Genomic DNA, 107621 nt, shown 5'->3' on the forward strand with positions numbered 1-107621 from the left:
ATAGCATACTGCAAAAGTGACCTTTTCATATCTTCTGGAAAACGGCTATTGAATTTTTCCAACTTGCTCCATGCCTGCTCATAGCGGTCAATGTAGGGCAACAGCTCTTCAATTTTGGCAACAATGCGCTTTTGCTCGACAAGGGGCGGAAGGGGAAATGGCACATTCAAAACGCTTGCTCTATCAATCCCCGGAATTACTCCTTGACCTTTGGCTTTTAGGTAAATTAAATTGGCTTGCAAGAAATACCGAGTAAAACTCATGTTTAACGAGTTCATTTGCTTTATTGCCATAATCTGACGGGCAATATGAACTTCATCTACATCACAAAACACTGTTTTACCATAGCCAGATCCCTTACAAACGAGCAAAATATCACCTCGATACGCAAAATTGCGCGGTGTTTCTGTCCATCGAGATATTATAACACCATTTTCTGACAAATTGCTTGCACCTGTAATATAGACTGTGCCGCGCCCTTGATCGTTATACTCTTCTGGTTTAAAATCTGTTCCTGACACTAATGATATTACAGTTCCAAACCTTACCCACTTCCAACTCTCCGGAATATCAAAGGGTTTTTCGTCCTCGGTGATTTCGGGCAGGGGCTTTTCCTTTTTGATTTTCTTTTCAGCGATCAGTCGCTGTTTTTCCTCTTGAATTCGAAGAAAAAGTTCCTCTGCCGTTCCTTCTTCCGGTCGTTGTTCCACCAATTTACCCTGAATAGCCAGCTGCAAAATACTATTTTTCAATTCCTGTGGTGTCATTCTATTGCTCCTCCTAACAGAGAAGTGATTTCTTCCAGTACCTGATCAATTTCTGCATTAAGAGAAGCTCTTTGTTCCTCGTAACGTCGAATTAACTCCATCGGCTCCAGTATTTCTTCTTCCTCATGAGGAAAACCACACTGATCTAAATTGTATCCAAGCTCCTCTGTAAGCTGTTGAACACTGAATTTCTTTGCTTTATCAAATCCATCTTCTGCGATTTCCTGTCTATTTTCCCACCAGTCCAGAACCGGCTGAAAATGTTCCAGTTTCATAGGTTTTGTTTTTGAAAAATGCTTGTACCCTTCTGGCATATCCAGACGATAAAACCAAGTCTTTTCCGTTGGATGCGTATTGTCAAAAAACAGAATGTTCGTAGTGATAGATGTATATGGAGAAAATACACTCCCTGGCAAACGAATAACGGTGTGTAAATTAAACTCTCGCAGTAGTTTCCTTTTAATATTGATCTTAGCATTATCTGTACCAAACAGAAAACCATCTGGTAAAATCACCGCTGCCCGTCCGTTCTTTTTCAAGCGATACATTATAACCGACATAAACAAATCTGCCGTTTCTGAGCTTGCAAGATCTGTTGGAAAGTGATTCTTCACATCCGCTTTTTCACTTCCACCATACGGAGGATTCATCAGAATCACATCCACCTTATCTTCTTCTGTATAATCCAGTACATCATGGAGCAAAGTGTTACTGTGAAACACCCGAGGCACATCCAATCCATGCAATAATAAGTTGGTGATGCACAGCATATACGGGAACTGCTTTTTCTCGATTCCATAGATAGAATTTGAGTATGCCTCTTCATCCTCCGTAGTACGAACCAGCTTTTGTAATTCTTTCAGCCAGCTAACGATAAACCCACCGGTACCACAGGCAAAATCTGCCATGGTTTCTCCAATCTGAGGCTTGATTACCTGTGCCATAAAGTCCGTTACCGCACGAGGTGTATAAAATTCACCTGCTGAACCTGCACTCTGCAATTCTTTCAGAATACTTTCATAAATATCGCCAAATGCATGGCTTTCTTCATAGTCATTAAAATCCAGTTCGTCAATTACATTAATGACCTGACGGAGCAGAATTCCATCTTTCATATAATTATTGGCATCAGCAAAAATCGTCTGCACAATTGCCTTATTAATAGGGGTAGAGGCGTCTACCTGCAGATTTTTCAAAGTAGGAAACAACGTATTATTCACAAAATTCAATAGTTTATCACCAGTAAGAGCTGTTCCCGATTTATCATCCTGTGCCCAGTTCTGCCAGCGACATTCTTCCGGAATAATAGACTGATAATTATCATCACTAAATTCCCACTCCTGTTCTTTTGCATCATATACTTTCAAAAAGAGCATCCATGCGATCTGCTCGATACGCTGGGCATCACCGTTAATGCCTGCATCGTTACGCATAATGTCACGAAGTCTCTTTACAAATCCTGTTAAATTACTCATAAATAATCCTTATCCTTCTTATTGTCCATATGTTTCAAACATATCTTTTGCCCGTTCTGCCGTAAATCGCCATTCATCCGGAACTCGATCTATCGTTCCTCGACCGACAGCACGCGGCCCCCACTCGTGATATTCATAAAGGATGGTTTCACCCCGACCACCTGCAGATTTTTTTAATACTTCTGCGATCTCCACCGGGGATGCAAGATACATCCGCGGCATCTCGTGATCCTCGGTTCCTTTAAACTGAACCAGACAAAATATTGTTTTTTTATGATGATTACTCAACCACTTTTGGATTGCTTCCTGATAGTCACAACCTTTTTTATAACTTTGAGTCAATCCCCAGCCGCCATCCTGACTTCCCTTTACAGAAATTTTTAACATTTTATCGCCAGAAACGGCTATTAAATCATACTCCGGCTGATTTGCACCATATTGTACAGATACATCATATCCTAATCTTGCAAATAGTGCTGCCGCAAATGCCTCTGCGGCAACGCCAACATGCCATGAACTTATTGCTTTCATTTAACTCACTACTTCCTCATAAATTGCTTTTTCCAATTCTTTTACCGCTTTTAGATACCCCTGCTTACCTCCAAAATATCCAGCGATCTTGGCAGGTTTTCCGAGTTTAAAAAATGGATCCAGCTTAAGTATTTCTGTTTTTTCAATCTCGTAAATACCTGTGTTCATATATTTATCCAACAAAGCTTCCAGGACTTCTCGAGCTACACCACTGTATTTGCTAAAGAAATCCCGCTTTTTCACATTATTGGCTCTCTCCTTACGAGTTAAAGGTTTTTTATCAAAAGCCACATGGCAAATAAAGTCAAAATCATCTACATCGCTCATATTCTGATCCGCTTTTAAAAGTTCCAGATCGATACCACGGTCATGGAGCAAATCTCGGATTTCTTCCTTTTTCTCGTGTGCTGACCATTGACGGATAAAGTTATCCAGAGAAGCATACTCTCCCTGAATATTCTCTTTGGTATAATCTACAATACTTTCCTGTCGGAGCAGTTTACCGTTCGTATCATAAACAGATACTGTCTTATGGATAATCTGCACTTTACAGCCATTCCTGTCTACAATAGGTTTCTGTGTACCATAAGATGCCGGAGGCTCTTTTATCACTCCCGGCTGAACAGGATCTGCTTTTCCATAACCATTTGGATCTTTCGGATGGTAGTTTTCATCCATCTCAATCGGGCCATCCCAGTCAGGATCTGCAAACAAACGTGTCACATTTCGAAAATCCATAACCACAAAATGAGTCTTACCTTCTTTTTCCCGTAAACGTGTTCCTCGTCCGATAATTTGTTTAAACTCCGTCATAGATCCAATCATTTCATCCAACACAATCAGCTTGGTCATCTTACAATCCGCACCCGTGGAAAGCAGTTTTGAAGTTGTTGCAATAACCGGGTAGGGCTCTGCAACCGAAATAAAATATTTCAGTTTACTTTTTCCATAGTCATCGCCGCCCGTAATGCGTACCACATAATCCGGATTCTGTTTCATCATATCCTGATTGAGGTTTACAAGTGCATTACGCATACGTAAAGCAGCATCCTCTGTAGCACAAAACACAATAGTTTTGGCCATACGGTCAGTACTCTTCAAATATTTTGTAATTTCCTCCGCCACCTGCTGAATACGATCTTCTATAATAATATTGTAATCGTAATCACTATTCGTATAAATACGATCCGGTATTTCCATACCATTGATATCGCGCTGGCCTTTACGCGGACGCCACCCCTCACCAATATCTGTCATAATATTGATGACTTTAAAAGGAGCAAGGAATCCATCCTCTATTCCTTCTTTCAAACTATATGTATAAATAGGCTCTCCAAAATAGCTAAGATTAGAAATATACTTGGTTTCCTTTGGAGTAGCTGTCATACCAATTTGCGTTGCGGACTTGAAATACTCCAAAATTCTGCGCCACCGGCTTTCTTCTTTCGCGGATCCCCTATGGCATTCATCCACAATAATCAGGTCAAAGAAATCCGGCAAAAACAATTCACTGAAATGTTCTTTATCATCGTCACCAACCAGCTGCTGATACAGTGAAAAATATACTTCATGAGAAGTAATGGTACTTTTGTCATCCTTTGCCACATTGATTTTATGGATCACTTTTTCCAATGGTGCAAAATCTTGCTGAATCGATTGATCCACCAGGATATTACGATCAGCAAGATATAAAATCTTCCGTTTTAATCCGCTTTGAAGCATCCTGTATACAATCTGAAAAGCCGTGTAAGTTTTCCCTGTACCTGTCGCCATGACCAACAAAAGGCGCTGTTGCCCCCTTGCAATGGCATCAACAGTACGGTTTATGGCAATTCTTTGATAATAACGTGGCGGATAGGTATTCTGACTGGAATAATAAGGCTGTTCAATAACAACTTCCTGTTGCGGTGTAATACCAGACTCCTTCTTATAGCGTTCAATAAGTTCCTGTTCTGTCGGAAACTCATCCAGACCAAACTCTCGTTCCTGACCCGTAAGGAAATCATGCTCTGCAAATCCATCTCCATTGGAACTATAGGCAAAAGGAAGATCAAGTATCCTTGCATAAGCAATTGCCTGCTGTAAACCATGAGAAATACTATGGGTATTATCTTTTGCTTCTACAATCGCAATTGGATTGTTTGCACTGAGAAAAAGAATATAATCTGCACGTTTTGGCTTCTCTCGGAAAACAAAGTTTCCTTTCAGATTAATCTTTCCATCTGTAATGCGGGTTTCCATGGTAATCTTTTCACGGTTCCATTTCGAAGTAATGGCAGGAGTAATATACTGGAGTTTAATATCCTCTTCACTCATCTGTTTTTTCGATATAATCGTACCCACATATATTCCTCCCTTCACCCTTCCAATTTTTCCGGTAGAATTTCCACAATATCATCCAAAGTGCAATGCAATGTTCTGCATATTTTAACCAGAACTTCCACCCTTACATCCTCGTTTTTACCAAGTCTTGCCATAGCATTTGTAGTAATTTTTGAGGCCTTGATCAAATCTGTTTTACTCATTCCCCTGTCAATTAGAATCTTCCATAGTTTATTATAACAAACAGACATTATGTTCCTCCTTATTTTGACCATTTCCGATCCCTTTATTGATTTTATTATATCATTGCCTCAGAAAACCTTCAATTTAAAATTGAACATCTCAATACTCAATATAAGCAGCATTCCACCTGATTCATAATGAGAATACATAATAAAGTCTCTATCTTTTCTTCTTCATTTTCTTTTCACGAACACATATCCGAATCACACAAATCAACAAAACAAACAAAATTAAATTTTCCTGCATAGCTACCAAAACTATTTCCTTCATAACTATAAATATCAATACAACAATACCCACACCTATATCCCATAATAATTCTGTTGCTTTCATTTGTTCTATTCTCTGAACTGCCTGTTTCTTTACTTTCTGGATTTCTGATTTTGCTTTCCGTTTTTCATTTTCAGCCCTACATTTTGCCGATTGTGCCCTATTTTCTGCTTCTTTCTCTTTTTTCTGTGCTTCTTCTACTGCATCTACAGAAGACTGTACCACCATCTTTTCCAGTTTAAAGTTCCGGGCCTGAACGTCTTTTATTCTTTCTTCGAGCTGCTCTTGCTCTTTCCTGCTCAGCAATCCGTTCCTGTTCCGCAGATCGTCGTTGCTTCTCTGCAGAAACTGACTGATATTCTGCGTTCTGGATAATTCGATTTGCAGTTTTTGATTTTCCTCGGTTAACTTCTGAAGCTCGTCTTGCAGCTTCTGACTTTCGGATGAGAGACTCCGAATCCCTTCTCGAAACTCTCTGATTCGTTCCATACATTTCTGTATCAATTCTCGATCTTTTGTCTGAGCTTTCAACAACTCGTCCCTCTCTGCAGTCACTTTCGATAGGGCCTCCGCCTGTTCCTGCGACAGCTTCTTCCACTTGTCGATAGTATCGTGTGAGATCGGCATCAACTGTGTCATCTCCGAGGATGCCACTTTTTTCTTTTTGTTCATTTCTGATAAATTCATCCTCTAATTCTCCCTTACTGATTTTTAAATGAAAAGTCTTAGAAAGGTTGCTGTCACGTGCCTTCTTCCCTTCCTGATTTTGAAACGTGATATGCTTTCTTTTCTCTGTCCAGTTCACGCTCCATCCTGCATTCTTCATTTCTCTGATAAATTGCTCCCGGCTGGTGCAATACTCCATCACATTCAGCACAGCCATGGCACAATCCGCCACATAACTATCCTTTGCATGGTTACGAAACAGATTGTATTTGTCTTTACTCCATGCGATCACTTCTCCGTTCTCAATCTGACTGCCATCAAAATGCTTGCCTTTTTCCGCTATGGTGAGTCCACGTTCTCGGCACATCCGATTCGTCAGCTGCTTCATATGTTCCAAATCTTTTCTGGAATTATGCAGTTTTTTCCCATTTACGTAGCTTACAGAATTGGTAACTATATGGCAGTGAATATGGTCTTTATCCTTGTGAACACTGACAACTGTCTGAAAACCGGCAAACCATTTTTCAGCAAATTCTATTCCAAATTCCAAAGCCTGCTCAGGTGTGATTTTCTCATCTTTATGCCAGGAAATCACATTATGGGAATACATCCGACCGGAATCCTTCCCCCATAATCGTTTTTCCGCTAAAAATGACTGATATACCAGATCATAATTTACTTTTTCATACGGATACGGCCCTATGAAATGAACAAGATGCTGCTCCGTTTTTCCCTCCCGCAGAACATACTCGATACAGTTTCTCATTGCCCCATGGGAATTTGTCCGCTTATTAATTGTCTTATTGATTGCCATATTGTTTCACACTCCTTCCGATATCCAGATATATTTTCACTGAGGCTGTTCAGCGCATCTGCTCTGGGATAAAAGCCGCCGGCATTCATATGATGTGCGATCTGGTTGATATTGGTTGTTGCACCTCGCAGCAGACGGTTTGTTTCCCCAAGCCTTTGATTTAATACATTCAATTCTTCTTTTACCTCTGCTGACATAAGATCCACATTTTCAATTGCAGCAAGTATCACTGCCTGCTGTGTCTGCCCCGATGCTTTGATCTTTTGCTGAAGCAAGCCATATTCTTTCTCATTCATCCGTATCGTAACGGTATGGTTTCTTTTTCTCATAATCCTTCCACTCCTTCCATAATCTACACTGCTATTTTCATGCACTTCCAACTACGAGGGGATTCCATAAGGGGAAATGAAATCTTCCCCTTTGGTGGGTGCAGGGCAAAGCCCTAGTCAATCTATGAATCTGTGAATGGAATGTCCGGTGGACATTTCAGGAACAGAACTTCATAGCATTGACGGCCAGGGTTCCAAGGGACAGCGTCCTCTGGCAAGTTTAGGAACATCCCCTAGGCTGATTCCGGTGCATAGTGGCTTGCCACTTTGCGAAACTTGCCTGTCATCTGCTGCCATTCCATACGTGCTGATTGCTTCTGCCTTCCTTCACACATCTAAAAGAAAGGCAGGAAGATGACAGTGGTTTTGTGGGATGCAAAAAGGATGTGAAGGAAATGGAAGTTCTCACCTTTCCAGAGAATTTCTATTTCCGGAATGTCTTTTGGGCATCCCACTCCGGTGCGCAGTACCGGACAATCATGTGCCGTATCCGGCACCTAAACAGACATATCTGCCTGTACTTTTTGTACATCCTGCCAATCTCTACCGTTCACCGCACTCTTTTCCACTACCAAGGAACAAAAATAGCAGTTAAAAACAATAACCGTTTTTTCCCCGGAAAATTGTCTCAACTGCTATGATCTTTTACTGCTATTATTCAATTGTCCATTCATCAAATTCTGTTAAACTTCCATCCAAACAGATCCACTTTTCAAAAGTGCTGAAGCTCTTCCAACTCCTTCTCCAGTTTCTCAATTCGATGGTGCTGGTACCAGATCACTCCTGGCAGACCTGCAGCCATAAGAAAGGCACAAACCAACACCTTCAAAGCATCCCATCTGGATTCTATTCCACTCATGGAAAATCCACACACAAGATTAACGAATAGGACATAAAAATATCCGCAAAATAAGGCTGTACAAAACATCCCTTTTAAAATTTTCCACATTTTAATTCCCATCTTTACACCTCCTCAAAATAAGTTTAGCGATTTTTTCGCTAAATATCAATAGTGAATATTTCGCTAAGATATTATGAATCCATGAGGTGAAAATAATGTATAGTAGAATCCGAAATCTAAGAGAGGATCGTGATCTCACGCAAAAACAAATGGGCGAGATCTTAAATTGCAGCCAGCGAATCTACAGTAATTATGAATGCGGCGATGTAGACATTCCCACACAAATCCTGATCAAACTGGCCAAATTTCATAAAACCAGCGTTGATTATCTGCTTGAACTGACAGATGACAAACGCCCCTACCCCCGTAAAAAGGATGGAAATCAATAGTTTCTGCCCGGATTCTCGTTCCGGGCAGTTTTTCCTACTCTTTCTTATTTTCAATTAAAAGCTGTCTGCAAAATCTAATGCCGCATCTGCATTTTCTTCCTGCTCCCTGTCCACCGAATCAAAAGCTAAACCAGCTTCTTCTTTTTCTTGCATAAACGGCTGTCCGACACCATTCATATACGGATGCAGCAACTCCATGAGATTTTTCGCAAGTAACATAGGAACCGATTCTTTTACCCCTTCTTTGATAGCGTTCTGCACCTGTCTCAGAAACGCATCTTCCTTTTCCCGAGTCTCCAGGTAAGGATCTTCTTCCTTCTCATATTCCCGACCAAAATAATCATTCACAGCAGCTACTACCGCCCGTGTATAGGATTTATACTTTTTCCTGTTCATGGTCTGTAAATACTCCCAAGCCTGACGGTCTGCTTCGTCCAGCAGATTCAGGCGGATATTTGTATTGATGATCTTCCGTTCTTTTCTCATGCTCATATCAGTCTGCCTCCGTTCTTCTGAATTTTTCTGACTGCCAGCATCTCATAACCTTTTGCCGCTGCACAAATATCATGGATAATGGTTACCCGGTTCCTGACATAATCTCCAAAGTTTTCGATCATACAGCCACCGCCCCCGACTACATACAGCCGCATTAATTCCGGATTATATTCGTGTTCCCTCAGTTTCCGAAAAATTTCTGCTGTATAATCTCTTGCAGCCGCTTTCATAACATCCAGATAATTTTCCCCGATATCTGCTGTTCCTTTTCGGATCACCTGTTCAATGACCAGATCGTCCACTACTGCTCCCATCCTCCTTAATAACTGTTCCCTGACAGCCAGCACACATTGATGTGTCCCGTATTTTTCAGTAAAACATTTCTTTTCTACCGGTCGTGAATTATTGATATACATGATATTCATTGTCCCATTTCCGATGTCCGCCAGCATATTGATTCCCTTAAATTCCTGCAGATGATATGCGACAGCTGCAAATCCCTGTGGAAAAATATCTGCCCCGATAAACTCTACATGATAAGCTTTTCCACGAAACACAAAATCCACCACTGCATTCTGAAGCAGATAATCACGGAACGTTTCTTTCTGACTGCTCACCCATGTCAGCGGAAGTCCGGCAGCCAGATGTACTTTCGCCTGATCCACCCCTTTACTTTCCAACTCACTGGCAACGGCCGCAAGTGTAAGGATGTAATAGTCCTCATCCTCCGTTTTTTCTGCCCGAAACTCTTTGTGTTCTTCTCCAATCTGGTAATACACTCCTTGGTAAACCAGAAGGTTATTCTGGAAGGTAGGCTCCTTTTCATATCTGGTTACACCTGCCTGAAAACATCTGCAGGCTGTTTTCATGTTTCCATATCCGTGATCCACACCAATCACTGTAATTATCTGATTTTCCTTATTTTTCATCATTCTCATATTATCTTTCTCCTTTATTTTTTTGAACCAAATTAATACTTACGCTCTTTGATAAGATAAATATTTTATTATCTCTTTCATTAATTCTTTAATATTAAGTTTCTTACATACTTAATAGTGTCCCATGATCCTGCACAGGTTTTTCCCACATAGACTTCTCCTATGGCCTGACATTCCCAGATGGGAATAACCCATGCAGGGATTTCCTATGGTCTGATGTATCCAGATTGTAAACCTATATGGCATATTTTCATATCTGCTCATTCATTTTCCTTCCCCGAAGGTACTTCACGGACAATATATTCCGTATCCCCATAACAGCCGTCACAATACCTGATCCTGTGTCTCTCCACATATCCATGATGTTCTAATTCTTTTATCGCTGATCTTACAGAATCAATCCCATCCCTGCTTAAAGATGCCAGCCCCTTCATATTATAATTCCAGTCATCTGGCAAACTCAGCATCAGAGAAAGAAGGCCTTTTGCCTTTAAAGAGAGTTTCTTATTCTTGAAATGATGATTGCTCATAACTGTAAAATTCTTCGTCCGCTCCACCCGGAACACCTGTGACATAGCTTCACCTCCAATAAAAAAGGCACAAAGCCTTTCATGACCTGTGCCTTATCTTCTATTTATTTTGTTTATCTTTTCTTTTAGGAAACGTAAATCAGTTCCGCCAAAATCATTTCCTCTGCAATTGCCCTATGCTGATTGACTGCTCTTACCCATGCCATATGGTCATCCTCCTTATCTGGCAAAGGGTCGCTCTTTTCCAGCTGTTTCAGTATAATTTCTTCCCGCGCCTTTGCTACCCGGTCAATTTCCAACAAATGCTCGCCAAGCGTATCTTTTAAAAGCATCACCTGATATTTTGCCCGTTTGCAGTTTTTCAGGTAATCCCTGCGCAAGAATCCGTATTTTCCGATATGCAACATCTGTTCTCCAGATTTATATTCCAGTTCCGGCAGCAAATACCCATTCACATTTTTATAATTCAGTTCCATAACTCTACCCTCTCTCCATTATATTTCCTGTTGAACATCTTTTTTCTTATTCTGATGTGCCCATCCTTTCAGTAGTTTTTCGATCAGATCTGCCTGTTGAGCCGGTGTATAATCTGGTGGAAAATACTTTCCAATCCGGTCAAAAGGAATTTTTACCTGTTCCCTCTGGTTAGGCTTGAGTTCCTGAAGAATATCATAAATCATGTCCATATCAAGCTGTTTCTGCTGGCTCATCCTCTTTAACCGGTTGGCCTGTGAAATATTCGGAATACACTGTTCCAGTTCCATTACAGCATGAAGCTCATACTGTTCTTCTTCTGTCAGGAATGAAATTTCCACTGCAGAACGGATTGCCAGCAATTCCCGGTCAACCATATCCAAAATCTTCGGTATCAGTTTTGTGAGACGAATATAACGCTTAATCTGGGTCACACTTTCTCCCACCATCCGGGCAAGCTGCTCATTGCTCCGATAACCGGCTGCAGAATCCGTCTTTTTAATATTTACCTTGCCATTTTCAGAGATATCCGCTTCTAATAAAGATATCTCAACCATTTTCTCAATACACTTCGGTTCCAATGGGTCCGAAGATAATTCCTTTCTTTTTCCCTGCCGGTTCATTGCCTGTAACCTCATCTTATAAGCAAAGGCTTTTTCGCTCGGCAGAATTTTTTCTCTCTGTAAGTTACTGTCTATCATTGCGATAACAGCCTGATCATCATCCATACTACAGATGATAGCTGGAACTTCTTTGATTCCCGCCCAGAGGGCAGCTTCTTTTCTTCGATGCCCTGCAATGATTTCAAATCCTTCTCCATCCGGATTTTTACGGACGAGCAGCGGCACCAGTATACCTTCCTGCTGAATACTTCTGCGCAACTCAAAGAGTTCCTGATTTCGTTCTACTTTAAACGGATGTTCTTTGAAGTCATGCAATTCCCTTATTTTAATCATTCCAATGTCTGCACCCGGCACGTCAGTCTGTAATGAACACATCGCTTTCTTTTTTACCATTTGAATTTTCCTCCTGTTCCGTACAAAAGAAAAAGGACTCTTACCTTCCAGAAAAGCTCTGAAAACAAGCGTCCTTTTCACTCTTATCTACGATATTCAGATTGAAATGTTACATCAACTTTTATGTGTCTACTCATACCACATGCAGAACTACAGACACCTCTATGCCATCCATAATCTGTTTTTTTCGTCCCTGTTTTCCTGTCGGTGCGAAACTCATATACCTCGCAAAATGCCTAAAACAAAGGATTTCTACGAATTCACCCGATGTAGACAACAGACAGTCTCCACATGCACCGTGTGCGGGAATTGATCAACAGCCTTCGCCTTCCTCACCTCATACCCATTTTCCCGCAAATATTTCACATCTCTCGCCAGCGTTGCCGGATCACAGCTTACATATACCACTTTTTCCGGCTGCATCTTCACGATCGTCCGAAGCAGCGCCTCATCGCATCCCTTCCTGGGCGGATCCACCACGATCACGTCCGCATGCGCCTTCTCGCCATGCTCCTTTTCATACGCGGCATAATATTCCGGCAGAACTTCCTCTGCCTTACCCACATAAAACTCCGTATTCTGGATCTCATTCAAGGCCGCATTTTTCTTTGCGTCCTGGATCGCCTGCGCAATAACCTCCACACCGTATACCTGCCTGGCCTCTTGTGCCAGAAACAGCGAAATCGTACCGATCCCACAATACAGATCCCACACCGTCTCTTTTCCGGCAAGCCCCGCATATTGAAGCGCCGTAGCATACAGCTTTTCTGTCTGTACGGGATTAACCTGATAAAAAGACAGCGGAGAAATCTGATATTTCACCTCACCGATCCGGTCCGTGATAAACGGCTTTCCATAGAGAAGAATGATCTCCTGGCCCATGATCACATTTGTTTTCTCCCTATTGACGTTCAGGGTAATGCTTGTCATTCCGGGGATCTTTGCCAGCCGCTCCACCAGGACTTCTCCATGGGGCAGCTTTTTCCCATTGATCACGAGACAGACCATCTGTTCTCCGGTAGAAAATCCTTTTCGCAGCAATACATGACGAACCAGCCCCGTATGAGACTCCTCATGATAAGGCTCTACGTTAAACTCTTCCATATATCCAAGAATCACCCGGAGAATCTGCTTATTCTCCTTTGCTCCCAGCACACAGTCAAGCTCTGGCACCGGAATAATACTGTGAGTCCTGCCCGCATAAAATCCCGCTGTCAGCTTTCCGTCCCGGTCCCTTCCGATAGGAAACTGCGCCTTGTTCCGATAACGGAACGGCTCCTCCATCCCGCAGATCGGCTCCATTACTTCTTCCAAAAGCTGTTCCGGCACGCCGCCTAAACGGATCAGGTTGTTCTTTACCTTGCGCTCCTTGAACTCCAGCTGGGCATTATAGTCCATTTCCTGGATCTGGCAGCCTCCACATCTTTTGGCCTCCGGACACCTCGCTCCAATTCTCATCTCTGACGGCGAAATAATATTCATCAGTCTTGCATAGCCAAAATTCTTTTTCGCCTTCATAATCTTTGCTTCCACCACGTCACCGATCACCGCATCCTTAATAAACAAAGTGTATCCATCCACCTTGCCGATCCCCTCTCCACTCGTGCCGATATCCGTGATCTCCACTCGAACAATATCATTCTTCTGCATAAATATACCTCAAATACTCATTTAGGGACACCCTATAACGCAAATGGGGACGTACACCTTTTGCGTTTGTCTACGTCCCCATTTGCGTACGTCCCCATTTGCGTTCTGCTACATCTGCGTTTTCCGCAGATTGGTTTCAAACAGCCGGTTATACCCAAGCCAGTCGTTGCTTTGTTTTTCTTTGAATATTTCTGTTAATGTCTGCATCTTGGCATCGGTACAGTCCGCAAAGTTCAGTGCCAGTGCCTCGGCCAGTGCGGGCTTTTTCGGGGAGCCGTATTCCAGCTCGCCATGGTGCGCCACGATGCAGTGCTTCAGCTCGCTTGCCAGACGCGGCGGAAAATCCGGGATACTGCGGATGGCGTCATCCATCATCTCCACCCCGATAACGATATGCCCAAGCAGCTGCCCGTCATCCGTATAATCATTATCCGGGAATGCAGACAGTTCCTTTGTCTTTCCGATATCATGGCAGATCGCCGCCGCATATAAAAGATCTTTTTTCAGGATCGGATATGCTCCTACCATATATTCACAAAACTTCACCACGCTTAAGGTATGCTCCAGAAGCCCGCCGGAAAAGCTGTGATGCACGCTTTTTGCCGCCGAATGTCCCTTAAACCGCTTGATGAACGTCTCGTCTTTTACAAAATAATACTCCACAGCCTGCCTGAGGTAAGAATTTGTGATCTGGCTGATAAATCCCAGGAGTTCCTGGTACATCGTTTCCGGATTTTTCTCCGTAGTCGGCATATAATCCGCCGGCTGATACTCCTCCTCAGATACTTTCCGGATCTGCTTGATATTCATCTGCAGATTATTATTATAGCTGATGATATCACCATATACCTCGATAAAATCCTTCTCCTCATAATCCGCGATTCCGCCGGAATTAGGGTCCCATACCTTCCCATCCAGGGTCCCTGTCTTATCCTGAAGGATCAGATTGTCGTACGGCTTGCCATTCCTGGTCTCTGCCGACCGTTTCCCTTTACACAAATAAATATTCCGAATCGTTTCACCCTCTCGCAGGGTATTGATATATCTCATATTAACTGCCTCTTTCTGTCTTTCTTGTCATCCTGTCGTCCCGGCTTAAGACCGGGTCTTCTACTCTTTACTTCCCACTGTCACCGAAAATGTAATGTCAACATAGCCGCCGGATCCGCGCCGCTGTCCTCTGATCCTTACCTCGTCGCCGCTGTCCCGGTCCATCAATGCATTATGATAAGCCATAAGAGATTTCACTTCTTCTCCACCGATACTGGTAATGATATCGCCCGCCTGGATCCCGGCCGCCATAGCCGGGGACTCCGCATCTACTTCCTTTACATAGACGCCTTCCGGGATTCCCTGATTGGCAATCTCCTCCGTCACGTCTATTCCCTGAATACCGATATACGGAATTGTCTCATCATTAGACAGCTTTTCAATAATATCCTTAATATCTGTGATCCCGTAACCGGTCACCAGATTCATGCTGTCTTCCTCAGACACCGTCTGATCGATCACCGCCGTCACTTCGCCGTCCAGATTCACCATAATGCCGGTTCCGTCCGCAGCCGCGGCAATATCTGTACAGATCAGACGGTATTCCCCGTCTGCCGTTTCAATAAAATTCCTGGTTGCCGCCACGGTTCCAAAGCCAATGCCGCCCTCGTAGCCAAACTGCTTTCCGATCACAATAACCGGGTTCCCCTTGCTCACTGCATTGGAGCTTCCCAGTACCGCCGTCTTGATCTGGGACCAGGTGCTCTGCTGGATTTCAACACGGTTCACCGCATAAATGCCAAAGCCCAGATTTCCATCACGTTTCTTCAAAGATGCCGCATAGGAAGTCCCGTCATAAAATGTCACATGGATCTCCTGTGCATCTGCCAGCACGGACGTCTTCCCAAAAATCAGGAGCTCTTGCCCGTTATCCGCAATGATCAGTCCCGTCACGCTGTTTTTATTATCATAAGACTCATTCATCCAGTCCTGGCTGCCGGTCACGCCAGTAATTTCCACCACCGCCCGGCTTGCTTCCAGTGCGGTCGCCGTCATCTCCTGCTGCATCTGCCGGAAGCTTTCCTCATCCAGCGTCTGGGCCACCTGCTGCTCCTGCTGCGACGCATCCTCTTCTTCCTCTTCTTCCTCTTCCGGAATGGTCACTTCTTTGGGGCTGCTTTCAAAGATTCTCTCCATCAATGGTTTTACGGCATAAAAACCAAAGCAGGCGATGATTCCAAACGCCAGACCCAGACAAAGGGTCCGAAGCAGATCTTTCTTCAGCTTCTGTACGGCGCCGCCTGCTTCATCCTTGATCGTTTCCTGCAGAAAGGAATACTCCTCTCCGGAAGTATCCTGCTCCTTTTCGGAGGCATCCTGCTCTTTTTCGGAAATTTCCCGCTCTATCTGTGGATCTTTATGCTCTTCCATCGACGCATCCATCTCCTTTACAGTCCTTTTAATAGTATACATGATGGCGTTCAAATGTTCAATATTTATCCTTTTCTTTATAGTTCAAATAGGTTAGAATAGAGAGCAGGTGAAGCATATGAATCAAAAATCATTAACAAAATTAGAATACAACAAAATCATAGAACTATTAACGGAGCAGGCATCTTCCTTCGGCGGCCAGAGCCGATGCAGAAGGCTGAAACCCATGACGGATATCGCGGCCATTACAAAAGCCCAGGAAGAAACGGCCGCCGCATTTACCCGTATTGTAAAGAAGGGTCGTCCTTCCTTCGGAAGCGTCCACCCGGTCAGCGATTCCCTGAAGCGTCTGGAGATTGGCGGAACCCTGGGAAGCGGAGAACTTCTCAGGATCTGCAAGGTCCTGGAAAACACGGCCCAGGTAAAATCCTACGGACGTCACGAAAATGCCGATGACGCCGAAGACTGCCTGGATCCTCTGTTTTCACAGCTGGAGCCGCTGACGCCGCTTAGCACAGAGATCCGCCGCTGTATCCCGGAAGAAGACGAGATCAGCGACGACGCCAGCAGCACGCTTCTTAAGATCCGGCGCTCCATGAACCAGATCAACGACAAGGTTCATGCCACGCTGACCTCTCTGGTGAACGGATCCTTACGTTCTTATCTCCAGGATCCCATCATCACCATGCGGGGCGACCGGTACTGTGTCCCGGTAAAGGCCGAGTACAGAAGCCAGGTCCAGGGGCTGATCCACGACCAGTCCGCCACCGGATCGACCCTGTTTATTGAGCCCATGTCCGTGGTAAAGCTGAACAATGACTTAAAGGAACTGTACGCCAAAGAGCAGGAAGAGATCCAGGTTATCCTGGCTCGCCTAAGCGCCGACGCGGCAGAACACACAGATGCCATACGCACAGATTATTCCGTCCTGACAGAGCTGGACTTTATCTTTGCCAAAGGCTCCCTTGCCCTGTCCCAGAACGCTTCCATGCCCCGGTTCAACACAGAGGGCAGGATCCACATCCGGGAGGGACGTCATCCGCTGCTGGACAAAAAGACGGTTGTTCCCATCACCGTCATGCTGGGCGCGGACTTTGACCTTTTGATCGTGACAGGTCCCAACACCGGCGGAAAAACCGTCTCCTTAAAAACCGTAGGTCTCTTTACCCTGATGGGCCAGGCCGGCCTTCATATCCCGGCCCTGGACCGCTCAGAGCTTGCGGTCTTTGACCAGGTATACGCAGACATCGGGGACGAGCAGAGTATTGAGCAGAGCCTCAGTACCTTCTCCTCTCATATGACCAATATTGTTTCCTTTTTAAAGCAGGTAAATGACCGCTCTCTGGTACTGTTCGACGAGCTGGGGGCCGGAACCGACCCGACAGAAGGCGCCGCCCTTGCCATCTCGATCCTGAACTATCTCCATGAGCGGGGCGTACGCACCATGGCTACCACCCACTACAGCGAGCTAAAGGTTTACGCCCTCAGCACGCCGGGTGTAGAGAACGCCTGCTGCGAATTTGACGTAGAGACCCTGCGTCCCACCTATCATCTGCTGATTGGTATTCCGGGAAAGAGTAACGCCTTTGCCATCGCCGGAAAACTCGGACTTCCAGAGCATATCATTGCGGATGCCCGCACCCGTCTGTCCGAACAGGATGAATCCTTTGAGGATCTTCTGACAGATCTGGAATCCAGCCGGCGCACCATCGAAAAGGAACAGGAGGAGATCGCCGCTTATAAACGGGAGCTGGAGCGTCTGAAAACGGAGGTCAATGACAAAAAGGAAAAACTGGAAGCACAGCGCGACAGGATCCTGAAAGAGGCCAATGAAAAAGCCCGCGAGATCCTGGAGGACGCCAAGGAAACCGCAGACGAGACCATCCGCAATTTCCACAAGTTCGGCAAGGAGAATATATCCGCCGCTGAAATGGAAAAAGAACGGGAACGCTTAAGAAAAAAAATCGGCTCCGTCAGCGAAAAGACAAAGCTTGGCGCAGACAGACCAAAGAAACAACACAAACCTGGTGATTTCAAGCTTGGGGAATCCGTTAAAGTCTTAAGCATGAACCTCACCGGCACCGTTACTTCCCTGCCGGACTCCCGCGGCAACGTCACCGTACAGATGGGGATCTTACGCTCCCAGGTCAACATCTCTGATCTGGAGATCATCGAAGAGGCCCCCTCCTACACGGCAAAAGGCATGCACCGGACCGGAAAGGGAAAGATGAAGATGGGAAAATCCTTCTCTGTAAGCCCGGAGATCAACCTGCTGGGCAAGACAGTGGACGAGGCCGTGGCCGCCCTGGACAAATACCTGGACGATGCCGCTCTTGCCCATCTTTCCAGCGTCCGCGTTGTCCATGGAAAAGGAACCGGGGCTTTGCGCGCCGGGATCCATAATTACTTGAGAAGACAAAAGCACGTCCGCTCGTTCCGGCTTGGCGCCTTCGGAGAAGGCGACGCCGGAGTGACCATCGTGGAACTAAAATAGACATGAATTTCCAAGGAGGCCTGCTATGGTAAACAAACAAAAAATACTGATTGTTGACGACGATGAAAATATTGCAGAGCTGATCTCCCTTTATCTCACCAAGGAGTGCTTCGATACTCTGATGGTCCACGATGGAGAAAAAGCCCTGATCGCATTTGATACCTATCAGCCGGATCTGATCCTCCTGGATCTGATGCTGCCGGGAATCGACGGCTATCAGGTCTGCCGGGAGATCCGTGCAAGATCCAACGTGCCCATCATCATGCTCTCCGCCAAAGGCGAGGTCTTTGACAAAGTCTTAGGATTGGAGCTGGGCGCAGATGACTATATCATGAAGCCCTTTGATTCCAAAGAAATGGTGGCACGGGTGCGCGCGGTCCTGCGCCGCTACCAGGCGGTCCCAAAGCCGGAAACAGCAGCCGCAAGCCGCGAAAAGCGCGTATCCTATCCCGGCATCACCATCAACCTGACCAACTATTCCGTCGTGGTGGATGGCGAGACCGTGGACATGCCGCCGAAAGAGCTGGAGCTTTTATATTTTCTGGCTTCTTCTCCCAATCAGGTATTCACAAGAGAGCAGCTCCTGGATCAGATCTGGGGCTATGAATACATCGGAGACACCAGAACAGTGGATGTTCACATCAAACGGCTTCGGGAAAAGATCAAAGATCACGATTCCTGGAGTCTTAGCACGGTCTGGGGTATCGGATATAAATTCGAAGTCAAATCATAAAGAACAGAAGGGATTCCATGCGAAGCACACTTTATCTGAAATTCATTATCCTATATGTGATATTCGGTTTCTTAAGCCTGTTTACGGCAGCCACCCTGACAAGTGGTCTCGTCGCCCAGCCACTGGAGCGCTATATCGCCACCAATATGTACGAAGAGGCCAGTCTGGTCGCCAGCGATTATCTGCCGCAGTATTTCTCTGAACGGCTGACACTTAGCGATGTCCGGCTTCAGCTTTCCGGAATACAGACACAGCTTGACGCCTCCGTATGGTTCCTTTCCCAAGATGGGGAAATGCTGGCCTCTGCCCAGTCAGACGGGTATCCGGCCGCCCCGGATCAGATCGAAGACTTTGACCCTGCGGAAACCGGCAGCGCCCGCTATCAGATCGGCACCTACCACTCCTGTTTCGACGAGGATGTGATTACGGTCATTGCCCCTGTAGTCTACGGGTATTCCCCCCACGGCTACCTGATGATCCACAAATACGCTTCCGACATCCAGGATATCCAGACGCTCCTGATGCGGGCAGTCTACATTACCCTGCTGGTCATCTTTCTTCTGTCCTTCGTGATCCTGCTGGGCTTTCAGTTTTTTGTCTACCGGCCCTTGCGGAAGATCACGGAGGCAGCCACCCAGTATGCCACAGGCAATCTGGGCTACGAGATCCCTGTCAACACCGAGGATGAAATGGGGTATCTCTCAGCATCTTTAAATTATATGTCTTCTCAGCTCCGTGACATCGAAGACTATCAGAAAAAATTTGTCGCAAACGTCTCCCATGACTTCCGGTCTCCTCTGACATCTATCAAAGGATACGTGGAAGCTATGGCGGATGGAACGATCCCCCCGGAAATGCATGAAAAGTATCTGAAGATCATTCTGTTTGAAACGGAACGACTGACAGACCTGACCCAGGATCTTCTGACACTGAATGAGTTCGATAATAAAAACATGCTGCTGAACCGGGAGAAATTCGACATCCATGAGGTAATAAAAAATACAGCCGCCTCCTTTGAAGGCACCTGTACCCAGAAAAAAATATCTATTGAACTGCTTCTTGCCACCAAGCATCTGCAGGTTTATGCGGACAAGCGCAAGATCCATCAGGTTTTATACAATCTTCTGGACAATGCGATTAAATTCAGCGATCCAGAATCCACCGTTACCATCGAAACCACCGAACGCGGAGAAAAGGTCTATATCTCCGTCAAGGATTACGGGATCGGGATCCCACGTAACGCGCTGAACAAGATCTGGGAGCGCTTCTACAAGACAGACCTGTCCCGGGGCAAGGATAAAAAGGGAACCGGACTTGGCCTTGCCATCGTAAAAGAAGCCATTCAGGCTCATGGCGAAAACATTAACGTGATCAGTACGGAAGGCGTTGGTACAGAGTTTATCTTTTCCCTTCCAAAAAAGGCCCAGGACTCCTAGTAAAGGAGTCTCTGGGCCTCATCTGAATCTATATTTTCTGCATCCACCCACAGGTATCCTGTGTTGACTACCGCTTCATTTCCCTGTGCAAGAGTTGCTCTGGCAGCCGCTACTATCGTGGCATATCCCATGCCGTAAGGATTCTGTACGATCAGCCCGCTGATCCGTCCGTCTTCCAGTGCACTGACCTCTTCTTCCTCTGCATCATACCCCATGATCACTGGCGCTTCTGCTCCAGTATCTGCATCTCCCATCGCATCTGCCGCCTCCAGCGCCATCAGCACAGCGTCAGAGCTTGTCGCAAAGATTCCCGTAATATTCGGATACTGTGTAAGAATTTCCTGTACAGGATCGGTTTCTTCTCCGGCATCCGCCCACTGATCCATATAGCAGCTGCCGGCTATCGTAATGCCCGGATACTGATTCTGGATCTCGTCCCGGAAAGCACTTTCCCTTACCGTGTCTGCCTTCGCCTTCGAGTTGTCCACCAGAATCAGCACCTCTCCGCTCTCTCCCAGCTCTTCTGCCATTTTGCCGGCGGCCTCTCTTGCCGAGGCATCATTGTCTGTTCCCACCGTAGCCATCAGGCCCTGATAGTCGCTTCCCGAATCAAATGCCACTACCGGGATCCCGTTTTCAGCGGCAAGGTCAAACTGCACCTCGCAGGCGTTAGCATCAGAAAGAGCAATGCCCACCGCCACCGGATATCTGGCCAGTTCTTCATCCAGGATATTTACCTGTTCATCCACGTCATCACTGACCGCCGCAGCATTATAAGTCGCTCTCACCCGGTCGCCGCCCTCATATCCCAGTGCCGTATTGATATCCTCGATTGCCTGATCCATGCCGGCCTGCACCTCGTCCCAGTAGGCCCCGCTCTCTGACCTTCCCAGGACAGAAATATAGGAGCCGGGCTCCAGATTCAGTCCGTTTACATTATTATAAGCAGACGGCTGGATCCTTCCAAGCTTTTCCTGCTCCGGAGTGATCTCGGGCTCTGCCGACGTTTCCTGCGCAGCCTGGCTGCTCTCCGGCACGTTCTGGGAGCTGCAGCCCGCAAGGAGCATTACCCCCGCCAACAGCACCGCTGTTCCTCTATATCGTTTCTTCATTACTTCTTCTCTCCTGTTCCAATGCATCTGTTTGTTATATCAACTCACTGTAACATCAAACACTATACACCAATTTGACCGAAAAGTGTTTAAATTTTTTCTTAAATTTTCATTCTTGGATTTAATTTCGTACATGAAAGTTATTTTTTCGTCCGCACTTGTATATTTTTCCGGTTTGTATTATGATAAGGATAAACAAAAAAAGACAGGCGTCCCCGCCTGTCAGAATTCTAAAAGGAGGGTACATATCATGGCACATGTAATTAGTGATGAATGTGTAAGCTGTGGCGCTTGCGAAGCTGAATGTCCAGTTGGAGCTATCTCTCAGGGTGCTGACCACTATGAGATCGATGCTGATGCCTGTGTTGACTGTGGCGCTTGTGCTGCTCAGTGTCCAACAGGAGCTATCTCCGAAGGCTAATCCATATCAAAGATCAAAAGAAGCTGTTACACGAAAGAATGATTCCGACGTGTAGCAGCTTCTTTTTTATTGTCCGACGCCTTTCCCCTTTTTTTGCAGTGAATCTGTGCTATGATAATAGCGCCATAGGACAACTTATCATTAATAAGGGGGTATGACTGATGAGTAATCACGCTTTAGAACAGCTGAAACGAGAAACCAAAGATGACGAGCGCCTCTATGGCTGTATAAGGGAGCTTTACGAACAGGGAGTCCCTTTTGCGGAACTGAAGGCTCTGATCCCGGACATCCGCCGCACCCGAGAACAACTCTATCTCAAACGGATGCTGGAAAACAACAACGAGGTACTTCTTTCCATGTTCAGCAAGGAAATGTCCTTTCTCCTGGACGCCAAGGAGCGGCGTCAGGAAGAAGAATTCAAAAAACTGGACCAGCTCATCCGCCAGCAGCAGTCCTACCGGAAAGCCGCCGCAGAGTCTGGTCCCATTTCCAGGCTGAAAAAATTAATCCTGCCTGCTTAGATTTGCAAACTTTGTATATTCTCCAAGCCAGGCCAGATGAACGGTCCCCACAGGACCGTTTCTTTGTTTTGCAATGATGATTTCTGCCTGCTTCTTATATTCAGAATCTTTATTATAATATTCATCCCTATAAATGAACATAACCACGTCCGCATCTTGCTCGATGGCTCCGGACTCCCTAAGGTCCGAGAGCATGGGCCGCTTGTCCGGACGGCTCTCCACCGCGCGGGACAGCTGAGACAGTGCGATCACCGGTACATTCAGCTCCCTTGCCAGCCCTTTTAAGGACCTTGATATCTCAGAGATCTCCTGCTGCCTGGACTCAGAACTTCTCCCCACGCTTCCCGTCATCAGCTGCAGGTAGTCGATGATGATCAGATCCAGATCATTCTCCAGCTTGTACTTCCGGCACTTGGATCGAAGCTCTGACACCGAGATTCCCGGCGTATCATCAATGATCAGCTTGGACTGCCCGATGATCCCCGCTCCCTCGATCAGCTTTTCCCAGTCAGAGTCCTTCATATTTCCTGTACGGAGGGCCTGGGCGTCCACCTGAGATTCCAGAGAAAACAGACGGTTTACCAGCTGCTCCTTCGACATCTCCAGACTGAAGATCGCCACGCTGCGGTTCTTCTTAAAAGCCACATACTGTGCGATATTTAACACAAACGCCGTCTTCCCCATGGAAGGTCTCGCCGCCACCAGGATCAGATCCGAGGGCTGCAGTCCTGAAAGTTTGTAGTCCAGGTCGATAAATCCGGTAGGAATCCCGGTCACGGTACCCTTATTTTTGGATGCCTTCTCGATTCGCTCCAGCGCATTTAGTACCACCTGGCGGATAGGCACATATTCCCCGGTATTACGGCGCTGCAGCAGCTCAAACACTGATTTCTCCGTCTTTTCCAACACCGCCTCCAGGGGCTCCTTCCCTGCATAGCAGACATTTTCAATTTCCTCATTCAGCTTGATCAGCCTTCGCATCATTGCCTTATCTGCCACGATCTGGGCATAATATTTGACATTTGCAGACGTAGGCACTGCCGTTACCAGATCCCGGACAAATTCCAGGCTTGCGATCTCCGGCGGCACATCCTTTTCCCGCAGGCGCTCCTGCAGGGTAATAAGATCCACCGGCTTCCCTTCGTTAAACAGCTCCACCATGGAATCAAAAATAATTCCATAGGCGCTCTGATAAAAATCACTGCCACTGATCATTTCTGACGCGGCAGTGATCGCATCCTTATCCATCAGCATCGCGCCTACGACGGACTGCTCTGCTTCTATGCTATGGGGCATCACTCGTTTGATGAGCGCTTCTTCCATGCGTGACTCCTCCTATGCGTGATTCCTCCTATGCCTCTTCGGTTACCAGCACCTTTAAGTCTGCCGTTACTTTCGGATGCAGCTTAATCGGTACAACATGGGTACCCGGCACCTTGATGGCCTCTTTTAACTGTACCTTCTTTTTATCGATCGTCAGATCCAGCTGCTTTTTCACCTCTTCTGCAATCTCCTTGGAGGACACGGAACCAAAAGCCTTTCCGCCTTCTCCCATCTTAATGGACACCTGGATCTGTCCGGCTTCGATCTGTTTTCCCAGCTCTTTTGCCGCCTCATACTGTTCCTGTGCGATCTTATCATCATTGGCCTTCTTTAGCTTCAGGTCGTTTAAGTTGCTGCTGTTGGCCTCCACACCTTTATTTTTCTTCAAGATGAAGTTTCTTGCGTATCCGTCGCTGACCTCTACGATTTCTCCCTTCTTCCCCAGAGATTTGATATCTTCTTTTAAGATTACTTTCATGCTAAATATCTCCTCCTTCTATCATTTCATCCAACACCCGTTTCAGCTCCGCTACTGCCGCATCCACGTCTGTGTGATCGAACTGGGCCCCGGACGCATTCATGTGTCCGCCCCCTCCAAAGCGCTCCATGATGATCTGTACGTTGACCTCATCAATGGACCGGGCACTGATATAAATCCTTCCATTATATACTGTCAGTACAAAGGATGCCTTTATGCCGTTGATATCCAAAAGCTCGTCCGCCGCCTGTGCCCCGATGATCGTAGGGCTTTCAATGGTCAGATCTCTGCCCACCGCAATGGCAAACTTCTTATGAAATACTTCCGCGCTGCTGATGATTTCCGCCTTCGCGCGGTAGGCATCCATATCGTCCCGGAGCATTTTACGAACTAATGTAATATCTGCTCCGCATCTTCTTAAAAATGCCGCCGCTTCAAACGTACGCACACCCGTCCGGTTTACAAAATTATTGGTATCGATCATGATTCCGGCATAGAGGCTGCTTGCCTCCAGCTTCGGTATCTTTACATCGTCTACAATATACTGCAGAACCTCCGCCACCATCTCACACGAAGAGGACGCATACGGCTCAATGTAGGATAAAAGCGCATTATCAATATTATCGCTGCTCTGCCTGTGATGATCCAGTACCACGATCGTTTTCGTCTTTTTCAGAAGTTCTTCACACTCTGTCATCTGTGGACGGTTCGTGTCCACAACGATGACCATGGACTCCTCGTCCACCATAGGAATCGCCTCTGCTGACGTCAGGAACAGATCATCCGGATAAGACGGATCTTTTTCATAGCACTCATACAATGGCCGCAAAGACGCAGATATCTCATTGATCACGATATGTGCATTTTTTTCCAGCGCTGCTGCCGCACGATATATTCCGATAGCCGCACCGAATGCATCTACATCCGTCAGCTTATGTCCCATGACAAAAATCTTGTCTTTAACCGTGATGAACTCCCGCAAAGCTTCTGCTTTGACCCTCGCCTTCACCCTTGTATTTTTAGACGTCTGCTCACGCTTTCCGCCATAATAGGTGATGCCATTGCAGTCCTTGATCACAGCCTGGTCGCCGCCTCTTGCCAGTGCAAGATCGATCGCCACACGGGCGTAGTTATAGCTCTGTGCATAGGATACCGTACTGAGTCCCAGACCGATACTCAACGTAGCCGGGATCCCGTTTCCGATATTGACGGATTTTACATCCTCCAGAAGAGAGAACTTGTCTTCCTCCAGCTGCTTGAAATACTGCTTCTTGATGACGATGAAATATTTATCGTTCTCCATCTTCTTTACAATGCCGTCAACTTTCGCAATATACTGATTGATCTTCCGGTCTACCAGCGCCATCAGAAGAGACTGGCGCACCTCTTCCACGCTGTCCACCACCTCATCATAATTGTCAATGTAGATCAGACCTGCCACCAGACGCTGCTCTTCGTTTTCCCGGATATACCGGTTCAGCTCTGTTACATCCTGCAGATAAACCGCAATAAAGTATTCTTTTTCTTCCGGCATCTGCAGCAGCTGCTCTGTTTCGCTGAAACCGCGCACCGACACTCTCCTCAGCTCGGCCCGGTACTCCTTATCCTCGCAGTAGACATCCATCTCCACGATGTCGCCCTCCTGCTTCGGGAAAATACTCACATTCAGCTCCGGAATGTACTTGCTGATATAGGCATCCCCTTTCGGTTTCCCTCCCAGAACCTTTTCAAACTCGCCATTCATCCACACTGCTTTTCCGTCATCTAAAAGAATCGCATAGGGAATGGCCAGCTCTCTTAGCAATACATTCTGAACAATGCCGTACTGAGCAGCAAACTCTACCAGATCCTTCATGATGATAGACTTACTGTAAATATACAGGAATCCTACCATTATGATATAGATGATGACGAAAATCAGCATCAACAGGCCCGCACGCCGATCCATGCGGTAGATCCAGATATTCAATATGGCAAGCAGGACTGCCATCACTGCCGGGAGCTGCATGTAGAGGCGCAGCTGCCCTTTTAACTGCACACTTTGTTTTTCCTTTTCCGACATAGTTATATCCTCCGGCTCATACCTATGCATGATTATACCACTTTTTGACATAAAAGAAAAGACAGCATTTTTTGTCCAAAAATGCTGTCTTTTGCCTCTTTTACGCTTCTCTGTAGCCGTTTGGATTCTGTGACTGCCATCTCCAGGTATCCTCGCACATCTCGTCGAGTCCCCTTTCAGCCTTCCATCCCAGCACCTTCAGCGCCTTGGACGGATCTGCATAGCACATGTCAATATCTCCTGCACGCCTTGGCTTGATCTCGTATGGGATTTCCTTTCCGCACGCCTTCGAAAATGCTTTTACCATATCCAGTACCGAGTATCCTACGCCTGTACCTAAGTTGATCACATCCAGTCCCGGGTTTGTGAAGATATAATTGATCGCCTTTACATGGCCGATCGCCAGGTCTACCACATGGATGTAATCCCGTACACCGGTACCGTCCGGCGTATTGTAGTCATTTCCGAAAACGCCCAGCTTCTCGAGCTTTCCGACTGCCACCTGAGAAATATACGGCATCAGGTTGTTGGGAATTCCCTTTGGATCCTCTCCGATACGTCCGCTCTTGTGTGCCCCTACCGGATTGAAGTACCGCAGAAGGATCACGTTCCAGTCCGGATTTGCCTTCTGAACATCGGACATGATCTGCTCCATCATAGATTTGGTCCATCCGTAAGGATTGGTGCACTGTCCCTTCGGGCAGCTTTCTGTGATCGGCATCTCCTCCGGGCTTCCGTAAACGGTAGCGGAAGAACTGAACACGATATTCTTGACACCCACACGGTTCATCACATCCATCAGCGTCAGTGTTCCGGTAATATTATTCTGATAGTATTCGAGCGGCTTCTGCACCGACTCCCCGACTGCCTTAAGCGCCGCACAGTGGATTACCGCATCCACATTTTCCGCACGGAACATTGCCTCCAGAGCCGCACCGTCCAGCACATCGCCCTCATAAAATTTGACAGTCTTTCCTGTCAGCTCTTCGACTCTCCGAAGAGATTCCTGTGAAGAATTGCAAAGATTATCATATACGACTACTTCGTATCCTTCATTCAAAAGCTCCAGTGCAGTGTGGCTTCCGATATATCCGGCACCGCCTGTGATCAGTATTTTTGCCATCTCGATACCTCCTAGTTTATAACTTTTCTTTACGCTTGACTGCTCAGCTTCTTAACAATTTCGTTCATAGTATACCACTTCTGCTCCATATCTTCAACCAGCTTGAACTGAGTCCGGCAGCGGTCCAGGTTATGTCCCTCCCTGTGGACCTTAAAATAAGTATCACCCTGAAGGTAATCTGTCAGGAACCTCATTCCGCACTCAAAGGTCATGGTCTTAGCTCCCATCGGCAGAAGTTCGATCTCCTTATCCGTCAGCTTTCCGCCGCAGCCTTCAATGTATCCTTTTGCATACAGTTCAAACAGCTCCATGCTGCAGGACACCTTAGAAAGATCCTTCTCGTCTTCAGCAGCCGTGCTGGCTCCAAACCGGATGGAATCTCCAAAGTCGTGGACCGCAAGCCCCGGCATAACGGTATCCAGGTCAATGACGCAGATTCCCTTTCCGGTCTTATGGTCGATCATGATATTGTTAAGCTTGGTATCATTGTGGGTAACACGCAGCGGGATTTCACCTTTTTCCAGCAGCTCGCACAGATAATCCGCCACATCTTTGTGGTCCAGCACAAACTGGATTTCCTTTTGCACGGAAGCTGCTCTTCCCATCACGTCCTCTTCCACAGCTTTCTTAAACACCTCGAACCGCGCTCTGGTGTCATGAAAGCCTTTGATCGTCTCATGCAGCGTACCGGCTGGATAATCCGCCAGCAATCGCTGAAAGTTTCCGAAGGCCACCGCACTCTGATAGAAATCCTCCGGATTCTCCACCTGGTCATAGCTGGTAGCATCCGTGATAAATTTGTATGCTCTCCAGTAATCTCCTTTGGAATCCTTGTAGTAGGGCTTTCCGTCCGCCGCAGGGATCACGTTCAGCGTCTCCCGGTCCGGATCCCCTCCGTTTTCCTCAATCCGCTCCCGCAGATAAGAGGTTACGCCGGTGATATTTTCCATCAGTGATACCGGGTCTGTAAATACATCCTTGTTCATTCTCTGCAGGATCACCCGGATCTGTCCCATCACTCCGATCTGGTAGACCAGAAGAAAGGTGTCATTGATATGTCCGCTTCCATAAGCCTCTGCACTCATCAGCTTTCCTTCAAAGGGAAAATGCCCGATCGCTTCCAGCTTCTGTTCATTTGTTACTGGCTCCATTTTTATTCCTCCCATAAATGCATCGGATAAAGCCCCTCTTCTTTCATCCTGCGAAGTGCCGCAACAACAACAGGCTTATCCTCTTTATAAGTTACTCCATACCACTTGTCTGCCGACTTTAAGACCGCTACCGATGCCTGGTCCTTTTCTACCAGACCGCTTACAACTGCCGGCAGGAAATACTCGCATTTCATCGGGTTCTCCTTCAGTCCCTGGTCTAAGAACGCCGGAAATCCGTCCCGGATCTCTTCCAGGATGCTCTTTGAAAATCCCCACATATTCATGGAAACAGTGGTGTCTGCCGGTACAAATGTCCAGGTCTTTCCGTCATCCTCAGTAAATGCGATCCCTCCGTCCCGTTTTTCAATCCGGGTGCGTTCATGGATAGACACCAGTTCTCCTTTCTCGTTCATATCGCAGATCCCGCGGGCCACATGTCCATTATCCGTCACCGTGTTCCCCAGATGATAACCTACCATTGTATAGCGATACTTGTCATCATCCTGATGGCTGGACAGATAGTCATAGATCAGCTGAAATGCTTCCTGCCCATAATAATCATCTGCATTGATTACCGCAAAAGGTCCGTCGATCTGATCAATGCAGCTTAAGACCGCATGTGCCGTTCCCCATGGCTTTATGCGCCCCTCCGGCACTGTGTATCCTTCCGGGATATTTGAAAGCTCCTGGAACGCATATGAAACTTCCATATACTTTGACATACGGTCGCCCACAGCCTCCCGGAAGTCCGCTTCATTTTCTTTTTTAATAATGAAGATTACCTTCTCAAATCCTGCCCGCCTGGCGTCAAACATGGAAAAATCCATGATAATATGCCCGTCCTCGTCTACCGGATCGATCTGCTTAAGTCCGCCATACCGGCTCCCCATACCTGCCGCCATGATCACTAACACTGGTTTATTCATACCGCTTCCTCCTTTAATTTTGTTCTGTTTCCTTCTTGTCTTTATTGTAATTGACTTCATAAAAATATGCTTTATACTATTTTATCTTTGATTTGCACAATTTTCCATCTTTTTCTTTGATTTTCTGCAAATAATAGAGTATGATGATACTAGAGTCATTTGAAACAATTCGAAACATAAAGGAGAACACAGTGAGTTACAACGGTATTCATCTGGAAAATTCTATATCCATTGATAAAATTTTCAGTATTCATTATTTTGAATATATGAACACCTTTTCTTTTGAGGGAGAATCCCATGATTTCTGGGAATTTATCTGTGTCGATAAAGGAGAAGTGGGCGTTACGGCAGGTTCTGAGCACCTGATCCTGAAAAAGGGTGATCTTTTGTTTCATCCGCCCAATGAATTTCATGCGGTAAAGGCTACCGGAGAAATCGCCCCCAACCTGATGGTCGTCTCTTTCGGCTGTCAGGATGAGGCCATGCAGTTTTTTCAGAAACGGCATTTTAAGATCGATAAGACCGAACACAATCTGCTTGCAGAGATCATCGCCGAAGCAAGGTGGTGCTTCGACTGCCGTCTGGACGATCCTTATCTTCAGAACATGCCGCTGAAAAAACCGGACAAGTTCGGGGCACAGCAGATGATCCGTCTTCACCTGGAGCATCTCCTGATCCACCTGATCCGCCGGTACAGCCGGCCCTCTTCATCCACAGAGCCGGCCTCGCCGGAGCCTTTGAAGAGTACCAAAGAGAAAAATGATATGGAAACGCTTCGCCAGATCATCGAATATCTGGAGGTGCATTTAAACGGCCATGTGACCATCGAACAGATCTGCAGGGACAATATAATCGGCCGCTCCCAGCTCCAGAAACTGTTTAAGGAGCGGTGCGGCCTTGGCATTATCGAATATTTTTCACATATGAAGATCAATGCAGCCAAGGAAATGATACGGACAGGGCGGATGAATTTCACCCAGATCTCCGAGCACCTTGGCTACACATCGATTCATTATTTTTCCCGGCAGTTCAAAAAGACAACCGGCATGACGCCCTCGGAGTACGCCTCCTCCATCAAAGCCATGGCCGAAGCCCGGTTTAACGGAGAGCCTTAAGGACACGTCCGGCAGGGCCTGAAGACATCTGCGCTATCTAGCAGGGCGCTTTGGAAAGCGCAGCTTCATCTGCCACGATCGTTACATCCTCATGCAGCTGCAGGATGGATGCCGGCACCTCCGGAGTCACCGGTCCGAAGAATGCTTTTGCCACTGTCTCAGCCTTATCCTCTCCGCTGACTACCAGAAGGATCTTCTTTGCACGCATGATGGTGCCGATTCCCATGGTGTAAGCCTGGCGCGGAACATCATCTGCGGAGGCGAAGAACCGTTTGTTGGCTTCGATCGTGCGTTCTGTAAGATCCACACAGTGCGTCTCTTTTGCAAAGTCTTCTGCCGGCTCATTGAACCCGATATGTCCATTGTGTCCCAGTCCAAGAAGCTGCAGATCCACTCCGCCCATGGAACGGATCAGCGCTTCATAGCGTGCGCACTCTTCTTCACTGTCTTCTTTTGTGCCATCCGGAAGATTTGTATTCTCCGGTTTGATATTCACCTTATCAAACAGGTTCTCATGCATGAAGTAATAGTAACTCTGGTCATTTTCTCTGGGCAGTCCCTTGTACTCGTCCAGGTTGACAGTACGCACCTCTGAAAAATCCAGATCCCCCTTTTCATACCATTCTACCAGCTGGCGGTAGGTTCCCACCGGTGTTGATCCGGTAGCCAGTCCCAGCACACAGTCCGGCTTTAAGATTACCTGGGCCGAAATAATATTTGCGGCCTTTCTGCTCATTTCCCCATAGTCTTTTACTTTGTAAATCCTCATAATAACCTCCTACCTCTCTCTTCTGACAAGCTTCGCAGATGCGAAAAATTCCGGGAGATGAAAGTCCGGCGTCTCCGACAGCACCGGCGAATAAGACGCATAATGCTCACATGCCGCCGTCTCTGATATCTTATAGAAATTACACCGGAACCGGCTTCCCTCCTCCAGATGCAGCGGTCCGTATATCTGCTCTAAAACCGAAAGCGGAATCTTGAGCGTAATGCTCCACCTGTCGCTTTCTATACATGCTTTGCAGGAAAATGCCCGAACCTCATCTTTGGAAAAATAAGACCGGTAGACTCGCTCCTTCCCATAAGCCGCCAGCAGCGCACCATTTGCATTTACCTCAAGATTCATATAAATCGGGAAGCCTTCCCTTTCCCGGTCCGATTCAAACATGACAAAAGCTTCCATCGCACTGTCCTGGTAAACCGGATCCTGATCTTCGGTATATGTCCTGAGGGGATCCGCCTCCTCACATACCATCTTCAGATAAAAGCCGTCCCCCGGCACAAAGCCAAGGTAGCCATAGGTCTCCGGGATCTTTTTCGTTCCCCACAGGAGCGTTTCCACCCGAAATGGCCTGGTCATCTCAAGCTCACTGCTGTTCTGAAGGATCTCCACATCCACAAGCTGTTCCTCTCTTTCATATTTAATTGCATAAAAGCATTTCTAGTCCCATAGTACCAAAAAGCAATTTCAAAAACAAGATTGGGCAAATGTATTTTCATAAAAGTACAAAAAAATCACATAATCGTCCACTTGGGGACAGGGCAAAATGCAGATAGGGACACCGGCTAACGCAATTGGGGACGTACACCTTTTGCAAAGGTGTACGTCCCCAACCTATACCTCTCTGGTATATTTTTTCAGCCATTCTTTTTCTTCGTCGTTCAGATATGGCGAAACTTTTTCGTATACGGTTTTATGGTAATCGTTCAGCAATGTTTTATATTCTTCCGACAGCATTTCTACCTTCACCGCATCCAGATCCATCGGGACATAAGTGATGGGCTCGAAATACATGAACTGGCCGTATTCATTTTTCACGCCTTTGCGCACCAGGATCTCGTTCTCCAGACGTACGCCGTGAGAGCCTTCGAAGTAGATTCCAGGCTCGTCCGTCATGATCATGCCTTCCATAAGCTCGGCAGTCTCGCCCGGACGGTATCTCCAGCGGAATCCCGCCGGTGACTCATGGATGCTCAAAAGGTAGCCAAGGCCGTGCCCGGTTCCATGGTTGAAGTCAAGCCCTCTGTCCCACAGCGGCTTTCTTGCCAGCAGGTCCAGGTTCATTCCCACGCAGCCTTCCATGAATTTTGCGCTTGCCAGGCTTAAGTTGCACATCAGGATCAAGGTAAAGTGCTCTTTCATGATGTCCGGTATCTCGCCCAGCGCATAGGTCCTGGTAATGTCAGTGGATCCTTCATAAAATCCGGCCCCGGTATCTGTCAGGAAAATATTTCCTTCCTTCAGCTCTACATCGGTCTCCGGCGAGGAGGTGTAGTGGCAGAGCGCCGCATGTTCTCCATAGGAAGAGATCGGCTCGAAGCTTGGACGGATAAATCCGCCCATCTCAGCACGGAACTCATCCAGCTTGTCGGATGCGCTCATCTCTGTGATCTTCATCTTGCCCACGTTTTCCTTTAACCACTTCATAAATCTTACATGAGCCACACTGTCCTTGATCTGAGCTTTGCGCATATTTTCGATCTCCACCGGATTCTTGACGGCCTTGAACAGGATCTCCGGATTCCGTTCCTCTACCTTGCGAACCTTGTCGGAGATGTTGCTGTACATAGCATAATTCACTCTTACCGGATCCAGCAGGAGGCAATCTCCCTCCCCGTATGCTTTGATGTCCTCATAAATATCATTATATGGATGCAGGACCACATCGTCAGCCGCCAGGACTTCCTTCATCTCATCGCTAAGCTTTGTCTCGTCAATATACAGATGCATCCTGTCCATCGTAATAATCGCATAGGACAGCACCAGCGGGAAGAACTCAATGTCATTTCCACGGATATTTAAAGTCCAACAGATATCGTCGATAGTAGTCACCACGTGCACATTAGCTCCGCAGTTTCTCATATACTCCCGGATCCGCGTCAGTTTACTGGCCGTTGTCTCGCCTGCGTACTTCTGCTCCAGGATAAACGCAGGTTCCCTGGAAAGCGGCGGACGGTCTTCCCAGATCGCGTCGATCAGGTCATAATCGTAAATAATCTTTCCGTTCTTTCTTTCTACAATCGCCTTATAGCGGAGCCCGTCTCCCATAGACACGACACGTCCGTCAAATCCAAGCGTCTCGCCCTCGCCGAGAGTTTCTTCCAGATACTCGTCGATGGTCGGCACTCCCGGCTGGTTCATCTTCATCATTTCCACCGTCGTGCCCTCGATCTGCTTTGCCGCCTGGATAAAATATCTGCCGTCTACCCAGAGCCGCGCCTCCGTTTTTGTGATTACTGCCGTCCCGGCAGATCCTGAAAAGCCAGTGATGAATTTTCTGGCTTTAAAATATTCTCCTACATATTCGGTCTGATGAAAATCTGCAGTCGGGACGATATAGATATCGATCCCTTTTTCTTTCATCTGTTCCCGCAGCTTAACAATCCGTTCTTTTATCTCCATTTTTGAACACCTTCTCTATTTCTTAGTCTTCTACCAGCTTTGACAGTCTCTTGTCCAGTACAAACAGCACGATTGCAGATACCGCAGCGATGATCGCGATCACGATACACACGCTTGTAAATTTGAAGCCGCCTTCAAATGTGGCTCCATACAGCGGGCCGTAGCACAGAGAAGAGATAAAGGTTGCGATTCCCCAAACCGCCATCATTGTTGAAAGGTACCGGCTTGGCGAATATTTACTGATGAATGCATGGCCAAGCGGCGAAAAGAACATTTCTCCCAGTGTAAAAATTGCCGCAAAAACGATCAACCACAACACACTGATTTTTTCACCGCCCCGGGCAACATCCAGGGCTGCAAAGAACAGATACGCAATACCCAGGATACCGATTCCGATACCCGTCTTGCGGAACAGGCTCATATCTCCCTGCGGTGTTGCGGAAAGCTTTGCCCACAGCATTGCGGTCAACGGTCCGAATACTACACAGAAGAAGGAGTTTGCCGCGTCAAACCATGTAGTCGGCACTTCGTAGCCTGCCACCACCCAGTTCATGTTCTCGGTCCAGTAATAGTAGACCGGCAGATATGCCAGGTTCCAGAAGATCCAGAAGATGATAGAGAATCCGGACACCAGGAAGATCGCACCCATACGCTTCTTCTCTACCAGTGTCAGCGGCTGGTGCTTCATGTTCTTTTCCTCTTCCTTCCGCTGTTTCTCCATCTCAAGCTCTTCAGCTGTCTTTTCAAGCTTGAACGGTTTCTTTCCTACGTCTCCCATGAAGCGCCATCCCCAGGTGAACCAGATCGCTCCCAGGAACATGGACAATGCCGCCAGCTTAAAGCATGGCGAAAATCCCAGCACGCCGTCATGTGCAAATACGTCTTTGTAAAGAATTCCTACTGCAAATGTTCCGATAAATGCTCCGGTGTTTACCAGAGAATAACGGATAGAAAACGCCCCGTCGATCTGATCCTTATCTGTCACGATACGTCCGATCATAGCTCCGTTCTTAAACAGGCCTAGACCTGCACTCACACAGAAGATCATCACATATACCATCGTTGGACTTGTTGCCAGCGACCCACAGAAATAGCCAATGCCAACGATCAGCATTCCCACCGGAGTCGTGTAGCGTCCGCCAATCCACCGGTCGGCCACTACCCCGCCGATCAATGGCCCCAAGTAAGCAAACGCTGTCAAAAGCGACTGCATCGTCGCGCCCTGTGAATTGGAGAGTCCCAGTCCTCCCTCTGCCACAGAAGCTGTTACAAAAATCAAAATCAGTGAACGCCCAAGATAATACGACAAACGTTCGAAAATTTCCGTACACCCACAGATCCAAAATCCTTTTGGATACTTTTTCTTAGCTGTTGTTCCCATTTACGATTCCTCTCAAATACCACTTTATTCCATTTCTCTCAAGAATGCCTTGTATCCTTTGTATCCCTCATAAACATCCGCCTTACTGGATGTTTCCCAGGGCGCGTGCATAGACAAAAGTGCCATGCCGCTGTCAATCACGTTCATCCCGTATCCGGCCATGATGTAAGCGATCGTTCCTGCCCCGCCTACGTCAACTTTTCCCCATTCAGCCGTCTGGAATCCCACATGATTATCGTCAAACACTTTCCTCAGCTTTGCGATATACTCTGCATTTGCATCATTCGACCCGTTCTTTCCACGGCTGCCGCTGTACTTATTCAGGCACAGTCCCCTGCCAAGATAAGCCGTGTTCTTTTTCTCAAATGCATCCGCATACAATGGATCAAATCCCGCACTGACATCAGAAGAAAGCATGTAAGAATTTTCCAGTGCCCGTCTTGTTTTCAGCGCTGACTCCCCGACTGTCAGCGCTACCAGCTCCGCCACTGTATTCTCAAAAAATCTGGACTGCATCCCCGTTGCGCCCACACTTCCGATTTCTTCTTTATCCACCAGGATACAGCACGCTGTCCTGCTGGTCTTTTCTGTCTCCAGCAATGCAAACAGAGATGTAAACGCACAGATCCTGTCATCCTGCCCATAGGAAAGGATCATGCTTCTGTCAAGTCCACAGTCCCTTGCTTTCCCCGCCGGGACAATTTCCAGCTCTGCGGAAAGAAAATCTTCTTCTTCAATCCCATAATTTTCATTCAGATACCGAAGGATTTCCGCTTTTACAAGCTCTTTTTCTTTCTGATCTCCAGATTCCGCCATCGGCCTTGCCCCCACAAGGACATCCAGGTTTTCTCCTTCAATCACCACACTCGCCTTTTTATCCATCTGTTCCCCGGCAAGATGGACCAAAAGGTCTGAAACGACCAAAACAGGCTCATCGTCTTTTTCCCCGATCACGATGGTCTGTACGGTCCCGTCCTTTTTAGACACTGTTCCGTGCAGTGCCAGCGGGATTGCCGTCCACTGATAATTCTTTATCCCGCCATAATAATGCGTGTCCAGATAAGCCATATCCGCATCTTCGTATAAAGGATTTTGCTTAACATCCAGACGAGGGGAGTCAATATGCGCCCCAAGAATGTTCATGCCTTCTTCCAGCGGCCGGTCCCCCAGCATAAACAAAGCAAGGATCTTCCCCATCCGTTCCGCATATACCTTATCGCCGGGATGAAGTTCTTCCCGGCCCGCTATGCAGTCCTTCAGGTTTTTATACCCCTTTGCCTCGGCCATGGAAATTGCAAGCGCCACACATTCCCGCTCCGTTTTGCCCAAATTCAGGCACTCCTTATACCGGCTGCTTACCTCTTCCAATTCTGCAAGCTGTTCAGGAGAATACTGTTTCCACATATTTTCCCGTTCCATTGTTTCATCTCCTTTGAATACCAATTTCAGGATATTCTATTCTTTTTTTCCTGCGCAGTCCGTTTAATACCATACCCATTTTTCACTTATTTGTCAATGCCGGACATTTATTTTTCACACTTTTTATGCAATATATACAATATCAGCTTTTCATTGATTAAATAAGATCAATGCCGTTTTTTTCAGAAACATTATATTTACTACACTTTTTCGTACTTTAGTCTATAAGTGCAACGATATGCTATTTCTCTTTTTTTGTGAAATTTTTTATCCAAGAATCTCTTGACATTTTTGAACAGGGAAGGATGATAATTTTTCCACAAATCCCCGGATACAGAAAAAAGCCTTTAAATGCCGGATCTCCAGCACCTAAAGGCTTTTCGCTCATTTACTTATACAAACTAAATCAATTACTCCTGTACGTACGGCATCAGAGCAATGTGACGAGCTCTCTTAATAGCAACAGTCAGCGCTCTCTGATGTTTTGCACAGTTTCCTGTGATTCTTCTCGGAAGGATCTTTCCTCTTTCAGAGATGTATTTTCTTAATTTTGCTACATCCTTGTAATCGATCTCGTTGTTCTCTTTACCACAGAATACACAAACTTTTTTTCTTCTGCGTCCGCCTGGTCTTCTCTTGAATCCGCCTTCCGGACGAGCTGCTTTATCGTAAGCCATGATTCGACTCTCCTTTCTTTTCATACGATGAAGTTCTGCCTCACCAAGTTCGGCAGAACGGCCCTTTCACTAAATCCGCGCGTGCCTTACGGCTCCCGCTCATTAAGTGTTCGGTGCCTAGTTAAATGGTAATTCCTCATCAATTCCATCTGGAATATTCATGAAGCCGTCACCCGCATCAGAAACTGGCGCCGGAGCCGGTGAAGGGGCCGCCGCATGGAAGCTTCCTGCATTTGCGTCACTGACAGATTTGCTCTCAGCAAACTCCTGATCCTCTACGACTACATCCGTCGTGTAGACCTTCTGTCCATCTCTGTTGGTATAACTTCCTGTCTGGATTCTTCCGGTCACGATGATCTTCAGACCCTGACGGAAATATTTCTCTGCGAACTCAGCACTGCGTCCAAATGCAACGCATCCGATGAAGTCCGCACTCTGGTCTCCGTCGCCATTGCGGCGAAATCTTCTGTCCACCGCAAGGGTATATCTTGCCACCGCTGTCGGATTATCTCCCTGTGAATACCGGATTTCCGGGTCTCTGGTTAAGCGTCCCATCAAAATTACTTTATTCATATCTTACCTCTACTTCCTGCTTATGCTTCCTGTCTAACGCATAAATATCTGATCACGTTATCCATGATGCGAATTCTCTGCTCGATTTCGCCTGGAGTCGTAGCATCAGACTCGAAGTGGATGAAATAGTAGTATGCTTCTTTCATCTTCTGAATTTCGTAAGCTAATTTCTTCTTACCCCATTCATCGACGTCAGAGATCTGGCCACCGAAACGCTCTACTAAAGCTTTTACCTTCTCGATTACCTGTGCTCTCTCGTCATCTTCGATTTTTGCACTGACAACAACAGCTAATTCGTACTTATTCATGTCGTCTTTGCACCTCCTTCTGGTCTTTTGGCCCCCTCATGCTTTGAGGGAGCAAGGGTATCCGCCGGTATTTTCCCGACAGATTTCACGTATCACGGTTTAACATGATATCATATTTTAGTGCCTGTTTCAAGCCTTTTTCTTTAAATCTTTCGTGTTTTTCTCTACAATCCGACGTGCGATCATAATCTGATGTCCGCACCCCAGACACTTCAGGCGAAAGTCTGCCCCCACTCTTAAGATCTCCCACTCTTTGCTTCCGCAGGGATGTGGTTTTTTCAGAGTTACGACATCCCCCACTTCATATACATATTCCTTTTTCATCACTGGTTCAGGTTCACCTCACTCTCCTTTACTCCGCGCACCACAAATCTGTGCTCGTCACTGGCGCTGGTACAGGTGGACAGGGTAACGATGGTGTCCTCTGTCGTCACCTCCACCCCCGTATCATATAAGGAAATTTCCTTTGTCATATCAAGGAACGCCTGATAATCTTCATCCGACGCAAAAGAAGTCAGATAGGTATCCGACGTATCCTCTACCTGCCCCACTGAATAAATGTGATAGGTAATCTCCCTTCCATCCGGCGTATAGATATAAAAATAAGGATTGCTCTCCCAGAAGGACTGATCCTCATAGTCCTGCAGGTGCCGGAACATGGATCCATCCTTCATGCGGTGTCCGTAAACGATGGAATTGCGGTCCGAAAAATCCGGGCTGTTCCCGGCATTCAGGAAAATCGCTCCCAGAGTATTCTCATTCGCCGAAAATGTCTTGTGCAGATATTCCTCATTATCCTCTCCCTGAACGATCGGATAATTGATGATCGCGGGCTCCGGTGAAAACCTGATCCATCCAATGGTATCCGGATTAACCGCCAGAAGCTCGTCAAAATTAACTCTGAACCCCTCCGGTTCGTCATCGCCGCCACTGCTTTCAATGGCCAGGTCACGAATCTCTTCATATTCGTTCCTGCCGTCCATATATCCCTTGATGATTCCAAACAGCTGATAAGCCGAGACCGCAAAAACGATCAGAGCCAGCACCAGAATCATGTTTAATATAAGATTGCTTTTCTTTTTTTCTCTTTTTCTTCCCCTGTGATATTTTTTTCTTGCCATTCCGCTTTTTCTAACCCTTCTGCTCCATGATCTCTACGATCGTCTTTTCTGTCCCGGTCATTCCCGGAGACGCGATCAGTCCCATATACCGCATGGTATCCTCCGGAGTCCGCCCATTGATGCCATGGATCTCTTCGATGCTGACTCCCTGAAGCGCCAGGTCCACCGCCCGGAATGCCGCGTCCACCGCTACAATCCCCTTCATAGCGCAGCCGTGGTTGCCTCCGTCACAGATCATGCCGGTAAGGCCGCTTGCCATGTTACGGATCACCCGTTCTATCGCCTTCTCATCTCCGCCCTTCATAAAAGCAAGACCGCAGGCCATTCCCGTGCCCGCCGCTATGCCGCAGCCGCAAAAGGCCGACAGCTTTCCCGAATACTCTTTGATATACATCGTGATCAGATAGCTAAGCGCAGCCGCCCGAAGAAGCATTTCTTCCGGAAGCTCCTCTACCTGCTGACAGGCATACAGAGGCATCGTCGCAATGATCCCATGAGCTCCACTTCCGGTAATACTCATGGCAGGCCGGCTAAGCCCCAGCACCCTTGCCTCGATTGCTCCATTACAGAGCAGCTGGGCTGTCTTCAGACAGTCCCCGGAGATCCTCTCTCCGCCATTTTCTCTGAGCAGCTGCCCGGCGATCACTGCCCTTCCTGATTCCAGACCTTCCTCCAGAAGCTCAAGATTCATGGAAAACGCTTCCTGTATGAATCTGATTTCCTCTTCCGGAACCTTCTTAATATATGTAAAAATCTCATGTAACGTATATTTATGGATCTTTGGAACTTCCTCTCTCTCTTCTCCCCGGACTTTCCCCCGCGCCGTCTCTTCCGCACTCCAGATACGTACGCCGTTCTTCTCAATCTCCGTAATATTGGTATGACTTCCACGGATACGCACTGTACAAGTGTCCTGCTCCGTCTCCACCACGGCGTCGATAGTGATCTCTGAGCCGATATGATCCAGCACAGCCTCCACCATGCCCTGCTCCACCATCCGGGCCGCCTGCTCGTCATCCTCTCTGGTGATATCCTCCAGAGACTGAAGCCCTTTATCCGCATTTGCCGCCACAGCGCCCAGAGCCGCCGCATACAGATTCCCAAATCTGGCGGAACCCGGGATCCCGCAGGTAAAGGCATTTTTATACATTCCGGAATTCAGCGCCACCTTCACATGCTTGACCTCTCCGGATGTATGCTTCTTTGCACTGGCTACAGCAAATGCAATAGCTCCAGGCTCCGTCACGCCAAGCGCCGGCTTCATATCCTCCCGGATCAGTCTGGTCAGTTCTTCCATCTTTCCCCCGCCTTTCCTAAAATTCCTAATGCTTTCATGTGCAATCATTATACCACGTGCACAGGGAAGGAAGCGACGCGTAAGCGGCATTTACTTCCCAAGCCGTGGATTGTTGGTATAATCCCTGCGCAGCAGGGCGGGCCGGCCTGCCGGCCCGGATCGCACCTGTGCGATCATTATACCACATCCCCACCGGGAAAAAAACTTTATATATTTTTTATCGCCAGTTTATTGACTTTCCCCCTGCAAGCCTTATGATTAGACGTATAAGACAACCGGGATACGTCCCTCAAAGATTATTTAGGAGTGTGAGATTCTTTGAAAGAAAAAATAATGCGTTTTATGTACGGGAGATACGGTATGGACTCCCTCGGAAAATGTTTAGTCATCGTCGGCCTGATAGCCATGCTGACTGCCGGATGGACTGACAGTCTGGTGCTGGTCACCCTGTCCTGGGCCTTAATCATCTATGCCTATTTCCGCATGTTTTCCCGGAACATCTATAAACGTTCCGCAGAAAACCAATGGTATCTGGATAAAACCTATAAACTGCGTCTCTTCTTCGCCCGACAGAAAAACATGATGCAGCAGCGCAAGACCCATCACATCTACAAATGTCCGGTCTGCAAACAAAAAATCCGGATCCCCCGCGGGAAGGGACGTATCGAGATCCGCTGTCCAAAATGCAACGCCACATTTATTAAAAAAAGTTAAAGAAAGGAAGCATTATAATGTTAGATTATCTTGTCCTTTATCAAAGCGAATCCGGCAACACCAAAAAGATTGCCGCCACTATTTTTGCCCATCTGCCCGGAACATCTAAAGATTTAATTGATATACACACCGACAAACACATTCCTGAAGCAAAAATTTATTTCATTGGTTTTTGTGTTCACCGCGGTACCTGCAGCATGGAAATCAGTGATTTTCTCAGCGGACTCTCCCAGAAGCAGATTGCCCTGTTTGCTACCTGCGGCATGGGAAATTCGCCGGACTATTACCACACCATTGAAAAAAATGTCAGTGCCTGGATTGAAAACGACAACAGATATCTTGGCGCTTTCCTATGCCAGGGGAAAATGCCCCAGAAAGTCCGCCAGAAATATGAATCCATGCGTACAGCCGAAAACGCCGCTCAGATGGATATGTTCATCCACAATTTTGACGAAGCGCTGACCCACCCGGACAGTCTGGACGAAGAACACGCAAAAGTGTTTGTAAATAAAATGCTGGAGCTGGCAGAGGCTTAATGCCTCTTACTGCCAGATCCAGCAAAGTCCGTTATAAAAGTATTCCATTGCATAATCTCCATTGCGGGTTCCACCCTCCTGTTCCAGGAAGTATAGATTCCCTTCTTTTTCACTATTGGCATATCGAAAGGTCCCATCCTCCACATCCGCCGTCAGGCTTCCGCTGGAAGGCAGAAAATATCGGAAATCGTCCAGACAGTACTGGAACGTCCGCCAGGTAGCCACCGATCCCATGGAAAATCCACAAAACGCCCGGTGATCTCTGGAAGCACGAATCCCCTCAGCCGTGGTATCCTCGGCATATGTGCTGTAAGTACCTTCCACCGCCGGAATCAGATCACCCAGCAGCTCATTGTGATAATTCTCCGTCAGCCGGAGCGCCAGCGAATAACTGGAGCTGTCCGATTCACTCTCATTATTATAGGTAGGACACACCACGATCATGGGACGGATTTTTCCATCCGCAATCCCGTTATCCAGAACATTTTTAAATTCGTTCGGCCTCTCCGGCGTTCCCAGATAAGTCGTTTCATTACTCCACCCGCCATGCATCAGATAAAACACATTATACTGTTCATCTTCCGAATAGCCGTAAGGCAGGTACACGATCGCCCTCTTTTTCAGTACCTGATCCTGTTCTTCATAGGACATAGATTCATAGGTATCATAGGTCAGCTCCACCAGGGTTCCCGGAGAATCTGACTCTTCAAAATATTCCCGGGGAATCTGCGCCAGTTCTTCCGGAAGTGATGCATTTGTCACAGTTTCTCCATCTGTCATATCTGCCGCCTCCTCTGCCGTTTCTGTCTGTCCCGCCTGTTCCGAGCTGCCTGCTCCGCCGGTTTCCTCCGTCTGTGTTTCACGGCCGCTCCTCTCTTCCTGCCCGCAGCCTGCTGCAAGGGCAGTCACCGCCAGCATAACTGCCAGTAATTTATATCTCTTCACCGCACCAGCCACCTCCATCTGTTTTGCTGCTTCTTACATTTCCGGTTCCATTATAATTGAGAATATTCCGCAGCAGAAGCTATGGATTGGTTACGGAGTAAAAACCTGCAGGTTTGGCCCCGACTGGGCACTATCTACCCGCAGGTCTTGACAAGACTCCTTTTTCAGCGCATTCTTTACTTAAGAATAAACGTTGGAGGTGTTCTGCATGACAGAAATGGTACTGTTAGATGATCCCAGGATCCGTCAGGTGGACTGCGAAAACCGTCCGGAAAAGATGGTCTCCATGCGGGGGATCCACAAAAACATTCTCATCGACGAAACCAGGAGCCATATCGAAAACGACTCTCCTTTCTTCTGCTATATGCGAAAAGACGCAGCTCTTCGGCTTGTCCGCGCAGCCGAAAAGCTTCCGGAAGGCTGGCAGTTCCTGATCAAAGAAATTTACCGCTCTCCGGCCCAGCAGAGAAAATGTTTTAATGATTACTATGAAGAATGTCAGAAGAATTATCCGGAATTAGAAAAAGAAGAACTCTACGGAATGACCTGTCAGTTTGTCGCCCCCGTGGAAGTGGCCGGTCATGCCACCGGAGGCGCCATTGATCTGACTCTCATGAAAGCCGGAAAAGAAGTTGATATGGGAACTGAATACAACGACGAACCGTCCCCTCCGGAATACCGGACCTATTTTTCCTGTGACACCATCTCCGAAGAAGCCGCCGGGAACCGTCGTCTCCTGGCACAGCTCCTTACAGAGGAGGGTTTTGTCAATTATCCCTCGGAATGGTGGCACTGGTCCTATGGTGACAGATACTGGGGATTTGTGAGAAACTGTCCCTCTCTCTATGCACCGATGGAAGAAAATATGATTACATAGATTTTTCTATTTTAATCCCTTTGTCAGCGGGATCAGGCACAAAAGCAGGATGATCCCCACAAGCCCGACCACGACCCCAACGATCATATTACTCCACACCATTGTCAGGCACATGCCAACACCAAGCACAAGTGCACCTGCAATCCCAAGAAGTGTGATGCCGATGGTCTTTGCGGACAGGTGGATCGGGCTTTTCTTCTCCATCTTCCTCCACACCAGCACCATGACCAGCAGCACCACGAGCCCCATCACGCCCATGATAATCCCCTGGTTAAATGCGTTCCACTCGGGGATCAGCGCCATACACATCCCCAGCGCAAATAAAATTCCGCCAACTGTTCCTAAGATCATTGCTACAAAACTACTTTTCTTCATGATTATTTCCTCACCTTTCTCTCTATTCTTGCCTCGTATCTTTTCTGCTGCTCTGCAGCCAGCCTCATCTTTGCTTCCTCCACAGACTCTCCGTCCTTTGTCAGGAACTCATCTACGAAAGAATCCGATATCTTTGTAAAGCCGCCGACTGCTCCCTCTTCAATCTTTTTATACCCGCCAACCACGCCTTCCTCGATTTTTTTATAACCGCCTGTCACTTTTTTGGCAATCTTCTCGTTGGCTTTTACCAGTTTTGATTTCGCCATGTTTTTTCTCCTTTCGCTTTGTTCTGATAGCAGGATAGCCCTCCTTTATTTACAAAGCATTTCGGTTTTGTTTCTGAAAGATTAATTACTTCAATTTTTTCATAAATATAGCAAAAATGCCACGCAACCCTCTAATCCGATGATTGCGCGGCACTCCCTTTCCATGTTCGCCCCTTATCTCTACATTTTATATATCATGCTTTTCCCTGCGCCTGTCTGCTTGTTTGTCAAATCAGTTCTTCTTCTGTGATACCTAGATCATGAATTACACTCTCAAAAGAAATGGCCGGTTTATCTCCATTTTCTATAAGCCTGCTGTTTGCTTCAAGAAGCAACCGATAATCTTCTTCGATTTCCGTAAGCCGTGTATATTCTTCCGGTGATAGTATCACAGCAGACGGCTGGTTATTTTTTAATACGACCAACTCTTTTTCTGTGCGGAGTCTGTCAAAAATTTGCGCTGCCTTTCCTTCATTAAATTGAGAAATCGGAATTAAATTATGCAGATTATTTGCTGTCTTTGCCACCATCAACACCTCATTTCTTTTCCTTTTTTCATTATTTTTTCAAGCGCTAAAAGACAAAAAAAGAACCCGAAAAACCTTGGTTTTCCGGGCTTTTTTGAGAGGCGCCAACCAGATTTGAACTGGTGATGAAGGTGTTGCAGACCTCTGCCTTACCACTTGGCTATGGCGCCTTGGTACGAGCACTTAGCGTCTGTTTTTTAGACGCTTACGTGCGATCCATGTCGCCGCCGTTAGCGAGGTTCTTTCGAGCTTACCAGGCGACGGGTACGAGCACTTAGCGTCTGTCTTTTAGACGCTTACGTGCAATGACCCCGACGGGAATCGAACCCGTGTTACCGCCGTGAAAGGGCGATGTCTTGACCGCTTGACCACGGGGCCATACCACGCTTTCTCCAGCGTGACCGTGGTATATAATATCACACCCTTCATAAATTTGCAACCTTTTTTCACTTTTTCTGCAAAATCCATGTTACTATTCACAGCCGTTTCAGACTTTACAGCATATACGTTGTGCTTGCACATAAGTACTTGCTGTAAATAGTAACAAATCCTTCGCCCCCTCTCCGCCTGCGTTGACAAATCCCCGGAAATCCGCTATCTTGATAACGATATACTTTTATAGTAAATAAGGAGACATTTCGTATGAAATCACTGGTCTTAGCAGAAAAGCCTTCCGTGGCCCGGGATATCGCCCGTGTCCTTGGCTGCCGCAAAAATATTTCCGGAGCCATCGAGGGCGACCGCTACGTTGTGACCTGGGCCCTTGGACATCTGGTCACTCTGGCAAATCCGGAAGGCTACGACAAAAAATATAAAGAATGGAATCTGAACGTCCTCCCCATGATCCCGAAGAAATGGGAGCTGGTGGTGATAGGCCAGACCTCCAAGCAGTACCATTACGTAAAGGCCCAGCTGTTCCGGAAGGATATTTCCGAGATCATCATCGCCACCGACGCCGGACGCGAAGGCGAACTGGTGGCCCGCTGGATTCTTGATAAGTCCGGCTGTAGAAAGCCTATCAAACGGTTATGGATCTCCTCTGTCACAGACAAGGCGATCCGGGAGGGCTTTTCTCACCTGAAAGACGGCCGGAACTATAATCCTCTTTATCACGCCGCCCTCGGCCGGGCCAAGGCGGACTGGCTGGTCGGCATCAACGCCACACGTGCGCTGACCTGCAAGTATAACGCCCAGCTTTCCTGCGGACGTGTGCAGACTCCCACTCTTGCCATCATTGCCGCAAGAGAGGAACAGATCCGTTCCTTCAAGCCAGCGGATTACTACGGACTTACCTGTCTGGCCGGAGGCATCAAATGGACCTGGCGCCACAAGAAAAGCGGCAGCACCCGCTCCTTCCAGAAAGACTTTATCACCAGTCTCAGGCAGGACCTCCAGGGGAAATCTCTGACGGTCACGGATGTCCAGAAATCGGCGAAAAAGACTTATGCTCCCGGACTCTACGACCTGACCGAGCTTCAGCGGGACGCCAACCAGAAGTTTGGCTACTCCGCCAAGGAAACCTTAAACATCATGCAGCGCCTGTATGAAAACCATAAGGTGCTGACTTATCCAAGGACCGATTCCCGCTATATCGGCACCGACGTGGTCCCCACCATCAAGGAACGCCTGAAGGCCTGCAATCAGGGCCCTTACAAAGCCTATATCCCAGCCCTTCTCCGCTCCGAGATCCGCCCAAACCGCTCCTTTGTGGATGACAAGAAGGTCAGCGACCACCACGCTATCATCCCCACCGAGGAAGCCGCCATTTTCTCCAATATGACGAATGAAGAGCGGAAGATCTATGATCTGGTTGTCCGCCGCTTCTTAAGCGTGCTGTATCCGCCCTTTGAATACGAGCAGACCTCCCTGAAGGCGGATCTGGGCAGCGAACTTTTCGCCGCCGAAGGCCAGACGGTTCTTTCCAAAGGCTGGAAAACGGTTTACGAGGATGCGGATGCTACTGAAAAAGAATCAAAAGCGCTTCCTGCACTGAAGAAAGGCAGCGTTCTTGCGCCGGATCAGATCACACTGACCTCCGGCAAGACCACGCCTCCCCCGAGATTTACGGAGGCTACTCTGTTAAGCGCCATGGAAAATCCGCTACAATATATGGAATCCAGGGATTCCAGGGAACGCAAGGCCCTCACGGAAACCGGCGGTCTTGGCACCGTTGCCACCCGGGCCGATATTATCGAAAAGCTGTTCCACTCCTTCCTGATCGAGAAAAAGGGCCAGGAGATTCTTCTGACCTCCAAAGGAAAGCAGCTCCTTTCTCTGGTTCCGGAGGATCTGAAAAAACCGGAGCTTACCGCCCGTTGGGAGATGGAGCTTTCCGATATCGCCAAAGGGAAAAGCCAGGAGGAGCCCTTCATCCGGGATATTGAATCCTACACGCAGGAACTGATCCAGGAAATCCGTACGGCCGAAGGACAGTTCCGCCACGACAATCTGACGAACACCAAATGCCCCCGCTGCGGCAAGCGGATGCTGGCGGTAAACGGTAAAAACAGCCGTCTCCTGGTCTGCCAGGACCGGGAATGTGGATACCGGGAGACCATCGCCCGCTTAAGCAATGCCCGCTGCCCTAACTGCCATAAAAAAATGGAGCTTTTGAAAAAGGGCGGCCAGGAGACCTTCGTCTGCTCCTGCGGCTACAAAGAGAAATTGGACGCCTTCAAGAAACGCCGGGAAAAAGAAGGCGCCGGCGTCTCCAAAAAGGACGTCCGGCGTTATCTGAACAACCAGAAGGAAGAATCCGTAGGCAATACCTTTGCCCAGGCTCTGTCTGGCATTAAGCTGGATAAATAGCTTATCTCTTATATTTATTTCTTTAATTTTGAATAATAGGTATCTGCCGTGTAAAGGGCCGCTGCGGGATTATGTCCCAGTACGCGGTCCTTTGTAACTCCTGTAGTCGTAAGCGCCTCAGAATATTTATAAAAGAGGCTGTCATGACCGACGCACAGTCCCATGACCACGTTCAAATCTGTCTTTTTGCTGTTTAAAAACTTAGCCTGGAGGATCGGATTACACATATGTATCCCTATCTCACAACATTCTTCCGGGATCCCTACCTCCGTCTTATTTACGCAGCCCGCCTTACAGGCCACGCCCACTACCTCAAATCCTTGCCCTCTGAGGATGGATGCAAGGATCCGGCTTTCTTTCAAAAGCCCTACGCAGGTGGCGATCCCGATTTTCTTTGCCCCAATCTTCCGTGCAAACTCCATGATCTCCTCTACCCTGGTATATTTGCAGTAATGCTCATACTCTACCTCTGCCGCTGCCACCATGACTTTATGGTTCTCCGGATCCTCGTAACACTTCATGGCGTCTTTCAGCACCTCCGGATCCAGATGTGTGGTCACACAAAACTCCGGGAAATCCGTTCTCTCCTCTTTTGCATCACAGCGCTTTACCGCGCAGTCAATACATGACATTTCTTCTAATTTCATTTTCCTTTTCCTCCTTGATAATAAGCCACGATCAGATCCACCATCCGGTCATAGCTTTTGACTCCCTCTTCCTGTCCATTGGCCTGCAGGTACCGGTCATTGACCTGATCGGCCACCTCCGCCACTCTGCCGTCATACCTTGCCCAGAACCCATTGTTTTCCTTAAGATCCGGTTCCACGGCAGCCGCCAGTCCCTCCCTGACCTCCTGCCAGGACTCATAGTCTGCATCATACAACACGTTCATGCAATAGATCCAGCCCAGCAGATATCCGCTGTATTGGAATGCCGGATCCTCATAAGAGGTACTGGCAAGAAATGCGATAAAGTTCGCCTCCTGCTCCTGCATAAAACTTTTCAGATGGGAAAGCTCATGGCAGGCCGTAAACGGAATATTATAATCTACCATCCCGCTGTTGTAATTAGCCTCGATGGTAAAGGGTGAATAAATGCCGGACAGCTGCTGTACAGAAAGGATCCATGGATTAAAAAGTCCCTTAGGCTCCGGATAGTAGCCGGACAGTTCCGGATATGTCTCCCCCAGCGCCTGCATGGCCTTTACCGCCCGCTCCTGCACACCATCGTCTGTCCTCATGATTCCGTCTGCATCCCGCTCCACCTGACTGCTCAAGTCATTTACCTCAGCCGTCAGCCACTGGCAGACCTCTGTAAGCTCCCCGACCGTATATTCCTCCGCCACGATCCCTGAGCTTTCCGAAAAGGAGGTCCGGTAGTAATTGATCCCGCAGCAGGCCACATACAGAAAATATAAAATTCCCGCCGCCAGCAGCAGCCCTGAAATCCATCCATACACCAGTTGCTTTCCTGCCTGGACTTTTTTCTCCTGACCATCCGGACTTTTCTTCCTTCGCCCGCACCCAAGGCTCGCCAGCCGGACTATCAGCCTCCCGGCCGAGAGCATCAGTGCCAGTAAAAAGAGATACAGCAGGATCTCCGCCACTGAAAATGGGAACATTCCCGTAAGCCGCCCCAGCATATTTACCCAGACAGGATACACATGGGTACTGTACCACTGGGCCAGTCCTTCCACACTCCTTGCCAGGATTGTAAGCACAATACCGGCCGCCAGTAGCGCGCAGCCGGTAATCGCCTTTCTTTTATCCTTATGCTTTTTACTTATGTCTTGATTTGTAGTTGTGTCTTGCCGTGTATTTCTGTCTTGTCTCATAGGCTCTGGTAAATTCGGTTTCCTTCGATACGTATCTTTGCATTCATGGGAAGCGTCAGTGTGTCTTCGATATGTCCTGCCCGTACCTGGAACAGCACTGGCACCGGAAGATCTCCCAGCACATCCCGCACAGCTTCCATAGCGCTGCCGGGTCTCCCTTCGATATCGCAGCCTCTTAGAGAGCCGATCAGGATCCCTGCCGCCTGCGCAAGCTTTCCGGCCAGCCTAAGCTGCATCAGCATCCCGTGGAGACGGTACGGCTTCTCGCCGATCTCTTCCAAAAACAAAATCCTTCCCCGGGTATCGATCTCGTAAGGCGTCCCCATCAGGCGGCTTACCAGAGTTAGGTTTCCTCCGGTCAGACGTCCTTCACAGGCATATTTCCTTTCGCTTTGTTCGTCCTCTTCTGCCAGCACCTCAAAGGTTGTGCCATTAAGATTGCATATTTCCCGCTCTTTCTCAGGTTCCATCGCTAGGGACAGCATATACTCCAATGTTTCCTCATTCATAATTCTCTGCCGGCCAAAGCTTGCCGGCCCATGAAACGTCACCGCTTTGCTTCGCTGTCCGATGGCCGCATGAAGGGCCGTGATATCACTAAATCCCACAAACACCGGACGGTTTCTCCGAAAGGCTTCATAATCCAGCTCCTCTAAGAGCGTCATAGTCCCATAACCGCCCCAGATGCAAAAAAGCGCCCGGTTCTCCTCGTCCCGGAGTACCTGATTCAGCCGTTCCGCCCGCTCCTTCCAGCTGCCTCGTTTAAATGCCATCTCTTCTGCTACGGATACCCGGAATCCTTTTCCTTCTAAATATTCTGTCATCTTTTGCACCGCCTCCGGTGTGCGGGCATTGGCCGGGTCGATCAGACAAACCCGGTCGCCGGCCCGAAGCGGGCGTGGGTAAATGATTTCCTGTTTCATAATCATATCCTGCCATGTTTTAAGTCTTAAGGCAGCGGATACTTTTTCGTCAGTGACTCTACCATCCGCCGGGCCTGGGCCACGTAACCCTCATCCCGGATCACCATGGCGATGGCTCCCGCGATCACGTCCATATCTGCCTCCTTCATGCCCCGGGTCGTCACTGCCGGCGTTCCAAGCCGCACGCCGCTGGTCACCCGCGGAGACCTTGGATCATTCGGGATCGTATTCTTATTGCAGGTAATATGCGCTTCGTCCAGACGGGTTTCCAGTTCTTTTCCGGTCACATCTTCCTCGCTTAGGTCCACCAGCATCAAATGGTTGTCCGTGCCGCCGGACACCAGTTTTACGCCCCGTTCCGTCAGGCCTTTCGCCAGCGCCTGTGCATTAGCGACGATCTGCGTCTGATACGCTTTAAATTCGGGCTGCAGTGCTTCCTGGAAGCAGACTGCCTTTCCGGCGATCACATGCTCCAGCGGACCTCCCTGTATTCCCGGAAATACGGCCTTATTAAAATTAAATTTCTCGGCCGCCTCCTGATTTGCCAGGATCATGCCGCCTCTCGGCCCCCTAAGTGTCTTATGGGTCGTTGTGGTCACCACATCCGCATAGGGGATCGGGCTTGGGTGAAGCCCTGCCGCCACCAGACCGGCAATGTGAGCCATATCCACCATCAGATAGGCTCCCACCTCATCTGCGATCTCCCGGAACTTTTTAAAATCAATGATCCTCGCATACGCACTGGCTCCTGCTATGATCAGCTTTGGCTTTTCTCTTTTTGCAATCTCACGGACCATATCATAATCGATCACGCCCTGATCGTTCACTCCGTAAAAAGAAGTTTCAAAATACGATCCGGAAATATTAACCGGCGATCCGTGAGTCAGATGTCCGCCATGGTCCAGATTCATCCCCAGGATCTTATCCCCGGGCTTTAGCATGGCAAAAAACACTGCCAGGTTAGCCTGTGCCCCGGAGTGCGGCTGAACATTGGCATAATCACAGCCAAACAGCTTTTTGGCCCGGTCTCTTGCCAGATCCTCTACCACGTCCACACACTGACAGCCGCCGTAGTACCGGCGCCCCGGATACCCTTCCGCATACTTGTTAGTCAGGATGCTTCCCATAGCGGCCATCACAGCCTTGCTCACCCAGTTCTCCGAAGCGATCAGCTCAATGTGGGAATTCTGCCGTTCTCCCTCTGCCTCGATCGCCCGTGCAACCTCCGGATCTACCTTCAGGATCTCATCAAACGTATACATATGTACCCCTCCTGCCTGTTTGATAAATTTACAATCTCTGTCACGCAAAACTTATGCACTTATTTTACCACAGAGTATGGAAAAACGCCATTGGGGACGGGGGATTTTCAAAAATCCCCCGTCCCCAATGATCAGTCGGCGTACCGGATCCGGTCGATCAGGCTCATCCGCCGGAAGCTTCTCGCCACCGCATAGGTGAGCAGCAGCTGGATCACAGCCACCGTCACGGCCAGAGCCACGGCCGGCACCACAGGATAGTGGTACACGGTAATATTCAGCATCCCGTCTGCTTTTGCGTACAGGAAGACACCATATCCGGCCAGGCTCCCAAGCCCCAGCGACACAAGCAGTGTCCCGGCAGTATAAAACAGGCCTTCCAGCTGCATCATACGCACCAGCTGCTTCTCCGACATGCCGATGGCCTGGATCATCCCCAGCTCTCTTCGCCTGGTATAGATGCTGTTGATCATCGTATTGATCAGATTCATGATACCGATCGCCCCCAGGATGATCAGGAACGCATATCCAATAACTCCGAAAATCATCATGGTTGTCTCCCAGTTTCCCAGATGCTGTTCAAAGCTGTCTGTCTCCAGATATTCACTGGTTTTCGCAAGCCCTGCAAGGGCCGCATACGTTTCCTCCCGTTCGCTGCCGCTAAGAGAGGAATCCACCCGGATCTCGCAGGCATCATTCAGATTAACGCTCTCTCCCGCTTCCGCTGCAATCTCTTCTACCACGGATGACGGAAGCAGGAAGTTCGCCCAGGATATCGCACTCGGATAGTCTCCTATTGCTGCCACCTGGAATGTCCTCTCTACCGTTTTGTTCCCTACCGGAAGCGTCATCTTCACCCGGCTTCCCAGATGAAGTTCCGGGAACCAGCGCATCATATTTTGAGACATCAGGATCTGATCCCCTGATTTCAATTCTTCATAGGTCGCATGGCCTTCAATCTGGCAGTCTTCCATCTCTTTTGCATAATCTTCTCCAAGCCCCTGGATACTGGCGCCTGCAATATCACTTTCCGGATCGATCTCTGTAAGAGCACCTGAAAGATAGGTTTTGATCTCCACCTTCTCCACTCCCGGCACTTCCCGGATCCCGGAGATAAATTCTTCTGTCAGAGGATTGTTCTGCATCAGATTCTCCCACTCCCGGTCCGGATTCATCTTATCCCCGCTCCAGCTATCCACATAGATCTTATAATCCTCCTCAAACTCCTGTCTGGCAATCTCCTTCGGCGCCGCACAGCTGATGACCGTAGCCACCACCATAAAGAGGATCCCTACAGTGCCAAGGGTCAGGATCGTCAGCGCCGACCGCCGCTTATTCCGTGCCAGACCCGCCCGGGTCAGCCGGCCAAGGCTCATCTCCTGAAATCCTTTCCGCTGCTGCTTCTTTCCCGGTCTCTCTCCCTGATAACGCATGGCTTCCACCGGTGAAATCTTTGCCGCCATCCGCATTGGCTTTACCAGCGACAGGTAGACTGTCACCACTACCGTCAGGATCGTAACAAGATAGATCCACCATGTCAGGATCTGCACTTCTCCATTTTCCAGCAGCTGCATACAGATCGTATTCAGATTTTCTTCCGTATATTCTGTCTTAATATTCCCGCCCAGACGGTAAATCCACTCTGTGACAGGCCCTGCGATCAGGCTTCCCACCAGAAGTCCCAGCGGCAGGGCTATGGCAGTGACCAAAAGTCCCTCCCGGAATACAATCTGCCGGATCTGCCGCTTTGTAGCGCCCATAGCCTTTAATTTTCCATATTCCTGGATCTTCGGCACCATAGATACATAATAAATGCTGTAAATCGTCAGTACCCCGGCCATTACCACCACCAGCACGATACATACGATTCCAAAGAGCGCCGTCGGATCTATATAATTGGCCAGCAGATATTCGGTATTGATCACCACATTATCCTCCTGTACGCCAAAATCCGCACCGATCCCCTTAACCTCTTCCTCGATCGCATCTGTAGTCTCTATATTTTTTCCCACATCCTTCAACCGGAACATCACCCGGTATTCCCGGCTTTCCTCAGGAATGGTCTGCTCCATATATTCCTCTGACACCAGCACGGGATAAGACTTCTGCTCCGAACCATTCTCTCCTTCCAGGAATCCGCAGATCCGGAAGGTGTCCTCCTTCTGATATCCCAGCCCGTCCTCTTCATACAGCTGGAAAGGAAGTGCGATCTCATCTCCGATCCCTGCCGTCAGCCCGTATTCTCCCAGCATTGCTTCCGGAAACGCAATCTCATTTCCCGACTTCGGGAACGTACCTTCCGAAAGCTCTACCCTATTTAGCTCCAGCGCCGTATCATCCATATACATCAGAAGAACCGTGGAGTCATCCTCCACCCCCTCGCCAAGATCTATCCGGCGTCCGAGCTTTTCGATATCATTGTGGCTGGAAAGCTTCTGTACATTTTCCTCTGAAACCTGACGGAACATAGCATGATACGGCGGATAATAGGCGTTTACCCCCGCAAAGCGCACCGCCACGGACGCATTTCCCACTGTCAGCACCATAAACACCAAAAGTGTTGTCAGGATAATCGCCGTCCCACTGATCAGATTCCTCACCTTATTCTGCCTTACATTGGCAAGAGCCGTCTTCGTTACCGTCTTCATGCTCTCACCACCTTACCGTCCTCGATGACGATCATCCGGTCCGCCATCTGCGCAATGCTTTCATCATGTGTGATCATCACCAGGGTCTGCCCGTATTCTGTCACACAGTTTTTCAGAAGATTCACCACCTCGATCTCTGTCCGGGAATCCAGGTTACCCGTGGGCTCATCGGCCAGAATGATCGCCGGACGTGAAGCCAGCGCTCTTGCAATAGCCACTCTTTGCTGCTGCCCGCCGGACAGAGTATTCGGAAGCGCGTGCAGCCGGTCTTCCATTCCGATCCTGCGGATGATATCCATCACATACTCCTGATCTACCTTACGTCCGTCCAGTCCGATGGGGAGCACGATATTTTCCCACACATTCAAAGACGGCACCAGGTTGTAGCTCTGGAAGATAAATCCAATCTTCCTTCTGCGGAATACCGCCAGCCTTTCATCCTTCAGCCTGAAAATATCCCTTCCCTCGATCAGCACCTTCCCCGAGTCCGGCCGGTCCAGACCTCCCAGCATGTGAAGAAGCGTGCTCTTCCCTGATCCCGAACGTCCTACTACCGCCACAAATTCTCCCGGTTCGATCCGGATATCCGTATGATCGATGGCTTTTACCAGGTTCTCGCCTGTACCATAATATTTCACCAGATTTTTTGTTTCCAATATTGCTTTCATCTGCAGGCCTCCTTATTATGTCTCTTTGAGTATCTGATGATATGATACTTCCCCAGAATTACAGAAGGCTTACAAAAACAATAACAAAATTGTAAGAAACGTCTCCTGCCGGGATTTTTTACTCCTTCGGGAGCGTCATAACAAATTTACTGCCGCCATTCCTCCCCGGCTTCACGAAAACCGTCCCCTTCTGCCGCTCCAGGATCTGACGGGTCAGATACAGCCCCACGCCGGCCCCTTCTGTTTCCTGCACGTTCTTTTGTTCACCCCGGTAAAATCTCTGGAAAATCTTTCCTCGTTCCTTTTCCGGAATACCCGGCCCTTCGTCTTCTATCTCCACCATCACAAAGCTTACCATTTCCGATACCTGTATCCTGACCCAGCTCCCTGCCGGCGCATATTTTACTGCGTTGTCCAGTACATTGCCAAAAGCCTCCGCCGTCCATTTGGGATCATGACGGATCACAAGCTCCGGGAACTCTTCCGTTTCTATCCGGATTCCCTTTTTAAGCGCCTTCATATAGATGCTGCCTACCGCTTGCTTCAGCGTTTCTTTAAGGCTCCTTTTCTCCTGCTGCAGGCGGATCATCCCCGTCTCCAGTCTGGTCATCTGGACAAACGCCTGCAGAAGATTCTCCATTCGGCTTACATCTTCTCTTTCCTTCCGGATAAACTCCGCCCGCTCTTCTTCTGAAAGCTCCGTGGAGTCCTCAATCTCATAGCTCATTTTCAGTGATGCGATCGGCGTTTTCAGCTGATGGGAGATATCCGTAATGAGCGCCTTCGTTTCCTGCTCTTCCTTCCTGAGCCTGTCTTCCATTTTTTCGCTGCGGTTCTGTGTCTCCAAAAGCCTCCCTTTCAGATACTCGGCCCGGTCCTTTTCCTTTTTCTTTTCCCGGAAGCAGTACCAGCCTGCCGCACCTGCCGCCAAAAATCCCGCTGCCAGAACGACGCCCAGGCCTCCCGCATATATCCAAAGACCGTTGCCCCTCATACTGTCTTCAAACGTATACCCATACTTTTCCAACAGCTTTTTCCCATCTCCCGTATCCGCCCCCTCTTCGTTCGACTTCCCGGTAATAATTCCGGCAAACTCCGCCTCGCCTGCCGGATCAGTCTCTGTCAGCTTTGCCATGATTTTTGCTTCTTCCTCAAACCTCGCCTGCGACGCCCGCAGGAAAAGGCATCCTGTCACAGCCACGAAACAAAAAAGCAGCCCCGCCGCCAGGGCTACTCTCCGAAGCTTTCCTGAATCCATATATATCCCATCCCCCTTACATTCTGAATATAACCGTCACCAATCTTGGCTTTCAGCCGGCTGATATTCACCGGTACTGTATTTTCATCCACAAACTGCCCGTCCACATCCCATACGTGTTCCAGGATCTGCTCTTTGGACAGGATCTGTCTTGCATTTTCCATCATATATATAAGAAGCTGAAGCTCCTTTTTGCTGAGCGAAAGCTGTTCCTCTCCGCAGTATGCCTTCATCTCTGCATAAGAAACCTTAAGTTCCCCGGAGAAAAGGCTGTTCTTCGGCGCCTGCTCCGCTCTGCGCATCACCGCATGCACCTTAGACACCAGCACCATCAGACTGAAGGGCTTCGTCACATAATCATCCGCTCCCAGGTCATAGGCATTGACCATGTCGATCTCCGAATCCAGCGCAGTCAGAAAAAACAGATATACATTACTCCTCTTCCGGATATCCGCACAAAAATCAAGCCCGCTCTTATCCGGCAGATTCACATCGCTGATGATAAGGTCGGGCCTAACGGCGTCAAAAAGCGCTTCTGCCTCCCCTACGGAGAAGGCAGAATACACTTCATATCCTTCTTTTTTTAATTTTAACGAAATCCCCTGGTTCAGGTTCCGGTCATCCTCCAAAAGCAAGATCTTCTGCATCACGCCCAGGCTCCTTTACTGCTGTCTTTATCGTTCATTGTACAACAGGAGTCTTCTTTGCGTCAACCAGACGCCTCCCCGGATTTTCGAAAGATTTATTAAGAATTCTTCATCACAACACTCTCTACCGTGTCAGCCACATGCTCACAGGCATCTGCACAGCGCTCCAGATAGATATAAATCTCTCTCCAGGCGATGATGTGCAGCGGATCGCTGCACTCTGTGTGAAGTCTTCTCATACTGCTCATAAAGAGCCTGTCCGATGTTTCCTCCAGGTCATTGATCTGGATGATCAGATTTTTCAGTTCCTTGGAATGACGGAAATCCGAAAATGCCTTCAGAAGATCACGGACCTTTTCGCAGCACCGGATCACCACGTCTGTCATCTCCAGCGCGTCATCCTCGATCTCCTGTACATTGCTCATATAGATGCGCATCAGCACATCCTCCACCTTATCCGTCATAGTGTCAATATGCTGGGAGAGTTCCACGATATCCTCACGCTCAATAGGCGGGATAAATTCCTTTGCCAGTTTGTCCAGCATATCGTGCTTCTTTCCATCGGCACGGTTCTCGATCTCATGGATCTCCTCCAGATATTTCTCAAGCTCCTCAGGTTTAAAATCTCCCAGAACTCTCCGCAGAAGCGCCGCCGCCTGACAGGATTCCTCCGCACATGCGACAAAATTATCAAAATAGTATGCGTCCTGTTTTCTTGCCATTTTCTTTTCCTCCTGTTATTTATCTAGAAAAACATCATAAATATCTTAGCCATTACAAAACTGATCAATCCGCAGCCCGGGAACGTAAAGATCCAGGTCAGCATCATATCTTTTACTACGCCAAAGTTGATGGCCGAAAGCCGCTTGACCGCTCCCACTCCCATGATCGCACTGGTCTTGGTATGGGTTGTAGACACCGGAATACCGGTCACACTGGCCAGCAGAAGACAAAAGGCTCCTGCCAGATCCGCCGAAAAGCCCTGGAACTTTTCCAGCTTCACCATATCCATCCCCACAGATTTAATGATCTTTTCTCCGCCCACACTGGTGCCCACACCCATCACTGTGGAACACAGCACCATCAGCCATACCGGGATCATCATACCTTCCACACTATTCTGGCCATTGCAGAACGCCACGCCAAGGAACAGCACGCCGATAAACTTCTGACCGTCCTGGGCTCCATGCATAAAACTCATAAAGGCCGCTCCAAAGATCTGGCCACCCCGGAAGAAGGAATTCGTCTTTCTGCGGTCCATATTTGCACAAAGCAGGGATATTCCCTTACAGATCAGCCATCCCACAAGGAATCCCAGCGCCAGACTAAGCACCAGTCCATAAAGGACCTTCACCCATTCATTAAAATTAATGCCTCCTATGCCTCCCTGCACGGCAATCGCCGCCCCGGAAAGTCCGGCGATCAGACTGTGGCTCTCACTGGTGGGGATTCCAAACACCGAGGCCGCCACACTGTATACTACAATGGAGAAGAGCGCCGCACACAGCGCTACCAGCGACTCGTGCGTCTCCCCGCCAAAATCTACCATGTTACTGATGGTGGATGCCACCGAACTGTTAATGTGTGTCATTACCAGAACACCCAGAAAATTAAATACTGCACTCATCCAGATTGCATGCCGTACATTCATACTCCGTGTCCCGATACAGGTAGCGATCGCATTCGGCGCATCTGTCCATCCGTTGACAAAAATAACTCCCAGCGTCAGGACTACCGTAACCAGCATCACTGGGTTTGCCATAATCTCCTGGCAAAAATAAGAAAATGATACATCCATATAAGCTCCTCTTTTCTCCTCATCCTTTACTGCCAAAGTTCCTTACGGATACATGACAACAAAAAAAGACAGCTGGAAAACCATACATGCCCGCCTCCGGGTCAGCATCCTTTTCGTTTTCTGTCTTCCTCCTGTCACTTTGATTTTACATGATTTTAACCAAAATATAACATTGCACCTATCCGTTGTCAACGGAGTTCTTTTTTCTTTACATTTTTTTAGCGGTTTCGACACAAGTAAAGGCGGATACCAAACTAACATATTTGATATCCGCCTCTACTTTGTTGGTTCTGTCATTCTTTTTACCTCTTTCTTAAAAAATCTGGTAAATCAACTTAAGTCTTCGGTGGTCCGTACCTTCCTTTCTTAGATTTTCCTTCCCAAATGTGTTTTACATTTTTCTGGGAAATCTTCCTCAACACTTGTGTTGATTAAAATAACTTTTCATTATTTACAGCTCGCGTCTGTCTTATAATGAACATCTGTTATTTTGTATCTTTAATATAACATCCGAACCAACTATTGTCAATACATTTTTTAAATAATTTTTATTTTATTTTAACTTTAATTTTAAATTGTCAAAATTATCTGTCATTTTTAGCCTGCAGAGGGCGTTCCTTTCGGATTGTCTCCTCCACCTTTTTCGTCACATCATATTCAAGAATCTTAAGATTCAAAAGCTGCACGGCCAGATAGATGGCTGCCAGCCCTGCCCAGCAAAGAAGATATGCCCGGATATCCCCTGCGTCAAACTCCCGCAGCCGGAACACGATTCCGGTAAATACGGGTACAAACACAGCAGACAAAAGAAGCGGGATCCACAGGAAACGGCTTACCTCCCTGCGCTCGGTGCGGACTCTTTCTGTCTGCCGCATGCCAAAGCACTCCATAAACTGATATCTCTTCTGCATCTGCGGCAGCTCCATCTTTACCTTTACATGCAGGAGGAACAGGCTGATTGCAAGCAGCATGAGTATCAGGCATCCGTTGACCGTCATATCCGCCATACGCTCCACATATCTCTGCCGCACCGCTTCCTCCTTTGCATAAGCGCTTTTCACCATAGAGTCGTGGGCTTCGTCCTCCTGGTGGGCCTCCTGGAAGGCTTCCATATATGTGTGCGCCTGCTCCTGGTTTTCTTCAGGCACCTCTGCCAGTACAAGCTGTGTAGATCCTTCCTCTACCTCCCGGTGTGCCTCTTCAAAATACGCATCCGAAAAGACGATCAGGTTTTCGTATTTCCCCTGCCGGAAGCAGCCGATCAGGCTCTCCGTTTCCTCTCCTGTGATCTGCCTTGGTGGAAAAATCGTCTCCCGGTCCAGCATATTATAAGGATAGACCGGCGTTCCAATATGTACATACGGCGTCTCCAGTCCCAGGTACCAGTCCACCGGCTTTGCCTTGGCCGCCACATCCTGCTGGTAGACAATATGGACAAAATTTCCTTCGTCGTCAAGCTTAAGTTCCTCTGCCTTCTCTCCCAGCGCGTCTTTCAGCTGCCGGTAAGTACTCTCTGAAATCCCGATATTCTGTCCCTGGGGGATCATCGGCTGACGCATATCATCCGGCATCTCTGTATTATCCACGGTTGTTGCCCGCACCATCGGATAAGTGCTAAGTTCGGCGTCGCAGGCTTCCTGAAACTCTCCCAGAAGTTCTTCGTCCGTCTCATTTGCCAGGAAGACATAATCATACGGAAAGAGACTTTCCGGATCCTCAGCGATCTGATTCGACACCAGCCTGACTCCGAAAAAGAACAGCACACAGATATGTACAATGGTAAGCAAAGAGACGTAGCGCACAGTGGTGCGGAACCGGTAACGGATCATATGTCCCCGGGGAATCTCTCTGATATAGACCTCTGGCTGTTTCTCTCTCCAGGTGATCAGGATCGCCCATGCATTCCGGATCACTACAGCAAGGCAAAGAAGGAACAGGCTCAGGAAAAAGATGCTCTCGCCGGTCCGTCTCTCGGCATATCGGCAGATACACCATCCCGCAAGGATACAGGCTATGAGCAGCCAGAGCCACTTAAGCCTTCCCGGCATTTTTTCCGCCCGCGCGGCTGTAGCTCGTCCGTCCGTGGAACTCCTTGCAGCTTCCATATCATGGGAAATCGCAAAGCCTACAAGCTCGATCAGAAATACTCCGCCCGCTGTCCACAGATAAGAAAAAACCGTTACATTCCCAAGATCTCCCAGCTCCGGCGCAAAATATCCCGCCACGCTCCGGAACAGCTGGATCAGAAGCGTTCCCGCCGCCATTCCGGCAATCCCCGCCGCCGCAAAGCACAGCACGATCTCCCGGATCCAGGCCGCAAACCGTGCGTCACTGCGGATTCCCAGCGTCTCCAAAAGCCCGGTACTCTCAGCGCGTCTCTGCCGGTAAAAAGATAATACCAGAGTCACCAGGAACAAAGCGATCAGCACCATCACGATCAGGAAATCCCTCATGATTTCTACAAGCCCTGCTCCCAGGAGCGCCTGCTCTTCTCCATGGCTGGAGGAAAAAATATTCAACATTCCAACTCCTGTAAACAGGAACATCGCTGTCAGAAATCCTGCCAAGAACAAAAAGCACACATCTCTCCAGCGGAATTTCAGATCCTTCCACAGCATCTGATAATAAAGCCCCGAGTATCTTCCCGGAAAATAGAGCCGCCGTTTCCGTTCTTTTTTATACAGGCGTCTCCTCTCATCCTCCTCTTTCTTATTTCTGGCCGCCTCATCCCATGCCTCAGCCATCTTTTCTGCCACCAGCCAGATCCCGTTCAGAAAGATCAGGCTCATGGGGTAGAGCAGATGAATGACCGGCAGCGCATCACCTGTCCAGGAAACGGATACCGTCCAGAAATAATTGGGAATGACCGCAAGTACATTCATCGCCGGAAGAAGCCACCTGGTTTCTTTTCTCAGCAGTGTGAGAATCAGAATCAGGATACTCATGATCCACACTGCCATCATAATCCACAAAAGCATCTGGAACAGGATCGAGATCTCCTGTACATCATTTTTCCCAAGCGCCTGCAGCATCGGAAAATCCATTTTGAGCATACTGGAAAAATCCTGAAGCCAGAAGCCCCTTGCCAGATACATGATCACATTATAGTTTCCGCTCTCCGTCTGGATCCAGGGAAACAGAAAATAGAGCTGGGCTAAGATGCTCATCACCACATCCACCCACTGATTTTTTACAAATTTAGAAAATATCGTTCCTCTCATGTCTTTACCGTCCTACTCTATCGTTCGTCTGTCTGCTTTGTACACCGCATCGTTCCCCTCTCTTGCGGCGCCACAACCTGCTTCTATCTATTATAGCTTAAAGCATATCCGTCTACAAGAGCGGTCGCCAAGGTCTCGGACAAACCCGGCCTTGGCTTGCCGCATCCACAAAAAAGCTGCGGACTCGACGGTCCGCAGCTTTTTCCTTTTTCTCTTGTTACTCCGCCAGAAAGGAGGAAAACTTCTCCTCCACAAGCCCTTCATCTTCACCGTTTACCAGCAACAGCATCGGCATCCCCAGTTTGATCGTCATAAGACCGACGATGGACTTTCCATCAATCCGGACATGCCTGTTTGATATATTCACCACGTCAATATCTGATTTCATTTTCTGACAGGCCGCACAAAAAGACATGATCTGCTCCGGCGTCACAAATTTAATCTTTTTCTCTATCATTTCCTGTTACCTCCTGCATCCTGCACACTCCTGTTACTATACACTATTTTGTCGACTTTTCATACAAAAATTTGAATCCTTAGCAAAAGTTTTTCACCGGCCATACTTTTCTGGACTGCCGTTCTCTTTTCTTATATAATAATTGTTGTAATATATAACATTTCTGTTTGAAAGAGGGAAAGAAAAATGAAATGTAAAAACTGTGGCCAAAAACTAAATGATGGAGATCTGTTTTGCGGGAACTGCGGAGCTCCGGTTCCTTCTGGACATTCTTCAAAAAAGGTCGTTTATATTGTGATCGCAGTTGCCGTCGTACTTGCGATTGCCGCAGGTGTCATCCTTGCACTGACAATCGGATCCGACTCTTCTAATGATTCGAAACCGGCAGCTGAAATCCAGTCAGATACTGACAGCTCCAAAGATTCTGAAGCGGATACCTATATAGGCGAAGAGGAGGATGCGACCGGAAGCAGCAATACCACGGACGATACGGACAGCAGCCATCATGCAGACGGCTCTGAATCTGAGCATCCTTTTACCATCGATCCCGAGAGCCATGCTGATTACACCGCGTCCCTGGATCCATCCGAATACGCTTTTTATTCTTCCGAAATATCAGAATTTAATTTCTGGTACCCAACGGAGTTCTATAATCATGTAACCTATAATACCACGTCCTTCGACACAACACTCGGGACCAGCGAAGAAGAGATCACCTTCACCGCCGAAGACAGCTCCCAGCTTATGTTCCGTGCGATCAGGCGTACCGACCCTATGGATCTGGACGAGATGACGAATACGGTTTACACCTCGGAGCTTGGCCTTTTATCTTCCTCGGAGGTCATCCTTAATACGGTAAAGGACGGCGCCGGCAAGATCATTGTAACCGGCTGGGATAAAACGTATCCGGATAATACTGTTTACTCGCTGACAAAAGTGAAATCTGACTACATCCTGCAGATGAAAGTCGTTTTCCCTGAGTATACCAATGCAAATGACGAACACCAGAAAGGATATCTGACAGAATGTTACTACCGTATGTGCGGCTTTTCTGATGCCGATCCCTGGCGGACATACGATGAATATCTGAGTGAGGTTAATTAATTATGATGAAAACATGGAAATTTTTGATTTATCTGATACCTGCTACCCTTCTGCTGACATCATGTTCCGGTAAAGCTACGGAAGAGACCGCAGGCCAGGAAGTACAGGAGGCCGGAAAGAATACAGAAGCCGCTTCGAAAGAAGACGACGACGCCGAAAAAGAGACCAAGGAACCGGAGATCCTGCACTTTGTAGACGTATACCAGAATCCTTATCAGGTCGAGATCAACCCAAACGTCGAAAAGCACGATTACAAAGACGACTCCTTTGTCCACAATGGCGACCGGCTTTCCTATGAGGACGACAGCAATTATACTTACCGGCTGGGTGTGGACGTCTCCGAGCACCAGGGATATGTGGACTGGCAGACGCTAAAAAACAGCGGATTTGAGTTTGCCTTTATCCGGCTTGGCTACCGGGGCTACGGTCAGGAAGGAAGAATCTGCCTGGACCGGGAATTTCACCGGAATATCCAGAACGCGCAGGCCGCCGGTTTTGATGTGGGCGTTTACTTTTTTGCCCAGGCCGTGAATGAGGAAGAGGCGCTGGAGGAAGCAAATTTTGTCCTCCAGAATCTGGAAGGGTATACGCTGCAGCTTCCTGTCGTGTACGATCCGGAAAGCATCCTGGATGACGAAGCCCGGACAGACAATGTTTCCGGAGAGCAGTTTACCAAAAATACGGAAGTTTTCTGCTCTGCCGTAGCCGACGCCGGATATGATCCTATGATCTATGCCAATATGCTGTGGGAGGCCTTCGAGCTGGACCTGGAGGAGCTCTCGGAATATCCTCTCTGGTACGCCGACTATGAACCGGCTCCCCAGACTCCGTATCATTTCCGGTTCTGGCAGTATACGAATCAGGGGCAGGTGCCCGGGATCACGGGGAATACCGACCTGAATATAGAGATGGTGCCGAGGTGATCAGTGAGAATTCTAAAATGACTTTTGTATATACAAATCAAGCCTTGATCGCTTTTTTCGATCAAGGCTCTTTTATGTCCATTCATATTCAGTACGAGCTTTCCATGTAATATAGCGTCCTTCATCACCCTCCTTTAATCAATATAATTTCTGACATTTGAGAACCCGCAAATTCTTCTATTTCTTCAAAATCTTTGCTATAACCTGCATAAGAAATTCATCTCTTCCAAATGAAGCAAGGAAGAATTCACCAAATTCCTATTTTCTCTGTAATCATTCTCAATATTAACTTCTAAATAATCTACTAATTCTGGATATTGATTCCAAATTCCCCACTGATCTCGAAGTGTAAAATCTGTACACTGTTTTACGCTCTTAATCTTACAGTTATTGCAAGAATTACACAAACAAATATTTCCTAACAAAAGCCTTCATACACAAACTCCAACTGTTACGTATATAGTTTACTTTCTCATTTATATTTATGATGATGCATAATTAAGAACCTGTTGACACTATCTTATTTGAAAAATATTTTCAATGACGAAACACTATATTAATCGTACTCTTAACATATCCCCAGGCAATTTTTCTCGCTTTCCGTTCTACTATACTGTCCACGCAAAAAAAAGCAATAATTACACATATGCTAACCCATACCGCATTTACCAAAAGCCAAAAATAAGAGTCCAGCCTCATTGGTATTCTACCGAAGCCCCAAACAACTATTATAAAGATAATTGCGTTTGTCAGCCATCTACGATAAGTTGGCCATGCGCTACGTTTTAAAACTCTATGATTTGCAAATAGAATAATATCATTCGCACGATATAGTACTGCCGCAATTGTTCCAAACAATACGCCATATATTCCAAATTTAAATACACATACAAAAGAAACGACCAAATTAATAGCTGTCTCTAGCCATGCTCGCCACTGAGTCGATTTAAACTCTCCTGCAAAACCGATAATAAAATTAGAAGATATACGTCCGTAACTCAATAATTGATAAATCCCAAATAATACTGGCAATCTCCAATCTATATAATTTATATCTGCACCTGCTGTATATAATCTCATAAATGGCAGAATAAAAATAGACGTTATTGCATATAACGAAAAAACCAATGCCAGATAATAAGTTTCAAAAGCCTCATTCAGTTCTATGTAACGTTTCTTATCTGTATTAAATATTTGTCCCAATGCTGATTGGACACTATTGGATACGATTGTAATAATATTATTTACCATTCCGTAAATAGTAGCATACATAGAGTAGATACTAACTGTCTTTAATCCAGACACAAAGGTCAGAATTAATACATCCGTATGACTGAATACTAAAGATGATATCTGATGCATAAAGACAGCGCCTCGCTGTGAAATAGCTTTAAAATTGGGCGATACACTCAAATCCAGCCATTTATAATTTTTCTTGATATACCAACTGACATAAATCATTTTTATAAGATTAAAAATCAGATATGTCGTCTGTACCGCTACTATGCTTTTTCCATGCATCAATAAAATAATTCTTGTGACATCGGTTAATACTGTTGTAACAGTACCTAGATTTGTTGTAACATAATTTCTGTTATCAACTCTAAGTAACATATTATACTTGCCCTGAACCAGATAGCTGATTACACTGCCTGACCCTTGTAACAGTATGACTAAACAACAAGTCATGTAAGGAATTGTTGTATCTAACAAAAGAGGATATACAACACTTAATACACCTACGCATCCCGCATATATCACACCGATTTTTTTATAATAGCGATCTGTCGCTGCCAGAATATGATTAGCAGCATCATGTTCTCCTCGACCAATCGGGCCATACAACGCCACCACGGAGGCATCTCCCACTCCAACTTCCAGCAAGGCAAGGTAGACATATATTTGACGAATTGAGGATAGAAGTCCATTCACTTCGGAACCATAATTTACAATAAACAGCCTGGGAATAATAATTGCCACAACAGAAGTCAACAAATTTCCAAGTATTCCCCACACTAAGTTATTAAGACTATTTTTTTTTCTGGACATATTGTGTCACCTCAAATTTTAGCTTTTTAAATTCTATATATGAATTATGCACAAAACTTTTAATATCTACAAATCAAATCCTCCACCAGAATTTTCGAGCTCCTCCTTCCAGCTTTTCCACTCATCATCCGTACGCTCTGAGAAAATTTTATTTGATACCGGAAGTGTTTCCAACCTCTTTTTCTGCTTGTCTATATATTCATCATAGGTACACAAAATCCTATAAGTCGTATCAGATCCCCGCACAACCACTGAATTGTCTGGAATATCTCTTGAACAAATTGTTCCCGCACCGACAATCACCTTATTCCCAATGGTAACTCCCGGAAGAATTACTGAGCCATAACCAATAAAAACATCGTTTCCTATTTTAACCGGAGCTACTTTACAATAGCCTAACGACTTCTTTGTTGTTCCATCATGTGCAAGAATAGTAGTCCCTGAAATTGTTACATTATCTCCTATCGTAATCAAATGTCCAAAACAATAATCAATAGCACTGTCCGGTCCGTCAAAGTTCTTCCCTATAGTTACGCCTCTGGCTCTCCACTGCTCTTCTTTCGACAATGTCGGCGGCTTTTTTCTAATCCCCAAACTATATATTATAGATTTCAAAACTTTCTTGAGCCAACTCATATTTTTACCTTTCAACACTCGGGCTCTTTCTGTCCCACTTGCCACCATTTTCTTTGATATGCGATCTATGTTCGCTACTAAAAATCATATGGCTGCCAACCCTTTTGTTCACAATAGAATTTGCACCAACAACGCTTCCCTCTCCTATTGTTACCCCTTTCAATACCAGTACATTTGTTGCCAGCCATACATGATCTCCAACAACTACAGGCGCCGGACGATTTGCGACTTCACCTTGTTCATCTATTATCTGATGATGATCGCTGTCATAAACCACAACATTCCGTCCAATCATTACATCCTTTCCAAAAACAATTTTTTCTGCCACAATCACCGTACTATTACTGTTCATTGTAAAATATTTACAGTCAAAAACAGCATCCTTCAATATTTCAACTGTTGACCCATAAGAAATTTTACATCCGCCATAAATACTCCAGACTGCTCTCTCCCTTAAACGAAGACGCGTTTCTGCTTTCGATTTTCGCAGAAGATCACAGCCAATTTCTATATCTCCTCCACCAATATAAATCCGTGCGCCTGGCGCAATATCAATAACGGTATTCTTGTACGGAATTAATTTACTCTGATCAGTTCGAATAATTGATTTACAAAAATAATTCAAATGTAAGAACTGCAAAATATTTATTTTTTTTAAAAATCGAACTCGCTGTACAATTTTCTTTATCATTTCATGCTCCCGTTAAAATACTCTAACATTGCCCGCCATTGTTCATCATTCTGACCCTCTGCAGCATTAACATACCAAAGACTCCCTTCTGCCGTCCCATAAATTGTAATAGGAAACGAACGCCAAGGAGTTGCCGCTGTTATTTTTGTATTATTACGATATGCCATAAAAGTCAGCCACAGATCATCTGCATAGGGGCATAGTTTCTGAATCAGGTTCACATCAAAAAGCTTTTCATCCAATGTATGTGGCGGATATAATGAGCCGCTTCCCGAAAAAATCTGAATGTTGTCTGAATGTTTGAATGTCTCTTTTAACTTTGGATTTCTCCACAAAGAGGGCTTTGCTTCAAAAGATGGCTCTATTACCTGCGCTGTCATTGTACATATATCATCTGGATTTTCATTATGCATATCCAGCAATTTCTTAATTGTATCCCGGGGATAGAACATATCATCATCTGCCAAAATAATCAAATCCTCCGGATATTGCTGCATCACATAATAATACTTCTTATGACTGCGCAGGTCTTCACAAAACCGAATTGTAAGACCTCTCTCCCTCTGTCGCAGTAATGCTTCAGGTAAATCATCCATATTTTCAAACTGTGTTTTTGCTAACCACAAAATAATTGCATCAGGTTTCACACTCTGCCGCAGAAGAGTCTCAATTGTCAGCCACACTGTGCCTATACGTTTGGGGTAAGACGTCAGTGATACAACAACTTTCTGTTCTCGTGGTTTTTCTGCTAGGCCACATCGTTTTAATGGATGATTCATATACCAATTCCGAACTAGTACATTATAGAACCATTCTATCCTATCCAAAAATTTTTTTAAAAATTTTGCCGGTTCTTTTCTCTCCTCTTTGGCTTTTTTTTCTTTTCTTTTTAGATAAAAATATAATCTATAAATGAATGAATACATTTTTCTTTACCCTATATGTAATATATTCCGTATAACTCTATTTGTATATTTTATATATAATGCAAAATCCTTTTTTGTTGCTGTCCCTGTCTTTTTCAGTTCAAGATAATGTTTTTTTATCAACTCTGCTTTTTTAGTATCTATTGCATTGCCGAAACGAAGCTTTGCATAATATCCCTTTACTATATCATTATATTTTAATACATCTTTATCCGATATTCTCTCCAGTGTATGTAATAAGATCTGTTCATAATTGTATAGTTGTTGAATGATTTTTTCACTGGAATTTTGACTATGAGAATGACTTTCGGTTCTCACAAAATATTTATATACTGACTCGTCCACATATCCGGGCTCCCCATAGTACCAGCCTAACGGCAAAAGTATCTGGGCATTCTGCCCACCTGCGCCTGTATAAATTTCTCGATTCAGAATTACCTTTTCAAATGCAGCTGTTTTTACTAAATATCCGGAAAAAAATACATCTCTTACCATAAGAATATCTTCAAAAAAAGCATATCTTCCATTTTTCTTTCTTCTTTCAAAAACATCCACTATTTTATCAGGCTCGTCCTCATCTACAGCTATAGCTTTACCGTAACAGTAAACATATTCCGAATGCTTTTCCAAAAAATCAACTTTTTTCTTAATAAAATCAGGCAGAATTTCATCATCAGAATCTAACCAGGTAACATATTCACCCGTAAATAGCTTCATACCTCTATTTAAAGCTGCTGCCTGACCTGCATTTTTCTGAAATTCATAGATCAAGGTAATTCCTTTTTTATCAAACAGCGAACGATACTGATTTACTATATTTTCCGTTCGGTCAGTTGAACCATCATTTATTAGAACCACCTCTAAATTAGTATATGTTTGATTTAAAATCGAATCAAAAAAACGAGAAAGATAACTTTCTCCATTGTAACATGGTGTAACAATACTTACTAATGGTTTATTCATATTATTTTCCTAACAATTTTTTAACTTCGCAGATATTTTCCAATATAGAATAATCAATTCAGGATTCAAATTAAAAGCACCCAAGAAAAATGCATTTTCATTTGGATAACGTTTGCTCGCATATCCTTTTTTATAAATGGACCGATAACATAAGACGATATATCTCATTTTCGCCTTATCATCTAACAAACCCTTTACACGGGAATACTCCCAAATCAAAGCATGAAGATATTCGTCATAAGCTATCTCTTCAAGTTCTCTCAAATGATGTATATGATAGAATTCGATGCGTTGCTTTAATGCTGGAAGATAATCCAACTTTCCCACATGAAATTCTTTATTCATAATACTTGTTGGGTTCTGAAAATAGTAGGTCAATTTTTGTGGAATTACAGCAATTTTTTTACACCGAAATAATATTTGATGTGTGACAAAAATGTCCTCAAAAATTTTGCCCTCCGGATATTGAATTTTATCAAAAAGCTCTTTTTTATATAATTTCCCCCAAGGAGCAACATACTGTAAAGCTTTGTCGCTCCCTGAATATATACGATACAATGCGGTTTCCCCATCGATTACTTCAATAGGAATTCCGGTACAGTATGTAAACTGAAATGAATTCTCAACACCTTTTTGGAAATCACAGATTGCTAAATCTGTATCTTCCTCTACAAGTGTTTTATGCATAACTTCAATCATACCATCATATAGGTAATCATCACTGTCAACCATAAGAATATATTTTCCATTAGCATTAGCTATACCTATATTTCTTGCTCCGCTTATTCCTTTATTGACTTGATGTATAACTTTAATACGACTGTCTTTTTGAGCCCATTTATCACAGATCTCCGGACACCGATCCGGAGATCCATCATCAATAAGAATAATTTCAAGATTTCGATATGTCTGACAGACAACAGAAATAATACATCTATCTAAGTATTCTTCTGCTTTATAAATCGGTATAATAACTGTAATTAAATCCATTTACCCAATACTCCTGATTATATTCTTTATGTTTCTAGCCCTTTCTACATATTCATCCATCACTTTTTCAAGATGTCCTTTAATTTCATGTTCATGCTCAAATATCCACCTGAATGCCTCAATCAAGTTTTCCTTTTCTCTTAAATCCTGGACCGAAATCACATAATTTTTTTCTGTTCCAAACAGATCTTTGGCAATTCCCCGAGATTTAATAGAATATCCCAGCACCAAGGTTGGTACTCCCGTGGAATATGCCGCAATTGTTGCATGGGTTCTCGCACCAACAAAAAACCGACATCTGGAAATATAACCTTTTAACTGCATACAATTACAATCATCAATAAGCACTACACGGCCAGTGTTTTTAAATTTATTGTACAACTCTCTCAGGACAGTTCTATCATCATTATCCTCCCACACCACATGAGGAATCAATGCAATAGCACATTCTGTATTTTCTAAAATCCATTGCATCATATATACAAAATTATCATACACAATTCCTTTTCTGGATTCTTTCCTAATAACCAGCGGGCTTACATTAAGTCCGATAGTATTGTTTTCTACAAATCCTTCAGGTAATGGAAGATATTCTGCCGGAAGGGTAAACGCTGAATCTGGATTGAGACCAATATTAGCCAGGCCATTGTCCTTTAGCAATTGATATGTCAAAGATTCTCTTGCCGATATGTAATCGTAACGCTTCATATCTTCAATAAAAAGCGGATCATCAAAAAGCTGCTTTTCTAAAGAGCATCCCAATAAAATCGATTTACATCCCCTTTTTGAAATCAGCTCATGCAATTTAATAAATTTGGGATAATCATCATAGCAGTAAATGTCTCCTCCCACAGATATTTCTACCGCTCCCTTTTTCAAAGATTTTATACTTTTCCTATAAGGAAGAATATCCATTGGAAAATAGTTTCTGTTTTTCTTTAACTGAAAATATGCTTGTAAGAAATCAACATTAAGTTTGGAATATGCCTGCATTCCCGGCTGAATATCTGCCACTTCTTGAAGCCCATAATGAAAATCCTGTTGCGGTGCCTCGGACAATAGCTTCATCTTGTTTTCCTGCTGCATTAAAATGCATATACTGCGTACAAGCGCCTCACAGCCATGATTAGCACTGCCTCCGTGATTATAAAGGAATATTTCGCCCATTTTTCCTTAACCTCCTGTAAATCCCCCTTATCATCTTTCTGCCATTCAATAATATTAAAGCTGTATTATAACTTTTCTTTGCAACTGCTTTAAGAAGCCATCTGATAAAACCACTAAACTGCTCAGGATGAATACACTCTAAAATTTCATCACTCTTTCCAATTTTACTAAAATACCCTTTTATTCTCTTCCCACTTTCATTTGTATGAAAAAGCACAAAATAAACATATTCCCCAACTTTTCGGTCAAGTATCTTTTGATATTGTGAATATTGATTTGTCGTTACAAACCACCTTTTTATATCCAGATGTACTATAAGTTGACTGTAATAATCAATCATACTATTATTCTGATAATTTGTATCTGTCTGCAAATAAAAAAAGCTGTTTATAGGCGCAAAATATGCCTTTTGAACATATGGGTACAAATGCGCATAAAAATCTAAATCCTCTGCAAGGCTGATTTCTATGGGAAACACTGTCTTAGATTTTTCCAGCAGTTTTCTTCTTATCAGCTTATTTGAAATATAGCCAAAAAAACCATTTTCGTACTGATATTCAATAAAATTCCTACACAGCCCTTCCTGATCTGCGGTCCCTTGATATTGATTAAAAACTTCCTTTACCAATTTACCGTTTTCATCGATCATCTGAAAATTGGTGAAAAGTATGTCAACGCCAGCACTTTCTGCCAATGCTATACCTTCTGATAAATATTGAGGGTCTATAAGATCATCGCCATCTAAAAACTGTATCCACTCTCCCCGAGCATACTTTAAACCAACATTTCTCGCATTTGAAACACCGCCGTTAGGAATATTAATCAAACAAATCCTGTGATCTTTCTCTGCATATTCTTCCACAATTTGGGGGCTTTCATCTGTTGATCCGTCATTTATAATAATAACTTCATAATCATCAAACTTCTGCTGCAAAATGGATTCTAATGTTGCTGCTATGTATTTACTTTTGTTAAATAACGGAACAATGATTGATACCTTTGGCATAAAATTTCCCTTTAATCCTTTGCTTTCTTAATTCTATACAAGAGGTCTGTCTGTCTATATTTCATCAAATATAACTGTATTTTTAACTTTATACCTACCCGAGGCATTTTAAGATCCGTAAAAGAATCTCTTAATTGTCTTGTTTCTAGAATATTTCTTATTCTTCGTTTAGCTTCTAATTTCGGCAATGTTAGTTCCTGTCCAATACAATTACAAGCATAATAAATCATATGAAGCTTTAGCTGTCTGCTAAAATCAAAATCTTTTATGGAATCAAAAAAATTGTGCAGATGTTCATTCATTGTACAATATACCTTCCAAGCCCCACTCCGATAAGATGTTGTTATCGTTCCTTGATTCTGATAATAATGATAAAGGCCTTCTCCCTTCATATAATAGAATCGCTCACAACAATATCCCGCAATTGCACTGAAAATATTATCTTCCGACCAGCGTACTTTCTCATCAAAATATAAATTATTCTGGCGTAAAAAGTCTGTACGGTATAAGCAATGCCATACTGAAAGAAAGGGACCATACTCAATTTTTTCTCCCATAATTAAATTAGGAAAAATCATTCTACGTATCTGGTTCTTTTCATAAAGCCCGGCAGGTATATCCAAAGTTTTTAAATAATATGTACCATCAGCACAAATACGTTGATAATCTGACATGACAAAGTCGACATTTTCTCGTTTTGCAACACTATACATTTTTTCATACATATCTAATGCCACATCATCATCTGAGTCAACAAAACCAATGTATTGTCCCTGCGCGATTTTTACCCCCGCATTACGTGCACTGCTTAAGCCACCATTACTTTTATGTATAACCTTTATACGGCAATCTTTTTCTTGTAAACTGTCACAGATTTTTCCGCTGTTATCCGGACTTCCGTCATCCACCAAAATGATCTCTATGTCTCTCAAAGTCTGATTTGTCAAACTGTCCACACAGCGTTTCAAATATTTTTCAACTTTATATACCGGAACTATTATACTAACTAACGGCATATTTCCTTCTTTCTCCTTAATATAATTAGATTTTCTTCTTTTAGTTTCTTGTGTATGAACAATTCACTTTATTACTTTCAAGTATTTTCCCTTTTCCCCAATCGAGCAACATCCTACCAGTATCTATGCCGAATGATCTGTAAAGTTTTGAATTCTAAATCAACTCTTTTCAATCATTTTATATATTTTATTTATTTCTGAATAATTAGAATAATCTCTTTCCTTACAATTTCTAATCAGATCTTCCATCTTTTCTTTATTTCTAATTAATGTAGCAATTCCATCAGCACACTCTTGATTATCAATCGGTACAATAATACCATCTACTCCTGCCTTTAATTGGCTAATAGCAGTGGTATATGACGTGATAATCACTGGTTTGCCTAACATTTGCGCTTCTCTAACAGTAACTGATTTTCCTTCATATCGAGAAGGTTGAATATATATATCACATTCTTTAATATAAGGATAAGGATTTTCCCTCTTTCCCAAGATAATAACGAAATTCTGCATTTGATTTTCTTCAATTTTCTTTCTGATCAATTCTTCGTCTGGTCCAAATCCAATTATATACCAGCGGACATTTATACCCTTTTTTAATAACAATTTACACAGGGATGGTATACTATCAAAATTTTTTTGATAACAAAATCGTCCAATAGATAGCAACCGCACGTTTCGTTCTGGCATCTCCTCTGTTGCATCAAATTTTTCAGCCTGTCTTCTGATTAATTGTTCCGGCAATATATTTTCAATCAAAACAATTTTCTTCTTTAAACTAGGAAACACCCTGACAAAACTATCTGTAACGGCATCTGATATTGATATAATATTATCATATGCTCCCCACATTCTTTCTTCTGAAGAGATATCAACTGCTACTCTCGAATAATCGGTATGTATCCAGGCAATCTTCTTTTTAGCTTGAACTTTATTAGCCACAATATAATGTGGTGTCAAAAAACTGATAGCTAAATCATACTCTTCATTCGCCTGAATCCTTGGCATAAATTTAAATGTGTATTTATGACTATATTCAAGCGCTACTGCACTTTCGGTACAACTGTTTTTTTTATCAAAGCATATTGCCTTTATTTTTCCAAACAGACGTGCTAGTGTAAGTAGCACATGACCTTCTTTCAAAGTCTGTACCATTGGTCTTGCTAAAACTGTATATGCTGGAATCTCTGGTAATAGTCTTACGCCTTCTGGAATATCTGTAAGTAATTCTCCTTCATGTCTTAACAAAAACAAATCAACCTGATAATTTTCATAGTCAAGGGCTTCCAACAAACCAATTAAGCTGCGTTCCGCCCCTCCTAATTCCAGAGCGTGTGAAACAATTAATATTTTCTTTTTCATCTTTTAAATTTCCTGAAACAATCAACTCCAAAAATTCTGTGAAACGGTTTTGTAATCTTACTGCGCAAAATTGTCTTCTTATCCAACCAGCATTTTGAATACCAATGAATTGAAATGGTATTATCCGTTTTTTTAAGTATTCCAGTTTGATCATCATATGGATTCAAGTAATCAACTGGTAAAATTTCTGCTCCTGCTACATTTTGTCGTTTCCCATTTAATTGCAATCCTAAAGGTGTAAGGGCCTCTGTATTTAATGCCGGACATACTACTGTAGGATATGATCCGTCGTCATTTTCTTTTAAGTTCATGTAAACCTCTACCATCGCATTGATGGTTCTGTGGTTTGCTTCTGCCCCAAATCCCAAGCCCGTTGCAATATTTTTATCATTCTCAAATCCATAAAACGCTTCCGCATTTAAGAATTCATCTGGTCTTTTCAGCAATTCTACATCTGTGTCAAAGTAAATTCCACCATTTTGCTTTATAATCAGAAGCCTGGCAAAGTCACTTAGAAAGGCCCACTTTTTATTATCATAGCACCATTGAAGATATGGGTGCTGCTTTAAATCAAAATTATATTCATTCCATTCGATTATTTCATAATCCGAACAATATCTTTTCCAACTCTCTATACATTTTCTTACTAATTTATTTTTTTCATTATTGCCAAACCAGCAATAGTGTATTTTTTTTGGAATCATAAGTTCTCCTTAGCTCACCATTTTTTAACTGATTTTTTATGGATAAAAATATATAGCCTTTCAGGAATAACTCCTTTTATCAAATGCTTAATAAAATCTAATACCACATACCTATACATATACCAAGGGAACCCAAATAATCTAAAACCCACATATGTAACATATACGCCATTCATTCGGGACCTAAGACTTCTCCGCCGAACTGCATTTATATCATCACGCATTTTATACAAGGGTTCACTTAAATTGTATCCTATATAACCTTTTGAATATAATTTGTACCACAAATTCACGTCTTCGAAGCGAAGCATTCTCTTATCTACCGTATATCCTTTTACATCTAAATATGCTTTTTTCCGAATCATGCATGGCGCATGGCAAAATACCGGACTATGCTTAATAAAATCCTTTTTTTGTGGTTTCTCGATCGAATAACTACGTCCCCAATCTCCATTTTCGTCAAAAAAAATCATAGGTGTACTTACAATTGCATATTCAGGATGAGTGTCCAAAAAATCTGCTTCCTTTTCCAAACGTTTGGGTAATGAAATATCATCTCCATCCATTCTAGCGACATATTCTCCAGTAGCTACTTTCAAACATTTATTAAGTGTATAATTCAGACCCTTATTTACAGAATTTTTCAGCAAAATCATTTTATCACTAAACTGTTTCGTGTATTTCTCTGCCACACTATATGTAGCATCTGTGGAACCGTCATCACACATAATTAATTCCCATTCCTGATACGTCTGTCCTAGAATTGATTCTATTGCTTCGGATAAAGTGGCTTCGCAATTATATATTCCCATAATTATTGATACTTTGTTCATTATTTTTCCTCTTTATTTCCAAGTTCTCAATATATTCATAACCTTAAGCAGAAAAACAAGAAGTAGAGAACATCTAAATCTACACAATATGAAGAAGAATTTCCAATAAACGGGACAATATGTAATCTCCAGCCTCCAAAATGCTTTTCGATATATCTTCTTCATAAGTATCTCTGCAATTCTTTTTCTAATGCTTAACAGTGAATCCTTGGCAATTACCTCATTTAAACCAAGCCCAATCATCCCACAGGCAATCCTATTATAAAAAGCTTTACAGTACAGCTCTGGCGTATCTTCCTGTTTTATGCAACTATAAATTTCTTGATACATTTTATCCCATTTATTACATAAATCAGGTTTATATTTCATAGTTATAGATTGTTGATTGGTTTTCCTATAATGATAAAAACATTTATTAATATAAGTGATACTGTTACAATGTCTCAAGGCATATATATTAAATACTGTATCCTCATTTGTACCAATTTCCCGCTCGCTAACAAATTTACCTTTTCTTATAGTTTCGTATTTATATAATTTCATACAAATAGTCCCAAAATTATCTAGTTTTTCGGGATGGTTCAGTTCAGTTCCTATTGGTCCAATCAATCTTCTAAATATTTTTTCTTTGGATTCCTTGCAATCATATACAAAATCCTTTTCAAAAAGTGGATTTTCTATACTGTTATCACCATATTCTCTTATATAGCCAAACATCACACAATCAGAATGATTCACAAGTGCAACTGTTACACATTGTTCAACGGTATTAACATCCAGCCAATCATCACCGTCAACAACCATTACATATTCTCCTACTGCTGTTTCTATACCGGCCTTTCGTGCGGATGTTAACCCTCCATTTTCTTTATGTATAGTAATAATCCTTTTGTCAGCTTCAGCAAACTGATCACATAATTCACCAGAATGGTCGATAGAACCATCATCAACCAAAATAATCTGCAAGTTTTCATATGTTTGAGAAACTAAACTTTCTATACATTGTTTCAAATACTCTTCAATATTATAAATTGGAACAATAATCGATACACAAGGCTGCTTTATTATATTTTCCATTCCTTATAATCTCCTTTTTATAAGTTCTAAAAGATATAGAAACGTTCCTTTTAGACCAAATTCCAAGTCAGATGTACCTGATAATAATAAAAAGCAATATAAAATAATATCATCAAAATGACTATAATTGTCTGCGACTTTTTTGTGAACATACTTTTTATTAACCATGGTATAAGGCAATACCCATATAACGAAAAATATATAGGCAGTCTTCCTATAAAAATGCCACTGGTAAACATAGATATAATATACAGACCACTAGAAGCTATCGACATATTGGTACAAATATTCGCAACAGAATCATCTTCGCTTCGTATATATCTGAGCCCTATTAATGATAACACTGCCGGAACACTATATACCAAAACACGTAGTACATTTGTACCATCATCCTGCCAAGATTCCCAATCTGAAACCACATTTTCATATTGTGTATCTTGTAACATTGAATCTAAAATATCAGTAAATCTATCCACAAATAAAACTGCAATGACTACTGCTATAATAAATAGAATCGTTTTTTTATTCCACGCTTTTCCCTGAACGATAAAGACAAAAGGTATCACAAGTAATGCACTCTGATGAAATAAAGATGCAAACAATATAACTAATATTGCTTTTAAATACTTTTTCTCTATAATAAATGGCAACGCTGCAATTGTTATAGTAACTGCAGTAAACTGTCTCATTCCATTAAAAATCCATGAAATAAAATCTGTAGAAGCAATGAATAAAAAAAAGCTAATCAAAAAGGATATAGAATATTTTCTGTAAATTCTAAACAGGAAAAAGCATTGGATTGCCGCAACAATAATAAAGTACAAAGCTTCTCTATTCTTAATAACAGTTTTTATTATTATAGATGCAACATAAAACCCTTGATCTTTTGTAATATTTGACATATAACTAGTAATTCCGGCTAGAGATAACGGCATACTCTGAAATGTTTGCCGATAAGATAGCGTATCACCCACATCGCCTCTAAATCCAGCCCAAATCACCAATGGTGCCACCGCCACAACGGCAAAAAGCGGAGTCACCCTCCGCACTTTTTCACCATTCACAAATTCAGTTCTATATATCCATTCTGGAGCCATTACAGCAAGCGCCCCTAATACTCCAACCCATATTAATATCAGGATATATCCGTTTGAAAGCATATCTTTTCTCCTACCAACTGTCTGTAATCTTTACCGCCTATTATCTCTGCCGTCTGTTCAACAATCTTCTTCTTGTCAAACATCTCTTCCATGCGTTTCCTCGCACATCTCCCCATCATATCCCGTTCTTCCACGCCCTTATCAGCCATCTGCTTCATCTTCTCATAGAGCATATCCGCATTCTTCACTTCGCACAGATAACCACTCTTTCCATCTTCCACAGCCTCCCGGCATCCCGGGATATCACTTGTAATAACCGGTCTTCCCATTGCCGAAGCCTCCAAAAGCACGTTGCTCATGCCTTCATGATAAGACGGAAGAACAACACAGTCTGCCATTGTATAATATGGCCTTGTCTCCTCTTGAAATCCGTGAAATACTGCAATGTTATCTCCCACCATTTTTTTTACTGCGTCTTTATATTCATCTTCAAAAAATCCAACAATATCAAGCACTACCCTATCGCCGTACTCAGCATGAAGTTTCCGCATAGCATCAAAAAGTTCATCGATCCCTTTTTCTTTCATAATGCGTCCGAGGTACAAAAAATGAATACTCCTATCTGATTTTCCGCTGACAGAAAAAGGCTGATAACTGAAGTGTGCCAGGTTTACGCCTGCCCCGTTTAGAACAACAATTTTATTCCGTGCAACAAGTTTCCTATCAAGGAACTCCTGTGCATTTTTACTGTTCTCAAAAAGCACCGCTTTTACTTTTCGAAATGCCGTCTTATATAGAAGCCCTACAAATTGTGACAAAAGCTTTTTCTGGAACGCCGTTCCCAGTCCCTGCACATTCGCATAATAGGGAATCTTCTGATGACTGCAGACCAGACCCGCATAAATATTGGGCTTGATAGAATATGTAATCACTTTATCTGGTTTCTCATTTTTAATCAGTTTATGATAGAACTGCAGCAGCTTAAAATCTGTTACAGGATTTATCCCTCTGCGATCTACTTCTGTCTCAATACATCTGCAGCCCATCTCGGCAAACTCATCTTCATGACCAACGAACGGCATACTCAAAGTTACATCATATTCTTCCAGAAGTTTTTCAATGAACTCTTTGCGGAATTGATAAAGCATATAGGAATGGTTCGTAATGATTAATACTTTTTTACTCACTTCCCTTTGCCTCCATCTTCCCTGTGCCGCCTTCCACGACTCCATCGCTGGTCAGCACCACACCAACCGTCCGAACCAGGCAAAAAATATCCTCCACTGGTCCTACATGCTGGGTATAAATTCCATCATACCTGGCCTTCACATCGATAGGCAGTTCGTCCCGTCCCATCACCTGGGCCAATCCTGTAATTCCCGGCCGTACAAAGCCTGCACCGTATTTATCCCGCTCTGCCATCAGATCCTTCTGATTATAAAGTGCCGGCCTGGGGCCGATCAGGTTCATGTCTCCTTTCAGCACATTGAAAAGCTGCGGCAGCTCATCCAGTGATGTCTTCCGTAGAAAATGCCCTGCTTTTGTGATAAACGCATCCGGGTTCTTTAGCATATGCGTCGGCATGTCTTTCGGCGTGTCCGTATACATCGTGCGGAATTTATATATTGTGAAGTATACTGGTGTCCCATCATTTCTCGACTTCGCTATACGTTCCTGTTTGAAAAGGATTGGAAAACCACTGTCCAGTACAATCCATATGCAAAGAACTAGAAAAACAGGTGACAGGACAATAATCCCCAGCAGTGCACAGACAAAGCTAAGCACTCTCTGTGTCTTCATATATAGTTTCTGGAATAATGTAAATTGAGGATAATACAGCTTTGCAGCCTTCTTCACGCTCTGCTTCATTGTCCTATTCCCTCTCCATTCTCTTGATACTCCGGCACCAGCTCCCTGATCTCCGCCCGGATATCCTTGCTTTCATCATAGGCATGCCGGATCAGGTCCGCGATCTTCTGGCTGGTTGCCTCCACATCAATCCTGCCCATCTGTGCCACGAAGATCCTCTCATTGTCAGTCTCGATCAAGTTCTTCTCATCGATCAGCAATTCCTCGTACAGCTTTTCTCCGGGACGTAAGCCGGTAAATTCAATCTTGATATCCTCCCCCGGCACATGGCCGCTTAAGCGGATCATCTTCTTTGCCAGATCCACGATCTTCACCGGCTCGCCCATGTCCAGGATAAAGATCTCTCCGCCGTTTGCGTAGGCGCTGCACTGGAGCACCAGGTTCACGGCCTCTGGAATCGTCATAAAGTAACGGATGATATCCGGATGGGTTACTGTCACTGGCCCTCCGGCCTTGATCTGCTGGCGGAAAATCGGGATTACGCTGCCGTTGCTTCCCAGCACATTTCCAAAACGCACTGCTGTATATTCGGTACTGGAGATCTCGGAGAAGACCTCCATCACCATCTCGCAGATCCGCTTGGAGGCCCCCATTACATTAGTAGGCCGTACCGCTTTGTCCGTGGAGATCAGGACCATCTTCTGCACATGGTACTTATTTGCGGCGCTTGCCACATTATAAGTGCCCTTTACATTATTTTTGATCGCCTCGTCCGGGCTGTCCTCCATCAGCGGTACATGCTTATGCGCCGCCGCGTGATACACAATGTCCGGATGATAGGTCTCAAAAATGTCGTCTATTCGGTGCTTATCTCTCACTGACGCTATAAGTACAACGAGATTTAAATCCGGATGCTTTTTCTTAAGCTCCAGCTGGATATCATATACATTATTTTCATAGATATCCAAGATGATCAGAAGCTTCGGCCCGTGAAGCGCCACCTGCCGGCAGATCTCGCTGCCGATGGACCCTCCGCCCCCGGTTACCAGGATAACCTTACCCTTGAGATAGCTGCCGATTTTCTCCATATACAGCTCCACCGGTTCTCTTCCCAGCAGATCCTCTATGCTGACGTCCCTCAGCATAGATACGTCTACCTCCTGATTGACCATCTGGTAGATTCCAGGCAGGATCTTGATCTTGCAGGCTGTCTTCTGGCAGATCTCCAGGAGCTCTCTCTGATCCTGATCCTTCAATGTCGGGATTGCGATAATGATTTCTTCAATACTATATTTCTTTGCCATCTCAGGAATGTCTTCTTTTTTCCCGACGATGGGGATTCCCTGCAGATAGGTTCCGACCTTCTGCGGGTCATCATCTATGATACATGGGATTTTTCGGTTTAAATGCTTGCTGTTTTTCATTTCCCGCACCAGCATATATCCGGCGGCTCCTGCTCCTATCACCATCGTCACTACTGGTTTTGTCTTCCAGATCACTTCATGATTCCGATATGCGATTCTTAAAAACCGATAAGAAAACCGAGGTACTATTATACATACAGACAGCAGCATGACATAAATGAAAATATAGCTTCTCGGAACCGGAAGATCTAATATCTGCATCCCCAGATACTGCAGCAGTGAGGATAACCCGATCGCTATGATCGCATTTTTAAGCTCCTCCAGACTGGCAAAACGCCACAGGCTGGTATACAGCCGGCACAGAGCGTTGATCAGGATTGTGCAGCCCACATTGATCCACATATACTTCCGCACAGACTCCCAGAAGATCGGGTCAATATTGGCAAAACTAAAGTCTACCCGGAGCCAGAGTGCCCCGACCATACAGCCGATAATTAAAATACCATCCAGGAGCAGTAACGCCATGCCTTTGATAAAGGCCTCCCTGTTCCCGTAAAACCTTCGTATATTAACCCTCATAACAATCCCTCTGTACCTTAAAAATAATGTTTCTAATAAAGCAGCTCCTGGATATAATCCTTATTTGCCTCCAGGTCTATATTCAAAACCGACATTTCCTCATAGGTGCCGAATTCATAAGTGCCTTCCGTCGGGATCGCCGCCTGCTGCGTCTTCAGATTGTCGACGCTTAAAACATCCGTCGCCATCTCATACAGCTCTGTCACGCTCATGTTTGTGGATACCTGCGTCATACAGAACTGGATCAGAGAGAGCAGTGTGGATGGATCATTTCTCTGTTCTAATACTTTATTATAGATGCCGTAAATGACATCTCTCTGCCGTTCGGTTCTTCCGAAGTCATTGTCCAGGCTCCGGTTCCTTGCATGTGCCAGTGCCTGGGATCCGGTCAGAGTAACATTTCCTGCCACAATATCGGGCATGCCGTTTTCACGGTAATATGCCGCCTCTTCCTCTGTCAGCATCACCTGGATGCCTCCCAGCTGGTCTATGATCTCTACCAGATTTTCAAAATTAATGATCACATAGTCCTGCACATCCAGACCGAACTGTTGATTGATCGTGTTGATCGTCAGACCCACGCCGCCGTAAGCAAAGGTGTGGCCCAGCTTGCTCTGTCCGTGACCGTCGATCTCCACCAGTGAATCACGAAGGAAGGAAAGAACAGTGGCTTTCCCTTCTGCCTTATTAAAGGAAGCCAGGATCATGGTGTCCGAACGTCCCAGCTCCGCATTCGGATCCCGGGAATCAGAGCCTACCAGCAGGACATTGATCACGTCCTTGTTTTTCTGGTCTTCTCTGGCAATCTGCACTTCATCCGCATTGGGATCTACGTCGTCCGCATCCACGATCCCTACATTATCCTTATTCAGATTCCACAAAAGCACACCCAGCGACATCGCCATAACCAGGAAACACAGGATCAGCAGGCACAGGATTGTCGAGACCACCTTATGCCTCTTCATCCAGTTCCATAAGCCTTTTCCTTTTGCTTTTGTCTTTGCTTTTCTCATTGGTGCTTCCTCCTACTCTTTGATCACACGTCCGGCTTCATCCTCTGTCTGCCCCGTGCCTTTCAGCTTTCCGTAATGAGAATACCTGCCGTAGCGGCCATATCTTCCATAGCGGCCATACCCATAGCCGTATCCATATCCATAGCGGCTGGATTTCTGATTCACGTCATCATTGAAAATGTATCCAAGCAGGTTGACATTTCTTGCCGTCAGCGTCTCAATCCCGCTTCGGATCTTATTGACCTTGGTATAATCACAGCGGATCACATACAGAACAAAATCCACATATTTTCCCAGCAAAGATGCATCCGCCAGAAGGTCTGCAGGCGCCGTGTCCAGGATCACATAATCCGCTCTCATCCGCAGAGTCTCGATCAGGTTATCCATCTTCCGGGATCCAAGAAGCGCCGCGTCTCCGGCATTTGGCTTCCCGCCATATAACACTTCCATCTCCGCATCCGTTCCCGGGATCTGGAAAATGGTCAGTGCACGCTGCAGGGAAACTTTGCCTCTAAGGACCGCCCCGATCCCGGGATGCTTTCCCTGATCCTTCAACACCTCTGCCACTGACGGGTTTCTGGGGTCACAGTCTGCCAGGATAACGGATTTTCCCTGCTTGGCAATGGCAAGCGCCAGATTGACCGCAGTCGTAGTCTTTCCTTCTCCCGGAACAGAACTGGTCACCATGATCACACCGCCGTTCTCAGATTCCGCCTCCCGCATAACCCGGACCCTGAGTCTCCTGACAGCCTCTTCATAGGCCGGAGAGATCCGGTCGTTCAGCAGGGTAAGATTGTTATACTCTTCTTTTTTCCGCTTCTTCATCCTGACATGAGGAAGACTCCCCAGATCATGAAGATTGATGTGCTTGTTCAGCTGTTCTTTCGTCCTTACGGTCCGCTTCAGGAACACATACAGGCACAGGATCAGTGCGCTGATGATCATTCCCTGCAGCGCGCCCCGCTTATAGGACCCCCGGATCACGACCTCCCGCTGGGTGTCCGACGGGATTCCCGTCTCATCCAGGATCTGCAGATTCGTCTCTCCAAATATGTATTCCGCTACTTCCGGATAGTTCTTGATCACAGACTGCAATACGTTATAAGCCATCTGCGGGTCGTCGGAAGATACGGATATGGTCAGCATATTCATGCCCTCTTCCGCTTCCACCTCAATCTGCCCCGGAAGCGACTTTAAACCCATATCATTTAGCACCACATCCTCCAGGACACCGCTGGTCAGAATGTAGGGAAAGATCGCCGCCATCTCCTGTGCGGACTCGATATTGGTATAGGATCCTCCCGGCGTCGTGACGGATACGGTTGCCGATGCCACATACTGCGGCGTATAGGAAAAGCTTGTGGAAAAGTAGGACCGCGCTGTACACACGATCACAATGATCACCAGCACAAACCACAGCCTTTTAAACCCATTCCAGAAGGCCGCCACCAGATTCATGATATCTATTTTTTCTATCTCTGGACTTGTTTTCTTTTCTGTTGCTTCTACATTCTCACTCATTGTTCACTTTCCTTATGCTTCTTCCCATAATTTCCATATTCCCCGTAACGGCTGCTGTAACGTCCCACGGTAGAGCTTACCACCCGGCCAAAGGACTGTACGCCGTTCATGACCACGCCCAGGATCCGGGTATCCTGCGCCCGGAACTTGTCGATCATGGTATTGATGTCCTCTGCGTAGATAAAATTCTGACGCTCCACAAACAGCACCGCATCCGTGCACTGTCCCCACAGCTCCGCATCTCCCAGCACCGCTGTCGGCGGTGTGTCCACGATCACGTAATCTGCCGCTTCTTTGCACCGGCGCATGAACTTCGCCGTCACCTCATTCTGCAGGATATCCGTGGAGGAGGAATAGCAGTTCCGTCCGCCCACCACATAAAGCCGCGGAACAGAAGTCTTCATAAACAGGTTAAATTCTTTCTTCTCCCGCTTCAGAAATTCTCCAAGCTCATTTTCCTCCTTGGGATGGAGCCCGAAGATCAGAAACTGTGACGGACGTTTCAGGTCCCCGTCGATCAAAACGACACGGTAATCCTTCTCCGCAAGGCTGATGGCCAGGTTTGCCGCCACCGTTGATTTACCTTCATTCTCAGAAACACTGGTCACCGCCAGCGTCTTCCATCCTTCCCTTTCCATCCGGTACTCCACACGGGCCGAGAACTTCCGGAAGCTCTCCACAAATCCAAAGCCAGCCAGCGGATCGTTGATCAAAAGTCCCTTCTTTTTCCGTCTCAAAAGCTCGCGGATCGATTTATATTTGATTTCATAGGAAATAGCTCCCATGCTTCTTGCATCCAGCTTTTCCTGTATATCCTCCTCTGTCTTCAGTGTATCTTTCATGAAGGAAAGCACACCGAACAGCGCCGCAAATGCTGCCAGGGCCGCCACAAACACTTTCTTCATCACACTTCCAGTATTCATCGGATTATCTGGTGAAAACGGAATGGACGGCTCCTCCAGGATATTGAGGACAATGTCTCCCACCGTATAATAGGAAATACTGGAATAATTATCCAGGATCCCTTCCATGATATCGAAGGACTCCGATGGCGAAGCCGCCGTCACTGTCAGCTCCAGAAGGTTGGTCTCTCCTGCAATATTAGCCTGGATGTCCGCATCAATAGAATCCACGCCCAGCTTCTCACAGAGGATATCCTGCATCGCCGTACTTTCAATGATCTTCTGGAAGGTTGCCGTCGTTGAATTAGCGCTTCCCAGAGACGAATAAGAAGCAGTTGTTCCCCTGGAAGACACCACAAAGGTTGTAGACGTGGTGTACTGTGGCACATAACGGATTCCCACAAAAACGTATGAAAGCATTGCTGCCGCCAGCGCTCCCAAGAGAATCGCCCACCAGTTGATCAGGATATCATGTACCAGCGTAAACGGCTCTATTTTGTAATTTTCCAAGGTCCGACCGGTTGTCTTTTCCATGATATCACCTCACCACCACTGCTAATTTCGTCGTTGCCGTCACCCCTGCTGCCGATGTAAACTGGTAATCCACATTGTATGTCCCTGCTGTCGCCCAGTCTACATCTCCCGATATGCTCACATTTTCTCTGGCCCCCGGCAGGGAAGCCGCATCCGGATCCGTGAAAAGGTACTCAGCCCCGTTTCTTTCAAATCCCGTCAGAAGACCTGCCAGATCCACCTGCTCTCCCACATTGGTATATACGATGTACTGGGAAAGCAGTGGATAATATTTATCCCTCTCACTGCTGTCAGAGGAATCTGTCACCGTCAGCGTCAGCGGAACCGAGCAGGTATCCCCCGCACTGTTGCTGACCTGCACTGTTACCGGATATTCCCCCGCCTGCTGGATATAGATGCTGTCATTAAATGTGGCCCGGATCTGCGAGGTCAGATCGCCGTCCAGGCAGTCCTCCACGCTCATATTTTCTGTCAGGTTTACATCCGCCATATCCTCCAGGCTGTACCGAAGAGGCGCTGTAAGCAGGATCTGCGGAGAAGTATAATCTGTGTATTCCAGCGTCCTTTGAAGCGTTGCCGCCTGCCCCGCCTTGTCAAACACCGCATAGGTGATGGTACGCTTTCCAGGCTCTGTGAAATTAGACATGGAAGACACCCGGATCTGATCCGTCAGATCGCCGTCCTCATTGTCTGATGCCTTTACTCCGCTAAGAAGCGCCTCATCGATTTCTTCATCCTCCACGCTGACTGACACTGTATCCGAATCACAGCTGATCTCCGGCGGCGTATGGTCCTCCGCCAGTCTGCTGATCACGTTATATCCAACGAATGATATCCCGGACAGGATAAAAAGCGCCACGATCGCTATCCTAAGCCTTCTCACTGTACATACTCCTTCCAGTTATGGTTTCTTCAAACGGAATCCGCCGGAATTGGATCGGTTTTACTCCGTTACAGATATTCCGGGGATTTTTTTCAAATAAAATATCCAGATACTCCTCTGCGTACTCCTCACGCAGATACTCATACGCATCCGCCATACAGGTGGTCCTGCGCTCCGGACTGTGAGCATCGCTGGCGATCACCGTCACCAGGTTATGGTTCAGAAGGTCAAACGCCGTCTTCTGGGCGCCCCGGCCGAATTTTCCAAGAAAGCTGCCCTTATTGACCTGTATTTCATAGCCTCTTCGTTTCCACCGGTATACAATAGCCGGATCATCCTGAACAAAGGCGTACCGCTCCACATGTGCGATCATAGGAATCGCCCGGACTTCTTTGACTTTTCTAAGGATCCGGTCTGCAAATCCCGGATCTTCTCCAAAGTCAAATTCCATCAGCACATATCTGGTCCGGTTCACCGGAAAAATCTGCCCTTCTGTCAGAAGCCTGGGGAGCTCTTCGGTGGCAAACACCTCCATCCCGGCAAGGATGGTAATCCCCGGCTCCTCCCGCTGCAGGATTTCTTTTGTCTTTAGAAACGTTCTGCAATATTCATTTCCGAAATAGTTGTCATACATTCCCGGAATATTGCAGTGCGGCGTTGCCACGATCACATTCGTTCCGTTCCTGTATGCCAGAGATGCCATCTCTATACTGTCATAGATATCCGCGGCGCCGTCATCCAGCCCGGGAAGTATGTGTGTATGTATATCAATCATACCGATCCCTTTATCTCTATCTCTTTATAAGTTACAACTTACAATTATACCACGTTTTTCCTTTTCTGGGAACTCTCTTTCCTGTGAAAGATCCCCGATATCTTTCCATACCACCAGGCGGTAAATCTTCTTGCCGGAATGATGCGGATCCATACATGCTCAAAAAACTCCCACCAGAAATCTCCCGGCTCCAGAATGCGTCCTTTTCGCTTTACCCGGACGATCCTGGCAAAGATCTGTTCCCGCCTTAACGGGCCCTCGATCTGGGTCTGGGCGTCCCCCACCATATAATAGCCTTCCGGCCTCACCTTCCAGATGCGGTGCATCACGTACTGGCCACTGTCCCTCTGGTAGAACACCATGTCCCCTCTTTTCAGCTCTTCCTCCGGCCTGGTGAAATAGATGTAGTCCCGACGATGACACAAAAAAGGCGACATGCTGCTGCCCGCGATCTGCATGGAAACGACCCTGCCCTCTTCCGCCAGTTCCCGAAGGACAGATACATATGCATTTGTATCCACTATCTTCTCAACCATACTCCGGCCTCTTCTATATCAAAAATCTTTCTATTATCCCATCGCTTAGAAATCCATAGCCATACGGCTGGACTCTTCTTCACTGAGTTCGGTCACCTTTGTCTCCATGACTCTATAAGTTCTTTGACAAAGATTCAGCACGCTGGGCCGATGGGTAGTTACGATACAGGTTTTGTTCGGGTGCTGCTTTACAATATTCCGAAGCACCGTACGCTCTGTCGTCACATCCAGCGCCGAAGTGGCCTCATCCAGCAAAAGCACCGGTGCGTCCCGGAGCACGGCTCTGGCAATGGCGATCCTCTGCGCCTGTCCTTCTGACAGGCCCCGGCCTCTCTCTCCAAGATTACTGTTGATGGTATCCGGCATCTTGGACACGAAATCCCAGGCACAGGAAATTTTCAGTGCCTCGATGATCTCCTCGTCCGTGGCGTCCTCTTTTACCATCCGCATGTTTTCTGCAATCGTCCCGGAGATAATGGTGTTTCCCTGGGGCACATAAGCAAACAGATGCCTGGTCTCCGCATTCATTTCAATTGCGGTCCCGTCTGCGGCGCATAAGCTCACCCCTCCGTCCTGCGGACGGACAAGCCCCAGGATCAGACGGATCATGGTAGTCTTGCCCTCGCCGGAAGGCCCTACCAACGCCACGATCTCTCCCGGATTGGCCTCAAACGCCGAGTCCGTGATCACCCTGGTCCCCTCCACATAGGAGAAATCCACTCCCTCCATCTGTACCCGGAATCCCTGGGAGGCATGCTTGTCCATATCGCCGCTCTCGGGAATATGTACCTCTCTGGGAAGCTGCACCAGCTCACGGATCCGGTGTGCGGAAACCGAGCTGTTCAGGAAAGACGGGATGATAGACACCACATTGCTGAACGCAGAGGACAGCTTGCTCCTCTGCTGCAGGAACAAAGTCATCGTTCCATAAGTAATATCATTTGTCCACAGCCGGAACAGACAGTACCCGAACGCCAGGAACTGCACCAGCGTTCCCATCACAGACATCAGGATATTGGTCTTGATGGTAAACATATTATATTTCAGGCTGATATCACGGAATTTTCCCTGCCACCAGCGCATCTTCTTACTGTAATGAGGCGCGATCCCGAAGGATTTGATGGTATCAAAATTGTAAATAGCCTCTACCTCAAAGGTCATAAGCTCGGAGCTCATTTCCCGGACCTTCTTGCTGTAGTCCCGCTGCTTCCGGATCATAAATCTGGACATCAGGAGCATAAACGGCGCGCTGCCGAGCGCAATGACCGCCATGATCCAGTCATAGTGCAGGATCACGAAAAAAGTGGCGATAAAGTTATAGACTGCAATAATAATGGTCGGAAGCCAGCTGATGGCATTGCTGCTGACCGTGCCGATATCTCCATTGAAACGGTTCAGGATATCTCCATTGGAATACTGGTTCAGTGCCAGCCAGTCCGCATCCACGATCTTATCAAAGATATCCGCCTGAATATCATTGTTGATATCAATGCTGAGCTTGGCCGTGATCCGGCTGATCACGCTGCCGAATACCAGGCTGAACACGGTACTTCCCACCATGATAGCCACCATGACCCAGAGTCTGCTGGAGTCGTGGCCGGTAATGATGTCGATCATATACTTGCTGGCCACGCTGCTGACCAGTCCCATAGAGGTGCTGAAGATACCAAGAATAATATAGAATACGATGGCGCCTTTATACCTGGCGCTATACGTGAAAATCCACTTCCAGTCGTCGATGATCTCTCCGAAGGTTCCGTCCTTCCACCTGGATATGAGGATGTCCAGAGATTCAAAGGCCGGATTCTTGTGCTGGTCCTGATTTTCTTCGTCCATGTTATCTTCCTCCTTTGCCTGTCGGTATAATCCCTGCGCAGCAGGGAGGGCTGGCCTGCCGGCCCGGATCGCACTTTGTGCGATCATTATACTCTGCTCATACAACCTCGTCAAGCATCCAGGCTCTGCAAAGCCTCCTCCAGACACTCTACCGCCTCCTCGGATATAGTGCAGCCCAGATGGATGACCGGCACACTCCCCAGGAAGTCTTCAATCAGATCCATGGTGTGCAGATGATCCTGCATATTCCATTTGTTGACCGTGATCTGGCTGTACAAAAGAGGAAATGCCTGTCCCGGCTTAAGCTTCTCTGCCCGGTTTTCCTTTGCCTGGCTCAGCATGACAACTGCCTTTATGGGAATCGCCTCATTATGACATACCTCGGATGTCCCGCATACCGGCCATCCCTGGGCGATCCACCTGCCTTCCTTTTTACCCAGCAGGGACCGGTCCCCGTTCACAGTCCTGCTGCCCCGGTACTTCTCCCAAAGCCCCGCCTGGGTGGTCTTTCCCGTCTCTGAAGGAGCGGAAAATAAGATAGCCTCTCCCCGGTACTCCACATAAGCACAGTGCAGGACCATCTGATCCTTCCTCACCAGCCTCCGCTCTAATGCCAGCAGGGACGTAAACAGAGGATCAATGTGCAGATCCCGGAGTTCATCCTGCATCAGAAGGATCTCCGCCCGATTCGCACTCGTCTCCCGGTAGCAGGCATAAGGATCCGGCCTTCCCTTCACGCCGATCAGGCGGCTCTCCAATAGCTGGCTGTCTCCCTCTGCCTGACGCTGGAACACCAGAAGATCCGGTCGTCTCGCCACAATCTTCCCATCCGGCTCCGGCAGATGGTCTGAAACCTCTATATGATATGTATACTCAGGAGCTTTTACGGTCCCGCTCTCTTCCAACTGTCCAGACTCCCGCTGCCCCGGCGCTCTTGAGCCACTCTCAAACTTCATGAAATTTTCCGGCGGCGTCACCTCCGCCGGGCAGCAAAGGCGAAATGTAAAATCACCGATCTGAAATAGCTTGTCCATGCTGTATCTTCTCCCACTCTTCCCGCAAGATTCTCAAAGACTCACCTGCATAACGGCACATATAATCCGGTACGCCGTCATAGCTGCCTGTCTCCAACAGTGCGCTGGCCGCACATGTACGGCACAGATGTCTCAAATGACACGTGCTGCACTGCGCGTTCAACAGAATCTTCTGCGTCTCCTCCACAATATACTTCCACGCGCTCTCAAAACCGACCTCAAACACGGAGACAGCCGGTTCGCTCAAGATCACACAGGGGCGCATCTCTCCCTGCCAGTTGATCGTAAACGAGCACTGCCCCGCCATACAGGACATATGTCCCGGCTCAGCTTCAGCGTGTTCCGGATGATCAGCTCTATAGACCGACTGCTGTACATATTGAGGGAACAGCTCCGACCCCATCTCCCTTTTCAGTGCATGGATCCTGGCTCTCGCCGCCTCCTCCGGATTTAAACGGGACTGCATATTATAAGGCAGATCACGCTCCCTGGTAGCAGGCATCATATAAGTGTCCACCCGGACAGGGATATCCAGCTCTTCTCCGATATCCAGCAGTTTATCAAGGTCATCCTGATTCGCCCGGGCCAGGCTTCCGCCCACCTTCACATCCACCCCCTGCTCCCGTAAAAGCCGGATTCCCCGCAGGGTCTTCTCATATCCTCCAGGGTAATGGCAAAGATTTGCATAAGTCTCTTCGTCCGTACCATAAAGAGTAATATTCACTCTTCTTGGTTTATATTTTCCAAAAAACGCAGCCAGATCTTCATCGATCAGCGTGCCGTTGGTATTGATGGTGATGATCATCCCCATCTTACGCAGTTCCAGATAAAGTCTTCTAAAATCAGGATACAGGAACGGTTCTCCTCCTGTCAATAACAAGAACAGGACTCCCGCATCCTTCATCTGCCTTCCGATCTCCAGCCATTCGTCTACTGTGCGCAGTCTTCCCTGCCACTCCATCTCTTCCCGGCTCAGCCGGATATAGCACATATCACAGTTCATGTTGCAGAGAGGCAGCAACTCAATACTGCCGTTTGCCGGGGTGAGTGTGCGCTTGGCCTGGTCGAGAAGCATGCGCTCCACGGTAGTGGCGCCTTCTAAAGGTTCCATAGGTGTTGTCTCCTTTCGGGTAACGTGAAAATAGACCGGAGGTTATCCGGTCTATTTTGATTATATGGTTAAGCATTATGATCTAGTTGTCTCCCAAGAGTCCATATCAAGATTTTTAGTTGCATGATAATCTTTTACATACGGGCCCATAAACCACCCCATTTCAAGCCAAACAATTACACCTTCTCCATCATCCTGCCTGCCATTATCATTATAATCCACAAATCCATCATAGAAATCATTTATCGCTGAAGTAACGTGTTTATCTTCACACGGTTTATACCCACCAAGCCGATCTCTGCCAATATCCGCATGAACTCCATCTACAGCATTGTCCCTATTGGGATAATAGTAAAGTGTTCCTCCAGGCGCATTACATTCAAAATAATATTCCACTCCACTATCCCCACAAGCCGCTACATACTCATTCGCCTCAAACTTTTGCACTTCTGTAAGAGGTCTTCTCCATACTTTCCTCTCCATTTTTACTCCTCCTTCAATAAACCATACTGTAAATATTCTCTTATAAAATCTTTTATGCCTTGCTCCATCTCGCCATCTGGATCGGAATACTCTTTTCTCGCCTCAGCAATCACATCCTCCGCCGATCTTGGCTCCTGGAACAATTTCCACAGAAAACTGCAGGTTTCATTCAGCGATATCACACTGTTCTCAAACACTCCCGCCTCTCCTACAGGCACCAGCACGGATTCACCTGCCACTTCCCGCAGAAGAAAGTTCGGATTTGCTCTAAAGACCCTGACATTCTCCTCTTTTGTTCCTTCCGGAAGATGCTCCTGAGTTTCGGAACTGGAGAGTGTCACGGATGACTTTTCATCTCTCTCCAATATGCTTTTATTCCTCCCCTTTTATCTCATTATACCTATACGTTAATATCATATCATAATTGTCCCTATTGTCAATGGCATTTTTCACAAATTTATCACAGAATATTCACACTTTTGCCGAAACAGTTCTCCCCACTCTTTTCTCCCACCGAATCCCTCATTCCGGACATTAAACTGCAAAACGGAATTTCGTTCAAAGGTAAGAATAGAATCATGTCGAAAGCTGTAGATGGATAAGACTGTATATGATATAATCCCGTTGTTTCTTTATGATCTTACTCAAAATTCAGATGAAGACGGCTATAATATTGTCATGGAATATCTGGACTCTGATTATATGAGAATAAAAACGCTGCATGATAAGATTGGAAAATCCGCAACCAGCGACTTGATCAAAAAGAGACAGGGGGAAGATGATAGTTATGCACTCCGGGAAATTGTGGAGGTACTCTCATTTGGTCATTTTATTGATTTATACCAGCTATACTATCAGAAATATCCGTCAAAAGAATATTTCAGCAGTTATCTTTGGTCACTAAAGTTCCTGCGCAATGCAGCTGCACATAATAATTGCCTGCTGAATAGTCTAAAAGCACCTTATAATATAACACTCCATAAAAATAGGGATATCCAATTTCAAGTATCAAAAATAAAGAGTATCTCTGAGAAAAGTCGAGACACTTGGATGCAAAATCCGGTAATACACGATTTTGTCATTCTTGTTTATGTTTATCTAAACGTAGTAAAAAGTGAAGGAATTAAACAAAATGGAATTCGTCAATTAAAATGGCTATTCGAAGAAAAAATGCCTCGCCACAAAGAATACTTTGACAAAAATTTAAGCATAAAAGAATGTTACCATTTTACCCACAAAGTGGTAAACATCTTTTGCAACAAATACCGCAAATAAGAGTTGACAGATATATCTATACCTCATACAATAGTTACGAAGATCAAAAAACTTATATGGTTTTTCCGAGGAGCTGATGCCTGCATTGGTTCCTTATTTTTTGTATTTTCATACATGAAAGAATATGCTCTGTCACGGAATTTATATTATGGTATACGTTTCTTTCGATATAAAATTAGCCAATGGCTTCTTTCCTCTTCTACAGCTTCTGACCTCCTGCAAATTCAGGGATATCCTCTACGATTCCTCTTATATGCAACTCACGAAGGAAACCATACACATCCCGCCTTGCAGTTTCTTCATTCACCTCAAATTCCTGAAGTATCTTCTCTACGATTTCCTCAAGGTCTGACGCTGTATCTACCTGTTTCCATATATATGCAGCCGTCTCTGTCAGCCGGATCATTCCATTCAATTTCTGGGATGCCATCCCCGCAGGGATTAATAACGGCTCTCCTGCTATCTCTCTTAATACATATTCCTTATTTGTCTTCATCTTTTCTCCTTAAACCAGCATTTGCTTCATAAAGTAACCGCACATATTCTTTGGCGTACCTGCAAAGATACTCCGGTAAACCATCGTATTTCCCGGTCTCCAGCCAGGCGCTCGCCACACATGTCTTGCACACAGGGCGCAGCCGGCACTTGACACATTTTGTATGCAGACGAAATTTCTTTGCCCCTCCTGACATCTTTTCCCAGGCAGCATCAAATCCTATCTCAAATACTGGAGCCGACGGCTCTTCTATGGTGACACAGGGACGCATTTCTCCCTGCCAGTTCACTGAGAAGGAACAGTTCCCCGCCATACAGGTCATGCCATCCGGATAAACATCAGGGCCATTTTCTATCTGTGCAATTTTTCTTTGTACATAGAAAGAAAATTGTTCTTCTCCAAGCTCTGTTTTGACTGTTTCAAGTTCTGCGGCAGCCGCCGCTTCCGGCGCCAGCCTGGACTGCTGTTCAATAGCCAGCCCTCTCTCCCGTATCCCCGGCAGCATGTAAGTATCCATATGTACCGGTATTTCAAGCTCCCGTCCGATCTGATAGATCCGCTCTATATCCTTGCAATTCTCCTTTGTTACACTGCCATTGATCTTGACATCCACACCACGTTCTTTTAGAAGCCGGATTCCCCGCATTGTTCTCTCGAAACCTCCCGGGTAATGACAGAGCTCCTCATAAGCCCTCTCATCCGCTCCATAAAGCGTGATATTAATCCTCCTCGGCTTTTCTTTCCCGAAAAAATCCGCCCATTTCTCATCAAGAAGTGTACCGTTAGTGTTGATTGTCAAAACCATACCCCTCCGCTTCAATTCCAGATACAGTATTTGAAAATCAGGGAATAAAAGAGGCTCCCCGCCAGTCAAAAGTAAGAAAAGCACACCCGCTTTCCGCATCTCTTCTCCCAGCCCGATCCATTCTTCCGCAGTGCGATCCCGTCTGATGTAGCACATATCACAGTTCATATTGCAGAGAGGGAGGATCTCAAGGGTGCCGTTAACGGGGCGCTGTGCGGCAGCGGCTTTTTGCAGTATAACCTTTTCCAGAGTTGTTGCCTCTGTTTGAAAAAGCTCCATCTCAAACTTCTCCTTTAAAAAAGAGAACCGACACATTATCGATTCTCCCTCTAATCCTTTGTACTTTTACATTTAAGTGTATCATAGCCGTTATATTAAGAGCGATTGGGATGCCCTTCCGCAGTTGCGGTCACAGTACCCCTGTGATGCCATGTCCGGCTTCCGGAGGATGTTGTCCAGTATATTTCCTGCCCTATATATACTTCCGAAGCTGATATTGATCCAGTAAACTCTCCGGTAAGTTCATTATAACCTGTATATATGGCACACTCCAAGGTACCCAAACCATCTGTTCCGGTCTCTACCATTGCCTCACCAATGTTATTATTATCATGATCATAGATAACCTGATTGGAGGAATTGCCACAGTGGTCACTGGCATGTGAATGACCTTAGACCTTGTGGCGGAGTACGGAGCGCCCCGACAGTATATTTATACCGCCAGATTTCTTGAATCATTCCCATTGCACTTCCGTCTTCTATCTGCTATGATACTCCTACAGACAGCAGTTACGCACGGCACTGCCGCCATATATCACATATATTTTCTATTTCTTATTTTTATCCTTCATGTCACGCTGACATGTTCTGCACATTTTTCTGTCCATTCGGACGATATTCTAACAAACAAATCCCAAAAACATTTGCAAAATCAGGCATTCTGCTGTCAGTAGAGCATTTTTTATGCTATGATATTTATATATGGAGACAGTCCTGTGCCGCCGGAAACGGAGGTCACATTGCTGCCAAATGAAACCCGCCGGAATCATGATCTCGCCCACCTGGAGGATCTTGCCTTAAAGTCCGCCGCCGACTACTTCGGCGCCGAACTCCTCCACTGGCTTGGGATTCCCGGAAAGATGATCCGTTCCTCTCCCACCGAGATCGTGGAACTGGAAACCAGACACATGTACGAGGATTTTCTCTTTGAGCTGGAAGACGGCACCTGGTGTCACTTTGAATTCGAAAGCAACGCCATCACTCCGGAAGACTTAAAGCGCTTCCGGGAATACGAGGCGACCACCGCCAGACGGGTAAACGCCCCGGTCATCACTTATGTGATATGCTCCTCAAAAGCCAGCCGTCTGCTGGATCATATCACGGAAGGAATCAACACCTATCGAGTGAAGGTAATCCGGCTGAAAGACCACGACCAGAAAAAGCTGCTTGATTCCCTAAAAGAAAAAGCATCCTCGGGACTAGACCGGACAGATATCATTCCGCTTCTTCTGTCTCCGCTTATGGCAGAGTCAGACAATCGAAAGACATGTATTCTGCAGGGAATCCGCATACTAAAGATAACAGAAGAGAAACATATTTTCTCTCAGAATGAAATACGAAAGATGGAAGCCATTCTATACGCTTTCGCACTTAAATTTTTTAGAGGCATGAATTTAGCCACAATAAAGGAGGAGATTGCCATGACAGAACTTGGACAAATGATCTGGGACGATGCTCTCGCAGAGGGCCAGGCACAGGGACTTGCCAAAGGACTTGCACAGGGCCAGGCGCAGGGACAACAGCAGGCTTCGGAACGCTACAGTAAATTAATCCTGATTCTGGATAAGGAAAAGAAAAATGACCTGATCATCAAAGTTGCCTCTGATCCGGATTTTCGCGAAGAACTATACCGCAAATATGGCATTTGATTTTGGCCGAGAAAAAGGCGCAGCCTCTTCATATGCTGCGCCTGTCATTTGGCGAAAGAAACCGAAAAGACTGCATCTTACAGGGAATCCGCATACTAAAGATAACAGAAGAGAAACATATTTTCTCTCAGAATGAAATACGAAAGATGGAAGCCATTCTATATGCTTTCGCACTTAAATTTTTTAGAGGCATGAATTTAGCCACAATAAAGGAGGAGATTGCCATGACAGAACTTGGACAAATGATCTGGGACGATGCTCTCGCACAGGGCCTCGCAGAGGGCCAGGCGCAGGGACTTGCCAAGGGACTTGCACAGGGGCAGGCCCAGGGACAACAGCAGGCTTCGGAGCGCTACAGTAAATTAATTCTGATTCTGGATAAGGAAAAGAAAAATGACCTGATCATCAAAGTTGCCTCTGATCCGGATTTTCGCGAAGAACTATACCGCAAATATGGCATTTGATTTTGGCCGAGAAAAAGGCGCAGCCTCTTCATGTGCTGCGCCTTTTCCTGATTTTTCTTCTATATGATCTTATACTTTTTCAGCAAATCCACTCTCCGGCTCCCGATCTCAATGCTTGCTTTTGCGTAATTCCCTTTGCTCTGCCTTGTTTCCTTCAGGTATTTCCCAATCCTTGACAGATAGGCCACCGGCAGAAGAAACCTGTGCTTTTTCAGATAGCTGTAGTTTCTTTCCATATATCTCCGGTCCGGGAAAAGAGACTGCAGGACAGACGCTTTGGCCTTCTTTCCTCTTTTGCTCTCGCTGACCGCCTGTAATGTGATATTGCTGCTGTGCTTTCTGCTCATGCTGGAATCTCCGAACACGCCTCCCTCCAGGATATCCTCCAGAAGCTCCGTCCCGTCTGTCTTCAGCTGGCTCCAGCTGTCGGGATAACCGGCCTTTCCCGGATCAAACTCCATGTATTTTTCTCCGATATCAAAAAGGGCGGCGGCAAATACATCCGCATGGATGCTCCTGCATTTTTCCAGCACCGCTTCCCAGTCTATCTCTTTTCCATATACACCCGCATAAATGACGATATCACATACCTGACGGATCCCGAATCCGCTGTGAAGGAAATGTTTGAATGCATGCAGGATAAGATACAGTAGGTGATCCGTGTGGCAAAGTGTATAGACCGGGATTCCCTGTATCTCTTTCTGGATCTTCCGCACAAAGGCGTCTTTGAAAAAGTCATTAAGGCTTCCATAGGCATCCGACTCTGAGGAAAACAGCTCTTTATGAAGCTCAATATGCAGCGCCCCGCCCGCCTTATAATACGGCACTTCTCCTTCTTTCTCGGGATCCTTATCCGGCTCTGCCGGAAGCATCTGGTTTTCTGCAAAAATGCGGCTGCATTCCGGAAACTGCTCCGCAGGGATCAGTATATCTTCATCTCCGGACGCCCGATAATCCGGCTCCCGGTACAGGCTCCGGCATACCAGCCCCTTCACCACCAGAGGCGTCAGTCCCGCCTCTGCCAGCTTTTGATATAGCTGCAGAAACTCTCCGGTCTTCCGGCTTTGCATCATGACCTGCCGGATCACCTGCCCTTTGACTGCCAACACAAGCCCCTCAGGGCAGGTCCGGAAAGCCGGACAGCTATAGACTGCGTCATAGACCATCGGCAGGATCTGGTGGTGCTGGCTAAGCCGGAAGAATTCTGCCCACTCTTCCGCATCCAGCCCGTCCTCCCAGACTGCCTTTCTTCCTTTCAGGAAGCAGCAGAGAGCTTCCATCATTTTCTCACTTATTCTCCCAGGCATCTTTTTACCTCTTATCGTCGCATAATCCTACTATCTGCTATAAGTTCTTTTATTTCCTTTTACATGGTAAAATTTCCCAGGCCATACGTCAAGAGATAATCTCATCATTTTTATTGAATTGTTAAAACCGCGATCTCCGGAGGATTGTTGAACCGGGGGAGCTTTTCATGATGCGTTCCCAGGCCGCTGGTCACAAACATCCGGATCTTATCCTTCTGATACATTCCATGGATATATTCCGGGAACCAGCCCTGATCCCCGCCGTAAAGCCCGCCCAGAAACGGAATGACCACCTGGCCGCCGTGGTTGTGTCCGCTGACCACCAGATCCACGTCCCAGACCTTGCTCGCATCTCCAAAGATGAAGCTGTCCGGGCGGTGGGCCAGCATGATCTTTAAGTTGTCCGTGTCCTGAAACTCCTGCAGGAAGGAAAGGGTATCCGACGGCGCCGCAGATGCGTCGTTATTGCCATTTAAGCCAAAAGCATAGTCATACATGCCGCCAATCCTGACCTTGTTCCCATTCACCTCTATATCCACATATGTTTTATCCAGCACGACTGCTCCTGCCGCTTCCAGTTCTCCGGTCAGCTCCGGATGTCCGTTTTCCATATAGCCAAGCTCGTGGTTCCCCAGCGCATAGTAGACCGGCGCCGTATCTTTTAACTGCCCGATCAGCTCCAGCGGAACCAACGCATCTTCCGATGCCTCGTTAAGCATATCCCCGTCCATAAGAATGAGATCCGGCTGAATCTCTTCTATTTTCTCTGCCAACCTCCAATTATCCGCTCCAAACTCATGGTCGTGAAGATCCGAGATCACCACCGCCGTGACGGCTTCTCTGCATTTCCCGGTATCTACTGAAAACTCATTCACCGCCAGATAATTATAGGATACAAAAACACTTCCGGCCACATAGACGATAAGCACAATGATGATAATAGCAATGACTTTCTTCACTTTATTTTCTCCCCATATCAGCTTCCAAAAGTTTATTTGACTATTATATACGCTTTCTCATTCTTTTATCAAGAAAAACCAGAACAATCTGGCAAATGATCAAAAGTCCGGACAGACTGCCTCTTTTCTATTGACTGTTTTGCTCGCCGGTGCTTATAATGACTACATAAGTAAGATTAAGGAGGACATCATGGAAAAATTACCGCAGATCTCAGCCGCAGAATATGAGATTATGAAGATTATCTGGGAGAGTTCTCCGATCAGCACCAACGATGTGTGTGAACGAGTTCCGGAAGACCATCAGTGGAGCAGCAAAACAGTCCACACGCTTTTATCCCGGCTGACAGCCAAGCAGGTCATTGCCTATGAACAGCGGGGGCGGATGTATTATTACTATCCCCTGATCTCACAGGAAAGCTATCTGTGCCAGGAAAGCCACCTCTTTTTAAACCGGTTTTACAACGGTCAGGCCTCTGCGCTGCTGTCTTCTCTTTTATCCGGCTCCGAATTATCAGATGATGATCTGGAAGAAATGCACCGCCTGATCGATTCCAAACTGGGCGGAGGTGAAGTGCTTTGACTTTTCCCATTCATTTTCTTCTGTGCAATATTGTGCTCACCGGTTTTCTGGGCCTGGTGCTGCTTTTTAGAACCGTCTTCCGCAGGCATGTGACCGCAGACAGCCGACGCCGCATCTGGTATATCTGGATGCTGGCGCTGGTCCTTCCTCTGGTGCCGGAACAGCTTTTCGATCCGGCCGGGCTTATTTATAAAATCCGGGATCTTCTTCCCTCTGCTTCTTCTGTGTCCGGTATTCCTGCGGAAACAAATGACACCGCCATTGCCTCCATGCAGCTGGGGCTGTCGGATTTTGCCTCATCACTGGACGGCAGCACGGCTCTGCCTTTGAGCACATTTCTTGCCGCCTTCTGGGGCATCGGATGTGCGGTCACTTTCTTATGCTTTATCATCCAGATTTATAAGATCTATATGCTTAAAAATTCGGCCCGCCGTATCACCCCCGAACAGGAACCGGATCTTTATGCTCTTTATTCCTCATGCATGCGAAAGGCCGGTGTCCGTCGCCAGGTGGATCTGTACACATCCTGCCGCATTGAAAGCCCTGCCTCCTGCGGGATTCTCCGTCCCACAATCTTCATTCCGGAGGATCTGGACATTCTGCTGTCCGCTGATGATATCCGCTTTATTTTTCTGCATGAGCTGCAGCATCTGAAGCACAAAGATGCCATCCTCAATGGCTTAAGCTGTATCCTCCAGATCCTGTACTGGTTTCATCCCCTGATCCGCTACAGCTTTACCGTCATGCGCCGGGACTGCGAGATTGCCTGTGACCATGCTGTAATCCGCACGGCAGGCAGGGAGCAGGCCGCAAGCTACGGACACATGCTGATCCGCTATGCCGGGAGCCTGCGGGATCATGCATTTCTCTCTCCGCTCTCCAGCCTGGGCCAAGACAAATCCGCTGCACTACGGCGGATAAAAGAGATTGCGGAGTACAGACCGGATACCAGGTCCCGGAAATGCAGGAGCATTGTCATTTTACTCCTGACAGCACTGCTTCTTTTGGCGGCAAGCCCGTTTCTGTCAGTCTATGCTTTCCCTGACAATACGTTTGATCTTTCTGATCTTTCCGCCAAACAGCTGGAGCAAATAGATCTCTCCGCCTGTTTTGCAGAAACGCAGGGCTCCTTTGTCTTATATGATGTAACGAAAGACCAGTGGCAGATATACAATGAAAAGTTGAGTACCCGCCGTGTATCCCCGGATTCTACTTTTAAAATATACAGCGGCCTTTTTGCTCTGGAAGAGGGACTTATTACGCCGGAGTCCTCCGGACGGGAATGGAACGGAACCGCATATCCCTTTGAATCCTGGAATCAGGATCAGACTCTTGCCACTGCCATGCAGAATTCTGTAAACTGGTATTTCCAGGATCTGGATCAGCAGATGGGGATTTCAGCTTTATATTCCTACTATTGTCAGGTCTCCTTTGGGAACTGTGATCTCTCTTCCGGCACAGATCACTACTGGGCGGAGGCTTCTCTGAAAATTTCTCCGGCAGAACAGGTTCTCCTTTTATCCGGACTGCTCCAGAACAGATGGGGATTTGATGAAGAAAATATCCAGGCTGTCAAAAACGCCTTGTTTATTGCAGATACTCCTCTTGGAAAGCTTTACGGCAAAACCGGCACGGGCCTTGAAAACGGAAAAAATGTAAATGGCTGGTTCGTAGGTTTTCTGGAAAACGAAGGACATGTCCGCTGCTTTGCCACGAATATCCGGGATACGGACGGTGCGGACGGCACTGCCGCAGCAGAGATCACCCTGGAAGTTTTAAATTCCCTATAAAAATCAGGATAAGACTCCGCCGCATCCCTTCCACGAAATTCAGGATGCGGCGGAGTCTTATTTACGTCTACCTTTTATTCTTCTATACCTTGATCTTTTCTGCAACTTCGTATCCAAGGACCAGTCTTATGTCCTGCACTCCTATGATCACACTGTCCCGGCACTGCTGGATCACCCTGATCGTGCTGCCCTCTTCCACATGACGGCTATGCAGGAAATCGAGCACATCCGGCAGACCGAACATCCATTTAATGGTGTAAGACTCTCCTTGTCTCGCATTTGACAACGCCTGCATGATATCCCTCCTTTTTCTAATTTTAGAAAACAGATACAGGGTTAGTCAATCGCAATCTTTGTTGCATAAAACAAATCCTATCCAATATGCTCCGCCAGGTAAAACCCTGCGGCCACTCCCACCAGACAGAGCACCATACTCAGGACCATGTAGGCCGCCGCAGTCTTATAATGTCCCCGGTTCAAAAGGTCGTATGTCTCCAGTGAAAACGTAGAAAACGTTGTAAAACCGCCGCATACGCCGGTTTTCAGGAAAAGCGCCAGCTGTTCATGGCCCCCGCGGCGGGCCGCCACTCCTGCAATGCAGCCGATCGCTGCCGCGCCAAGCACGTTTGTGATCAGCGTGAGCGCAGGAAATAGTCCTTTATAAGGCAGAAGACTGATCGCATAGCGAAGCGCTGCTCCAAGCGCACCGCCGGCTCCCACATACAAGAATCCTGCCATGCCTATTTCCTCCCTCTTGCCTCTTTATAAATCTGGTACATATCCTCTTGATCCAGCTTTTTGATACAGCCAATGGTACGTTTCCCGAAATGACTGCATTTCTCGGCCAGCTCCCGCATCTGTTCTTCCGTAAGTTCAATTCCCATATCCCCGATGCAGACCGGCATATCAAGAGCGCGGTAAAAATCCTCCATCGCTTCGATCCCTTTCTGTGCCGTTTTAAGCTTTTCCGCCTCTGGCTTTACTCCCATCACATTCACCGCAAATTTCGCAAACCGCTCAGGCGCAGCGTCCATTACATAGCGCGCCCAGCTTCCCCAGACCGCTGCAAGTCCTGCTCCGTGAGCCACGTCAAACATTCCGCCCAGCTCATGTTCCAGCTGATGGCTTGCCCAGTCTCCGCCGCCGGTTCCACATCCGGTCAGGCCGTTGTGCGAAAGACTTCCGGCCCACATCACCTCTGCCCTGGCCTGATAGTTGTCCGGCTCATTCATCAGGATCTTTGCATTTTTCATCACCGTCCGAAGCAGATGCTCACTAATGCCGTCTGTCATTTCCATATTTTCGCTATGGTTGAAATAACGCTCCATCGTATGCATCATAATGTCCACACATCCGCTGGCAGTCTGATATTTCGGCAGCGTCATGGTAAGCTCCGGGTTCATCACGGCAAACCTCGCCCGGGCATAGTTGCTGCTATATCCCCGTTTCAGCCAGCCTTCCTCTTTCGTGATCACGGATGAATCGCTCATCTCGGATCCTGCCGCCGCAATCGTCAGCACGACGCCGATCGGGAGGCAGGCTTTCGCCGTACGTCTCTTGTCATAAAAGTCCCACACATCCCCTTCATTTGCCACGCCATATCCAATCGCCTTGGCAGAGTCTATGACGCTTCCGCCGCCCACGGCCAGAATGAAATCAACCTGCTCTTTCCGGGCAAGCCGGATACCCTCATACACGAGAGAAAGTCTGGGATTTGGCACCACCCCTCCCAGGGAAACATAAGAAATCCCAACCGCATCAAGCGACCGGTATATCCGTTCCAGCAGGCCGCTTCTTACCACGCTCCCGCCGCCATAATGGACCAGCACTTTTTTACACCCCTGCTCCGCTGCCAGCTGTCCCGTCTGCTCTTCTGCCCCTCTGCCAAAGATGATTTTTGTCGGTGTATAATACTGAAAATTTTCCATCTGTCCTCTCCTTCCTCTTTCTGTCTCCTTTTACAGCAACTCTTTTTCTCTTGCTTTCAGATCATAGTAAAACATATACTGCTGCATCACTCCCGCACATCCCTGATATCTCGTAAAAGGAAATCCTTCTGGGTAATGGAGCTCCAGTGCCTTTTTAATATGCGTATCCACAGGAAATGCATCCATCTGATGCAGGGCAAACAGGCAGATACAGTCTGCTACCTTGCCGCCGATTCCCGGAAGGCGCATAAGCTCTGCTCTGGCATCCTCATAGGCCATGCCTTTTAGCTTTTCCAGATCAAAATCTCCTTCCGCAGCCATCCTTGCCGTACCACAGATATATTTACTCCGGTATCCCAGCTTTAACTCCCGTAATTCCTCTTCCGACACGCCTGCCAGCGCCTCGGCATCTGGAAATGTATCGTAAAAGCCTCCCTCCGGAGTTTCTTTTCTCCTGCCATATTTTTCGCACAATGCCCGGATCAGTCCCTTAATACGGGGAATATTATTCTGCTGGGAAATAATAAATGTAATGATCATCTCCCATACGTCCTGCCTCAGGATCCGAATCCCCTGTCCAAACCTGGCCGCGGCTTTCAGGTATTCATCTGCTTCGTCAATTCGCCTGGCATAATCGGCATAAGACGCAGAAAGGTCAAAATATTTTTTCCATACCTCTTCGTACTCTTCCTTTGAACAGTGTAATATCGTTCTCCCCGTCTCTTCCGGCTGCCCCTGTTCTATGACCTCGATTTTCAGATACCTGCCGCCTGCCAGAAGTTCATATGTATTTTCCGATACCAGATCCATCCGGAAACACTGCCCGGATTCACAGACCTGGGGGATTGAAAAGTAGTTATTATCAATCGTTACCATGCTCTTCATACATCGCCAGCTTCTTCTTAAGCTCCGCGATTTCCTGCTCCTGCTCGGAAATCTTTTTATCCTTTTGAGACGCCTCTTCCGTTTTCCTGGCCAGCGTCTTTTCCGCTTCCTGTTTTGCTTCTTCCCGCTCCTTCCTTAATGCATCGATCTCCTCCTGCATTTCATCAATCATTAACTGTACCGTATTCCGGTCCAATTCACGTAACTCCTCCGAGAACATCCCCATCACCCTTTCCACATTCCGGCACAGCTCATAAATTTCCTGGTAGGGTTTTCCAAACTCCGGATACTGGTCAAGTAATGCCTCTATCGCTTCCGGATCATCTACGCTTAGGAATGTGAGCCATGCGTCCAGCTTGTTTCTAATACCTTTATTGTGCAGAAGATCCTGAAAGATGTCAAGGCAGACATAACAGAATTCCTGCAGAAGCTCAATCTCCGCGCCAGTGTCAGATACTTGGGTAAAATGGTGGATACATTCCTCCTTAAATCTCCGAAAGCTTTCCGGACTCTGTTCAAAAAATACGATTGTATATACTTTATGGATATCGCGGTAGCTAAACGCCCTTCCCCTTTCTCCCCGTACGCGTTTATACTGGCGAAGGAGGAGATCCGCCGAATAACAGGCGCTTCTTTGGCCTGAAAATTTATAACCGATCTTCTGCACCTCCACATTTGCAATACTATGATCCTCCAGCTCTACCACGATATCCATAATAACCAGAGAGCTTTCGTCCGCAATCCGTGTGGAATCATTGGGAAGTACTTGTAAAATCTTCACCTGCTGCCTTAGGATAAGAGACAATAATTCATTCAGGCGCTCTGGTGCATTTTCTGGGTTTAGGATTTCTTTGAAAAATGAATCATACAGGATTTTGACACCCCTGTTTCCGGAACAAAAATCCAGAAATTCTTCCTGCTGTCCAGCTTTGAAATAATTCTTCCAGCCGCAAATTTCTCCTTATAATGAGACGGACTTCTTCTTTCGACCGAATAATCGGAAAATGAGATTTTAAAGATTTCTTCACAGACAGATTCCCCCTTTTTAGAAATATAGAATTGAAAATAAATTGGAAAATAAAACGAAATTGTTAAAACGCTTCCAATTACAGAAGCAAAGAAACTTAAGAACCGGTTTTCACCGGATAGATAATTATAACATAGCATATCCCTAAAAGGAAAGCAATCCAAATCGAGTAGGAGGGAGTGAT

108 protein-coding genes and 2 tRNA genes (1 of these 110 only partly in view) are annotated in these 107621 nt (G+C 46.3%); 18 read left to right on the forward strand and 92 right to left on the reverse strand.

Going from position 1 to position 107621, the window contains the following annotated elements:
* The 9 genes from BKD12_RS02260 to BKD12_RS02300 form a co-directional block, all read right to left on the reverse strand.
* Positions 1–767 carry the 5' portion of a restriction endonuclease subunit S gene (locus BKD12_RS02260; protein ID WP_070087707.1) on the reverse strand. Its footprint begins 700 nt before the window's first position, so only the first 767 of its 1467 coding nucleotides appear in the window; its start codon is at positions 765–767; the stop codon falls past the left edge of the window.
* Positions 764–2242, reverse strand: a complete 1479-nt coding sequence (locus BKD12_RS02265) for a type I restriction-modification system subunit M (RefSeq protein WP_070087708.1) — start codon at positions 2240–2242, stop codon at positions 764–766. The genes BKD12_RS02260 and BKD12_RS02265 overlap by 4 nt, the downstream gene beginning before the upstream one ends.
* An 18-nt stretch (positions 2243–2260) precedes the next feature.
* On the reverse strand, positions 2261–2773 hold the full coding sequence (locus BKD12_RS02270) for a hypothetical protein (RefSeq protein ID WP_070087709.1): 513 nt from the start codon (positions 2771–2773) through the stop codon (positions 2261–2263).
* Positions 2774–5116 carry an EcoAI/FtnUII family type I restriction enzme subunit R gene (gene hsdR, locus BKD12_RS02275; protein ID WP_094078721.1) on the reverse strand — a complete coding sequence of 781 codons (2343 nt, stop codon included), beginning with the start codon at positions 5114–5116 and terminating at the stop codon, positions 2774–2776.
* A gap of 14 nt (positions 5117–5130) precedes the next feature.
* Entirely contained in the window at positions 5131–5346 is a 216-nt protein-coding gene (locus BKD12_RS02280) for a helix-turn-helix domain-containing protein (RefSeq protein WP_070087710.1), read from the reverse strand.
* Between the two features lie 151 nt (positions 5347–5497).
* Complete coding sequence (locus tag BKD12_RS02285) at positions 5498–5836, reverse strand: hypothetical protein (RefSeq protein WP_070087711.1); 339 nt, start codon at positions 5834–5836, stop codon at positions 5498–5500.
* 10 nt (positions 5837–5846) lie between these two features.
* A complete protein-coding gene (locus BKD12_RS02290; RefSeq protein ID WP_176730906.1) occupies positions 5847–7088 on the reverse strand; it encodes a relaxase/mobilization nuclease domain-containing protein in 1242 nt (413 codons plus the stop codon).
* Positions 7037–7417, reverse strand: coding sequence for a plasmid mobilization protein (locus BKD12_RS02295; RefSeq protein ID WP_070087712.1), 381 nt, complete (start codon positions 7415–7417; stop codon positions 7037–7039). Before BKD12_RS02295 ends, BKD12_RS02290 begins: the two co-directional genes overlap by 52 nt.
* A 712-nt stretch (positions 7418–8129) precedes the next feature.
* Complete coding sequence (locus BKD12_RS02300) at positions 8130–8378, reverse strand: hypothetical protein (RefSeq protein WP_070087713.1); 249 nt, start codon at positions 8376–8378, stop codon at positions 8130–8132.
* A gap of 95 nt (positions 8379–8473) precedes the next feature.
* Between BKD12_RS02300 and BKD12_RS02305 the strand changes: the two genes are divergently transcribed.
* Complete coding sequence (locus BKD12_RS02305; protein WP_055220643.1) at positions 8474–8707, forward strand: helix-turn-helix domain-containing protein; 234 nt, start codon at positions 8474–8476, stop codon at positions 8705–8707.
* A 54-nt stretch (positions 8708–8761) separates the two neighbouring features.
* Here the strand turns inward: BKD12_RS02305 and BKD12_RS02310 are convergent, their stop codons facing one another.
* The 8 genes from BKD12_RS02310 to BKD12_RS02345 all read right to left on the reverse strand — a co-directional run bounded on the left by BKD12_RS02310 (position 8762) and on the right by BKD12_RS02345 (position 16273).
* The gene (locus BKD12_RS02310) at positions 8762–9199 is read right to left on the reverse strand and encodes a hypothetical protein (protein ID WP_242872685.1); all 438 of its coding nucleotides are present in this window, start codon (positions 9197–9199) and stop codon (positions 8762–8764) included.
* A complete protein-coding gene (locus tag BKD12_RS02315; protein ID WP_070087714.1) occupies positions 9196–10140 on the reverse strand; it encodes a ParM/StbA family protein in 945 nt (314 codons plus the stop codon). Before BKD12_RS02315 ends, BKD12_RS02310 begins: the two co-directional genes overlap by 4 nt.
* 260 nt (positions 10141–10400) lie before the next feature.
* On the reverse strand, positions 10401–10715 hold the full coding sequence (locus tag BKD12_RS02320; RefSeq protein WP_070087715.1) for a helix-turn-helix domain-containing protein: 315 nt from the start codon (positions 10713–10715) through the stop codon (positions 10401–10403).
* Between the two features lie 80 nt (positions 10716–10795).
* Positions 10796–11146, reverse strand: a complete 351-nt coding sequence (locus BKD12_RS02325; protein WP_070087716.1) for a TnpV protein — start codon at positions 11144–11146, stop codon at positions 10796–10798.
* 18 nt (positions 11147–11164) lie between these two features.
* Entirely contained in the window at positions 11165–12160 is a 996-nt protein-coding gene (locus BKD12_RS02330; protein WP_083262796.1) for a ParB/RepB/Spo0J family partition protein, read from the reverse strand.
* 252 nt (positions 12161–12412) lie between these two features.
* The gene (rlmD, locus tag BKD12_RS02335) at positions 12413–13810 is read right to left on the reverse strand and encodes a 23S rRNA (uracil(1939)-C(5))-methyltransferase RlmD (RefSeq protein WP_070087717.1); all 1398 of its coding nucleotides are present in this window, start codon (positions 13808–13810) and stop codon (positions 12413–12415) included.
* 108 nt (positions 13811–13918) lie between these two features.
* Positions 13919–14860 carry a 3'-5' exoribonuclease YhaM family protein gene (locus BKD12_RS02340; protein WP_070087718.1) on the reverse strand — a complete coding sequence of 314 codons (942 nt, stop codon included), beginning with the start codon at positions 14858–14860 and terminating at the stop codon, positions 13919–13921.
* 60 nt (positions 14861–14920) lie between these two features.
* Positions 14921–16273 (reverse strand): S1C family serine protease, encoded by a 1353-nt coding sequence (locus BKD12_RS02345; RefSeq protein WP_242872686.1) that lies wholly within the window; start codon positions 16271–16273, stop codon positions 14921–14923.
* Positions 16274–16349: 76 nt separating this feature from the next.
* On the opposite strand from BKD12_RS02345, the gene BKD12_RS02350 reads away from it, so the two are divergent.
* From BKD12_RS02350 to BKD12_RS02360, 3 genes are read left to right on the forward strand one after another with little or no spacing between them, the layout of a single operon-like run.
* Entirely contained in the window at positions 16350–18725 is a 2376-nt protein-coding gene (locus tag BKD12_RS02350) for an endonuclease MutS2 (RefSeq protein WP_070087720.1), read from the forward strand.
* 25 nt (positions 18726–18750) lie between these two features.
* Complete coding sequence (locus BKD12_RS02355) at positions 18751–19458, forward strand: response regulator (RefSeq protein WP_070087721.1); 708 nt, start codon at positions 18751–18753, stop codon at positions 19456–19458.
* Positions 19459–19475: 17 nt separating this feature from the next.
* Positions 19476–20894, forward strand: coding sequence for a HAMP domain-containing sensor histidine kinase (locus tag BKD12_RS02360; protein ID WP_070087722.1), 1419 nt, complete (start codon positions 19476–19478; stop codon positions 20892–20894).
* Here the strand turns inward: BKD12_RS02360 and BKD12_RS02365 are convergent.
* The gene (locus BKD12_RS02365) at positions 20891–22006 is read right to left on the reverse strand and encodes a substrate-binding domain-containing protein (protein ID WP_070087723.1); all 1116 of its coding nucleotides are present in this window, start codon (positions 22004–22006) and stop codon (positions 20891–20893) included. The two genes, BKD12_RS02360 and BKD12_RS02365, sit on opposite strands and share 4 nt — an antisense overlap.
* Before the next feature lie 250 nt (positions 22007–22256).
* On the opposite strand from BKD12_RS02365, the gene BKD12_RS02370 reads away from it, so the two are divergent.
* Complete coding sequence (locus BKD12_RS02370; RefSeq protein ID WP_070087724.1) at positions 22257–22427, forward strand: 4Fe-4S ferredoxin; 171 nt, start codon at positions 22257–22259, stop codon at positions 22425–22427.
* Positions 22428–22588: 161 nt separating this feature from the next.
* The gene (locus BKD12_RS02375; protein ID WP_070087725.1) at positions 22589–22948 is read left to right on the forward strand and encodes a hypothetical protein; all 360 of its coding nucleotides are present in this window, start codon (positions 22589–22591) and stop codon (positions 22946–22948) included.
* On the opposite strand, the gene dnaB is transcribed toward BKD12_RS02375, so the two are convergent.
* The 6 genes from dnaB to BKD12_RS02405 all read right to left on the reverse strand — a co-directional run bounded on the left by dnaB (position 22931) and on the right by BKD12_RS02405 (position 30011).
* Positions 22931–24271: a replicative DNA helicase gene (dnaB, locus tag BKD12_RS02380; RefSeq protein WP_070087726.1), complete on the reverse strand. Its 1341-nt coding sequence runs from the start codon at positions 24269–24271 to the stop codon at positions 22931–22933. The genes BKD12_RS02375 and dnaB overlap by 18 nt on opposite strands.
* Before the next feature lie 28 nt (positions 24272–24299).
* Positions 24300–24749 carry a 50S ribosomal protein L9 gene (gene rplI / locus BKD12_RS02385; RefSeq protein ID WP_070087727.1) on the reverse strand — a complete coding sequence of 150 codons (450 nt, stop codon included), beginning with the start codon at positions 24747–24749 and terminating at the stop codon, positions 24300–24302.
* 1 nt (position 24750) lies between these two features.
* A complete protein-coding gene (locus tag BKD12_RS02390; protein WP_070087728.1) occupies positions 24751–26811 on the reverse strand; it encodes a DHH family phosphoesterase in 2061 nt (686 codons plus the stop codon).
* 100 nt (positions 26812–26911) lie between these two features.
* Positions 26912–27934, reverse strand: a complete 1023-nt coding sequence (gene galE, locus BKD12_RS02395; RefSeq protein WP_070087729.1) for a UDP-glucose 4-epimerase GalE — start codon at positions 27932–27934, stop codon at positions 26912–26914.
* A gap of 29 nt (positions 27935–27963) precedes the next feature.
* Complete coding sequence (locus BKD12_RS02400) at positions 27964–29085, reverse strand: phosphotransferase enzyme family protein (RefSeq protein WP_070087730.1); 1122 nt, start codon at positions 29083–29085, stop codon at positions 27964–27966.
* A gap of 2 nt (positions 29086–29087) precedes the next feature.
* A complete protein-coding gene (locus BKD12_RS02405) occupies positions 29088–30011 on the reverse strand; it encodes a nucleotidyltransferase family protein (RefSeq protein ID WP_070087731.1) in 924 nt (307 codons plus the stop codon).
* Between the two features lie 191 nt (positions 30012–30202).
* Here BKD12_RS02405 and BKD12_RS02410 point away from each other — a divergent pair, with 191 nt between their 5' ends.
* The gene (locus BKD12_RS02410) at positions 30203–31126 is read left to right on the forward strand and encodes a helix-turn-helix domain-containing protein (protein ID WP_070087732.1); all 924 of its coding nucleotides are present in this window, start codon (positions 30203–30205) and stop codon (positions 31124–31126) included.
* A gap of 37 nt (positions 31127–31163) precedes the next feature.
* Here BKD12_RS02410 and nagB read toward each other — a convergent pair whose 3' ends face one another.
* From nagB to BKD12_RS02465, 12 genes are all read right to left on the reverse strand, one after another.
* Positions 31164–31895, reverse strand: a complete 732-nt coding sequence (nagB, locus tag BKD12_RS02415; RefSeq protein WP_070087733.1) for a glucosamine-6-phosphate deaminase — start codon at positions 31893–31895, stop codon at positions 31164–31166.
* 9 nt (positions 31896–31904) lie between these two features.
* A complete protein-coding gene (locus BKD12_RS02420) occupies positions 31905–32525 on the reverse strand; it encodes a carbohydrate-binding family 9-like protein (RefSeq protein ID WP_070087734.1) in 621 nt (206 codons plus the stop codon).
* A 216-nt stretch (positions 32526–32741) separates the two neighbouring features.
* On the reverse strand, positions 32742–34529 hold the full coding sequence (locus BKD12_RS02425; RefSeq protein ID WP_070087735.1) for an aminopeptidase P family N-terminal domain-containing protein: 1788 nt from the start codon (positions 34527–34529) through the stop codon (positions 32742–32744).
* A 22-nt stretch (positions 34530–34551) separates the two neighbouring features.
* On the reverse strand, positions 34552–35910 hold the full coding sequence (locus tag BKD12_RS02430) for a peptide MFS transporter (protein ID WP_070087736.1): 1359 nt from the start codon (positions 35908–35910) through the stop codon (positions 34552–34554).
* Positions 35911–35934: 24 nt separating this feature from the next.
* On the reverse strand, positions 35935–37329 hold the full coding sequence (locus BKD12_RS02435; protein ID WP_070087737.1) for an aminopeptidase: 1395 nt from the start codon (positions 37327–37329) through the stop codon (positions 35935–35937).
* Between the two features lie 241 nt (positions 37330–37570).
* On the reverse strand, positions 37571–37717 hold the full coding sequence (locus BKD12_RS16815; protein WP_176730907.1) for a hypothetical protein: 147 nt from the start codon (positions 37715–37717) through the stop codon (positions 37571–37573).
* Positions 37718–37739: 22 nt separating this feature from the next.
* Positions 37740–38006, reverse strand: a complete 267-nt coding sequence (gene rpsR / locus BKD12_RS02440; RefSeq protein ID WP_070087738.1) for a 30S ribosomal protein S18 — start codon at positions 38004–38006, stop codon at positions 37740–37742.
* Positions 38007–38123: 117 nt separating this feature from the next.
* Positions 38124–38579 carry a single-stranded DNA-binding protein gene (locus tag BKD12_RS02445; protein ID WP_070087739.1) on the reverse strand — a complete coding sequence of 152 codons (456 nt, stop codon included), beginning with the start codon at positions 38577–38579 and terminating at the stop codon, positions 38124–38126.
* Positions 38580–38599: 20 nt separating this feature from the next.
* Positions 38600–38887, reverse strand: coding sequence for a 30S ribosomal protein S6 (gene rpsF, locus BKD12_RS02450; protein ID WP_070087740.1), 288 nt, complete (start codon positions 38885–38887; stop codon positions 38600–38602).
* A gap of 129 nt (positions 38888–39016) precedes the next feature.
* Entirely contained in the window at positions 39017–39211 is a 195-nt protein-coding gene (locus tag BKD12_RS02455) for a DUF951 domain-containing protein (protein ID WP_070087741.1), read from the reverse strand.
* The gene (srtB, locus tag BKD12_RS02460) at positions 39211–40008 is read right to left on the reverse strand and encodes a class B sortase (RefSeq protein ID WP_070087742.1); all 798 of its coding nucleotides are present in this window, start codon (positions 40006–40008) and stop codon (positions 39211–39213) included. Before srtB ends, BKD12_RS02455 begins: the two co-directional genes overlap by 1 nt.
* Before the next feature lie 10 nt (positions 40009–40018).
* Entirely contained in the window at positions 40019–41305 is a 1287-nt protein-coding gene (locus BKD12_RS02465) for an L-cysteine desulfidase family protein (RefSeq protein WP_070087743.1), read from the reverse strand.
* 318 nt (positions 41306–41623) lie between these two features.
* Between BKD12_RS02465 and BKD12_RS02470 the strand changes: the two genes are divergently transcribed.
* Both BKD12_RS02470 and bilS read left to right on the forward strand, forming a co-directional pair.
* Positions 41624–42019 (forward strand): hypothetical protein, encoded by a 396-nt coding sequence (locus BKD12_RS02470; RefSeq protein WP_070087744.1) that lies wholly within the window; start codon positions 41624–41626, stop codon positions 42017–42019.
* Positions 42020–42036: 17 nt separating this feature from the next.
* Positions 42037–42555: a flavodoxin family protein BilS gene (bilS, locus tag BKD12_RS02475; RefSeq protein ID WP_070087745.1), complete on the forward strand. Its 519-nt coding sequence runs from the start codon at positions 42037–42039 to the stop codon at positions 42553–42555.
* 6 nt (positions 42556–42561) lie between these two features.
* On the opposite strand, the gene BKD12_RS02480 is transcribed toward bilS, so the two are convergent.
* Complete coding sequence (locus tag BKD12_RS02480) at positions 42562–43500, reverse strand: alpha/beta hydrolase (RefSeq protein ID WP_242872687.1); 939 nt, start codon at positions 43498–43500, stop codon at positions 42562–42564.
* Positions 43501–43708: 208 nt separating this feature from the next.
* On the opposite strand from BKD12_RS02480, the gene BKD12_RS02485 reads away from it, so the two are divergent.
* A complete protein-coding gene (locus BKD12_RS02485; RefSeq protein WP_070087747.1) occupies positions 43709–44377 on the forward strand; it encodes a M15 family metallopeptidase in 669 nt (222 codons plus the stop codon).
* 6 nt (positions 44378–44383) lie between these two features.
* Here BKD12_RS02485 and BKD12_RS02490 read toward each other — a convergent pair whose 3' ends face one another.
* From BKD12_RS02490 to BKD12_RS02510, 5 genes are all read right to left on the reverse strand, one after another.
* Entirely contained in the window at positions 44384–44752 is a 369-nt protein-coding gene (locus BKD12_RS02490; RefSeq protein WP_070087748.1) for a hypothetical protein, read from the reverse strand.
* A 2-nt stretch (positions 44753–44754) separates the two neighbouring features.
* Positions 44755–45018 carry a hypothetical protein gene (locus BKD12_RS02495; protein ID WP_070087749.1) on the reverse strand — a complete coding sequence of 88 codons (264 nt, stop codon included), beginning with the start codon at positions 45016–45018 and terminating at the stop codon, positions 44755–44757.
* A 227-nt stretch (positions 45019–45245) separates the two neighbouring features.
* Complete coding sequence (locus BKD12_RS02500; RefSeq protein ID WP_083262797.1) at positions 45246–45548, reverse strand: type II toxin-antitoxin system Phd/YefM family antitoxin; 303 nt, start codon at positions 45546–45548, stop codon at positions 45246–45248.
* 96 nt (positions 45549–45644) lie between these two features.
* Positions 45645–45715, reverse strand: a tRNA-Cys gene (locus BKD12_RS02505).
* A gap of 136 nt (positions 45716–45851) precedes the next feature.
* Positions 45852–45923, reverse strand: a tRNA-Glu gene (locus BKD12_RS02510).
* Between the two features lie 264 nt (positions 45924–46187).
* Here BKD12_RS02510 and BKD12_RS02515 point away from each other — a divergent pair.
* Positions 46188–48353 (forward strand): DNA topoisomerase III, encoded by a 2166-nt coding sequence (locus BKD12_RS02515; protein WP_070087750.1) that lies wholly within the window; start codon positions 46188–46190, stop codon positions 48351–48353.
* 14 nt (positions 48354–48367) lie between these two features.
* On the opposite strand, the gene BKD12_RS02520 is transcribed toward BKD12_RS02515, so the two are convergent.
* From BKD12_RS02520 to BKD12_RS02575, 12 genes are all read right to left on the reverse strand, one after another.
* The gene (locus BKD12_RS02520; protein WP_070087751.1) at positions 48368–49000 is read right to left on the reverse strand and encodes a DUF1847 domain-containing protein; all 633 of its coding nucleotides are present in this window, start codon (positions 48998–49000) and stop codon (positions 48368–48370) included.
* The gene (locus BKD12_RS02525) at positions 48997–50187 is read right to left on the reverse strand and encodes a DUF3810 domain-containing protein (RefSeq protein ID WP_083262798.1); all 1191 of its coding nucleotides are present in this window, start codon (positions 50185–50187) and stop codon (positions 48997–48999) included. The genes BKD12_RS02520 and BKD12_RS02525 overlap by 4 nt, the downstream gene beginning before the upstream one ends.
* Positions 50184–51110, reverse strand: coding sequence for a S66 peptidase family protein (locus BKD12_RS02530; protein WP_242872688.1), 927 nt, complete (start codon positions 51108–51110; stop codon positions 50184–50186). The genes BKD12_RS02525 and BKD12_RS02530 overlap by 4 nt, the downstream gene beginning before the upstream one ends.
* 26 nt (positions 51111–51136) lie before the next feature.
* The gene (glyA, locus tag BKD12_RS02535) at positions 51137–52372 is read right to left on the reverse strand and encodes a serine hydroxymethyltransferase (RefSeq protein ID WP_070087753.1); all 1236 of its coding nucleotides are present in this window, start codon (positions 52370–52372) and stop codon (positions 51137–51139) included.
* 131 nt (positions 52373–52503) lie between these two features.
* The gene (locus tag BKD12_RS02540) at positions 52504–55017 is read right to left on the reverse strand and encodes an ABC transporter permease (protein ID WP_070087754.1); all 2514 of its coding nucleotides are present in this window, start codon (positions 55015–55017) and stop codon (positions 52504–52506) included.
* Positions 55014–55685: an ABC transporter ATP-binding protein gene (locus BKD12_RS02545; RefSeq protein WP_070087755.1), complete on the reverse strand. Its 672-nt coding sequence runs from the start codon at positions 55683–55685 to the stop codon at positions 55014–55016. Before BKD12_RS02545 ends, BKD12_RS02540 begins: the two co-directional genes overlap by 4 nt.
* A 118-nt stretch (positions 55686–55803) precedes the next feature.
* Complete coding sequence (locus tag BKD12_RS02550) at positions 55804–56943, reverse strand: sensor histidine kinase (protein ID WP_070087756.1); 1140 nt, start codon at positions 56941–56943, stop codon at positions 55804–55806.
* Positions 56916–57590: a response regulator transcription factor gene (locus BKD12_RS02555; RefSeq protein WP_070087757.1), complete on the reverse strand. Its 675-nt coding sequence runs from the start codon at positions 57588–57590 to the stop codon at positions 56916–56918. The genes BKD12_RS02550 and BKD12_RS02555 overlap by 28 nt, the downstream gene beginning before the upstream one ends.
* 98 nt (positions 57591–57688) lie before the next feature.
* On the reverse strand, positions 57689–58312 hold the full coding sequence (locus BKD12_RS02560) for a DUF47 domain-containing protein (protein ID WP_070087758.1): 624 nt from the start codon (positions 58310–58312) through the stop codon (positions 57689–57691).
* Between the two features lie 23 nt (positions 58313–58335).
* The gene (locus BKD12_RS02565) at positions 58336–59388 is read right to left on the reverse strand and encodes an inorganic phosphate transporter (RefSeq protein WP_070087759.1); all 1053 of its coding nucleotides are present in this window, start codon (positions 59386–59388) and stop codon (positions 58336–58338) included.
* Between the two features lie 584 nt (positions 59389–59972).
* The gene (locus BKD12_RS02570) at positions 59973–62609 is read right to left on the reverse strand and encodes a hypothetical protein (RefSeq protein ID WP_070087760.1); all 2637 of its coding nucleotides are present in this window, start codon (positions 62607–62609) and stop codon (positions 59973–59975) included.
* Between the two features lie 217 nt (positions 62610–62826).
* Complete coding sequence (locus BKD12_RS02575) at positions 62827–63066, reverse strand: HPr family phosphocarrier protein (protein WP_070087761.1); 240 nt, start codon at positions 63064–63066, stop codon at positions 62827–62829.
* Between the two features lie 186 nt (positions 63067–63252).
* Here BKD12_RS02575 and BKD12_RS02580 point away from each other — a divergent pair, with 186 nt between their 5' ends.
* Both BKD12_RS02580 and BKD12_RS02585 read left to right on the forward strand, forming a co-directional pair.
* Positions 63253–64170 carry a zinc ribbon domain-containing protein gene (locus tag BKD12_RS02580; protein ID WP_070087762.1) on the forward strand — a complete coding sequence of 306 codons (918 nt, stop codon included), beginning with the start codon at positions 63253–63255 and terminating at the stop codon, positions 64168–64170.
* Between the two features lie 2 nt (positions 64171–64172).
* Positions 64173–65093: a glycoside hydrolase family 25 protein gene (locus BKD12_RS02585; protein WP_070087763.1), complete on the forward strand. Its 921-nt coding sequence runs from the start codon at positions 64173–64175 to the stop codon at positions 65091–65093.
* A 537-nt stretch (positions 65094–65630) separates the two neighbouring features.
* On the opposite strand, the gene BKD12_RS02590 is transcribed toward BKD12_RS02585, so the two are convergent.
* The 28 genes from BKD12_RS02590 to BKD12_RS02725 all read right to left on the reverse strand — a co-directional run bounded on the left by BKD12_RS02590 (position 65631) and on the right by BKD12_RS02725 (position 94358).
* Positions 65631–67142 (reverse strand): polysaccharide biosynthesis protein, encoded by a 1512-nt coding sequence (locus BKD12_RS02590; protein ID WP_070087764.1) that lies wholly within the window; start codon positions 67140–67142, stop codon positions 65631–65633.
* Between the two features lie 66 nt (positions 67143–67208).
* Entirely contained in the window at positions 67209–67796 is a 588-nt protein-coding gene (locus tag BKD12_RS02595; protein WP_176730908.1) for an acyltransferase, read from the reverse strand.
* Complete coding sequence (locus BKD12_RS02600; protein WP_070087765.1) at positions 67783–68469, reverse strand: acyltransferase; 687 nt, start codon at positions 68467–68469, stop codon at positions 67783–67785. The genes BKD12_RS02595 and BKD12_RS02600 overlap by 14 nt, the downstream gene beginning before the upstream one ends.
* On the reverse strand, positions 68466–69395 hold the full coding sequence (locus BKD12_RS02605) for a glycosyltransferase (protein WP_070087766.1): 930 nt from the start codon (positions 69393–69395) through the stop codon (positions 68466–68468). Before BKD12_RS02605 ends, BKD12_RS02600 begins: the two co-directional genes overlap by 4 nt.
* A gap of 6 nt (positions 69396–69401) precedes the next feature.
* Positions 69402–70358, reverse strand: coding sequence for a glycosyltransferase family 2 protein (locus BKD12_RS02610; RefSeq protein WP_083262799.1), 957 nt, complete (start codon positions 70356–70358; stop codon positions 69402–69404).
* Between the two features lie 9 nt (positions 70359–70367).
* Entirely contained in the window at positions 70368–71348 is a 981-nt protein-coding gene (locus BKD12_RS02615) for a glycosyltransferase family 2 protein (protein ID WP_070087768.1), read from the reverse strand.
* Entirely contained in the window at positions 71349–72515 is a 1167-nt protein-coding gene (locus tag BKD12_RS02620; RefSeq protein ID WP_070087769.1) for a polysaccharide pyruvyl transferase family protein, read from the reverse strand.
* Positions 72493–73521: a glycosyltransferase family 2 protein gene (locus BKD12_RS02625; protein ID WP_070087770.1), complete on the reverse strand. Its 1029-nt coding sequence runs from the start codon at positions 73519–73521 to the stop codon at positions 72493–72495. Before BKD12_RS02625 ends, BKD12_RS02620 begins: the two co-directional genes overlap by 23 nt.
* Positions 73522–73532: 11 nt before the next feature.
* Entirely contained in the window at positions 73533–74537 is a 1005-nt protein-coding gene (locus BKD12_RS02630) for a glycosyltransferase (protein WP_070087771.1), read from the reverse strand.
* A gap of 159 nt (positions 74538–74696) precedes the next feature.
* A complete protein-coding gene (locus tag BKD12_RS02635) occupies positions 74697–75899 on the reverse strand; it encodes a glycosyltransferase (RefSeq protein WP_070087772.1) in 1203 nt (400 codons plus the stop codon).
* The gene (locus BKD12_RS02640) at positions 75896–76603 is read right to left on the reverse strand and encodes a glycosyltransferase family 32 protein (RefSeq protein WP_070087773.1); all 708 of its coding nucleotides are present in this window, start codon (positions 76601–76603) and stop codon (positions 75896–75898) included. Before BKD12_RS02640 ends, BKD12_RS02635 begins: the two co-directional genes overlap by 4 nt.
* A 14-nt stretch (positions 76604–76617) precedes the next feature.
* The gene (locus BKD12_RS02645; protein ID WP_070087774.1) at positions 76618–77436 is read right to left on the reverse strand and encodes a glycosyltransferase; all 819 of its coding nucleotides are present in this window, start codon (positions 77434–77436) and stop codon (positions 76618–76620) included.
* A gap of 12 nt (positions 77437–77448) precedes the next feature.
* Entirely contained in the window at positions 77449–78513 is a 1065-nt protein-coding gene (locus tag BKD12_RS02650) for a glycosyltransferase family 2 protein (protein ID WP_070087775.1), read from the reverse strand.
* A 50-nt stretch (positions 78514–78563) separates the two neighbouring features.
* A complete protein-coding gene (locus BKD12_RS02655; protein ID WP_070087776.1) occupies positions 78564–79673 on the reverse strand; it encodes an EpsG family protein in 1110 nt (369 codons plus the stop codon).
* Complete coding sequence (locus BKD12_RS02660) at positions 79649–80800, reverse strand: glycosyltransferase family 4 protein (RefSeq protein ID WP_070087777.1); 1152 nt, start codon at positions 80798–80800, stop codon at positions 79649–79651. Before BKD12_RS02660 ends, BKD12_RS02655 begins: the two co-directional genes overlap by 25 nt.
* The gene (locus BKD12_RS02665; RefSeq protein ID WP_083262801.1) at positions 80793–81482 is read right to left on the reverse strand and encodes a sugar transferase; all 690 of its coding nucleotides are present in this window, start codon (positions 81480–81482) and stop codon (positions 80793–80795) included. The genes BKD12_RS02660 and BKD12_RS02665 overlap by 8 nt, the downstream gene beginning before the upstream one ends.
* The gene (locus BKD12_RS02670; protein WP_070087778.1) at positions 81479–83365 is read right to left on the reverse strand and encodes a polysaccharide biosynthesis protein; all 1887 of its coding nucleotides are present in this window, start codon (positions 83363–83365) and stop codon (positions 81479–81481) included. The genes BKD12_RS02665 and BKD12_RS02670 overlap by 4 nt, the downstream gene beginning before the upstream one ends.
* Before the next feature lie 32 nt (positions 83366–83397).
* Positions 83398–84378: an LCP family protein gene (locus BKD12_RS02675; RefSeq protein WP_070087779.1), complete on the reverse strand. Its 981-nt coding sequence runs from the start codon at positions 84376–84378 to the stop codon at positions 83398–83400.
* Positions 84379–84390: 12 nt separating this feature from the next.
* Positions 84391–85899, reverse strand: coding sequence for a polysaccharide biosynthesis tyrosine autokinase (locus BKD12_RS02680; protein ID WP_070087780.1), 1509 nt, complete (start codon positions 85897–85899; stop codon positions 84391–84393).
* Positions 85896–87335, reverse strand: a complete 1440-nt coding sequence (locus tag BKD12_RS02685) for a polysaccharide biosynthesis tyrosine autokinase (protein ID WP_070087781.1) — start codon at positions 87333–87335, stop codon at positions 85896–85898. The genes BKD12_RS02680 and BKD12_RS02685 overlap by 4 nt, the downstream gene beginning before the upstream one ends.
* Positions 87336–87339: 4 nt before the next feature.
* Positions 87340–88218, reverse strand: coding sequence for an immunoglobulin-like domain-containing protein (locus tag BKD12_RS02690; protein ID WP_070087782.1), 879 nt, complete (start codon positions 88216–88218; stop codon positions 87340–87342).
* A complete protein-coding gene (locus BKD12_RS02695; RefSeq protein ID WP_070087783.1) occupies positions 88205–88993 on the reverse strand; it encodes a tyrosine-protein phosphatase in 789 nt (262 codons plus the stop codon). The genes BKD12_RS02690 and BKD12_RS02695 overlap by 14 nt, the downstream gene beginning before the upstream one ends.
* A 44-nt stretch (positions 88994–89037) precedes the next feature.
* Complete coding sequence (locus tag BKD12_RS02700) at positions 89038–89529, reverse strand: S24/S26 family peptidase (protein ID WP_070087784.1); 492 nt, start codon at positions 89527–89529, stop codon at positions 89038–89040.
* A gap of 45 nt (positions 89530–89574) precedes the next feature.
* A complete protein-coding gene (locus tag BKD12_RS02705) occupies positions 89575–91365 on the reverse strand; it encodes an ABC transporter ATP-binding protein (RefSeq protein ID WP_070087811.1) in 1791 nt (596 codons plus the stop codon).
* Positions 91366–91475: 110 nt separating this feature from the next.
* Positions 91476–92399, reverse strand: a complete 924-nt coding sequence (locus tag BKD12_RS02710; RefSeq protein WP_070087785.1) for a hypothetical protein — start codon at positions 92397–92399, stop codon at positions 91476–91478.
* Entirely contained in the window at positions 92374–93510 is a 1137-nt protein-coding gene (locus tag BKD12_RS02715; RefSeq protein WP_070087786.1) for a radical SAM protein, read from the reverse strand. Before BKD12_RS02715 ends, BKD12_RS02710 begins: the two co-directional genes overlap by 26 nt.
* A 75-nt stretch (positions 93511–93585) precedes the next feature.
* Complete coding sequence (locus BKD12_RS02720) at positions 93586–93993, reverse strand: hypothetical protein (protein ID WP_070087787.1); 408 nt, start codon at positions 93991–93993, stop codon at positions 93586–93588.
* A 2-nt stretch (positions 93994–93995) separates the two neighbouring features.
* Positions 93996–94358 (reverse strand): PqqD family protein, encoded by a 363-nt coding sequence (locus BKD12_RS02725; protein WP_070087788.1) that lies wholly within the window; start codon positions 94356–94358, stop codon positions 93996–93998.
* A gap of 229 nt (positions 94359–94587) precedes the next feature.
* Between BKD12_RS02725 and BKD12_RS02730 the strand changes: the two genes are divergently transcribed.
* Entirely contained in the window at positions 94588–95268 is a 681-nt protein-coding gene (locus BKD12_RS02730) for an Abi family protein (protein WP_070087789.1), read from the forward strand.
* 199 nt (positions 95269–95467) lie between these two features.
* Here the strand turns inward: BKD12_RS02730 and BKD12_RS02735 are convergent, their stop codons facing one another.
* Positions 95468–95764 (reverse strand): PqqD family protein, encoded by a 297-nt coding sequence (locus BKD12_RS02735; RefSeq protein WP_070087790.1) that lies wholly within the window; start codon positions 95762–95764, stop codon positions 95468–95470.
* Positions 95751–96848, reverse strand: coding sequence for a radical SAM protein (locus BKD12_RS02740; RefSeq protein ID WP_070087812.1), 1098 nt, complete (start codon positions 96846–96848; stop codon positions 95751–95753). Before BKD12_RS02740 ends, BKD12_RS02735 begins: the two co-directional genes overlap by 14 nt.
* 689 nt (positions 96849–97537) lie before the next feature.
* On the opposite strand from BKD12_RS02740, the gene BKD12_RS16820 reads away from it, so the two are divergent.
* Together BKD12_RS16820 and BKD12_RS16695 are read left to right on the forward strand one after the other, a co-directional pair.
* Positions 97538–98497 (forward strand): hypothetical protein, encoded by a 960-nt coding sequence (locus tag BKD12_RS16820; RefSeq protein WP_176730909.1) that lies wholly within the window; start codon positions 97538–97540, stop codon positions 98495–98497.
* Positions 98498–98721: 224 nt separating this feature from the next.
* Positions 98722–98961 (forward strand): hypothetical protein, encoded by a 240-nt coding sequence (locus BKD12_RS16695; RefSeq protein WP_141736925.1) that lies wholly within the window; start codon positions 98722–98724, stop codon positions 98959–98961.
* Between the two features lie 59 nt (positions 98962–99020).
* Here the strand turns inward: BKD12_RS16695 and BKD12_RS02755 are convergent, their stop codons facing one another.
* The gene (locus BKD12_RS02755) at positions 99021–100268 is read right to left on the reverse strand and encodes a nucleotidyltransferase domain-containing protein (RefSeq protein WP_070087792.1); all 1248 of its coding nucleotides are present in this window, start codon (positions 100266–100268) and stop codon (positions 99021–99023) included.
* Positions 100269–100378: 110 nt separating this feature from the next.
* Positions 100379–101227: a metallophosphoesterase gene (locus tag BKD12_RS02760; protein WP_242872689.1), complete on the reverse strand. Its 849-nt coding sequence runs from the start codon at positions 101225–101227 to the stop codon at positions 100379–100381.
* A 190-nt stretch (positions 101228–101417) separates the two neighbouring features.
* Between BKD12_RS02760 and BKD12_RS02765 the strand changes: the two genes are divergently transcribed.
* Together BKD12_RS02765 and BKD12_RS02770 are read left to right on the forward strand one after the other, a co-directional pair.
* Entirely contained in the window at positions 101418–101807 is a 390-nt protein-coding gene (locus BKD12_RS02765; protein ID WP_070087793.1) for a BlaI/MecI/CopY family transcriptional regulator, read from the forward strand.
* Positions 101804–103597, forward strand: coding sequence for a BlaR1 family beta-lactam sensor/signal transducer (locus tag BKD12_RS02770; RefSeq protein WP_070087794.1), 1794 nt, complete (start codon positions 101804–101806; stop codon positions 103595–103597). Before BKD12_RS02765 ends, BKD12_RS02770 begins: the two co-directional genes overlap by 4 nt.
* A gap of 82 nt (positions 103598–103679) precedes the next feature.
* Here BKD12_RS02770 and BKD12_RS02775 read toward each other — a convergent pair whose 3' ends face one another.
* From BKD12_RS02775 to BKD12_RS17470, 6 genes are all read right to left on the reverse strand, one after another.
* Positions 103680–103892, reverse strand: a complete 213-nt coding sequence (locus BKD12_RS02775) for a FeoA family protein (protein ID WP_070087795.1) — start codon at positions 103890–103892, stop codon at positions 103680–103682.
* Between the two features lie 77 nt (positions 103893–103969).
* Positions 103970–104335, reverse strand: coding sequence for a fluoride efflux transporter CrcB (gene crcB / locus BKD12_RS02780; RefSeq protein ID WP_070087796.1), 366 nt, complete (start codon positions 104333–104335; stop codon positions 103970–103972).
* Between the two features lie 2 nt (positions 104336–104337).
* Entirely contained in the window at positions 104338–105525 is a 1188-nt protein-coding gene (locus tag BKD12_RS02785; RefSeq protein ID WP_070087797.1) for an iron-containing alcohol dehydrogenase, read from the reverse strand.
* Between the two features lie 30 nt (positions 105526–105555).
* The gene (locus tag BKD12_RS02790; protein WP_070087815.1) at positions 105556–106401 is read right to left on the reverse strand and encodes a DNA-3-methyladenine glycosylase family protein; all 846 of its coding nucleotides are present in this window, start codon (positions 106399–106401) and stop codon (positions 105556–105558) included.
* The gene (locus tag BKD12_RS02795) at positions 106388–107215 is read right to left on the reverse strand and encodes a PD-(D/E)XK nuclease family transposase (RefSeq protein WP_330385518.1); all 828 of its coding nucleotides are present in this window, start codon (positions 107213–107215) and stop codon (positions 106388–106390) included. The genes BKD12_RS02790 and BKD12_RS02795 overlap by 14 nt, the downstream gene beginning before the upstream one ends.
* Positions 107216–107250: 35 nt before the next feature.
* The coding region (locus tag BKD12_RS17470; protein ID WP_330385519.1) for a hypothetical protein at positions 107251–107621 on the reverse strand (371 nt) is incomplete at its 5' end.

The sequence above is a fragment of the Merdimonas faecis genome, from assembly GCF_001754075.1.
GTDB lineage: Bacteria > Bacillota > Clostridia > Lachnospirales > Lachnospiraceae > Merdimonas > Merdimonas faecis.

Coding starts and splice junctions, on each gene's coding strand:
- BKD12_RS02265 (WP_070087708.1), bottom strand. CDS start 2,242: ATGAGTAATTTAACAGGATTTGTAAAGAGACTTCGTGACATTATGCGT.
- BKD12_RS02270 (WP_070087709.1), bottom strand. CDS start 2,773: ATGAAAGCAATAAGTTCATGGCATGTTGGCGTTGCCGCAGAGGCATTT.
- BKD12_RS02280 (WP_070087710.1), bottom strand. CDS start 5,346: ATGTCTGTTTGTTATAATAAACTATGGAAGATTCTAATTGACAGGGGA.
- BKD12_RS02285 (WP_070087711.1), bottom strand. CDS start 5,836: ATGGTGGTACAGTCTTCTGTAGATGCAGTAGAAGAAGCACAGAAAAAA.
- BKD12_RS02290 (WP_176730906.1), bottom strand. CDS start 7,088: ATGGCAATCAATAAGACAATTAATAAGCGGACAAATTCCCATGGGGCA.
- BKD12_RS02295 (WP_070087712.1), bottom strand. CDS start 7,417: ATGAGAAAAAGAAACCATACCGTTACGATACGGATGAATGAGAAAGAA.
- BKD12_RS02300 (WP_070087713.1), bottom strand. CDS start 8,378: ATGGGAATTAAAATGTGGAAAATTTTAAAAGGGATGTTTTGTACAGCC.
- BKD12_RS02305 (WP_055220643.1), top strand. CDS start 8,474: ATGTATAGTAGAATCCGAAATCTAAGAGAGGATCGTGATCTCACGCAA.
- BKD12_RS02310 (WP_242872685.1), bottom strand. CDS start 9,199: ATGAGCATGAGAAAAGAACGGAAGATCATCAATACAAATATCCGCCTG.
- BKD12_RS02315 (WP_070087714.1), bottom strand. CDS start 10,140: ATGAGAATGATGAAAAATAAGGAAAATCAGATAATTACAGTGATTGGT.
- BKD12_RS02320 (WP_070087715.1), bottom strand. CDS start 10,715: ATGTCACAGGTGTTCCGGGTGGAGCGGACGAAGAATTTTACAGTTATG.
- BKD12_RS02325 (WP_070087716.1), bottom strand. CDS start 11,146: ATGGAACTGAATTATAAAAATGTGAATGGGTATTTGCTGCCGGAACTG.
- BKD12_RS02330 (WP_083262796.1), bottom strand. CDS start 12,160: ATGGTAAAAAAGAAAGCGATGTGTTCATTACAGACTGACGTGCCGGGT.
- rlmD (WP_070087717.1), bottom strand. CDS start 13,810: ATGCAGAAGAATGATATTGTTCGAGTGGAGATCACGGATATCGGCACG.
- BKD12_RS02340 (WP_070087718.1), bottom strand. CDS start 14,860: ATGAGATATATCAATACCCTGCGAGAGGGTGAAACGATTCGGAATATT.
- BKD12_RS02345 (WP_242872686.1), bottom strand. CDS start 16,273: ATGTATACTATTAAAAGGACTGTAAAGGAGATGGATGCGTCGATGGAA.
- BKD12_RS02350 (WP_070087720.1), top strand. CDS start 16,350: ATGAATCAAAAATCATTAACAAAATTAGAATACAACAAAATCATAGAA.
- BKD12_RS02355 (WP_070087721.1), top strand. CDS start 18,751: ATGGTAAACAAACAAAAAATACTGATTGTTGACGACGATGAAAATATT.
- BKD12_RS02360 (WP_070087722.1), top strand. CDS start 19,476: ATGCGAAGCACACTTTATCTGAAATTCATTATCCTATATGTGATATTC.
- BKD12_RS02365 (WP_070087723.1), bottom strand. CDS start 22,006: ATGAAGAAACGATATAGAGGAACAGCGGTGCTGTTGGCGGGGGTAATG.
- BKD12_RS02370 (WP_070087724.1), top strand. CDS start 22,257: ATGGCACATGTAATTAGTGATGAATGTGTAAGCTGTGGCGCTTGCGAA.
- BKD12_RS02375 (WP_070087725.1), top strand. CDS start 22,589: ATGAGTAATCACGCTTTAGAACAGCTGAAACGAGAAACCAAAGATGAC.
- dnaB (WP_070087726.1), bottom strand. CDS start 24,271: ATGGAAGAAGCGCTCATCAAACGAGTGATGCCCCATAGCATAGAAGCA.
- rplI (WP_070087727.1), bottom strand. CDS start 24,749: ATGAAAGTAATCTTAAAAGAAGATATCAAATCTCTGGGGAAGAAGGGA.
- BKD12_RS02390 (WP_070087728.1), bottom strand. CDS start 26,811: ATGTCGGAAAAGGAAAAACAAAGTGTGCAGTTAAAAGGGCAGCTGCGC.
- galE (WP_070087729.1), bottom strand. CDS start 27,934: ATGGCAAAAATACTGATCACAGGCGGTGCCGGATATATCGGAAGCCAC.
- BKD12_RS02400 (WP_070087730.1), bottom strand. CDS start 29,085: ATGGAGCCAGTAACAAATGAACAGAAGCTGGAAGCGATCGGGCATTTT.
- BKD12_RS02405 (WP_070087731.1), bottom strand. CDS start 30,011: ATGAATAAACCAGTGTTAGTGATCATGGCGGCAGGTATGGGGAGCCGG.
- nagB (WP_070087733.1), bottom strand. CDS start 31,895: ATGAGGATTTACAAAGTAAAAGACTATGGGGAAATGAGCAGAAAGGCC.
- BKD12_RS02425 (WP_070087735.1), bottom strand. CDS start 34,529: ATGGAGATAAAAGAACGGATTGTTAAGCTGCGGGAACAGATGAAAGAA.
- BKD12_RS02430 (WP_070087736.1), bottom strand. CDS start 35,910: ATGGGAACAACAGCTAAGAAAAAGTATCCAAAAGGATTTTGGATCTGT.
- BKD12_RS02435 (WP_070087737.1), bottom strand. CDS start 37,329: ATGGAACGGGAAAATATGTGGAAACAGTATTCTCCTGAACAGCTTGCA.
- BKD12_RS16815 (WP_176730907.1), bottom strand. CDS start 37,717: ATGAGCGAAAAGCCTTTAGGTGCTGGAGATCCGGCATTTAAAGGCTTT.
- rpsR (WP_070087738.1), bottom strand. CDS start 38,006: ATGGCTTACGATAAAGCAGCTCGTCCGGAAGGCGGATTCAAGAGAAGA.
- BKD12_RS02445 (WP_070087739.1), bottom strand. CDS start 38,579: ATGAATAAAGTAATTTTGATGGGACGCTTAACCAGAGACCCGGAAATC.
- rpsF (WP_070087740.1), bottom strand. CDS start 38,887: ATGAATAAGTACGAATTAGCTGTTGTTGTCAGTGCAAAAATCGAAGAT.
- BKD12_RS02455 (WP_070087741.1), bottom strand. CDS start 39,211: ATGAAAAAGGAATATGTATATGAAGTGGGGGATGTCGTAACTCTGAAA.
- srtB (WP_070087742.1), bottom strand. CDS start 40,008: ATGGCAAGAAAAAAATATCACAGGGGAAGAAAAAGAGAAAAAAAGAAA.
- BKD12_RS02465 (WP_070087743.1), bottom strand. CDS start 41,305: ATGGAAGAACTGACCAGACTGATCCGGGAGGATATGAAGCCGGCGCTT.
- bilS (WP_070087745.1), top strand. CDS start 42,037: ATGTTAGATTATCTTGTCCTTTATCAAAGCGAATCCGGCAACACCAAA.
- BKD12_RS02485 (WP_070087747.1), top strand. CDS start 43,709: ATGACAGAAATGGTACTGTTAGATGATCCCAGGATCCGTCAGGTGGAC.
- BKD12_RS02490 (WP_070087748.1), bottom strand. CDS start 44,752: ATGAAGAAAAGTAGTTTTGTAGCAATGATCTTAGGAACAGTTGGCGGA.
- BKD12_RS02495 (WP_070087749.1), bottom strand. CDS start 45,018: ATGGCGAAATCAAAACTGGTAAAAGCCAACGAGAAGATTGCCAAAAAA.
- BKD12_RS02500 (WP_083262797.1), bottom strand. CDS start 45,548: ATGGTGGCAAAGACAGCAAATAATCTGCATAATTTAATTCCGATTTCT.
- BKD12_RS02515 (WP_070087750.1), top strand. CDS start 46,188: ATGAAATCACTGGTCTTAGCAGAAAAGCCTTCCGTGGCCCGGGATATC.
- BKD12_RS02520 (WP_070087751.1), bottom strand. CDS start 49,000: ATGAAATTAGAAGAAATGTCATGTATTGACTGCGCGGTAAAGCGCTGT.
- BKD12_RS02525 (WP_083262798.1), bottom strand. CDS start 50,187: ATGAGACAAGACAGAAATACACGGCAAGACACAACTACAAATCAAGAC.
- BKD12_RS02530 (WP_242872688.1), bottom strand. CDS start 51,110: ATGAAACAGGAAATCATTTACCCACGCCCGCTTCGGGCCGGCGACCGG.
- glyA (WP_070087753.1), bottom strand. CDS start 52,372: ATGTATACGTTTGATGAGATCCTGAAGGTAGATCCGGAGGTTGCACGG.
- BKD12_RS02540 (WP_070087754.1), bottom strand. CDS start 55,017: ATGAAGACGGTAACGAAGACGGCTCTTGCCAATGTAAGGCAGAATAAG.
- BKD12_RS02545 (WP_070087755.1), bottom strand. CDS start 55,685: ATGAAAGCAATATTGGAAACAAAAAATCTGGTGAAATATTATGGTACA.
- BKD12_RS02550 (WP_070087756.1), bottom strand. CDS start 56,943: ATGGATTCAGGAAAGCTTCGGAGAGTAGCCCTGGCGGCGGGGCTGCTT.
- BKD12_RS02555 (WP_070087757.1), bottom strand. CDS start 57,590: ATGCAGAAGATCTTGCTTTTGGAGGATGACCGGAACCTGAACCAGGGG.
- BKD12_RS02560 (WP_070087758.1), bottom strand. CDS start 58,312: ATGGCAAGAAAACAGGACGCATACTATTTTGATAATTTTGTCGCATGT.
- BKD12_RS02565 (WP_070087759.1), bottom strand. CDS start 59,388: ATGGATGTATCATTTTCTTATTTTTGCCAGGAGATTATGGCAAACCCA.
- BKD12_RS02570 (WP_070087760.1), bottom strand. CDS start 62,609: ATGAGAGGAACGATATTTTCTAAATTTGTAAAAAATCAGTGGGTGGAT.
- BKD12_RS02575 (WP_070087761.1), bottom strand. CDS start 63,066: ATGATAGAGAAAAAGATTAAATTTGTGACGCCGGAGCAGATCATGTCT.
- BKD12_RS02580 (WP_070087762.1), top strand. CDS start 63,253: ATGAAATGTAAAAACTGTGGCCAAAAACTAAATGATGGAGATCTGTTT.
- BKD12_RS02585 (WP_070087763.1), top strand. CDS start 64,173: ATGATGAAAACATGGAAATTTTTGATTTATCTGATACCTGCTACCCTT.
- BKD12_RS02590 (WP_070087764.1), bottom strand. CDS start 67,142: ATGTCCAGAAAAAAAAATAGTCTTAATAACTTAGTGTGGGGAATACTT.
- BKD12_RS02600 (WP_070087765.1), bottom strand. CDS start 68,469: ATGATAAAGAAAATTGTACAGCGAGTTCGATTTTTAAAAAAAATAAAT.
- BKD12_RS02605 (WP_070087766.1), bottom strand. CDS start 69,395: ATGTATTCATTCATTTATAGATTATATTTTTATCTAAAAAGAAAAGAA.
- BKD12_RS02610 (WP_083262799.1), bottom strand. CDS start 70,358: ATGAATAAACCATTAGTAAGTATTGTTACACCATGTTACAATGGAGAA.
- BKD12_RS02615 (WP_070087768.1), bottom strand. CDS start 71,348: ATGGATTTAATTACAGTTATTATACCGATTTATAAAGCAGAAGAATAC.
- BKD12_RS02620 (WP_070087769.1), bottom strand. CDS start 72,515: ATGGGCGAAATATTCCTTTATAATCACGGAGGCAGTGCTAATCATGGC.
- BKD12_RS02625 (WP_070087770.1), bottom strand. CDS start 73,521: ATGCCAAAGGTATCAATCATTGTTCCGTTATTTAACAAAAGTAAATAC.
- BKD12_RS02630 (WP_070087771.1), bottom strand. CDS start 74,537: ATGCCGTTAGTTAGTATAATAGTTCCGGTATATAAAGTTGAAAAATAT.
- BKD12_RS02635 (WP_070087772.1), bottom strand. CDS start 75,899: ATGAAAAAGAAAATATTAATTGTTTCACACGCTCTGGAATTAGGAGGG.
- BKD12_RS02640 (WP_070087773.1), bottom strand. CDS start 76,603: ATGATTCCAAAAAAAATACACTATTGCTGGTTTGGCAATAATGAAAAA.
- BKD12_RS02645 (WP_070087774.1), bottom strand. CDS start 77,436: ATGAACAAAGTATCAATAATTATGGGAATATATAATTGCGAAGCCACT.
- BKD12_RS02650 (WP_070087775.1), bottom strand. CDS start 78,513: ATGGAAAATATAATAAAGCAGCCTTGTGTATCGATTATTGTTCCAATT.
- BKD12_RS02655 (WP_070087776.1), bottom strand. CDS start 79,673: ATGCTTTCAAACGGATATATCCTGATATTAATATGGGTTGGAGTATTA.
- BKD12_RS02665 (WP_083262801.1), bottom strand. CDS start 81,482: ATGAAGCAGAGCGTGAAGAAGGCTGCAAAGCTGTATTATCCTCAATTT.
- BKD12_RS02670 (WP_070087778.1), bottom strand. CDS start 83,365: ATGAGGGTTAATATACGAAGGTTTTACGGGAACAGGGAGGCCTTTATC.
- BKD12_RS02675 (WP_070087779.1), bottom strand. CDS start 84,378: ATGAGAAAAGCAAAGACAAAAGCAAAAGGAAAAGGCTTATGGAACTGG.
- BKD12_RS02680 (WP_070087780.1), bottom strand. CDS start 85,899: ATGAGTGAGAATGTAGAAGCAACAGAAAAGAAAACAAGTCCAGAGATA.
- BKD12_RS02685 (WP_070087781.1), bottom strand. CDS start 87,335: ATGGAAAAGACAACCGGTCGGACCTTGGAAAATTACAAAATAGAGCCG.
- BKD12_RS02695 (WP_070087783.1), bottom strand. CDS start 88,993: ATGATTGATATACATACACACATACTTCCCGGGCTGGATGACGGCGCC.
- BKD12_RS02700 (WP_070087784.1), bottom strand. CDS start 89,529: ATGGTTGAGAAGATAGTGGATACAAATGCATATGTATCTGTCCTTCGG.
- BKD12_RS02705 (WP_070087811.1), bottom strand. CDS start 91,365: ATGGACGAAGAAAATCAGGACCAGCACAAGAATCCGGCCTTTGAATCT.
- BKD12_RS02710 (WP_070087785.1), bottom strand. CDS start 92,399: ATGGACAAGCTATTTCAGATCGGTGATTTTACATTTCGCCTTTGCTGC.
- BKD12_RS02715 (WP_070087786.1), bottom strand. CDS start 93,510: ATGGAACCTTTAGAAGGCGCCACTACCGTGGAGCGCATGCTTCTCGAC.
- BKD12_RS02720 (WP_070087787.1), bottom strand. CDS start 93,993: ATGGAGAGGAAAGTATGGAGAAGACCTCTTACAGAAGTGCAAAAGTTT.
- BKD12_RS02730 (WP_070087789.1), top strand. CDS start 94,588: ATGGATAAGACTGTATATGATATAATCCCGTTGTTTCTTTATGATCTT.
- BKD12_RS02735 (WP_070087790.1), bottom strand. CDS start 95,764: ATGAAGACAAATAAGGAATATGTATTAAGAGAGATAGCAGGAGAGCCG.
- BKD12_RS02740 (WP_070087812.1), bottom strand. CDS start 96,848: ATGGAGCTTTTTCAAACAGAGGCAACAACTCTGGAAAAGGTTATACTG.
- BKD12_RS16820 (WP_176730909.1), top strand. CDS start 97,538: ATGATATTTATATATGGAGACAGTCCTGTGCCGCCGGAAACGGAGGTC.
- BKD12_RS16695 (WP_141736925.1), top strand. CDS start 98,722: ATGACAGAACTTGGACAAATGATCTGGGACGATGCTCTCGCACAGGGC.
- BKD12_RS02755 (WP_070087792.1), bottom strand. CDS start 100,268: ATGCCTGGGAGAATAAGTGAGAAAATGATGGAAGCTCTCTGCTGCTTC.
- BKD12_RS02765 (WP_070087793.1), top strand. CDS start 101,418: ATGGAAAAATTACCGCAGATCTCAGCCGCAGAATATGAGATTATGAAG.
- BKD12_RS02775 (WP_070087795.1), bottom strand. CDS start 103,892: ATGCAGGCGTTGTCAAATGCGAGACAAGGAGAGTCTTACACCATTAAA.
- crcB (WP_070087796.1), bottom strand. CDS start 104,335: ATGGCAGGATTCTTGTATGTGGGAGCCGGCGGTGCGCTTGGAGCAGCG.
- BKD12_RS02785 (WP_070087797.1), bottom strand. CDS start 105,525: ATGGAAAATTTTCAGTATTATACACCGACAAAAATCATCTTTGGCAGA.
- BKD12_RS02790 (WP_070087815.1), bottom strand. CDS start 106,401: ATGGTAACGATTGATAATAACTACTTTTCAATCCCCCAGGTCTGTGAA.